Annotated in this window: 120 protein-coding genes, 2 tRNA genes and 1 riboswitch (1 of these 123 cut by a window edge); of the genes, 57 read left to right on the forward strand and 65 right to left on the reverse strand. The window is 73.4% G+C overall.

Going from position 1 to position 111766, the window contains the following annotated elements; genetic code table 11:
• Nucleotides 1-197: 197 nt before the first annotated feature.
• Nucleotides 198-1712 (forward strand): precorrin-2 C(20)-methyltransferase, encoded by a 1515-nt coding sequence (locus DQ237_RS11045; protein ID WP_113800145.1) that lies wholly within the window; start codon nt 198-200, stop codon nt 1710-1712.
• Here the strand turns inward: DQ237_RS11045 and DQ237_RS11050 are convergent.
• The gene (locus DQ237_RS11050; RefSeq protein ID WP_240619578.1) at nt 1700-2425 is read right to left on the reverse strand and encodes a cobalt-precorrin-6A reductase; all 726 of its coding nucleotides are present in this window, start codon (nt 2423-2425) and stop codon (nt 1700-1702) included. The two genes, DQ237_RS11045 and DQ237_RS11050, sit on opposite strands and share 13 nt — an antisense overlap.
• Nucleotides 2426-2463: 38 nt before the next feature.
• Here DQ237_RS11050 and DQ237_RS11055 point away from each other — a divergent pair, with 38 nt between their 5' ends.
• A complete protein-coding gene (locus DQ237_RS11055; protein ID WP_113800150.1) occupies nt 2464-3546 on the forward strand; it encodes a cobalt-precorrin-5B (C(1))-methyltransferase in 1083 nt (360 codons plus the stop codon).
• Between the two features lie 2 nt (nt 3547-3548).
• Here DQ237_RS11055 and cobM read toward each other — a convergent pair whose 3' ends face one another.
• Nucleotides 3549-4289 (reverse strand): precorrin-4 C(11)-methyltransferase, encoded by a 741-nt coding sequence (gene cobM / locus DQ237_RS11060; RefSeq protein WP_113800152.1) that lies wholly within the window; start codon nt 4287-4289, stop codon nt 3549-3551.
• Nucleotides 4286-5518, reverse strand: a complete 1233-nt coding sequence (gene cbiE / locus DQ237_RS11065; RefSeq protein WP_113800154.1) for a precorrin-6y C5,15-methyltransferase (decarboxylating) subunit CbiE — start codon at nt 5516-5518, stop codon at nt 4286-4288. Before cbiE ends, cobM begins: the two co-directional genes overlap by 4 nt.
• Nucleotides 5519-5572: 54 nt before the next feature.
• Here cbiE and DQ237_RS11070 point away from each other — a divergent pair, with 54 nt between their 5' ends.
• From DQ237_RS11070 to chrA, 15 genes are all read left to right on the forward strand, one after another.
• Nucleotides 5573-6505, forward strand: a complete 933-nt coding sequence (locus DQ237_RS11070) for a cobalamin biosynthesis protein (protein WP_113800157.1) — start codon at nt 5573-5575, stop codon at nt 6503-6505.
• Nucleotides 6502-8001 (forward strand): cobyric acid synthase, encoded by a 1500-nt coding sequence (locus tag DQ237_RS11075; protein WP_113800159.1) that lies wholly within the window; start codon nt 6502-6504, stop codon nt 7999-8001. The genes DQ237_RS11070 and DQ237_RS11075 overlap by 4 nt, the downstream gene beginning before the upstream one ends.
• 65 nt (nt 8002-8066) lie before the next feature.
• Nucleotides 8067-8139, forward strand: a riboswitch (cobalamin riboswitch).
• A 76-nt stretch (nt 8140-8215) separates the two neighbouring features.
• On the forward strand, nt 8216-10261 hold the full coding sequence (locus tag DQ237_RS11080) for a putative cobaltochelatase (protein ID WP_113800161.1): 2046 nt from the start codon (nt 8216-8218) through the stop codon (nt 10259-10261).
• Nucleotides 10261-10875, forward strand: a complete 615-nt coding sequence (cobO, locus tag DQ237_RS11085; protein ID WP_113800163.1) for a cob(I)yrinic acid a,c-diamide adenosyltransferase — start codon at nt 10261-10263, stop codon at nt 10873-10875. Before DQ237_RS11080 ends, cobO begins: the two co-directional genes overlap by 1 nt.
• On the forward strand, nt 10872-12272 hold the full coding sequence (locus DQ237_RS11090; RefSeq protein WP_240619579.1) for a cobyrinate a,c-diamide synthase: 1401 nt from the start codon (nt 10872-10874) through the stop codon (nt 12270-12272). Before cobO ends, DQ237_RS11090 begins: the two co-directional genes overlap by 4 nt.
• On the forward strand, nt 12259-12951 hold the full coding sequence (locus DQ237_RS11095; RefSeq protein WP_113800165.1) for an energy-coupling factor ABC transporter permease: 693 nt from the start codon (nt 12259-12261) through the stop codon (nt 12949-12951). The genes DQ237_RS11090 and DQ237_RS11095 overlap by 14 nt, the downstream gene beginning before the upstream one ends.
• Nucleotides 12948-13244: an energy-coupling factor ABC transporter substrate-binding protein gene (locus tag DQ237_RS11100; protein ID WP_113800167.1), complete on the forward strand. Its 297-nt coding sequence runs from the start codon at nt 12948-12950 to the stop codon at nt 13242-13244. The genes DQ237_RS11095 and DQ237_RS11100 overlap by 4 nt, the downstream gene beginning before the upstream one ends.
• The gene (gene cbiQ, locus DQ237_RS11105; RefSeq protein WP_113800169.1) at nt 13241-13978 is read left to right on the forward strand and encodes a cobalt ECF transporter T component CbiQ; all 738 of its coding nucleotides are present in this window, start codon (nt 13241-13243) and stop codon (nt 13976-13978) included. The genes DQ237_RS11100 and cbiQ overlap by 4 nt, the downstream gene beginning before the upstream one ends.
• Nucleotides 13975-14820 (forward strand): energy-coupling factor ABC transporter ATP-binding protein, encoded by an 846-nt coding sequence (locus tag DQ237_RS11110; protein ID WP_113800171.1) that lies wholly within the window; start codon nt 13975-13977, stop codon nt 14818-14820. The genes cbiQ and DQ237_RS11110 overlap by 4 nt, the downstream gene beginning before the upstream one ends.
• 11 nt (nt 14821-14831) lie before the next feature.
• Nucleotides 14832-15188, forward strand: a complete 357-nt coding sequence (locus tag DQ237_RS11115) for a cobalamin biosynthesis protein (protein WP_240619580.1) — start codon at nt 14832-14834, stop codon at nt 15186-15188.
• Nucleotides 15185-16375: a uroporphyrinogen-III C-methyltransferase gene (gene cobA / locus DQ237_RS11120; protein ID WP_113800175.1), complete on the forward strand. Its 1191-nt coding sequence runs from the start codon at nt 15185-15187 to the stop codon at nt 16373-16375. Before DQ237_RS11115 ends, cobA begins: the two co-directional genes overlap by 4 nt.
• Before the next feature lie 123 nt (nt 16376-16498).
• The gene (locus tag DQ237_RS11125; RefSeq protein ID WP_113800177.1) at nt 16499-17995 is read left to right on the forward strand and encodes a mannitol dehydrogenase family protein; all 1497 of its coding nucleotides are present in this window, start codon (nt 16499-16501) and stop codon (nt 17993-17995) included.
• The gene (locus DQ237_RS11130; RefSeq protein WP_113800179.1) at nt 17992-18711 is read left to right on the forward strand and encodes an HAD family phosphatase; all 720 of its coding nucleotides are present in this window, start codon (nt 17992-17994) and stop codon (nt 18709-18711) included. The genes DQ237_RS11125 and DQ237_RS11130 overlap by 4 nt, the downstream gene beginning before the upstream one ends.
• A 29-nt stretch (nt 18712-18740) precedes the next feature.
• Complete coding sequence (locus tag DQ237_RS11135) at nt 18741-18929, forward strand: hypothetical protein (RefSeq protein ID WP_147251784.1); 189 nt, start codon at nt 18741-18743, stop codon at nt 18927-18929.
• 74 nt (nt 18930-19003) lie between these two features.
• Nucleotides 19004-20380: a chromate efflux transporter gene (chrA, locus tag DQ237_RS11140; RefSeq protein ID WP_113800199.1), complete on the forward strand. Its 1377-nt coding sequence runs from the start codon at nt 19004-19006 to the stop codon at nt 20378-20380.
• A gap of 52 nt (nt 20381-20432) precedes the next feature.
• Here chrA and DQ237_RS19730 read toward each other — a convergent pair whose 3' ends face one another.
• From DQ237_RS19730 to DQ237_RS11170, 6 genes are read right to left on the reverse strand one after another with little or no spacing between them, the layout of a single operon-like run.
• Nucleotides 20433-21752: a methyl-accepting chemotaxis protein gene (locus DQ237_RS19730; RefSeq protein ID WP_113800201.1), complete on the reverse strand. Its 1320-nt coding sequence runs from the start codon at nt 21750-21752 to the stop codon at nt 20433-20435.
• A gap of 44 nt (nt 21753-21796) precedes the next feature.
• Complete coding sequence (locus DQ237_RS11150; RefSeq protein WP_166509584.1) at nt 21797-23551, reverse strand: FAD-dependent oxidoreductase; 1755 nt, start codon at nt 23549-23551, stop codon at nt 21797-21799.
• Nucleotides 23544-25022, reverse strand: coding sequence for an NAD(P)/FAD-dependent oxidoreductase (locus tag DQ237_RS11155; protein ID WP_205730172.1), 1479 nt, complete (start codon nt 25020-25022; stop codon nt 23544-23546). The genes DQ237_RS11150 and DQ237_RS11155 overlap by 8 nt, the downstream gene beginning before the upstream one ends.
• Before the next feature lie 43 nt (nt 25023-25065).
• Nucleotides 25066-25860 carry a crotonase/enoyl-CoA hydratase family protein gene (locus tag DQ237_RS11160; RefSeq protein ID WP_113800205.1) on the reverse strand — a complete coding sequence of 265 codons (795 nt, stop codon included), beginning with the start codon at nt 25858-25860 and terminating at the stop codon, nt 25066-25068.
• Between the two features lie 17 nt (nt 25861-25877).
• Nucleotides 25878-27392, reverse strand: a complete 1515-nt coding sequence (locus DQ237_RS11165; protein ID WP_113800207.1) for an acetyl-CoA acetyltransferase — start codon at nt 27390-27392, stop codon at nt 25878-25880.
• Between the two features lie 17 nt (nt 27393-27409).
• A complete protein-coding gene (locus DQ237_RS11170) occupies nt 27410-28021 on the reverse strand; it encodes a TetR/AcrR family transcriptional regulator (RefSeq protein WP_147251785.1) in 612 nt (203 codons plus the stop codon).
• A gap of 121 nt (nt 28022-28142) precedes the next feature.
• Here DQ237_RS11170 and DQ237_RS11175 point away from each other — a divergent pair, with 121 nt between their 5' ends.
• Complete coding sequence (locus DQ237_RS11175; RefSeq protein WP_205730173.1) at nt 28143-29282, forward strand: acyl-CoA dehydrogenase family protein; 1140 nt, start codon at nt 28143-28145, stop codon at nt 29280-29282.
• Nucleotides 29283-29329: 47 nt separating this feature from the next.
• On the opposite strand, the gene DQ237_RS19735 is transcribed toward DQ237_RS11175, so the two are convergent.
• From DQ237_RS19735 to DQ237_RS11195, 4 genes are all read right to left on the reverse strand, one after another.
• Nucleotides 29330-29890 carry a TetR/AcrR family transcriptional regulator gene (locus tag DQ237_RS19735; RefSeq protein WP_166509585.1) on the reverse strand — a complete coding sequence of 187 codons (561 nt, stop codon included), beginning with the start codon at nt 29888-29890 and terminating at the stop codon, nt 29330-29332.
• A 77-nt stretch (nt 29891-29967) separates the two neighbouring features.
• A complete protein-coding gene (locus DQ237_RS11185; RefSeq protein WP_113800213.1) occupies nt 29968-32130 on the reverse strand; it encodes a 3-hydroxyacyl-CoA dehydrogenase NAD-binding domain-containing protein in 2163 nt (720 codons plus the stop codon).
• A gap of 10 nt (nt 32131-32140) precedes the next feature.
• Nucleotides 32141-33355, reverse strand: a complete 1215-nt coding sequence (locus DQ237_RS11190) for an acetyl-CoA C-acetyltransferase (RefSeq protein ID WP_113800215.1) — start codon at nt 33353-33355, stop codon at nt 32141-32143.
• Nucleotides 33356-33379: 24 nt separating this feature from the next.
• Nucleotides 33380-34522, reverse strand: a complete 1143-nt coding sequence (locus DQ237_RS11195; protein ID WP_113800217.1) for an acyl-CoA dehydrogenase family protein — start codon at nt 34520-34522, stop codon at nt 33380-33382.
• 134 nt (nt 34523-34656) lie between these two features.
• On the opposite strand from DQ237_RS11195, the gene DQ237_RS11200 reads away from it, so the two are divergent.
• Both DQ237_RS11200 and DQ237_RS11205 read left to right on the forward strand, forming a co-directional pair.
• Nucleotides 34657-36447: a long-chain fatty acid--CoA ligase gene (locus tag DQ237_RS11200; protein ID WP_113800219.1), complete on the forward strand. Its 1791-nt coding sequence runs from the start codon at nt 34657-34659 to the stop codon at nt 36445-36447.
• A 145-nt stretch (nt 36448-36592) separates the two neighbouring features.
• A complete protein-coding gene (locus tag DQ237_RS11205; RefSeq protein WP_113800516.1) occupies nt 36593-36835 on the forward strand; it encodes a hypothetical protein in 243 nt (80 codons plus the stop codon).
• A gap of 1 nt (nt 36836) precedes the next feature.
• Here DQ237_RS11205 and DQ237_RS11210 read toward each other — a convergent pair whose 3' ends face one another.
• From DQ237_RS11210 to DQ237_RS11225, 4 genes are all read right to left on the reverse strand, one after another.
• Nucleotides 36837-37118, reverse strand: coding sequence for a ubiquitin-like small modifier protein 1 (locus DQ237_RS11210; protein ID WP_113800221.1), 282 nt, complete (start codon nt 37116-37118; stop codon nt 36837-36839).
• Nucleotides 37115-38194, reverse strand: a complete 1080-nt coding sequence (locus tag DQ237_RS11215) for an exo-alpha-sialidase (protein WP_113800223.1) — start codon at nt 38192-38194, stop codon at nt 37115-37117. Before DQ237_RS11215 ends, DQ237_RS11210 begins: the two co-directional genes overlap by 4 nt.
• A 78-nt stretch (nt 38195-38272) precedes the next feature.
• Complete coding sequence (locus tag DQ237_RS11220) at nt 38273-38683, reverse strand: hypothetical protein (RefSeq protein WP_113800517.1); 411 nt, start codon at nt 38681-38683, stop codon at nt 38273-38275.
• A gap of 75 nt (nt 38684-38758) precedes the next feature.
• The gene (locus tag DQ237_RS11225) at nt 38759-39955 is read right to left on the reverse strand and encodes an Ig-like domain-containing protein (protein ID WP_240619581.1); all 1197 of its coding nucleotides are present in this window, start codon (nt 39953-39955) and stop codon (nt 38759-38761) included.
• A 182-nt stretch (nt 39956-40137) separates the two neighbouring features.
• Here DQ237_RS11225 and DQ237_RS11230 point away from each other — a divergent pair.
• Nucleotides 40138-40213, forward strand: a tRNA-Lys gene (locus tag DQ237_RS11230).
• A 59-nt stretch (nt 40214-40272) separates the two neighbouring features.
• On the opposite strand, the gene DQ237_RS11235 is transcribed toward DQ237_RS11230, so the two are convergent.
• The 3 genes from DQ237_RS11235 to DQ237_RS11245 form a co-directional block, all read right to left on the reverse strand.
• A complete protein-coding gene (locus DQ237_RS11235; protein WP_113800227.1) occupies nt 40273-40752 on the reverse strand; it encodes a DUF4396 domain-containing protein in 480 nt (159 codons plus the stop codon).
• A 63-nt stretch (nt 40753-40815) separates the two neighbouring features.
• On the reverse strand, nt 40816-41082 hold the full coding sequence (locus tag DQ237_RS11240; protein WP_113800229.1) for a hypothetical protein: 267 nt from the start codon (nt 41080-41082) through the stop codon (nt 40816-40818).
• 121 nt (nt 41083-41203) lie between these two features.
• Nucleotides 41204-42526 (reverse strand): ATP-grasp domain-containing protein, encoded by a 1323-nt coding sequence (locus DQ237_RS11245; RefSeq protein ID WP_166509586.1) that lies wholly within the window; start codon nt 42524-42526, stop codon nt 41204-41206.
• 151 nt (nt 42527-42677) lie between these two features.
• Here DQ237_RS11245 and DQ237_RS11250 point away from each other — a divergent pair, with 151 nt between their 5' ends.
• The 6 genes from DQ237_RS11250 to DQ237_RS11275 all read left to right on the forward strand — a co-directional run bounded on the left by DQ237_RS11250 (nt 42678) and on the right by DQ237_RS11275 (nt 47126).
• The gene (locus DQ237_RS11250) at nt 42678-43772 is read left to right on the forward strand and encodes an NAD(P)-binding domain-containing protein (protein ID WP_113800233.1); all 1095 of its coding nucleotides are present in this window, start codon (nt 42678-42680) and stop codon (nt 43770-43772) included.
• 110 nt (nt 43773-43882) lie between these two features.
• Nucleotides 43883-44809 (forward strand): ABC transporter ATP-binding protein, encoded by a 927-nt coding sequence (locus tag DQ237_RS11255; protein ID WP_113800235.1) that lies wholly within the window; start codon nt 43883-43885, stop codon nt 44807-44809.
• Nucleotides 44806-45624: an ABC transporter permease subunit gene (locus tag DQ237_RS11260; protein WP_113800236.1), complete on the forward strand. Its 819-nt coding sequence runs from the start codon at nt 44806-44808 to the stop codon at nt 45622-45624. Before DQ237_RS11255 ends, DQ237_RS11260 begins: the two co-directional genes overlap by 4 nt.
• 46 nt (nt 45625-45670) lie before the next feature.
• Entirely contained in the window at nt 45671-46015 is a 345-nt protein-coding gene (locus DQ237_RS11265) for a hypothetical protein (protein WP_113800238.1), read from the forward strand.
• A gap of 26 nt (nt 46016-46041) precedes the next feature.
• On the forward strand, nt 46042-46584 hold the full coding sequence (locus DQ237_RS11270) for a DUF488 family protein (RefSeq protein ID WP_113800239.1): 543 nt from the start codon (nt 46042-46044) through the stop codon (nt 46582-46584).
• The gene (locus DQ237_RS11275; RefSeq protein WP_113800518.1) at nt 46581-47126 is read left to right on the forward strand and encodes a gluconokinase; all 546 of its coding nucleotides are present in this window, start codon (nt 46581-46583) and stop codon (nt 47124-47126) included. The genes DQ237_RS11270 and DQ237_RS11275 overlap by 4 nt, the downstream gene beginning before the upstream one ends.
• On the opposite strand, the gene pruA is transcribed toward DQ237_RS11275, so the two are convergent.
• Both pruA and DQ237_RS11285 read right to left on the reverse strand, forming a co-directional pair.
• Nucleotides 47074-48699 (reverse strand): L-glutamate gamma-semialdehyde dehydrogenase, encoded by a 1626-nt coding sequence (pruA, locus tag DQ237_RS11280; RefSeq protein WP_113800241.1) that lies wholly within the window; start codon nt 48697-48699, stop codon nt 47074-47076. The two genes, DQ237_RS11275 and pruA, sit on opposite strands and share 53 nt — an antisense overlap.
• A gap of 14 nt (nt 48700-48713) precedes the next feature.
• Nucleotides 48714-49646 carry a proline dehydrogenase family protein gene (locus DQ237_RS11285; RefSeq protein ID WP_205730174.1) on the reverse strand — a complete coding sequence of 311 codons (933 nt, stop codon included), beginning with the start codon at nt 49644-49646 and terminating at the stop codon, nt 48714-48716.
• Nucleotides 49647-49842: 196 nt separating this feature from the next.
• Here DQ237_RS11285 and DQ237_RS11290 point away from each other — a divergent pair, with 196 nt between their 5' ends.
• From DQ237_RS11290 to DQ237_RS11300, 3 genes are read left to right on the forward strand one after another with little or no spacing between them, the layout of a single operon-like run.
• Entirely contained in the window at nt 49843-50973 is a 1131-nt protein-coding gene (locus DQ237_RS11290; RefSeq protein ID WP_304557887.1) for a CdaR family transcriptional regulator, read from the forward strand.
• Between the two features lie 28 nt (nt 50974-51001).
• The gene (locus tag DQ237_RS11295) at nt 51002-51640 is read left to right on the forward strand and encodes a biliverdin-producing heme oxygenase (protein ID WP_113800521.1); all 639 of its coding nucleotides are present in this window, start codon (nt 51002-51004) and stop codon (nt 51638-51640) included.
• Complete coding sequence (locus DQ237_RS11300) at nt 51637-54000, forward strand: SpoIIE family protein phosphatase (RefSeq protein ID WP_113800522.1); 2364 nt, start codon at nt 51637-51639, stop codon at nt 53998-54000. The genes DQ237_RS11295 and DQ237_RS11300 overlap by 4 nt, the downstream gene beginning before the upstream one ends.
• Nucleotides 54001-54003: 3 nt before the next feature.
• Here DQ237_RS11300 and DQ237_RS11305 read toward each other — a convergent pair whose 3' ends face one another.
• The 4 genes from DQ237_RS11305 to idi form a co-directional block, all read right to left on the reverse strand.
• Nucleotides 54004-54291, reverse strand: a complete 288-nt coding sequence (locus DQ237_RS11305) for a hypothetical protein (protein ID WP_240619582.1) — start codon at nt 54289-54291, stop codon at nt 54004-54006.
• A gap of 4 nt (nt 54292-54295) precedes the next feature.
• Nucleotides 54296-55069 carry an SDR family NAD(P)-dependent oxidoreductase gene (locus DQ237_RS11310; RefSeq protein WP_113800243.1) on the reverse strand — a complete coding sequence of 258 codons (774 nt, stop codon included), beginning with the start codon at nt 55067-55069 and terminating at the stop codon, nt 54296-54298.
• An 89-nt stretch (nt 55070-55158) separates the two neighbouring features.
• Entirely contained in the window at nt 55159-56004 is an 846-nt protein-coding gene (locus tag DQ237_RS11315) for a polysaccharide deacetylase family protein (RefSeq protein ID WP_113800245.1), read from the reverse strand.
• A gap of 101 nt (nt 56005-56105) precedes the next feature.
• Entirely contained in the window at nt 56106-56645 is a 540-nt protein-coding gene (gene idi / locus DQ237_RS11320; RefSeq protein WP_113800247.1) for an isopentenyl-diphosphate Delta-isomerase, read from the reverse strand.
• An 81-nt stretch (nt 56646-56726) separates the two neighbouring features.
• Between idi and DQ237_RS11325 the strand changes: the two genes are divergently transcribed.
• Genes DQ237_RS11325 through DQ237_RS11335 form a run of 3 tightly spaced genes read left to right on the forward strand, consistent with a single transcriptional unit; the run spans nt 56727 to nt 60062 of the window.
• Nucleotides 56727-57554, forward strand: a complete 828-nt coding sequence (locus DQ237_RS11325; protein ID WP_113800249.1) for an alpha/beta fold hydrolase — start codon at nt 56727-56729, stop codon at nt 57552-57554.
• A gap of 27 nt (nt 57555-57581) precedes the next feature.
• Nucleotides 57582-58934 carry an MFS transporter gene (locus DQ237_RS11330; protein WP_113800250.1) on the forward strand — a complete coding sequence of 451 codons (1353 nt, stop codon included), beginning with the start codon at nt 57582-57584 and terminating at the stop codon, nt 58932-58934.
• Between the two features lie 9 nt (nt 58935-58943).
• Nucleotides 58944-60062 carry an NAD-dependent epimerase/dehydratase family protein gene (locus DQ237_RS11335; protein WP_113800251.1) on the forward strand — a complete coding sequence of 373 codons (1119 nt, stop codon included), beginning with the start codon at nt 58944-58946 and terminating at the stop codon, nt 60060-60062.
• 4 nt (nt 60063-60066) lie between these two features.
• Here DQ237_RS11335 and DQ237_RS11340 read toward each other — a convergent pair whose 3' ends face one another.
• From DQ237_RS11340 to DQ237_RS11350, 3 genes are all read right to left on the reverse strand, one after another.
• Entirely contained in the window at nt 60067-60750 is a 684-nt protein-coding gene (locus tag DQ237_RS11340; protein WP_113800252.1) for a PaaI family thioesterase, read from the reverse strand.
• Complete coding sequence (locus DQ237_RS11345) at nt 60743-61897, reverse strand: acyl-CoA dehydrogenase family protein (RefSeq protein ID WP_113800253.1); 1155 nt, start codon at nt 61895-61897, stop codon at nt 60743-60745. The genes DQ237_RS11340 and DQ237_RS11345 overlap by 8 nt, the downstream gene beginning before the upstream one ends.
• Before the next feature lie 106 nt (nt 61898-62003).
• Complete coding sequence (locus DQ237_RS11350; protein WP_113800254.1) at nt 62004-62858, reverse strand: aldo/keto reductase; 855 nt, start codon at nt 62856-62858, stop codon at nt 62004-62006.
• A gap of 58 nt (nt 62859-62916) precedes the next feature.
• On the opposite strand from DQ237_RS11350, the gene DQ237_RS11355 reads away from it, so the two are divergent.
• Nucleotides 62917-63498, forward strand: a complete 582-nt coding sequence (locus DQ237_RS11355) for a histidine phosphatase family protein (protein WP_113800524.1) — start codon at nt 62917-62919, stop codon at nt 63496-63498.
• 21 nt (nt 63499-63519) lie between these two features.
• On the opposite strand, the gene DQ237_RS11360 is transcribed toward DQ237_RS11355, so the two are convergent.
• Nucleotides 63520-64629 (reverse strand): EAL domain-containing protein, encoded by a 1110-nt coding sequence (locus DQ237_RS11360; RefSeq protein WP_113800255.1) that lies wholly within the window; start codon nt 64627-64629, stop codon nt 63520-63522.
• 125 nt (nt 64630-64754) lie between these two features.
• On the opposite strand from DQ237_RS11360, the gene DQ237_RS11365 reads away from it, so the two are divergent.
• Nucleotides 64755-65369, forward strand: coding sequence for a TetR/AcrR family transcriptional regulator (locus DQ237_RS11365; RefSeq protein ID WP_113800256.1), 615 nt, complete (start codon nt 64755-64757; stop codon nt 65367-65369).
• Between the two features lie 71 nt (nt 65370-65440).
• Here the strand turns inward: DQ237_RS11365 and DQ237_RS11370 are convergent, their stop codons facing one another.
• Nucleotides 65441-65671 (reverse strand): DUF3618 domain-containing protein, encoded by a 231-nt coding sequence (locus DQ237_RS11370; RefSeq protein ID WP_113800257.1) that lies wholly within the window; start codon nt 65669-65671, stop codon nt 65441-65443.
• 88 nt (nt 65672-65759) lie between these two features.
• Between DQ237_RS11370 and DQ237_RS11375 the strand changes: the two genes are divergently transcribed.
• From DQ237_RS11375 to DQ237_RS11415, 10 genes are all read left to right on the forward strand, one after another.
• Nucleotides 65760-65840, forward strand: a tRNA-Leu gene (locus DQ237_RS11375).
• Between the two features lie 417 nt (nt 65841-66257).
• The gene (locus DQ237_RS11380; RefSeq protein WP_166509587.1) at nt 66258-66452 is read left to right on the forward strand and encodes a helix-turn-helix domain-containing protein; all 195 of its coding nucleotides are present in this window, start codon (nt 66258-66260) and stop codon (nt 66450-66452) included.
• A 414-nt stretch (nt 66453-66866) separates the two neighbouring features.
• Nucleotides 66867-67043: a hypothetical protein gene (locus DQ237_RS19740; RefSeq protein WP_166509588.1), complete on the forward strand. Its 177-nt coding sequence runs from the start codon at nt 66867-66869 to the stop codon at nt 67041-67043.
• Nucleotide 67044: 1 nt separating this feature from the next.
• Nucleotides 67045-67500: a hypothetical protein gene (locus DQ237_RS11385; RefSeq protein WP_113800259.1), complete on the forward strand. Its 456-nt coding sequence runs from the start codon at nt 67045-67047 to the stop codon at nt 67498-67500.
• 479 nt (nt 67501-67979) lie between these two features.
• Nucleotides 67980-69872 (forward strand): AAA family ATPase, encoded by a 1893-nt coding sequence (locus tag DQ237_RS11390; protein WP_113800260.1) that lies wholly within the window; start codon nt 67980-67982, stop codon nt 69870-69872.
• Nucleotides 69873-70094: 222 nt separating this feature from the next.
• Nucleotides 70095-70859: an HGGxSTG domain-containing protein gene (locus tag DQ237_RS11395; RefSeq protein WP_147251786.1), complete on the forward strand. Its 765-nt coding sequence runs from the start codon at nt 70095-70097 to the stop codon at nt 70857-70859.
• Nucleotides 70860-70994: 135 nt separating this feature from the next.
• Nucleotides 70995-71420, forward strand: a complete 426-nt coding sequence (locus DQ237_RS11400; RefSeq protein WP_113800262.1) for a hypothetical protein — start codon at nt 70995-70997, stop codon at nt 71418-71420.
• A 196-nt stretch (nt 71421-71616) separates the two neighbouring features.
• Nucleotides 71617-72021 (forward strand): hypothetical protein, encoded by a 405-nt coding sequence (locus DQ237_RS11405; protein WP_113800525.1) that lies wholly within the window; start codon nt 71617-71619, stop codon nt 72019-72021.
• On the forward strand, nt 72018-72695 hold the full coding sequence (locus DQ237_RS11410) for a recombinase family protein (RefSeq protein ID WP_113800263.1): 678 nt from the start codon (nt 72018-72020) through the stop codon (nt 72693-72695). Before DQ237_RS11405 ends, DQ237_RS11410 begins: the two co-directional genes overlap by 4 nt.
• Entirely contained in the window at nt 72695-73897 is a 1203-nt protein-coding gene (locus DQ237_RS11415) for a site-specific integrase (RefSeq protein ID WP_113800264.1), read from the forward strand. Before DQ237_RS11410 ends, DQ237_RS11415 begins: the two co-directional genes overlap by 1 nt.
• A 3-nt stretch (nt 73898-73900) precedes the next feature.
• On the opposite strand, the gene DQ237_RS11420 is transcribed toward DQ237_RS11415, so the two are convergent.
• The 4 genes from DQ237_RS11420 to DQ237_RS19445 form a co-directional block, all read right to left on the reverse strand.
• The gene (locus tag DQ237_RS11420) at nt 73901-74800 is read right to left on the reverse strand and encodes a hypothetical protein (RefSeq protein ID WP_147251787.1); all 900 of its coding nucleotides are present in this window, start codon (nt 74798-74800) and stop codon (nt 73901-73903) included.
• Between the two features lie 3 nt (nt 74801-74803).
• Entirely contained in the window at nt 74804-75424 is a 621-nt protein-coding gene (locus DQ237_RS11425) for a hypothetical protein (RefSeq protein WP_113800266.1), read from the reverse strand.
• A gap of 171 nt (nt 75425-75595) precedes the next feature.
• Nucleotides 75596-76240: a hypothetical protein gene (locus DQ237_RS19440; RefSeq protein ID WP_147251788.1), complete on the reverse strand. Its 645-nt coding sequence runs from the start codon at nt 76238-76240 to the stop codon at nt 75596-75598.
• 228 nt (nt 76241-76468) lie between these two features.
• Nucleotides 76469-77431, reverse strand: a complete 963-nt coding sequence (locus tag DQ237_RS19445; RefSeq protein WP_147251789.1) for a hypothetical protein — start codon at nt 77429-77431, stop codon at nt 76469-76471.
• Nucleotides 77432-77475: 44 nt separating this feature from the next.
• Between DQ237_RS19445 and DQ237_RS11440 the strand changes: the two genes are divergently transcribed.
• From DQ237_RS11440 to DQ237_RS20625, 3 genes are all read left to right on the forward strand, one after another.
• Complete coding sequence (locus DQ237_RS11440; RefSeq protein WP_113800269.1) at nt 77476-77700, forward strand: hypothetical protein; 225 nt, start codon at nt 77476-77478, stop codon at nt 77698-77700.
• The gene (locus tag DQ237_RS11445; protein ID WP_113800270.1) at nt 77697-77936 is read left to right on the forward strand and encodes a hypothetical protein; all 240 of its coding nucleotides are present in this window, start codon (nt 77697-77699) and stop codon (nt 77934-77936) included. The genes DQ237_RS11440 and DQ237_RS11445 overlap by 4 nt, the downstream gene beginning before the upstream one ends.
• Nucleotides 77937-78024: 88 nt before the next feature.
• Complete coding sequence (locus tag DQ237_RS20625; protein ID WP_113800271.1) at nt 78025-78321, forward strand: WhiB family transcriptional regulator; 297 nt, start codon at nt 78025-78027, stop codon at nt 78319-78321.
• A 93-nt stretch (nt 78322-78414) separates the two neighbouring features.
• Here the strand turns inward: DQ237_RS20625 and DQ237_RS20205 are convergent, their stop codons facing one another.
• The 6 genes from DQ237_RS20205 to DQ237_RS11480 form a co-directional block, all read right to left on the reverse strand.
• A complete protein-coding gene (locus tag DQ237_RS20205) occupies nt 78415-78846 on the reverse strand; it encodes a toll/interleukin-1 receptor domain-containing protein (RefSeq protein WP_240619583.1) in 432 nt (143 codons plus the stop codon).
• 546 nt (nt 78847-79392) lie between these two features.
• On the reverse strand, nt 79393-79713 hold the full coding sequence (locus tag DQ237_RS11460) for a VOC family protein (protein ID WP_240619584.1): 321 nt from the start codon (nt 79711-79713) through the stop codon (nt 79393-79395).
• A complete protein-coding gene (locus DQ237_RS11465) occupies nt 79710-80249 on the reverse strand; it encodes a hypothetical protein (RefSeq protein ID WP_147251790.1) in 540 nt (179 codons plus the stop codon). Before DQ237_RS11465 ends, DQ237_RS11460 begins: the two co-directional genes overlap by 4 nt.
• A gap of 97 nt (nt 80250-80346) precedes the next feature.
• The gene (locus DQ237_RS11470; protein WP_166509589.1) at nt 80347-81267 is read right to left on the reverse strand and encodes a hypothetical protein; all 921 of its coding nucleotides are present in this window, start codon (nt 81265-81267) and stop codon (nt 80347-80349) included.
• 37 nt (nt 81268-81304) lie between these two features.
• Nucleotides 81305-81820: a DinB family protein gene (locus tag DQ237_RS11475; protein WP_113800274.1), complete on the reverse strand. Its 516-nt coding sequence runs from the start codon at nt 81818-81820 to the stop codon at nt 81305-81307.
• A 52-nt stretch (nt 81821-81872) separates the two neighbouring features.
• On the reverse strand, nt 81873-82247 hold the full coding sequence (locus DQ237_RS11480; RefSeq protein WP_113800275.1) for a hypothetical protein: 375 nt from the start codon (nt 82245-82247) through the stop codon (nt 81873-81875).
• Nucleotides 82248-82373: 126 nt separating this feature from the next.
• On the opposite strand from DQ237_RS11480, the gene DQ237_RS11485 reads away from it, so the two are divergent.
• Entirely contained in the window at nt 82374-82595 is a 222-nt protein-coding gene (locus tag DQ237_RS11485) for a hypothetical protein (RefSeq protein ID WP_113800276.1), read from the forward strand.
• Here DQ237_RS11485 and rdgB read toward each other — a convergent pair.
• Nucleotides 82582-83199: an RdgB/HAM1 family non-canonical purine NTP pyrophosphatase gene (gene rdgB / locus DQ237_RS11490; RefSeq protein WP_113800277.1), complete on the reverse strand. Its 618-nt coding sequence runs from the start codon at nt 83197-83199 to the stop codon at nt 82582-82584. The genes DQ237_RS11485 and rdgB overlap by 14 nt on opposite strands.
• 10 nt (nt 83200-83209) lie before the next feature.
• Nucleotides 83210-83932 (reverse strand): ribonuclease PH, encoded by a 723-nt coding sequence (rph, locus tag DQ237_RS11495; RefSeq protein ID WP_113800278.1) that lies wholly within the window; start codon nt 83930-83932, stop codon nt 83210-83212.
• Between the two features lie 62 nt (nt 83933-83994).
• Between rph and DQ237_RS11500 the strand changes: the two genes are divergently transcribed.
• Together DQ237_RS11500 and bcp are read left to right on the forward strand one after the other, a co-directional pair.
• The gene (locus DQ237_RS11500) at nt 83995-84399 is read left to right on the forward strand and encodes a YjbQ family protein (protein WP_113800279.1); all 405 of its coding nucleotides are present in this window, start codon (nt 83995-83997) and stop codon (nt 84397-84399) included.
• A gap of 52 nt (nt 84400-84451) precedes the next feature.
• Nucleotides 84452-84940 (forward strand): thioredoxin-dependent thiol peroxidase, encoded by a 489-nt coding sequence (gene bcp, locus DQ237_RS11505; protein WP_113800280.1) that lies wholly within the window; start codon nt 84452-84454, stop codon nt 84938-84940.
• A 5-nt stretch (nt 84941-84945) separates the two neighbouring features.
• Here the strand turns inward: bcp and DQ237_RS11510 are convergent, their stop codons facing one another.
• The 10 genes from DQ237_RS11510 to DQ237_RS11555 form a co-directional block, all read right to left on the reverse strand.
• Nucleotides 84946-86148: a low temperature requirement protein A gene (locus tag DQ237_RS11510; RefSeq protein ID WP_113800281.1), complete on the reverse strand. Its 1203-nt coding sequence runs from the start codon at nt 86146-86148 to the stop codon at nt 84946-84948.
• 142 nt (nt 86149-86290) lie between these two features.
• Nucleotides 86291-86776, reverse strand: coding sequence for a DUF4262 domain-containing protein (locus DQ237_RS11515; protein ID WP_113800282.1), 486 nt, complete (start codon nt 86774-86776; stop codon nt 86291-86293).
• Nucleotides 86777-86862: 86 nt separating this feature from the next.
• On the reverse strand, nt 86863-87450 hold the full coding sequence (locus tag DQ237_RS11520; RefSeq protein WP_113800283.1) for a QsdR family transcriptional regulator: 588 nt from the start codon (nt 87448-87450) through the stop codon (nt 86863-86865).
• A 67-nt stretch (nt 87451-87517) separates the two neighbouring features.
• A complete protein-coding gene (locus tag DQ237_RS11525; RefSeq protein ID WP_205730176.1) occupies nt 87518-88393 on the reverse strand; it encodes a hypothetical protein in 876 nt (291 codons plus the stop codon).
• 149 nt (nt 88394-88542) lie between these two features.
• Nucleotides 88543-89484: a DNA polymerase domain-containing protein gene (locus tag DQ237_RS11530; protein WP_113800284.1), complete on the reverse strand. Its 942-nt coding sequence runs from the start codon at nt 89482-89484 to the stop codon at nt 88543-88545.
• A 59-nt stretch (nt 89485-89543) separates the two neighbouring features.
• Nucleotides 89544-90287: an MBL fold metallo-hydrolase gene (locus DQ237_RS11535; RefSeq protein ID WP_113800285.1), complete on the reverse strand. Its 744-nt coding sequence runs from the start codon at nt 90285-90287 to the stop codon at nt 89544-89546.
• On the reverse strand, nt 90284-91108 hold the full coding sequence (gene murI / locus DQ237_RS11540) for a glutamate racemase (protein ID WP_113800286.1): 825 nt from the start codon (nt 91106-91108) through the stop codon (nt 90284-90286). The genes DQ237_RS11535 and murI overlap by 4 nt, the downstream gene beginning before the upstream one ends.
• 40 nt (nt 91109-91148) lie before the next feature.
• Entirely contained in the window at nt 91149-92099 is a 951-nt protein-coding gene (locus DQ237_RS11545) for a PLP-dependent cysteine synthase family protein (RefSeq protein ID WP_113800287.1), read from the reverse strand.
• Between the two features lie 47 nt (nt 92100-92146).
• Entirely contained in the window at nt 92147-92425 is a 279-nt protein-coding gene (locus tag DQ237_RS11550; protein ID WP_113800288.1) for a MoaD/ThiS family protein, read from the reverse strand.
• Between the two features lie 119 nt (nt 92426-92544).
• Nucleotides 92545-93030 (reverse strand): Mov34/MPN/PAD-1 family protein, encoded by a 486-nt coding sequence (locus tag DQ237_RS11555; RefSeq protein ID WP_113800289.1) that lies wholly within the window; start codon nt 93028-93030, stop codon nt 92545-92547.
• Nucleotides 93031-93133: 103 nt separating this feature from the next.
• Here DQ237_RS11555 and DQ237_RS11560 point away from each other — a divergent pair, with 103 nt between their 5' ends.
• Nucleotides 93134-93487, forward strand: a complete 354-nt coding sequence (locus DQ237_RS11560) for a hypothetical protein (RefSeq protein ID WP_113800290.1) — start codon at nt 93134-93136, stop codon at nt 93485-93487.
• Here the strand turns inward: DQ237_RS11560 and DQ237_RS11565 are convergent.
• Nucleotides 93426-93914: a DUF2017 family protein gene (locus DQ237_RS11565; protein WP_113800291.1), complete on the reverse strand. Its 489-nt coding sequence runs from the start codon at nt 93912-93914 to the stop codon at nt 93426-93428. The two genes, DQ237_RS11560 and DQ237_RS11565, sit on opposite strands and share 62 nt — an antisense overlap.
• Entirely contained in the window at nt 93911-94207 is a 297-nt protein-coding gene (clpS, locus tag DQ237_RS11570; RefSeq protein WP_113800292.1) for an ATP-dependent Clp protease adapter ClpS, read from the reverse strand. Before clpS ends, DQ237_RS11565 begins: the two co-directional genes overlap by 4 nt.
• A 59-nt stretch (nt 94208-94266) precedes the next feature.
• On the opposite strand from clpS, the gene DQ237_RS11575 reads away from it, so the two are divergent.
• Both DQ237_RS11575 and DQ237_RS11580 read left to right on the forward strand, forming a co-directional pair.
• Nucleotides 94267-95550, forward strand: a complete 1284-nt coding sequence (locus DQ237_RS11575) for a nicotinate phosphoribosyltransferase (RefSeq protein WP_113800293.1) — start codon at nt 94267-94269, stop codon at nt 95548-95550.
• Between the two features lie 87 nt (nt 95551-95637).
• Complete coding sequence (locus DQ237_RS11580; protein WP_113800294.1) at nt 95638-96204, forward strand: isochorismatase family protein; 567 nt, start codon at nt 95638-95640, stop codon at nt 96202-96204.
• 81 nt (nt 96205-96285) lie between these two features.
• Here the strand turns inward: DQ237_RS11580 and serB are convergent, their stop codons facing one another.
• From serB to DQ237_RS11600, 4 genes are all read right to left on the reverse strand, one after another.
• The gene (gene serB / locus DQ237_RS11585) at nt 96286-97545 is read right to left on the reverse strand and encodes a phosphoserine phosphatase SerB (RefSeq protein WP_113800529.1); all 1260 of its coding nucleotides are present in this window, start codon (nt 97543-97545) and stop codon (nt 96286-96288) included.
• A gap of 210 nt (nt 97546-97755) precedes the next feature.
• On the reverse strand, nt 97756-99507 hold the full coding sequence (ctaD, locus tag DQ237_RS11590) for a cytochrome c oxidase subunit I (RefSeq protein ID WP_113800295.1): 1752 nt from the start codon (nt 99505-99507) through the stop codon (nt 97756-97758).
• A 64-nt stretch (nt 99508-99571) separates the two neighbouring features.
• On the reverse strand, nt 99572-100414 hold the full coding sequence (locus tag DQ237_RS11595) for a putative RNA methyltransferase (RefSeq protein WP_113800530.1): 843 nt from the start codon (nt 100412-100414) through the stop codon (nt 99572-99574).
• Between the two features lie 11 nt (nt 100415-100425).
• Nucleotides 100426-100935 carry a metallophosphoesterase gene (locus tag DQ237_RS11600; RefSeq protein ID WP_113800296.1) on the reverse strand — a complete coding sequence of 170 codons (510 nt, stop codon included), beginning with the start codon at nt 100933-100935 and terminating at the stop codon, nt 100426-100428.
• A gap of 81 nt (nt 100936-101016) precedes the next feature.
• Here DQ237_RS11600 and DQ237_RS11605 point away from each other — a divergent pair, with 81 nt between their 5' ends.
• On the forward strand, nt 101017-102606 hold the full coding sequence (locus DQ237_RS11605; protein WP_240619586.1) for an MFS transporter: 1590 nt from the start codon (nt 101017-101019) through the stop codon (nt 102604-102606).
• A 71-nt stretch (nt 102607-102677) separates the two neighbouring features.
• On the opposite strand, the gene DQ237_RS11610 is transcribed toward DQ237_RS11605, so the two are convergent.
• The 3 genes from DQ237_RS11610 to DQ237_RS20210 all read right to left on the reverse strand — a co-directional run bounded on the left by DQ237_RS11610 (nt 102678) and on the right by DQ237_RS20210 (nt 106714).
• Nucleotides 102678-103679: a cytochrome c oxidase assembly protein gene (locus DQ237_RS11610; protein WP_240619587.1), complete on the reverse strand. Its 1002-nt coding sequence runs from the start codon at nt 103677-103679 to the stop codon at nt 102678-102680.
• A 123-nt stretch (nt 103680-103802) separates the two neighbouring features.
• Complete coding sequence (locus DQ237_RS11615; protein ID WP_113800297.1) at nt 103803-104720, reverse strand: cation diffusion facilitator family transporter; 918 nt, start codon at nt 104718-104720, stop codon at nt 103803-103805.
• 104 nt (nt 104721-104824) lie between these two features.
• The gene (locus tag DQ237_RS20210; protein WP_240619588.1) at nt 104825-106714 is read right to left on the reverse strand and encodes a M23 family metallopeptidase; all 1890 of its coding nucleotides are present in this window, start codon (nt 106712-106714) and stop codon (nt 104825-104827) included.
• 276 nt (nt 106715-106990) lie between these two features.
• On the opposite strand from DQ237_RS20210, the gene DQ237_RS11625 reads away from it, so the two are divergent.
• Nucleotides 106991-108172, forward strand: a complete 1182-nt coding sequence (locus DQ237_RS11625; protein ID WP_113800298.1) for an alcohol dehydrogenase catalytic domain-containing protein — start codon at nt 106991-106993, stop codon at nt 108170-108172.
• A 77-nt stretch (nt 108173-108249) separates the two neighbouring features.
• On the forward strand, nt 108250-109143 hold the full coding sequence (locus tag DQ237_RS11630) for an aldo/keto reductase family oxidoreductase (RefSeq protein ID WP_113800299.1): 894 nt from the start codon (nt 108250-108252) through the stop codon (nt 109141-109143).
• 2 nt (nt 109144-109145) lie between these two features.
• On the opposite strand, the gene DQ237_RS11635 is transcribed toward DQ237_RS11630, so the two are convergent.
• The 3 genes in view from DQ237_RS11635 to DQ237_RS11645 are tightly spaced (at most 1 nt apart) and all read right to left on the reverse strand, a layout consistent with a single transcriptional unit that may run on beyond the window.
• Entirely contained in the window at nt 109146-110360 is a 1215-nt protein-coding gene (locus tag DQ237_RS11635) for an MFS transporter (RefSeq protein ID WP_113800300.1), read from the reverse strand.
• A complete protein-coding gene (locus DQ237_RS11640; RefSeq protein WP_147251791.1) occupies nt 110357-110950 on the reverse strand; it encodes a TetR/AcrR family transcriptional regulator in 594 nt (197 codons plus the stop codon). The genes DQ237_RS11635 and DQ237_RS11640 overlap by 4 nt, the downstream gene beginning before the upstream one ends.
• A gap of 1 nt (nt 110951) precedes the next feature.
• Nucleotides 110952-111766, reverse strand: the 3' portion of a protein-coding gene (locus tag DQ237_RS11645) for a D-arabinono-1,4-lactone oxidase (protein WP_240619589.1). Its footprint extends 484 nt past the window's final position; the window shows 815 of its 1299 coding nt (coding positions 485-1299); the start codon falls outside the window, past its right edge; it ends in the stop codon at nt 110952-110954.

Below are 111766 nucleotides of genomic sequence, written 5' to 3' on the forward strand. Positions count from 1 at the left end.
GAGCGAGGAGCGGAGCGCCCCGCGGGAGCGAATCAAGGGGAATGAGCGGACAGGGGCGTGAGCATCGCAGCGAGGAACGAGCGAGGAGCGGAGCGCCCCGCGGGAGCGAATCAAGGGGAATGAGCGGACAGGGGCGTGAGCATCGCAGCGAGGAACGAGCGAGGAGCGGAGCGCCCCGCGGGAGCGAATCAAGGGGAATGAGCGGGGAACAGGTCACCACCGGGCGGCTGTACGGGGTCGGGCTCGGCCCCGGCGATCCGGAGCTGGTCACCGTGAAGGCCGCCCGGCTGATCGGCGCGGCCGACGTCGTCGCCTTCCACGCCGCGCGGCACGGCCGTTCGGTGGCCCGCGGCATCGCCTCCCCCTACCTGCGCGAGGGCCAGATCGAGGAACTGCTCGTCTACCCGGTCACCACCGAGACGACCGACCACCCCGGCGGTTACCAGGGCGCGATCGACGAGTTCTACGAGGCCGCCGCGGCGCGCCTGGCCGCCCACCTGGACGCCGGTCGCGACGTCGTCGTCCTCGCCGAGGGCGACCCGTTCTTCTACGGCTCGTACATGCACATGCACAAGCGGCTCGCGCACCGGTACCCGACCGAGGTCGTACCCGGCGTGACCAGCGTCGCCGGCGCCGCCGCCGCCGTCGGTCGGCCGCTGGTCGAGCGGGACGAGGTGCTCACCGTGCTGCCCGGCACGCTGCCGGCCGAGGAGCTCGCCGAGTGGCTGTCGACGACGGACTCCGCGGCCGTCATGAAGCTCGGGCGCACCTTCCCCGAGGTGCGGGAGGCGTTCGACCGGGCGGGGGTCCTCGACCGCGCCCTCTACGTCGAGCGGGCCACGACCGACCGCCAGCGCGCGATGCCGCTCGCCGACGTCGACCCGGCGAGCGTCCCCTACTTCTCCCTGGCCCTCCTGCCCAGCCCGCTGACCGGCGAACTGCCGGTTCCCGAACGGCCAGCCGATGACGACGACCCCGCCGGCGAGGTCGTGGTGGTGGGGCTCGGCCCCGGCGCCCGGTACTGGACGACCCCCGAGGCCGCCGACGCGCTCACCACCGCCGACGTGCTGATCGGCTACGGCCCGTACCTGGACCGTGTGCCGGCCAACCCCCGCCAGGAGCGGTTCCCGACCGACAACCGGGTGGAGGCCGAGCGGGCCGCCCACGCGCTGGAGCTGGCCCGGTCCGGACGGCGGGTGGCGGTGGTCAGCAGCGGGGACCCCGGCGTGTTCGCCATGGCCGCCGCGGTGCTCGAGGTCGCCGGGCAGCCGGAGTTCGAGGGCGTCCCGGTACGGGTCGTCCCGGGCATCACCGCCGCTCAGGCCGTCGCGTCCCGGGTCGGCGCGCCGCTCGGGCACGACTTCTGCGTCGTGTCGCTCTCCGACGTGCTCAAGCCGTGGGAGGTCGTCCTCGACCGGCTCCGGCACGCCGCGGCCGCCGACCTGGTGATGGCGCTCTACAACCCCCGGTCGAAGCACCGCCCCCACCAGCTCGGCGAGGCGCGAGCGGCGCTCCTGGAGGTCCGGTCGCCGGAAACCGTGGTGGTCGTCGGCCGCGACGTCGGCGGCCCCGAGGAACGGCTCACCGTGACCACGCTCGGCGAGCTGGACCCCGAGACCGTCGACATGCGCTGCCTGCTGATCATCGGGTCGTCGCGCACCCGGGTGGGCGCGGACGGCGCCGTCTGGACGCCGCGCAGCTACCGCGTCTGACCCCGCACCCAGGCCAGCGCCTCCTCGACCGTCGCCACGGTCGGCACGCCCGGGGGCAGGGGCGGCCTGCGCACCAGCACGACCGGGATCCCGAGCTCCCGGGCGGCGGTCAGCTTCGCCTCGGTGAGGCGGCCGCCGGAGTCCTTGGTGACGACGACCTCGACGGCGTGCTCGCGCATCAGCGCCAGCTCCTCGTCGACGGTGAACGGGCCGCGGGCCAGGACGACGGTGCTGCACGCCGGCAGCGGCGGCTCCGGCGGGTCGACGGAACGGACCAGGCAGTGCGCCGTCAGCCCGGCGAACGCGGCCAGTCCCTGCCGGCCGGTCGTGAGGAAGACGCGCTCGAACCCGGCGACGGCCTCGGCGGCCGCCGCCAGGGACGCCGCCCACCGCCAGTCGTCACCCGGCTGCTCGGACCACCCCGGTCGTTGCAGGCGGAGCAACGGGACGCCGGTGGCCTCCGCCGCCCGCGCGGCCGAGGCGGTCATGACGGCGGCGAACGGGTGCGTCGCGTCGACCACCGCCCGCACCGGGGAGGCCCGCAGCCAGTCGGCCAACCCCTCGGCGCCGCCGAAGCCGCCGATGCGCACCTCGCCCGCCGGCAGCGCCGGGTCCGCGACCCGGCCGGCCAGCGAGGTCAGCACGTCGACGCCCTCGGCGACCAGCGCCGTCGCGAGCCGGCGGGCCTCCCCCGTGCCCCCCAGGACCAGCACCCGGCCGGTCACCTTCGGCGTCCAGGCATGCTGGTCGCGTGAGCAGGGACGGCGCCACAGGGCTGCGCTACGGATGGACGACGGGCGCCTGCGCGACCGCCGCCACCACCGCGGCGTACACCGCCCTGCTCACCGGCGAGTTCCCGGATCCGGTCGCCATCGACCTGCCTCGCGGCTTGCACCCCTCGTTCGCGCTGGCCACCGAGGCGCTCTCCGAGGGCGCCGCGACGGTCGGGGTCGTCAAGGACGCCGGCGACGACCCCGACGTCACGCACGGCGCCCTCGTGTCCGCCCGCGTGACCCATGGCGAACCCGGTACCGGGGTGACCTTCCGGGCCGGAGCCGGCGTCGGCACCGTGACCAAGCCCGGTCTGCCGCTGGCCGTCGGCGAGCCGGCGATCAACCCGATGCCCCGGCAGTTCATCCGCGAGCACGTCGCCGCGGTCGCCGCCCGGCACGGCGGCACCGGCGACGTCGTCGTCGAGATCTCGGTGGAGGACGGCGAGGAGCTGGCGCGCAGGACCTGGAACCCGCGGTTGGGCATCCTCGGCGGGCTGTCGATCCTGGGCACCACCGGCGTCGTCGTCCCGTACTCGTGCTCGTCGTGGATCGACTCGATCCGCCGCGGCATCGACGTGGCCCGGGCGGCCGGGCACGAGCACGTGGCCGGCTGCACCGGCTCGACCAGCGAGCGGGTGGTCACCGAGCTCCACGGCCTGCCGGAGGACGCGCTGCTGGACATGGGCGACTTCGCCGGCGCGGTGCTCAAGTACCTGCGCCGCCACCCGGTCCCCCGGCTGACCGTCGCCGGTGGCATCGGCAAGCTGGCCAAACTCGCCGACGGGCACCTCGACCTGCACTCGGGCCGCTCCCAGGTGTCCACCGAGTCGCTGGCGGCGATGGTCCGCGACGCCGGTGGCGCGCCGGAGCTGGTCGACGGGGTGCGTGCGGCGAACACCGCGCTCGACGCGCTGCAGCAGTGCCAGGCGGCCGGGCTGCCGCTGGGCGACCTGGTCGCCGCCGGCGCGCGGGAGACCGCGCTCGGCGTGCTGCGCGGCGCGCCCGTCGAGGTCGACGTCGTGGTCATCGACCGCGGCGGGACGGTGGTCGGCCGCGCCTGACATCAGCGCGGTCGGGTCGTCGAGTACAGGTGGCTGTCGGGGAACTCGCCCGCGGTCAGCACCGCTCCGACGACCACCACCGCCGTGCGCCTGACCCCCGCGGCCTCCACCTGCTCGGCGATGTCGGCGAGGGTGCCGCGCAGGATCAGCTCGTCGTCCCGGCTGGCGCGCGCGACGACGGCCACTGGGCAGTCGGCGCCGTAGTGCGGCACCAGCTCGGGCGCCAGCTCGGCGATCCGCTGCACCGCCAGGTGCAGCACCAGCGTCGCTCGCGAGGCCCCGAGCGTGGCGAGGTCCTCCCCTTCCGGCATCGGGGTCGAGCGGGCGGAGGTGCGGGTGAGGATGACCGTCTGGCCCACCCCCGGCACGGTCAGCTCGCGCTTGAGCGAAGCCGCCGCGGCGGCGAACGCCGGCACCCCGGGGACGACGTCGTACGGCACGCCGGCCGCGTCGAGCCGGCGCATCTGCTCGGCCATCGCGCTGTAGACCGACGGGTCGCCGGAGTGCAGCCGGGCGACGTCGTGCCCCGCCTCGTGCGCGGCCACCAGCTCCGCGGTGATCTGGTCGAGGTCGAGGTCGGCGGTGTCCACCAGCCGGGCGCCGGGCGGGGCGGTGTCCAGCAGCTCCCGCGGCACCAGGGCGCCGGCGTACAGGCAGACCGGCGCCGCGGCGATGATCCGCGCCGCGCGCAGCGTGACCAGGTCGGCCGCCCCCGGGCCGGCTCCGACGAAGTGCACGGTCATGGCTTGGCTCCCGACCAGATCGTCACGGGCATGGCCGGCCGCCAGCCGGTGAAGCCGCCCACCGGGGCGGCGGTGGCGACGCCGAGCCGGACCAGCTCGCCGCCGTCCCGGGCGTGCCGGGCGGCGAGCACCGCCTCGCTCTCCACCGTGACGGCGTTGACGACCAGGCGCCCGCCCGACGGCAGCGCGTCCCAGCAGGCGTCGAGGACCCCGGGCACGGTCGCCCCGCCCCCGACGAAGACCGCGTCCGGCGTGGGCAACCCGGCCAGGGCCTCCGGCGCCCGGCCGGCGACCACCCGCAGGCCCGGGACCCCGAGCCGGGCGGCGTTCCGCACGACCCGGTCCGCCCGCTCGGGATGGGACTCGATGGCGACCGCCCGGCACGAGGGGTGCACCCGCATCCACTCGATCCCGATGGAGCCCGCGCCGGCGCCGACGTCCCACAGCAGCTGCCCGGGCAGCGGCGCGAGCCGGGCGAGGGTGACCGCGCGGACGTCGCGCTTGGTCAGCTGGCCGTCGTGCTCGTAGGCGTCGTCGGGCAGGCCGGGGGCGGTCGGCAGCGGCACGGTGCCGGGATCGGCGGCCACCTCGACGGCGGTCACCACCAGCGGGTCGACGACGCCGTGCGGCCACTCCGCCGCCGTGCCGGTGGACCGCTGTTCGGCCGGGCCGCCGAGCTGGGCGAGGGCGGTGACCCGGCTGGCGCCGTAGCCGAGCCGGGTGCACAGGGCGGCCACCTCCGCGGGCGTGCCGCCGTCGGAGCCGAGGACGATCAGCCGCCGCCCGGGGGTCACGTGCGGCGCCACGAGCTCGAGCGGACGCCCGACGACGCTCACGACCGTGGTCTCCTCGACCGCCCAGCCCAGCCGCGCGCACGCCAGGCTCGCCGAGGAGGGGTGCGGGAGGACGCGCACGGCCTCCGGGCCGTGCAGCCGCACCAGCGAGCTGCCGACGCCGGAGAGCATCGGGTCCCCGCTGGCCAGGACGACGACCCTGCGGCCGGGGTGCGCCTCGCGCAGTGCGGCGAGCGCCGGCCCCAGAGGTGAGGGCCAGGGCACCCGCTCGGCGGGCACGTCGTCCGGCACGAGGCCCAGCTGCCGGGCGCTGCCGCGCAGGACCTCGGCCTCCCCGATCACCCGCCGGGCCGCCGTCGAGAGGCCGTCCCAGCCGTCGGCGCCGATGCCCACGACCGTCGTCGGCGCCGGCCGGTCCCGCTCCTCAGGCTGCACGACGGGCGATCCTAGGCATCGGCCCTCCGGGACCGGTTGACACGATGGGCGGCGATGGACACCCCGATCGCGGCCGGCCTGGCGTTGGGCACCGCCGCAGACCTGCTGCTCGCCGACCCCCGGCGCGCCCACCCGGTGGCCGGGTTCGGCACGGTCGCCGGCGCACTGGAGCGCCGGATCTGGCGCGACTCCCGCGCGGTCGGCAGCGCCTACGCGGTGGGCCTGGTGGTGAGCGCCGCCGGGCTCGGCGCGCTGCTCGACCGGGGCACGCGGCGCCGCCCGGTCCCCCGCGCGCTCGTCACCGCGGTGGCCAGCTGGACGGTGCTCGGCGGCACCTCGCTGGGCCGCGCGGCGGCCAGGATGCGCACCGCCCTGGACGCCGGCGACATCGCGGCCGCGCGCGCCGAGCTGCCGGCGCTGGCCGGGCGCGACCCGCGAGCGCTCGGGGCGGACGAGCTGGCCCGCGCGACCGTCGAGTCGGTCGCGGAGAACACCTCGGACGCGGCGGTCGCCCCGCTCGTGTGGGGCGCGGTCGCCGGGCTGCCGGGGCTGCTGGGCTACCGGGCGGTGAACACCCTCGACGCGATGGTCGGCCACCGGTCACCGCGGTACGAGCGCTTCGGCTGGGCCGCCGCCCGCCTCGACGACGTCGCCAACTGGCTCCCGGCCCGGCTCACCGCGGCCCTGACCGTCGCCGTTGCGCCGCTCACCGGAGCCTCCGCAGCCGGGGCCCTGCGCACCTGGATGCGCGACGGAGCGGCCCATCCGAGCCCCAACTCCGGGCGGTGCGAGGCGGCGACGGCCGGGGCGCTCGGGATCCGGCTGGGCGGGCGGAACGTCTACGGCTCCCGGGTGGAGGTCCGCCCGTTCCTGGGCACCGGACGGGCTCCCGTGGCCGCCGACATCGGGCCGGCCGTGCGGCTGTCGCGCTCGGTCTGGCTCGGCGCCGCCGTCCTCGCCGTCACGGCTCGGCTGGTGCGGCGGTGAGCGGAGCGCTGCTGGTCGCCGGCACCACCTCGGACGCCGGCAAGTCGATCGTCACCGCGGGCATCTGCCGGTGGCTGGCCCGCCAGGGCATCTCGGTCGCGCCGTTCAAGGCGCAGAACATGAGCAACAACTCGATGGTCACCCTGGACGGCGCGGAGATCGGCCGCGCCCAGGTGATGCAGGCGGCCGCCGCACGGGTGGAGCCCGAGGCGGCGATGAACCCGGTGCTGCTCAAGCCCGGCGGGGAGGACTCGAGCCAGGTCGTCCTCCTCGGCCGGGCGGTCGCCGACGTGACCGCGCTGTCCTACCGGCCCATGAAGGCCGCGCTGCTGGAGCAGGTCCTGGCCAGCCTGGCCGACCTGCGCTCCCGGTTCGACGTGGTCGTCTGCGAGGGCGCGGGCTCCCCCACCGAGATCAACCTGCGGGCCGACGACATCGCCAACATGGGCCTGGCGACGGCCGCGGAGCTCCCGGTCCTGGTGGTCGGCGACATCGACCGCGGCGGGCTGTTCCCGGCGCTCTTCGGCACGGTCGCGCTGATGCCGCCGGCCGACCAGCGGCTGGTCGCCGGGTTCCTGGTGAACAAGTTCCGCGGCGACGCGCGGCTCCTCGAACCCGGCCTGGTCGAGCTGGAGCGGCTCACCGGCCGGCCGACGCTCGGCGTGCTGCCCTGGCTCGGCGGCCTGGAGCTCGACGTCGAGGACTCGCTCGGCATCCCCGCCGGCGGCACCCTCGCCGCGCCGCCGCACGGCGAGGACGTGCTCCGGGTCGCGGTCGCCCGGCTGCCCCGGCTCTCGAACTTCACCGACCTCGACGCGCTCGCCGCCGAGCCCGGGGTCCTGGTCCGCTACGTGACCCGGCCCGAGGAGCTGGGCGACGCCGACCTGGTCGTGCTCCCCGGCACCCGGTCGACCGTCCGCGACCTGGCCTGGTTGCGGGAGACCGGGCTGGCCGGGGCGGTGCAGCGGCACGCCGCGGCGGGTGGGCCCGTCCTCGGCATCTGCGGTGGGCACCAGATGCTGGCGCGCACGATCACCGACGACGTCGAGTCCCGGGTCGGCACCGTCGCCGGGCTGGGACTGCTGCCCACCGACGTGCGCTTCGCCTCCGAGAAGACCCTCGGGCGCCCCTCCGGCACGGCACTCGGCGAGCCCGTGCAGGGCTACGAGATCCACCACGGCGTGGTCACCGTCGACGACACCGCCGAGCCGTTCCTCGACGGCGCCCGGGCCGGGTCGGTCGCGGGCACGACCTGGCACGGCGCGCTGGAGAACGACGGGTTCCGGCGGGCGTTCCTCACCGAGGTGGCCCGCACCACCGGCCGCCGGTTCGTGCCCGCCCCGGACACCGACTTCGCCGCCGTGCGCGAGGCGCGGCTGGACCGCCTCGGTGACCTGGTCGCCGAGCACGCCGACACCGCCGCGCTCTGGCGCCTGATCGAGACCGGCGCGCCGCCGGACCTCCCCCTGCTGCCTCCGGGGTCCGCCGCGAGCTGATCCCCGGGGCTGTCGGCCGGACCCGTGGTTGTGGTTCCATGACGCCGCCACACGCGACGGCAGTGGAGGAAGCCCGGTGAGATTCCGGCGCGGTCCCGCCACTGTGAGCCGGCCCCCGGGCCGGTGAGTCAGGAACTCCCGCCGTCGCGCTCCTGCCACCTCCGGGCGTGGACACCCGGGGAGAGGACGCGTGCTCGGTGCGCCGTATTCGCGCATGACCTACCCCTTCAGCGCTGTCGTCGGCATGGACGACATGCGGCTGGCCCTCCTGCTCAACGCCGTCTCCCCCGCGGTCGGCGGCGTGCTGGTGCGCGGTGAGAAGGGCACCGCGAAGTCGACGACGGTCCGCGCGCTCGCCGCCGTGCTGCCGCCGGTCGCCGTGGTGCCCGGCTGCCGCTTCGCCTGCGACCCGGCCGCCCCCGACCCGGCCTGCCCGGACGGTCCCCACGAGGTGACCGCTGACGCCCCGGTCCGCCCGGCGCGGCTGGTCGAGCTGCCGGTCGGGGCCTCCGAGGACCGCGTCGTCGGCTCGCTCGACCTCGAGCGCGCGCTCACCGAGGGCGTGAAGGCGTTCGAGCCCGGTCTTCTGGCCGCGGCCCACCGGGGCGTGCTCTACGTCGACGAGGTCAACCTCCTGCACGACCACGTCGTCGACCTGCTGCTGGACGCCGCGGCCATGGGCACCGCCTACGTCGAGCGCGAGGGCGTCTCCGTCCGGCACGCCGCCCGCTTCCTGCTGGTCGGCACGATGAACCCCGAGGAGGGCGAGCTCCGCCCGCAGCTGCTCGACCGCTTCGGGCTCACCGTCGAGGTGGCCGCGCCCCGGGACCCCGCCGAGCGGGCCGAGGTGGTCCGCCGGCGGTTCGCCTCCGACGCCGACCCGGCCGGGTTCGCCGCCACGTGGTCGGCCGAGGAGACGGCGCTGGCCGAGCGCATCGCCGAGGCGCGGGCGCGGCTGCCCCGCGTCGTCCTGTCCGACGCGGCGCTGCGGCAGGTGACCGCGGTGTGCGCGGCGTTCGACGTCGACGGTCTGCGCGCCGACCTGGTCACCGCCCGCGCGGCGATCGCGCACGCCGCCTGGTCCGGCCGCGACGAGGTGACCGAGGACGACGTCCGGGTGGCGGCCCGCCTGGCCCTCCCGCACCGCCGCCGGCGCAACCCCTTCGACGCGCCCGGGCTCGACGAGGAGACCCTCGACGAGGCGCTGTCCGACAGCCGCCCGGACGACGACGGGCCGGACGGCGACGGGCCGGACGGCGACGGGCCGGACGGCGACGGCCCGGGGGGCGGGGGCGCTCCCCCGCCCGGCCCGTCCGCTGACGACGGCGGGAACGGCTCCCCCACCGGCGAGGGCGGCACCGAGGCGTCGCCTCCCGCGACGGCACCCCGGGGTGAGGGCGGCGGCCGCGCCGACGCCTCCCCGGCACCCGACCGGGCCGCGGCCGCGCCGTCGGAGCCGTTCCGCGCGCGGCGGCTGAAGGTGCCCGGCATCGGCGCGGGTGCGGCCGGCCGGCGGTCGCGGGCCCGGTCGGAGCGCGGCCGCGTCGTCGGCTCGACGAAGCCCGGCGGGAGCGTCACGACGCTGCACCTGGTCGACACGGTGCTGGCCGCGGCGCCGCACCAGCGGGCGCGCGGGCGCACCGGGCCGGGGTTGCGGCTCGCCCGCGAGGACCTGCGCCAGGCCACGCTCGAGGGCCGCGAGGGCAACCTCGTGCTCTTCGTCGTCGACGCCAGCGGCTCGATGGGCTCACGGGCGCGGATGGGCGCGGTGAAGGGCGCCGTGCTGTCCCTGCTCCTGGACGCCTACCAGCGCCGGGACAAGGTCGGGCTGGTCACCTTCCGCGGCACGGCGGCCGAGGTCGCGCTGCCACCCACCTGGTCGGTGGAGGCGGCCGCCGCCCGGCTGACGGAGCTGCCCACCGGGGGGCGGACACCGCTGGCCGCGGGTCTGGTCGCCGCGCACGACGTCCTCCGGGTGGAGCGGATCCGCGACCCGCAGCGCCGTCCGCTGCTCGTCGTCGTCACCGACGGCCGGGCCACCGGGACCCGCGGGGGCGCTGCGCTGACCGAGGCCCACGCCGCGGCGGCGCTGCTGGCAGCGACCGGCACCGCCGCGGTGGTCGTCGACTGCGAGTCCGGCCCGGTGCGGCTGGGTCTGGCCCGCACCCTCGGGACGGCGCTGGGCGGGCAGACCCTGCGGCTGGAGGAGCTGGCCGCCGACGCGCTGGCCGCCACCGTCCGCAGTGCGAGGGCCGCCTGATGCCGCAGGGGCAGGTCACCACCGTCCCCCAGGACGGTCTCACCACGAAGCAGCGCCGGAACCGGCCGCTGCTGGTCGTCCACACCGGCGAGATGAAGGGCAAGTCCACCGCCGCCTTCGGCATGGCGATGCGCGCCTGGAACCAGGGCTGGTCGGTCGCGGTCTACCAGTTCGTCAAGAGCGCCAAGTGGAAGGTCGGCGAGGAGAACGCGCTGACCGCACTGGGCCGGGTGCACGAGGAGACCGGCGAGGGCGGCCCGGTGGTCTGGCACAAGATGGGCTCCGGCTGGAGCTGGTCGCGCCGGCAGGGCACCGAGGTCGACCACGCCGCGGACGCCGCCGAGGGCTGGGCCCAGATCAAGCGGGACCTGGCCGCCGAGGCGCACCGCTTCTACGTGCTCGACGAGTTCACCTACCCCCTGACGTGGGGCTGGATCGACGTCGACGACGTGGTGCGGACGCTCACCGCCCGCCCCGGCACCCAGCACGTGGTCGTGACCGGGCGGAACGCCCACCCGGCGCTGATCGAGGTGGCCGACCTGGTGGTCGAGATGACCAAGGTCAAGCACCCGATGGACGCCGGCCAGAAGGGTCAGCGAGGCATCGAGTGGTGAGCGCGGGCGGGTCGGTGATGCCCCGGCTCGTCGTCGCGGCACCGAGCAGCAACGCGGGCAAGACGTCGGTGGCCACGGGCCTGATCGCGGCCCTCACCGCCCGCGGGCTCACGGTCTCGCCGCACAAGGTGGGGCCGGACTACATCGACCCCGGCTACCACGGGCTCGCCGCCGGTCGGCCCGGCCGCAACCTCGACCCCTGGCTGGTCGGCGAGGAGCGGATCGCCCCGCTGTTCCTGCGCGGCGCCCTGCACCCCCGGACGGCCGACGTCGCGGTCGTCGAGGGCGTGATGGGCCTGTTCGACGGCGCCAGCCACCCCGCGGTGGAGCCCGGCTTCGCCTCGACCGCGCACGTGGCGCGCCTGCTGCGGGCACCCGTGGTCCTCGTCGTGGACGCCTCCTCCCAGGCACGATCGGTGGCCGCGCTGGTGCACGGGTTCGCCACCTTCTCCCCCGACGTCCGGCTGGGCGGCGTCGTCCTCAACCGGGTCGGCACCGACCGCCACGAGGCGATCCTGCGCGAGGCGCTCGGCGCCGCCGGCGTGCCCGTGCTCGGAGCGGTACGCCGGATGGAGCAGCTGCACACCCCGTCGCGCCACCTCGGCCTGATCCCGGCGGCCGAGCGGTCGGACGCCGCGCTCGCGACCGTCCGCTGGCTCGGCGAGGTGGTGGCGGCCTCGGTCGACCTGGACGCCGTGCTCGCGCTGGCCCGCTCCGCGCCCGCACTGGCCGCCCAGCCCTGGGACCCGGCGGCCGAGGTCGCCGCCGTCCCGGGGCGGCCCCGCATCGCGGTCGCCGGAGGCCCCGCCTTCACCTTCGGCTACGCGGAGAACACCGAGCTGCTCGAGGCTGCGGGCGCCGAGGTCGTGACCGTCGACCCCCTGCGCGACGAGGCGCTGCCGCCGGGCACCGCGGGGCTGGTGGTCGGCGGCGGCTTCCCCGAGGTGCACGCCGCCGAGCTGTCGGCGAACGAAGCCCTGCGCGGCGACGTCGCCGCGCTGGCCGCCGGGGGCGCCCCGGTCGTCGCCGAGTGCGCGGGGCTGCTCTACCTCTCCCGCGAGCTCGACGGCATGCCGATGTGCGGGGTGCTCGACGTGGCGACGGCGATGTCGCCCCGGCTCACCCTCGGCTACCGGGCGGCCGTGGCCGTCACCGACTCGGTGCTGGCCACGGCCGGGACCCGGGTCCGCGGGCACGAGTTCCACCGCACGCACGCGGACCCGTCGGCCGGCGCGACCGGCGCGTGGCAGTGGTCCGCGGCAGGCCCCGAGGGGTTCGTGGCCGGCGGCGTGCACGCCTCCTACCTGCACCTGGCCTGGGCCGGCAGCCCGCGGCTGGCCGGGAACCTCGTCGCCGCCTGCGCCCGCCGAACGGAGAGCGCCCGTGCACATCGCTGAAGGATTCCTGCCCGTCGGGCACGCGGTGGGCTGGACGGTGGTGGCCGCGCCGTTCGTCGTGCACGGTGCCCGGGCCGTCGTCAAGGAGGTGCGGGAGAACCCGGAGTCGACGCTGCTGCTCGGCGCGGCCGGGGCCTTCACGTTCGTGCTCAGCGCGATCAAGCTGCCGTCGGTGACGGGCAGCTCCAGCCACCCGACCGGCACCGGCCCGGGCGCCATCCTCTTCCGGCCGCCGGTGATGGCCCTCCTCGGCACGGTCGTCCTGCTCTTCCAGGCGCTGCTGCTCGCCCACGGCGGTCTCACCACCCTGGGCGCGAACGCGTTCGCCTTCGCCGTGGTCGGCCCCTGGGTCGGGTACGGCGCGTGCCGCCTCGTCCGTGCGCTGGGCGCCGGGCTGCTGCCGGCGGTCTTCGCCGGCGTCGCGCTCGCCGACCTCGCCACCTACGTCACCACGTCCTTCCAGCTGGCGCTGGCATTCCCCGACGCGGAGAGCGGCCTGGCCGGTGCGCTGCTGAAGTTCCTCGGCGTCTTCGCCGTCACCCAGATCCCGCTGGCCGTCGGCGAGGGACTGCTCGGCATCCTGCTGTTCCGCGCCCTGACGGCGAACGCCCGCCCCGAGCTCGAACGGCTCGGGGTCCTGCGGCCGGCCCCGCTCGCGCCGGACGGAGGCCCCGCGTGACCCGCCGCGCGCTCGTCACCGTGCTGCTCGTGCTCGCGGTGGTCGCCCTGTTCGCCGTCCCCCTCCTGCTCGACGGCGGGAACTCGGAGTACGGCGGCACCGACGCCGCAGTCGCCGCGGAGCTCGAGGCCGACGGTCACTCCGCCTGGTTCGAGCCGCTGTTCCGCCCGGCCGGCGAGGTCGAGTCGGGCCTGTTCGCGCTGCAGGCCGCCCTCGGTGGTGGCGTCCTCGGCTACGTGCTGGGCCGGCTGCGCGGCCGCCGGCCGGCGCGCGACGGGGACACGAACCCGTGACCGGGCTGGCCGTCGACGACGCGGCGTGGGCCAGCGCCTGGCGCCGGCGGGCCCCGGCCGACAAGCTGCTGCTCTGCGGCGGCCTGGTCGTCACCGCCCTGGTGCTGCCGGCCTGGCCGGGGTGCGCACTGGTCGGTGCGGTCGCGGTCGGGCTGGCGCTGGGCCCGGCCCGGGTGCCCGCGCGGACCTTCGGCCGGGCCGTGCGCTGGCCGCTGGCGTTCGTCGCCGTCGGCGCGGTCACCGCGGTCGTGGAGGTGGGGACCGGAGGGCTCGGCTGGGCTCCCGACGCCGCTGCCCGCGCCGGTTCCCTGGTCGGGCACGCGCTCGCCGGCGGAGCCGCCGTGCTGCTGCTCGCGACGACGACACCGCTGGCGGACCTGCTGCCGGCCCTGCAGCGTGCGCGCGTACCCGCCGCCGTCGTCGAGGTCGCCTCGGTCGTGTACCGGCTGCTGTTCGTGCTGCTGGACAGCCTGCGCACGATCCGCGAGGCGCAGGCGGCCCGGATGGGCTACTCCTCGGTGCGCCGTTCCTACCGGTCCTCGGGCACCCTGGCCGCCGCCGTGCTCGTCCGGTCCTGGGACCGTGCCCGGCGGATGCAGGAGGGGCTGGCCGGCCGGGGTCTGGAGAGCGGTCTGCGGGTGCTGCCCGAGACCCTGCCCTCGTCCGCGGCCTTCCTCGCCGCCGCCGGCGCCGTGATCGGCTGCATCGTCGCGACCTCGCTGGTGATCGCGTGAGCCACCGCGCACTGGCCGCCTCCGGGCTGGTCGTCGGCTACGGGCCCGGGGGTCGCGTGCTCGACGGCGCCTCGCTCACCGTGCCGGCCGGCCGTCGGCTCGCCCTGCTCGGTGCCAACGGCTCCGGCAAGACCACGCTGCTGCGCTGCCTGTCCGGAGCGCTGCGCCCGGCGTCGGGCACGGTCACCGTCGACGGCGTCCCGGTGGCGTACTCCCGGCAGGGGCTGCGCGCGCACCGGCAGACGGTGCAGCTCGTCCTGCAGGACCCCGACGACCAGCTGTTCAGCGCCTCCGTCGCGCAGGACGTGTCCTTCGGGCCGCTGAATCTCGGTCTCGACGAGGACGAGGTGCGCGCACGGGTCGCCGAGGCGCTGCGCCTGCTCGCCGTCGAGCCGCTGTCCGCGCGGCCCACCCACCAGCTGTCCTACGGCGAGCGCAAGCGGGTGGCGATCGCCGGTGCGGTGGCGATGCGGCCCTGCCTGCTGCTCCTGGACGAGCCGACCGCCGGGCTGGACCCCTCCGCGGTGACCGAGACGCTGGCGGCGCTCGCCCGGCTGCAGGAGAACGACTCCACCGTCGTCATGAGCACCCACGACGTCGACCTCGCCCTGCGCTGGGCCGACGAGGTGGCCGTGGTGGTCGACCGCCGCGTCGTGCAGGGGCCCCCCGCGGAGGTCCTGGGCGATCCCGCCCTCCTCCGGCGCGCCCGGCTGGACCGGCCGTGGGCGCTGTCGGTCGGGGCGCGGCTGCGCGCACTGGGCCTCCTCCCGCCAGGAGCCCTGCCGCGCACCACCGAGGACCTGCTCGACGCGCTGCCCACCGCCCCGGCGGCACGGTCGTGATCACCGTGGGCGTGGGGTCGTCGACCGGTGTGGCCGCCGACGAGGTGCTGGCGGCGGTGGACGCGGTGCTCCCCCCGGGGACGACGGCGGTGCGGCTGTCGACCCTGGACGCGCGGTCGCGGGAACCAGGGCTGCGGCGGGCCGCCGCCCTGCGCGGCTGGGTGCTCGTCGGCCATCCGGCGGAGGTGCTGGCGCGCGTCCCGGTGCCGTCCCCGTCCGAACGGGTGGCCGCGGCCACCGGCACCCCCTCCGTGGCCGAGGCCGCGGCGCTCGTCCACGGCGGAGTGCTCACCGTGCCCAAGACGGTCCGCGGCCGGGTCACCGTGGCGCTGGCCGTGCCCACCCCGCATCCCGAGGAGGTGCCATGAGCACCGCGTTCCTGCCCCCGCCGTCCGCTCCCCTCCACCCGGTGGGGCTGCGCCTGCACGGCCGCCGCGTCGTCGTCGTCGGCGGCGGGGCGGACGCCTACCGGGCCGGCGTGGGCCTGCTCGACGCCGGAGCCGACGTCACGGTGGTGGCTCCCGTCCTCGTCCCGGCCCTCGAGGCGCTGGCAGACACCGGCGACCTGTCCTGGATCCCGCGCACCTACGCCCCGGGTGACCTGGCCGGCGCCTGGTTCGCCGTCACGGCGACCGGTGACCCCGCCGTCGACGCGGCCGTCGCCGCCGACGCCGACGCGGCCCGGATCTTCTGCGACCGCACCGACGACCCGGGGGCGGCGACCGCATGCCCCACCACACCGGGGAGCGCGGACCCGGTGCCGGCCCGCGGCCCCCGCGGCCGGGTCGTGCTCGTGGGCGGCGGGCCCGGTGACCCGGACCTGATCACCGTCCGCGGGCGGGAGGCGCTGTCGCAGGCCGACGTCGTGGTCGTCGACCACCTCGGGCCGCGCTCGCTGCTGGCCGGGCTGCGACGCGACGTCGAGATCGTGGACGCGTCCAAACTGCCCCGGGGCCGGTCGATGCCGCAGGAGCGGATCAACGACGTGCTCGTGGCCCGGGCCACCGAGGGCCGGCTCGTCGTGCGGCTCAAGGGCGGCGACCCGTTCGTGTTCGGCCGGGGCATGGAGGAGCTGATCGCCTGCACGGCGGCCGACGTCCCCGTCGAGGTCGTCCCCGGGGTCAGCAGCGCGATCGGCGTCCCCGGCATCGCCGGCATCCCCGTGACCCACCGCGGGCTCACCCACGAGTTCGTCGTCGTCTCCGGGCACCTGCCCCCGGGCCACCCGCAGTCCCTGGTCGACTGGCCCGCGGTCGGCCGGCTGCGCGGGACGGTCGTGGTCCTCATGGGGGTGGAGACCGCGCCGGCGATCGCGGCCGCGCTCGTCGAGCACGGCCGGCGCCCGGAGACGCCCGTCGCCGTCGTGGTCGAGGGGACGACGGAGCGACAGCGCACGATCCGGACGACGCTGGGCCGTCTCGGGGAGACCATGCGCGACGAGGAGGTGCAGCCGCCGGCCGTGTGGGTCGTCGGCGAGGTCGTGGGGCTGGCCGCCGGCGCACCGGCGACCAGCCCACCGTGCGGAGCGCGCGCGCCTCGTCCCGCGCGGGGGTAGGAGGCGTGCGACACATCGGCCCCCGCCCCGGTTCGGCCCGCGCCCGGATGGGCATGGGAGGTGGGCGCGGGCACGGGTGAAGCAGCCACCCCGGCCCGCCCCGACTCCCGAGGGCCTTCCCCGATGACGTCTGCCCCCACCCGGGCAACCGCTCCCGCCGTCCCCCTGTCCGACCGCACGCTCTCCGACCTCCCTCCCGAGATCTCGGTGCCCGGCTACGACCGGTCCGCGCTGCGGCCCGGCGTCGTGCACTTCGGCGTCGGCGCCTTCCACCGCGCGCACCAGGCCGTCTACCTCGAGGAGCTGGCGCGCCGTGGCTCCACCGACTGGGGCGTGGTCGGCGTCGGCCTGCACAGCCGCGCCATCGGCGAGGTGCTCGCCGACCAGGACAACCTCTGGACCGTCGTCGAGCGCGCGGCCGAGGGCGACCGGCCCACGGTCGTCGGCGTGCTCACCGAGTACCTCTACGCCCCGGAGAAGGTGCTCGCCGTCCTCACCGGCGAGCACATCCGCATCGTGAGCCTGACCATCACGAGCACCGGCTACCGGATCGATGCGAACACCGGGCAGTTCGACGCCGAGGACGAGGAGATCGCCCGCGACCTCGCCGACCCCGGCCGTCCGCAGACGGTCTTCGGCTACCTCGTCGAGGCGCTGCACCGGCGCCGCCAGGCCGGCCTGCCGCCGTTCACGGTCCTCTCCTGCGACAACATGCAGTCCAACGGCACGGCGGCTCGCACCGCCGTCGTCTCCTTCGCCCGGTTGCGCGACGCGGAGCTCGCCGACTGGATCGACGAGCACGTCGCCTTCCCGGAGAGCATGGTCGACCGGATCACCCCGAGCACCAGCCCCGAGGACCGGGACGCCATCGCCGCCGCCATCGGCGTGGACGACCGCTGGCCGGTGGTCACCGAGCCCTTCCGGCAGTGGGTCGTGGAGGACGCCTTCTGCAACGGGCGGCCGCCCCTGGAGGACGTCGGCGTCCAGTTCGTCGACGACGTGGCGCCCTACGAGACGGTGAAGACCCGGCTGCTCAACGCAGGACACAGCGCGCTGGCCTACCTCGGCTACCTCGCCGGTTACCGGACGACCGAGGCGGTCATGGCCGACCCGGTGTTCCGGGAGTACATGACCCGGCTCATGGCCGAGGAGATCGCACCGCACCTCCCCGAGGTCCCCGGCATGGACCTGGGCCGGTACCAGGCGACGCTGCTCGAGCGGCTGGCCAACCCGCGGATGCCCGACCAGCTGGCCCGCCTCGGCCGCCGCGGCTCCAGCAAGATCCCGAACTACATCCTGCCCACCGTGCGCAGCGCCATGGAGCAGGACCGCCCCTACCAGCTCCTCTGCCTCGCGGTCGCGGGGTGGCTGCGCTTCCTGCGCGGTGCCGACTACGCCGGCGAGGAGGTGCCGATCCAGGGTCCCCGCACCGACCTGGTGACCGTCGCCCAGGAAGCCGGCGGCGACGCGGCGCCGCTGCTCTCGGAGCGCTCGGTGTTCGACCACATCGGGCAGGACCCGCGGTTCGCCGACTGCGTCCAGCGCGCGCTGTCGTCGCTGGACCGCACGGGCCCGCGGGAGGTCGTCCAGGAGTACCTCGCCGGTGGGGGCACGGCGTGACCGGTCTCCCGGGCACGCTCACGACCCTGCTCTGCGACGCCGACGGCACGCTGTTCCCCTCCGAGGAGCCCGCCTACGCCGCGTCGGTCGACGTCACCAACCGGTTCCTCGCGGGGCTCGGGGCGCAGCGGTCGTTCGCGGCCGAGGAGCTGCAGCGGATGACCAACGGCAAGAACTTCCGGGGCGCGGCCACCGAGCTGGCCGCCGCGCGGGGACAGGAGGTGGACCGTGCCGAGCTCGACGCCTGGGTCACCGAGGAGAAGGACGTGGTGACCACCCACCTGCGCCAGGTGCTGCGGCCCGATCCCGACGTCCGGGAGCCGCTCCACCGGCTCTCCCGGCGTTTCCGCCTGGCGGCGGTGACGTCGAGCGCGTGCTCCCGGCTCGCCGCCTGCCTGGAGGTCACCGAGCTGGCCCACCTCTTCGCCGCAGAACGCCGGTTCAGCGCCGAGGACTCGCTGCCCGCACCCACGAGCACACCCGACCCGGCCGTGTACCTGCACGCCGGTGGCTCGCTCGCGGTCGGTCCCGCCGAGGCCCTCGCGGTCGAGGACTCGGTCAACGGGGCCCGCGCGGCGGTCGCCGCCGGCTACCCGACGGTCGGCATCCTGCAGTTCGTCCCACCGGCCGACCGGGACGGCCGGGACGCCGCGCTCCGGGAGGCCGGTGTCGCGACGGTGGTCGCCTCCTGGACCGAGCTGGAGGGCCTCCTGTGACCGCACGACCGCTCGACTACGGTTCGGGCATGACGTTGGTGTTCCACTGGGGCGGGCCGCGGCACGGCGAGGTCGACGAGCTCCCCTCGGAGGCGCTCGCCTCGTCGGTGCTCGTGTACGACGGGCCGAGGTGGTTCGGCGTCTACGAGCACTTCCAGCCGGCCCGCACCCAGGAGACCGCCGGTGGGCCGGCGCAGGTCTGGGTCGTCCGCGAGTAACCGGGCTCAGGTGTACCGGCGGTCACCGGGGACGGCGCCACGAGTGGTTGCATCGTCGGGGTGACGAGGACCCGATGACGCGCGACGCCGCTCCCCCGCACGAGCAGACCGGAGTGCCGTTCGGCACTGCCGTCCGCGCGTGGTTCCTGATCTCGCTGCAGACCTTCGGCGGCCCGGCCGGCCAGATCGCGGTCATGCAGCGCACGCTGGTCGACGAGAGGCGCTGGATCGGGCAGCGGCGGTTCCTGCACGCCATGAACTACTGCATGCTGCTGCCAGGGCCCGAGGCGCAGCAGCTGGCCACCTACGTCGGCTGGCTCCTCCACGGCACCCGCGGTGGGCTGGTCGCCGGCGGCCTCTTCGTGCTGCCGGGCGTGGTGGCCCTGCTGGTCCTGTCGGCCGTCTACGTCGCCTTCGGGACGACGACCGCCGTGCTCGCGCTCTTCGCCGGCCTCGCGCCCGCCGTGCTGGCGATCGTTGCCCAGGCCGTCGTCCGGGTCGCGAAGAAGACGCTCGACCGGCCGGAGCTCGTCGTCGTCGCCCTCGCCGCGTTCCTCGCCCTGGCGCTGTTCGGCGTCCCGTTCCCGGTCGTGGTCGCGGTGGCCGGCGTCGTCGGGTGGGGCCTGAGCCGGTGGCGCCCCGCTCCGGAGACGAGGAGGACGGAGGCCTCCGACGCCGGTCCGGCCCCGGTGATCTCCGACGACGTCCGGCACACCGAGGCGCCGTCGGCCGGCCGCACGGTGCGGGTGCTGCTCGTCGGCCTGCTCGTCTGGGGGGTGCCGATCGCGCTCGTCGCCGCGCTGACCGGGGCGCACAGCACGCTGACCGAGCAGGGGCTGTTCTTCTCCGGCACCGCCGTCGTGACCTTCGGCGGGGCCTACGCGGTGCTCGCCTACGTCGCCCAGCAGGCGGTCGCCGCCTACGGCTGGCTCTCCCCGGGTGAGATGGTGCGCGGCCTCGCCCTGGCCGAGACGACGCCCGGCCCGCTGATCATGGTGGTGCAGTTCGTCGCGTTCCTCGGTGCCTACCGGGCGCCGGGCGACCTCGACCCGTGGGTGGCGGCGGTGCTCGCCTCGCTGCTGGTCACCTGGGTGACCTTCGTCCCGAGCTTCCTGTTCGTGCTGCTCGGCGCCCCCTACATGGAGCGGCTGCGCGGCAACCGGTCGCTCTCCGCCGCGCTCACCGGCATCACCGCCGCCGTCGTCGGCGTGATCGCCAACCTCGGCGTCTACTTCGCGGTGCACACCCTGTTCGCCGACTCGCGCGAGCTCGACGCCGGGCCGCTGCACCTGGAGGTGCCGGCCCTGGGCTCGCTGCGCCCGGTCGCGGTGGTCATCGCGCTGGTCGCCGCCGTGCTGCTGTTCCGGCTGAAGTGGTCGGTGCTGCGCACCCTCGGCGTGTGCGCCGTCCTCGGCCTGGCTGCCGGGCTGGCCGGGCTGCCGGTGACCTGACGACGTGCCAGGGCCCGCCCGGTCCCCCGGACGGGCCCTGCACGCGGCGCGGTCACATGCCGGCGACGATGCTCCGCAGGTCCTCCGCCACGCGGGTGGCCTCGCGGGAGGCGCCGACGATCGCGTCCTGCGCCTGGGCCGTCGAGGCGTTCTGCTCCTCGACCGCGGCGGCGATGGTGGTCTGCGCCTCGACCACGCCCTGGATGACCTCGGTGACGCTGCCCAACGCGGTACCGGCCGCCTCGACGTCCTCCCGGACGGTCTCGACGACGCCACGGATCCGCTCGGTGGCCTTGGCGGTCTCCGCGGCGAGGTCCTTGACCTCGCCGGCGACGACCGCGAAGCCCTTGCCCGCCTCGCCGGCGCGGGCGGACTCGATGGTCGCGTTGAGCGCCAGCAGGTTCGTCTGGTCGGCGATCGAGGAGATGCTGCCGGCGATCTGGTCGATCTCGGCCATGGTCGCCGCCAGCCGCTCGATGACCTCGGCGCTGCGCCGCGAGCCGTCGCTGGCCTGGTTGGCGGTGGTGGTCGCGTGGCTGGCGGCCGCGGCGATGTCGGAGATGGCGGCGCGGAGACCGGTCATCACGTCGGTCGCGGTGCCCACGTTCTCGTCCAGCCGGCGGCCGGCCTCGACCAGGCCTGCGAGACGCTCCTCGAGCTCGGCGGCGCGCTGCTCACGCTGCGCCAGCTGGGCGGCGGCCTCGTCGGCCGCGCGGGCGCGCTCGGTGGCCAGCTCGGCCTGGGCCTCCGCCTGCGCCTGTGCCTGCGCCTCGGCCGCGCGTCCCGCGGCCCGGCGCCCCCGCTCCGCCTCCTCGGTGAACTTCCACGAGTAGGCGAGGAAGAACGCCTCGGCGAGCAGGAACACCGCGTGCAGCAGCGCGAAGAGGATCGGGTTGTCCTGGGCCTGCTGGGTGGAGTAGACCGCCTCGGGCGCGACCAGGCTGGTCAGCACGTGGTGCACCGCGACGAACACGACGGCGAGCAGGAAGGGCGTCCACAGCTGGTACAGCGCCACCAGCGCCAGCAGCGCGTAGAACCAGATGTGCAGGTCGGTGAGGCCGCCCCCGACGTGCACGAGCAGGTCGGCGCCGAACATGAGACCGACGCCGGCCGCCGAGGCGCGGGCCAGCATGCCGCGGAGCACCAGCGCCGCGACCAGGAGTCCGACGAGCGCACCGAGCTGCCCCCACAGCGCCAGCCCGTGGGCGTGCCCCCGGAGCAGAGCGATGGTCACGAGCACCGGCGGGTGCAGGGCGAGGACCACGCAGATGATGCGGTGCCGGCGCCGGAACCCGTCCTCGTCCAGGCGGGCTCCGCGCGGGATGCTGGCCCAGAAACCGCTGGGCCGGGGAACAGCGATCGTCTCGGTCATACCGCTGTCTATCGGCACCGGCACAGCTGTATTGAGTACAACCATCAGACCGACCCGGTCGGTTGGCTCCCGGAGCCGAGGACGGTCAGCGGCAGCCGCAACGCTCCGGGTGCCGCCGCGGGGACCACCGGGGCCCGCGGGGGCACGGGAGCCAGCGGGCGGTAGGCCTCGCCCGGTGCCGGGCGGGGGTCGGGCTCCCCCCGGTTCGGCCACAGCGCCATCGCCCGTTCGGCCTGTGCGGTGATGGTGAGCGACGGGTTCACCCCGAGGTTCGCCGACACCGCCGACCCGTCGACGACCGACAGCCCCGGGTAGCCGTGCACCCGGTGGTAGGGGTCGACGACGCCGCTCTCCGCGGTGCGGCCGATCGGGCAGCCGCCGAGGAAGTGCGCCGTCATCGGGATGTCGACCAGCTCGGTCATCGCGCCACCGGGGTCACCACCGATCTTCGCCGCGATCCGCCGCACCGCCTCGTGGCCGCCGGGGATCCAGGTCGGGTTGGGCTCGCCCGGCCCGGGACGGGTGGTGAGCCGCCGTCCGAACCGCGACCGCCGGCCGGAGACCACGATGCTGTTGTCGCGGCTCTGCATCACCAGCGCGATGACGGTCCGCTCCGACCAGCCGCGCACCGAGAGCAGGCGCACGAAGGCCGCCGGGTCGCGCACGATCACGCCCACCGCCCTGAGCCAGCGGGGCAGCCGCCCGCCGCCGTCGACCAGCACGGTCTGCAGCAGGCCGATCGCGTTGCTCCCCCGGCCGTAGCGCACCGGCTCGAGGTGGGTGTGCTCGTCGAGGTGGAACGACGAGGTGATCGCCACGCCGCGGCTGTAGTCCACCGGTCCGCCGCGCCGGCCGGTCGCGGCGAGCACCGCCTCGGAGTTCGTGCGGGTCTGGTGGCCCAGCCGCGGGGAGAGCTCCGGCAGCGTGCCGCCGTCCTTCATCGCGTGCAGCAGCCGCTGGGTGCCGTAGGTGCCGGCGGCCAGCACCACCTGGTCGCAGGTCCAGCGGCGCACGGTCCGTGCCGCCCACCAGGCACCGCTGCGGACCGTCTCGACCTCCCAGCCGCCGCCGGCGCGAGGGCGCACCGCGGTCACCGTCGTCAGCGGGTGGACCACTGCCCCGGCCCGCTCGGCCAGGTGCAGGTAGTTCTTCACCAGCGTGTTCTTGCCACCCACCCGGCAGCCGGTCATGCACGACCCGCACTCCGTGCAGCCGGTGCGGTCGGGCCCGACGCCGCCGAAGTAGGGGTCGGGCACCGTCACGCCGGGCTCGCCGTAGAAGACGCCGACCGGCGTGGAGACGAACGTGTCACCGACGCCCATCTCCTCGGCCACCTCGCGCATGACCTCGTCGGCCGGCGTGGTGCTCGGGTTGGTGGTGACGCCGAGCATCCGGCTCGCCTGGTCGTAGTACGGCGCGAGCTCGGCCGCCCAGTCGGTGATGTCGGCCCACTGGGGGTCGCGGAAGTACGCGTCGGGCGGGCGGTAGAGGGTGTTGGCGTAGTTCAGCGACCCGCCACCGACCCCGGCACCGGCCATGACGAGCACGTCGGGCAGCAGGTGGATGCGCTGCACCCCGTAGCAGCCGAGCTGCGGGGCCCACAGGTAACGGCGCAGGTCCCAGGAGGTCGTGGGCAGCTCGTCGTCGGCGAACCGCCGGCCCGCCTCCAGCACCGCGACCCGGTAGCCCTTCTCGGACAGCCGGAGCGCAGCGGTGCTGCCGCCGAAGCCGCTGCCGACGACGACGACGTCCACGTGCTCGGCCGGGCGCCCGCCCCTGCGTCGGGCCCGCTCACCCACGAGCGCCCCCCACCGGGACGGCGGCCGGAGCCGGGGCGAAGTCCTCCGGCCGCAACCGGTGCAGGCGGCGGCGGAAGGTGAGGGTGGATGCCGGCCAGTTCTGGGTGTTCCGCCCGCTCTCGGTGAGGTACCAGCTGCGGCACCCACCGGCGAACACGGTGCCGCGCACCCGGCGCTGCACCCACTCGTCGAAGGTCTTCGCGACGTCGCGGCGCACGTCCAGCCAGCGCACCCGCCCCTGCTGCAGGTACTGGACGGCCTGCACCACCCACCGCACCTGCGCCTCGAGCATGAAGATGATCGAGTTGTGGCCGAGGTTGGTGTTCGGGCCGTAGAGCACGAACAGGTTCGGGAACCCGGGGACGACCGTGCCCAGGTAGGCGCTGGCGCCGTCTGCCCACTGCTCGTGCAGCTCCCGCCCGCCCCGACCGGTGATCCGCATCGGTGCCAGGAACTCGGTGGCCGTGAAGCCGGTGCCCAGGATGATGGTGTCGACCTCGCGCTCGGTGCCGTCGGCGGTGACGACCGAGTGCGGGCGGACCTCGGTGATCCGGTCGGTGACCACCTCCACGTGAGGCAGCTGCAACGCCTCGTACCAGTCGTTGGACATCAGGATCCGCTTGCAGCCCATCGGGTCGGTGGGCGTAAGCTTCTCCCGAAGCGCGGGATCGGCGACCGACGCGGCGAGGTGCTTGCGGTAGGCGGCGCGGTGGGCGAAGAGCAGCCGGGGCTCGGTGTTGAAGCCCAGGGACCGGAGCTCGTTGGAGAGGTAGTTCGCCTCGCGGGAGAGCCGCAGCAGACCGGGCACGCGGGCGAACGCCTTCTTGGCCCGCTCCTGGTAGGCGCGGTCGGGCTTGGGCAGCACGTAGGGGGCCGAACGCTGGAAGACGCTCAGCGTCGCGGTGCCCGGTGCGATCGCGGGCACGAACTGGATGGCGCTGGCGCCCGTGCCGAGGACGGCCACCCGCTTCCCGGTGAGGTCGTGCTCGTGGTCCCACCGCGCGGAGTGGAAGAGCGTGCCCTCGAAGGTCTCCAGGCCGGGCACGTCGGGCGTGCTCGGCCGGCTCAGCTGCCCGGTCGCGGTGATCAGGACGTCGGCCACGTGCTCCTCGCCGCCGGTGAGCGTCAGCCGCCAGCGTCCGCTGCCCTCGTCGAACGACGCCGCGAGCACCTCGGTGCCGAACCGGATGAGCGGCAGCACCCCGAAGTCCCTGGCCACGTCGCGCAGGTACTGGTGGATCTCCGCCTGGGGTGCGAAGCGGCGGGACCAGTCGGCCTTCGGCGCGAAGGAGAGCGAGTAGAGGTGGGAGGGGACGTCGCACGCCGCGCCGGGATAGGTGTTCTCCCGCCAGACACCGCCCACGTCGGAGCTCTTCTCGAACAGCACCAGGTCGGTGACCCCGGCCTCCTTGAGCCGCACCGCCGCGGCGATGCCCCCGAACCCGCTGCCGATGATGGCGACGCTCGTCACGGTCAGGACCCTACGAGACGGGCGGGCTCCTGGGGAGCGGCCATCAGCCGGCCCGCCACTGCGGCGTGCGGCCCTCGATGAAGGCGGCGATGCCCTCCATCGCGTCGGTGCTCGCGCCGACCGCCCGGATCTCCGCGTCGTTGCGCTCCCACGCACCGGCCTCGTGCGGCAGGTCGCCGTCGACCATGCCCAGCGCCAGGCGCTTGCTGGCCTGCACCGCCAGCGGGGCGTTGGCGGCGATCCGCTCGGCCAGCCGGAGCGCCACCGGCAGCACCTGGTCGGCCGGGACCACCTCGTTGACCAGGCCCCATCGCTGCGCCTCCTCGGCGCCCATCGGCTCACCGGTCAGGATCATCCGCATCGCCACCTTGCGCGGCAGCTGCTCGGGCAGCCGGAAGACTCCTCCGGCGGCGGCGAAGATGCCCCGCGCCGTCTCCGGCAGGCCGAAGGTGGCGGTGTCGGCGGCCACGGCGAGGTCGCTGGCCAGCACGAGCTCGGTCCCGCCGCCCAGGGCCGGGCCGTTGACCGCGGCGATCACCGGCGTGCTGACGGGGTGCCGGACGAATCCGGCGAAGCCGTAGTCCTCGCGGCCGGGTGCGAGCGGGGTCTCGCCCCGGCCGAGCGCCTTGAGATCGGCTCCGGCGCAGAAGGCCTTGTCCCCCGCGCCGGTGAGGACCACGCAGCGGATGTCGGAGTCGTGCTCGGCCGACTCGAGGGCGTCGGCGAGGCGCGTGGCGATGTCGGCATCGACGGCGTTGCGTGCCCGCGGCCGGTTGAGGGTGACGACCAGCGTGTGGCCGACCCGGTCGACGAGGACCGTGGGTTCCTCGGTGCTCATGGCGGTCTCCTCGCGGATCAGAGGGTGATGACAGGTGCGTCGTCGCGGATCTCGAGCCGGACGGGGCGGCCCACCTGCGTGGTGGCGCCGGCCGGCAGGCTCGCCGACGAGAGGGCGGCCGCGGTCGCGGCGTCGCCCGGGGCCGTCGCGGCGGCGACCCGTTCGCCCGCGGCGCTGCGACCGATCACGAAGGCCTGCTCGGGTCCGCCGCCGCGGCCGTGCTCGACGGTGGCGGCCTCGACGGTGAGCGCGAGGCCCCCCGACTCCGCGGCGGGGCGCAGCGGCGGGGCGTCGGGGTGCTGCACGTGCTCCGGCTCCGGCCGGCCCACGAAGCCCTCGGGGTGCGGCCGCCCCGAGAGCAGGACGGCGTGCTGCTTGGTCAGGAAGCCGCCGTTGGCATGGATCAGCCCGATCCCGTCGGTGCCGCGCAACCGGTGCGCCGCCGTCGCCACCGCGTGCAGCGAGTAGGTGTTGAGCGGTCCGCCGAACGAGGAGTGCCCACCGGCGACGGTGAGCACGGCCTCGGTGCGCAGGTGCAGGCCGGCCAGCTTGGGCACCACCGGGAAGCAGCTGTAGACGTCGACGAGGTCGAGGTCGGCGACGGTGCAGGAGGCCAGGTCGAGGGTCCGGTCCAGGGTCCTGGCCAACGCCTCGGAGCGGCCCAGCTCCGTCCGGCGCAGCGGGTCGACGTCGTCGGCCCCGGCGCCACCCCACACGTGCACGATCCGGTCCTCCGGCACGCCCGCGGCCCGGGCCGCCGCCAGGGACGTCACGACGACGGCCACGGCCTGGTCGACCTGGGGCATCGCGTTGACCGCCAGCGGATACGGCTCGCAGACCATGCGGTTGCCGGGGCCGACGGTGGCGATCTCCTCGGCGGTCCGCCGCTCGGGGTTCCAGGCCACCGGGTGGCGTGCGGCGACCTCGCTGTAGTCGGCGTAGAGCCGAGCCGACCACGCTGCGTTCGCGGCGGGGGTGAGGCCGAGGTCGGCCTGCAGCCGGTTCTCGAACAGCGGGTAGACCCGCGTCGGCAGGAAGAGGCCGGCCGCCAGCATCTCCGGCGTCCCGAGATCGTCGAGGTCCAGGGGCGGCGGGCCGCCCGGCTCCGCGGACCAGCCGTGCTCCACCGGGTCGATCCCGGCCCTGCCGAGCGCCTGGACCGAGGCCTGCGCCTCCCCACCGACGATCAGCTCCACCTGGGTGTCCCCCGCCACGATGCGGGCCGCCGCCTCGTCCAGCAGGCGGGCCGGCAGGTGACCGCCCAGCGCCGTGTTCGCCGACAGCCGGGGCCGGGCACCGATGCGCGCGGCCACGGCGCCGGCGAGGTCGGCGTAGGCCCAGCTGGCCACCCGGATGGCGTGCACCGCGTCGGCCGCGCCCACCAGTGCGGGCGCACCGGAGTCGGCCGCGGCCAGACCGATGGCCGCCACGATCAGGTCCAGCGGTTCGCGCGCGTGCTCGGGCGCGCGCTCCCGGTTGGCGCGCAGCTGGCCGACCCCCGCCAGCACCGGGGTGCGGAACTCGTCGGGCACGGGGCCTCCTCGGGCGGTCACAGCTGGGCAGCGGCGGTGTAGAGGGCGGTCAGGTGCTCGATGAGCGGGTCGAGGTCGCCGACGGGGGTGGCCAGGCCGACCCCGGAGATGACCAGCTCGACCAGACCGCCGGTGAGCGTCACCGCGCTGAGCCGGAGCCGGTGCTCGCCCGGCTCGCGCGGGTTCAGCGCGCGCATCAGCCGGGCGGTCAGCTCGCTGAACGACCCCAGGAGGGCGCGCCGCTGGTCCCGGAACTCCTCGGTGGCCAGCGACTCCATGAGGGCGACCCGGACCGTGCGCGGGTCGGCGGCGAAGTACTCGGCGAGCGCGCGCAGCACCGCCCTGGCCCGGGCCTGGGGGCCTCCGGTCTCGCCGTCGACCGCCGTCCGCACCGTGCCCCGGACGTCCTCGCCGATCCGCTCGCACACGGCGCGGAAGAGGTCCTCGCGGCTGCCGAACAGCTCGTAGAAGTACCGCGGGCTGAGGCCTGCCGCGCGGCAGACGTCCTGCACGGTGCTCGCCGCCCAACCCCGCTCGGCGAAGACGGCGAGACCACCCTCGAGGAACTGCTCCCGGCGCCGGGTGGAGCGCTCCTCGGCGCTCATGCCGGCGTACAGCCGCTCGACCACCACGCCTCCTCCGACCACTAAGTTGAGCGGCACTTTACAAGATGAAAGCCCGCAGACAAGATGTTGCCCCCGCCACTTCCCGGGACGGCCCGCCGACCGTCCCCGGTCACCGAGGAGAGCCGTGAGCAGCTGGGACACCGACGAGCGCCGCGCCCTGCGGGCCTCGGTCCGCCGATTCGCCGAGGCCGAGGTCGTGCCGCACCTGGCCGCATGGGAGGAGGCGGGCGCGCTCCCCCGCGAGCTGCACCGACGGGCCGCCGAGGTGGGCCTGCTCGGCGTGGGCTACGCGGAGGAGCTGGGCGGCAGCGGCGGCGGCCCGGTCGACACGCTGCTCATCACCGAGGAGCTGATCCAGGCCGGCGGGTCCAGCGGGTTGGTCGCCGGTCTCTTCACCCACGGCATCGGCCTGCCGCACCTGGTGGCTGCGGGCGACCCGGAGCTGCTCGACCGCGTCGCCCGTCCGGTGCTGGCCGGCGAGAAGATCATCTCCCTCGCGGTGACCGAGCCCGACGGGGGATCCGACGTCGCCGGGCTCACCACGCGCGCCGTGCGCGACGGGGACGAGTACGTCGTCGACGGCGCGAAGACCTACATCACCTCCGGCACCCGGGCCGACTTCGTCACCGTCGCCGTCCGTACCGGGGACGCCGGCGCCGGCGGCGTCTCGCTGCTGCTGCTCGAGCGGGGCATGCCGGGGTTCAGCGTCTCCGCGCCGCTGAAGAAGATGGGCTGGCTGTGCTCCGACACCGCCGAGCTCTCCTTCACCGACGTGCGGGTGCCGGTCGGCAACCTCATCGGCAAGGAGAACGAGGGCTTCTACGCGATCATGGGCCAGTTCGCGGCCGAGCGGCTGAGCCTGGCGGTCCAGGCCTACGCCACCGCGCAGCGCTGCCTGGACCTCACGCTGGCCTGGGTCAAGGAGCGCAGGACCTTCGGCAAGCCGCTGGCCCACCGCCAGGTCGTGGCGCACCGCGTCGCGGAGATGGCCCGGCAGACCGACGTCGCCCACACCTACACCCGCTCGGTCGTCGACCGCTGGCAGGCCGGGGAGAACGTGCTCACCGAGGTGGCGATGGCCAAGAACACCACGGTCGCCGCGTGCGACTACGTCGTCGACAACGCCGTCCAGCTGTTCGGCGGGCTGGGGTACATGCGGGAGTCGGAGGTCGAGCGGCACTACCGCGACAGCCGCATCCTGGGCATCGGCGGCGGGACGAACGAGATCATGACCGAGATCGTCGCCAAGCTCCTCCTCGCCTGACCCTCCCGAGGGCGATCAGTGCACGAAACGCCCGGGCGTTTCGTGCACTAATCGCCCTGGGGGGTGGCGAGGAAGGCCTCGACGATCGTGGCCCAGTGCTGCAGGTGCGGTCCGGATCGTGGTGCGTCCGGCTGCAGCGCGTAGGTGAGCGCCTGGCCGCGCATCGAGGTCAGCAACACCTGGTACACCGCCTCGGCGTTCGGGTGCCCGGCCACCTGCGCCCCGAACACCTCCATCGACAGCCCGCGGAGCTGGACGTTGAGCCGTCGCTCGTAGGGCAGCACCGCCGCGCGCAGCTCCGGATCGGTGCGCGCCGCGCCCCACAGCTCCATGGCGGCGACGAACAGCGGCCCGTGGAACCGCTCCCAGATCACCTCGACCCCGAGCCGGATGCGCCGCGTCGAGTCGGCGGGCAGCTCGGCGGCGGCCTGCCGGACCGAGGCGCTGAACTCCGCGTACAGATGGTCGACGGCGGCCAGCAGCAGGTCGGCCTTCGACGTGAAGTGGTGGGTCAGCGCCCCCCGGGAGACCCCGGCGCGCCGCTGCACCTCCTGGGTGGTGGTGCGGGCGTACCCGAGCTCGACCAGCGACTCGACGGTCGCCCGCACCAGGGCCGCGCGGGTGGCCGCCCGCCGCTCCGCCTGGGTGCGGCGGAGCGGCGGGCGGGTGGAGACGGCGATGACGCTCAGCCCGATGCCCGACCGGCCAGCGAGGCCCGGAGGCTCCCGGCGGGGACGGCCCGCTCGAGCAGGATCGCCGGCGGGCGGAACCGCTCGCCGTAGGCGTCGGCCAGCTCGTCGGCGCGGGCCACGAAGCCCGCCACGCCGCCCGGGTACTGGTCGACGTACTGCAGCACACCGCCGTAGAGCGGGGGGAAGCCGATGCCCATGATCGAGCCGATGTTGGCGTCCTCCACGCTGCGCAGGACCTGCTCCTCCACGCAGCGCGCCGTCTCCACGGCCATCACGAAGAGCATCCGCTCCTGCGCGTCGCGGAACGGCACGGCCTCGGTCGTGGGGAAGAGCTCGGTCAGCCCCGGCCAGACCCGCTTCTCCGGCTGCCAGTCGAAGAAGCCCTGGCCGGCGGACTTGCCGGTGCGGCCCCGCTCGACGAGCGCGCGCAGCACGGCGATGCCCGGGTGCTCCGCGGTGGCGCCGGCCTTGGCCGCCTCCTCGTTGATCTTCAGCGGCAGGGTCAGGGTGACCTCGTCGAGGAGCGTGAGCGGCCCGGCCGGGAAACCGGCCTGCAGCGCTGCGCGCTCGATGCTCATCGGCGCCAGCCCCTCGGCGAGCAGCGCGGCCCCCTCGAGCACGAGCGTGCCGAAGACCCGGCTGGTGAAGAACCCGCGGCTGTCGGAGACGACGATGGGCGTCTTGCCGATCTGCCGGACGACGTCGTAGGCGCGGGCCAGCGCCTCGTCGGAGGTCTGCTCCCCCACGATCAGCTCGACCAGCGGCATCTTGTCCACCGGCGAGAAGAAGTGCATGCCGACGACGTCGCTCTGCCGCTGCACGCCCGCGGCCAGCCCGGTGATCGGCAGGGTCGAGGTGTTGGACGCCAGGAGCGCATCCGGCAGCGCGTTCGCCTCGGCCTCGCTGAGCACCCGGTGCTTGAGCGCCTGGTCCTCGAACACGGCCTCGACGATCACGTCGCAGCCCGCGAGGTCGGCGGCGTCGCCGGTCGGGGTGATCCGGGCGAGGAAGGCGTCGGCCTTCTCCTGCGTCATCCGGCCACGGGCGACCTGCTTGCCGACCAGGCCCTCGACGTGCGCCTTGCCCTTCTGCGCCGCCTCGGTGCTGACGTCCTTGAGCACGACCTCGACGCCGACCTTCGCGAACGCGTGCGCGATGCCCGCGCCCATCATCCCGGCGCCGAGCACACCGACCTTGCTCGCCGCGTACTTCTCGGGGCCCGACGGGCGCGACGCACCGCCGTTGACGGCGTTCAGGTCGAACCACAGCGCCTGGATCATGTTCGTCGAGATCTGGCCGGTCACCAGGTCGACGAAGTAGCGGCCCTCGACGGTGAACGCGGTGTCCACGTCGACCTGCAGGCTCTCCACCGCCGCCGACAGGATCGCGTACGGCGCCGGGTAGGGCGCGCCCTTGAGCTGCTTGGTCAGGTTGGCCGGGAACGCCGGCAGCGTCGAGGCCAGCGACGGCGACGACGGCGTCCCACCCGGGACCTTGTAGCCCTTGGTGTCCCACGGCTGCGCGGCGTCGGGGTGGGCGAGCACCCAGGCACGGGCCTGGGTGACCAGCTCGTCGCGGTCGGCGGCCAGCTCGTGCACGAGGCCGAGCTGGAGCGCCTTCTCCGGGCGCAGCTGCTTGCCCTGCAGGAGCAGCTCGAGCAGCGCCGTCGTCAGGCCGAGCAGGCGCACCGAGCGGACGATCCCGCCTCCACCGGGCAGCAGGCCGAGGGTCACCTCGGGCAGGCCGAGCTTGAGCTTCGGGTCGTCGAGGACGACGCGGTGGTGGCAGGAGAGCGCGATCTCCAGGCCGCCGCCGAGCGCCGTGCCGTTGATGGCGGCGGCGACCGGGACGCCGAGGGTCTCCAGGCGGCGCAGCTGGCTCTTGACCAGCGTCACCTGCGCGAGGACGGCGTCCTTGGTGTCGGGGCCGGCCTGGATGAGGCTGCCGAGGTTGCCGCCGGCGAAGAAGGTCTTCTTGGCGCTGGTGACGACGACGCCGCGGATCGATTCCTTTTCGGCCTCCAGCCGGTCGAGGGTCTCGCCCATCGAGCGGACGTAGGCGTCGTTCATGGTGTTCGCCGACGACGAGGGGTCGTCGAGGGTGAGGACGACGACGCCGTCGGCGTCCTGCTCCCAGCGGATGGTGCTGTCGCTCATGGGGGTCTCCTCAGACTCGCTCGATGACGGTGGCGATGCCCATGCCGCCGCCAACGCACAGGGTGGCCAGGCCGTACCGCAGGTCGCGCCGCTCGAGCTCGTCGACGAGCGAGCCCAGGATCATCGCGCCGGTGGCGCCCAGCGGGTGCCCCATCGAGATCGCGCCGCCGTTGACGTTGACCTGCTCGTGGTCGAAGCCGGTGTCGGCCATGAACCGCAGGACGACGGCGGCGAAGGCCTCGTTCATCTCGACCAGGTCGATGTCGTCGACGGTCAGCCCGGCCCGGTCCAGCGCCTTGAAGGTGGCCGGCGCGGGCCCGGTCAGCATGATCACCGGGTCGGCGCCGGAGACGGCGGTGCTCACGATGCGGGCCCGCGGCGTGAGCCCGTTGCGGCGGCCGGCCTCCTCGGTGCCGATCACGGTGAGCGCGGCGCCGTCGACGATGCCGCTGGAGTTGCCGGCGGTGTGCACGTGGTCGATCCGCTCGACCGCGTGGTACTTGTTCAGCGCCACGGCGTCGAAGCCACCCATGTCGCCGATGCCGGCGAAGGCCGAGGGCAGGCCGGCGAGCGACTCGACGGTGGTGCCGGGGCGGACCAGCTCGTCGGTGTCGAGGACGACGGTGCCGTTCCTGTCGGTGACCGGCACGACCGAGCGATCGAAGTACCCGTTCGACCAGGCCTTGGCCGCGCGGGCGTGGGACTCGGCGGCGTAGGCGTCGACGTCCTCGCGGGTCCAGCCGGCGAGCGTCGCGATGAGGTCGGCACCGATGCCCTGGGGCACGAAGCCGGTGCGGGCGGCGGTCTCGGGGTCCATCGCCCAGGCGCCGCCGTCGGAGCCCATGGGGACGCGGGACATCGACTCGACGCCACCGGCGAGGACCAGGTCCTCGAACCCGGAGGCCACCTTCTGCGCGGCCAGGTTGACCGCCTCCAGGCCGCTGGCGCAGAAGCGGTTGATCTGCACGCCGGCCACGGTCTCGGGGAGGCCGGCGGCCAGCGCCGCGGTGCGCGCGATGACCGAGCCCTGCTCGCCGACCGGGGAGACGACGCCGAGGACGATGTCGTCGACCAGGGCCGGGTCGAGCTGCGGGTTGCGGCGCCGGACCGCGTCGATGAGGCCGGTGGTCAGGCTGATCGGCTTGACCGAGTGCAGGGCACCGGTCTTCTTGCCCTTGCCGCGCGGGGTGCGCACGGCGTCGTAGATGAACGCCTCGGTGGGCATGCTGGTCCTCTCGGGAGTGGGGGGTCAGACGCCGAGCGAGCGGCCGATGATCTCCTTCATGATCTCGGTCGTCCCGCCGTAGATGGTCTGGATGCGCGAGTCGAGGTAGGCCCGGGCCACCGGGTACTCGAGCATGTAGCCGTAGCCGCCGTGCAGCTGCAGGCACCGGTCGATGACGCGCTTCTGCAGCTCCGTCGTCCACCACTTCGCCATGGCGGCGTCCTCGGCAGTGAACCGGCGGGCGTTGTGCTCCAGGATCGCCTTCTCCAGGTAGGTCTCGGCGATCGTGACCTCGGTGTGCATCTCGGCGAGCTCGAAGCGGGTGTTCTGGAACTTCCCGATCGGCTTGCCGAACGCCGTCCGCTCCTTGCAGTACTCGACGGTCAGGTCCAGCACGTTCCGGGCGGAGGCGACCGCACCGGCGGCGATCGAGAGCCGCTCCTGCGGCAGGTTCTCCATGAGGTGGAAGAACCCGTGCCCCTCGGTGCCGAGCAGGTTGGCTGCCGGCACCCGCACGTCCTCGAAGAACAGCTCGGCGGTGTCCTGGGCCTTGAGCCCGACCTTGTCCAGGTTGCGGCCACGCTCGAAGCCGGGCATGCCGCGCTCGACGACCAGCAGCGAGAAGCCGCGGGCACCGGCCTCGGGGTCGGTGCGGCACACCACGATGACGATGTCGGCGTTGATGCCGTTGGTGATGAAGGTCTTGGACCCGTTGAGCACCCAGTCCTCGCCGTCGCGCCGGGCCGTCGTCCTCAGGCCCTGCAGGTCCGAGCCCGCGTGCGGCTCGGTCATGGCGATCGCGGTGATGATCTCCCCGCTCACGACGCCGGGCAGCCACCGCTGCTTCTGCTCCTCGGTGGTCAGCCCGGTCAGGTACGGGGCGACGACGTCGTTCTGCAGCGTGAAGCCCAGGCCGCTGGCGCCGGCCCGGCTGATCTCGGCCGACAGGATCGCGTTGTAGCGGAAGTCGGTGATCCCGCCGCCGCCGTACTCCTCGGGCACGTCCATGCCGAGCAGCCCCTGCTCGCCGGCCTTGAGCCAGACCGATCGGTCGACGACGCCGGCGGCCTCCCACGAGGCCTGGTGCGGAACGGCCTCCTTGGCGAGGAACTCGCGCACCATCGCGCGGAACGCCTCGTGCTCGGCCTCGTAGAGAACGGACTGCACAGGTACCTCCGGGGGTCGTGGAGCTCGGCGATCCACCGCGCCGCGGACCCGAACATACAGACCACTTGTTCTGTATGTTCGCGATCCACGTCACAGTGCCGTGTCGTGCCGAAGCCCGCCGAGGAGCCCACCCGATGCAGGAGTACTCCAGCCCCACCGCCTTCGAGATCCCCGGTACCGCCGCCCTGTCGGACGCGGTCACCGCCCACGGGAACGACTACCCCGACCGTGTGGCACTGAGCCGGCGCGTCGGGGACGCCTGGGTACCGGTCACCAGCCGGGAGTTCGCCGAGCAGGTGTCCCGCCTGGCGCGCGGCATGATCGCCGCCGGGGTGGGCCCGGGTGACCGGGTCGGCATCCTCAGCCGCACCCGCTACGAGTGGACGCTGGCCGACTACGCCATCTGGACGGCGGGCGCCGTGGCGGTGCCCATCTACGAGACGTCGTCCGCTGAGCAGGCGCAGTGGATCCTGTCCGACTCCGGCGCGGTCGCCGTCGTCGTCGAGACGGCGGCGCACGCGGCGATGGTGGAGTCCGTCCGCGCCGACGTCCCGGGTCTGCGGGAGGTGTGGCAGATCGACTCCGGGGACCTCGACACCGTCGCCGCGCGGGCGGACGGGACCCCGGAGTCGGTGCTGGCCGACCGCCGGTCCACGCTCGACGCCGACTCGCTCGCCACGATCATCTACACCTCGGGCACGACCGGCCGCCCCAAGGGCTGCGAGCTCACCCACGGCAACCTGCTCTACGTCGCAGAGCTGGCCCCGACGGTGATCCCGGCGATGAAGGCCGACGGCGCGAGCTCGCTGCTCTTCCTGCCGCTGGCGCACGTGTTCGCCCGGATCATCGAGGTCAGCTGCATCCAGAACGGCGCCCGGCTCGGGCACACCGGCGACCTCGCCCAGCTGCTCGCCGACCTCGGCACGTTCCGGCCGACGTTCCTCGTGGCCGTGCCGAGGGTCTTCGAGAAGGTCTACAACGGCGCGCGGCAGAAGGCGCACGCCGGCGGCAAGGGCGCGATCTTCGACCGCGCCGAGCGGGTCGCCGTGGCCTGGTCCAAGGCACAGGACACCGGCGGCGCCGGGCTCGGGCTGAACCTGCAGCACAAGCTGTTCGACGCCCTCGTCTACGGCAAGCTCCGCGCGGCCATGGGCGGCGAGGTCGAGTACGCGCTCTCCGGCGGCGCCCCGCTCGGCGAGCGGCTGGGCCACTTCTTCCGCGGGATCGGCGTGACGATCCTCGAGGGCTACGGCCTCACCGAGACCACCGGCCCCGCCACGGTGAGCGGTCCGGACACGCTGAAGGTGGGCACGGTCGGCCGCGCGGCCCCGGGGTCCTCGGTGCGCATCGACGACCTCGGCGAGATCCTCGTGCGCGGCCCGCAGGTGTTCCGCGGCTACTGGAACAACCCGGACGCGACGGCGGAGTGCATGCGCGACGGCTGGTTCGCCACTGGTGACATCGGCGTCCTGGACGGCGAGGGCTACCTGACGATCACCGGCCGGATCAAGGAGCTGCTGGTCACCTCGGGCGGGAAGAACGTCTCCCCCGCCGTCCTCGAGGACAAGATCCGGGCGCACCCGCTGGTCAGCCAGTGCATCGTCGTCGGTGACAACCGGCCGTTCATCGGCTGCCTGATCACCCTCGACGCCGAGGCGCTGCCCGGCTGGCTGGAGGGCAAGGGCCGGCCGACGACGACGCCGCTGGCGGAGCTGGTCGAGGACCCCGAGGTCGTCGCCGAGATCCAGTCGGCGGTCGACCGGGCCAACGCCCAGGTCTCGCGCGCGGAGTCGATCCGCAACTTCGCGATCCTGCCGGTGGAGTGGACCGTGGAGGGCGGCCAGCTGACGCCCTCGCTGAAGCTCAAGCGGTCGGTGGTCATGAAGGAGTTCGCCACCGAGGTGGAGAAGATCTACGCGAGCTGACCGGCGTCGGCGCGGGTCGCGGTGCCCTCGGCGGTTACCACGACCCGCGCCCCGCGGGGGAACGCACGGGGCGGGTGGGGCGGGTGCGCCGAACACGCACCCTCCGGTGCTGGCCTCCGGCCAGGTCCTCTCGGACCCTGGGGTCATGACCACCGTCTACGCGTACGGCACGGCACACGCGGTCGTGATGGTCGGTTCCTTCGGGGCGGAAGGGCTCACGCCGCGCCAGATCGGTCCCGCGCACGCCACGATCGGCCGGATCCAGGGGCAGAGCCGCAAGGCGCTGTGCGGCGCGTACGTCTCCCTCGACGAGCAGCTCCCCTGGCCGCCCGAGGGCTACGAGCCCGACCAGCTGTGCGCCGGCTGCGCGGAGCTCGCCGCCCTCTGAGTCACCCGCCCGCGATCGAGGGCAGCACCTGCACCTGCGCCCCGTCGCGCACCGGCGTCGACAAGCCTCCCAGGTGACGGACGTCGTCACCGTCGACGAAGACGTTCACGAAGCGCCGCACCCGACCGGTCTCGTCGCGGATGCGGCGAGCCAGCAGCGGGTGCTCCCGGGCCAGCGCGTCGAACAGGTCGGCGAGGGTGTCGCCGTCCGGGTCGACCGCCAGGTGCTTGGCACCCCCCGCCAGGTCCGCCAGGACTCCCGGCAGCACCACCTCGACGCTCACGGCAGGTGCACCGCCCGCACGACCAGGACGTCGGGCAGGTGGTCGGCGACGAGCGTGAAGCTGTCCCCCTCGTCGGCGCTGGCGTAGACGCAGCCGTCGCGGGTGCCCAGGTAGACGCCGGTCGGGTCCTGCTCGTCGACGCAGAACGCGTCGCGCACGACAGCCGTCCACGAGGCGTCGGGGAGCCCTGCGGTCGACTCGGTCCAGGTGGCGCCGGCGTCGCGGGTGCGGTGCACGCGCAGCCGGCCGGCCGGCGGCACCCGCTGCATGTCGGCGACCAGCGGCACCACCCAGGCGGTGCCGGGGGTCGACGGCGAGGAGGCGATGGGGAACCCGAAGTCGGCGGGCAGCCCTCCGGCGATCGAGGACCAGCTCCGCCCCGCGTCCTCGGTGCGGAAGACCCCGAAGTGGTTCTGGGCGACCATCGCGTCCGGGCCGGCGGCGTCGACGGCGACCTTGTGCACGCACTGCCCGTACTCCGGGGGCTCCGGCAGGAACGGCGCGGTGATGCCGCGGTTGCGCGGCTCCCAGTGCGCGCCCCCGTCGTCGCTGACGTAGACGCCCCCGGCGCTCATCGCGATCGTCACCCGGTCCGACGCGGGGTCGGGCAGGATCGTGTGCACCGCTCCCCCGCCGCCGCCGGGCTCCCAGGTCGGGCGGTGCGGGTGGTCCCAGTGCCCGCGCACGAGGGAGAAGCTGCAGCCACCGTCGGTGCTCCGCCACAGCGAGTGCGGTTCGCAGCCGGCCCACACGACGCCCGGGCGGTCGGCCGAGTCAGGGCGCAGCTGCCAGACGCGGTGGAGGGCCGCGCCGGCGTCCTCCGGGAAGCGGATCGCGCCGTAGTCGGTCTCCTGCCAGCTGCTCCCCAGGTCGTCGGACCACATCACGGTCGGACCCCAGTGGCCGTACTGGATGCCGGCCAGCACCCGCGGCGCCGCCCCCCGGGTGTCGACGCAGACGGCGGCGACCTCCTGGGCGAGCAGGTGCGGGCCGTCCAGCGTCCAGGTCCGCCGTCCGTCCTCGCTCCGGGCCAGGAAGAGCCCCTTGCGCGTCCCGATGGCCAGCAGATCGGTCATGACACTCCTCCGAGTCGACGGTTCTCGGGAGGTAGACCGGAGCGGCCGCCGGAACTCAGCGGCCCGGGGCGAGGGAACTCAGCGGCGCGTGGCCCCGCCCTCGGGAGTTCCGTGGTGGGGGTGCTGACCGTCAGGGCTGAGGCCGGGGGCGAGCCGCTCGGCCTCGGTGCGCAGCTTCTGGGCCGCCGAGCGGTCTTCCTCGGCGCGAGCGGCCCGCTGCCGGGCCTCCTGCTCGGCGAGCGCCGCCCGCTCCTGGACCTCGGCCAGCTCGCGACGGGCCGCTGCGGCCTGCTCCTCGGCCAGCGCCTGCTCCTTCTCGGCGCGGGCTCCGCGGATCTGCGCCTCCTGCAGGTTCTCGCGCGCCTGCTCCCGGTGCTGGGCCTCCCGGCGCACCCGCGCGACGCGGGCCCGCTTCATGAGCGCCACCGCCAGCAGCGCCAGCAGCACGAGCACGACGACGACCAGCACCACGATCTGCCAGGTCTCCACGATCACCCCTCCTCGATGTCGGCTCCAGGGGTGCCCGGGGTCACATCCGAGGAAACGCCGCCGAGGGGCTCGTGATCACTTGAGCGCGCTGCCGGCCTGCCACTCGTCCCACGGGATGGCCCAGTCGTAGATGTCGCCGTCGGCGGCGGAGAGGGTCGGCCCGATCGAGTTCTTGATCTCCACGACGTCTCCCGGCTGGGAGAAGTCGAAGAACCAGGCCGCCCGGTCGGTCGAGAGGTTGATGCAGCCGTGCGACACGTTCGCCCGGCCCTGCTGCCCCACCGACCAGGGCGCGGCGTGCACGAACTCGCCGTTGTTGGAGATGCGGACGGCGTACTCCACGTCGGTCCGGTAGCCACCCGGGGCGTCGACGGCCAGGCCGAAGGTGCTCGAGTCCATCGTGATGTCGCGGTGGGACTCGGTCACCACGTGCGGCCCGTTGCGGCTCGGGTTCTCCTCGCTGCCGGCGCTCATCGGGTAGCTCTGGACGAGCTGGTCGCCGTCGTAGACCTCCATCGTGTGCGTGGCGGCATCGGCGATGGACACGTGCCGCTCGCCGATGGAGAAGCTGACCGAGCGGTTCTTCTCGCCCCAGACGCCGTCGCCGAAGTCCACGCCGTAGAGGTCGGCGTCGAGCGTGATGTCGGTGTTCGCCGGCCAGTACTGCGACGGGCGGAAGTGCACCTCGGAGTCGTTCAGCCAGCTCCACACGCCGTCGGTGGGGGTGGAGGTGGTCACCTTCAGGTGGCTCTCGACGGCGGCCTTGTCGGCCACTGGCTCGTCGAAGTACACGCGGATCGGCATGCCGACGCCGACGGTCATGCCGTCGAGCGGGCCGATCGACGGCGTGCTCACGCTCTGCGGTGTGACGGTCGTGAACGTCGACTTCTCGGTGGTGTCGTCGTCCTCGTCGTTGGTGGCGACGGCGGTGAGGGTGTAGGTGGTGCCGTAGGCGAGCGGGGTCTCCGGCGTCCACACCTGGGTTGCCGCGTCACCGCCGTCGGACTCCGCCTGCGGAGCCGGACCGACGGCGCCGGGAACCGCTGCACCGTCCGCGTCGGTGACGGTGACCTTCTCCAGCTCACCCCCGTCGACCGAGATCTCCAGCGGCACGACCGGGGAGACGTCGGCGGAGCCGTCGGCGACGGCGAGCTCGACGGTCGCCGGGGTCGCGTCGGCCTTCGGGCCGCCGGACGAGCCGCTGTCGTCGCCCGTGCACCCGGCCAGGAGGACCAGCGTCCCCGCGGCGATCATGGCGGCTGTCCGTCGCACCTGCACCTACTCCTCGTCCCCCGCCCACCCCGTCCGGGGCGAGCACGTCCTCACCAGTGTCCACGTACGGACGACATCGTGGTGGCTGCCACGTGTGGCGAAGCCCTCCCTGGCCACCTGTCATCCCAGCCGCCGGGCGCTGGTATGGTTCTCTCTCGTTGCTCCGGCCAGCCCGGAGCACCGCGCCATTAGCTCAATTGGCAGAGCAGCTGACTCTTAATCAGCGGGTTCGGGGTTCGAGTCCCTGATGGCGCACCAGGTTCCAACGAAGCGGCTCCGTCCTCGGGACGGGGCCGCTTCGTCGTTCTCGTCCCCGGTCAGTGGTGGGCGTGCACCACGGCGTGCCCGCGGCCACGGCTCATCAGCCAGCGGTTGACCGGCAGCGTGAGCACGAAGGCCAGCGCCAGGGAGCCCGCCAGCGCACCCCAGAACAACCCGCTGCGCAGCCCGGCGTCCATCGCTCCCGGGATGACCAGCATCGCCGCGTTGTCGACGACCTCCATGACCGCGATGGAGACGGTGTCCGCGGCCAGCGCGACGCCGAGCGCCTGCCGCAGCGGCAGGCCGGCACGCAGCACCCCTCGCATGGTGAGCGCGTAGCCGAAGACGAAGGCCAGCGCGATCGACAGCACGACCGTGGCCAGGTCGTGCAACCCCACCGCCGTGCCGATGACCATGCCCAGCACCTCGCCGATGGCGCACCCGGTCAGGCAGTGCAGCGTCGCCTGAGCCGCCATGGCCCAGCCGACGGTCGCCGTGTGCTCGTGGTGCTGGTCGTGCCCGGAGCGTGTCGTCATGTCGGTCTCCTCTCGCGACATCTCACATATACCCCCAGGGGGTACATGGCGCAAGAGGGCGGCTCAGGCCGGCCCGTGGCGCCGGAGCCAGCTGCGCGCCCGGAGTGCCGCCAGCAACCCGTAGGCGTAGATCGCCACCGCCAGCACGGCGCCGCCCAGGAGACTCCAGGAGAAGAGGTCGTCGGGCGGTAGGAAACGCGGCAGGTAGGCCGCCAGCAGCACGAGGAACGTGACGCCCATGACCAGGCCCTCCCGCAGGCGACCGGCGACCTCGCCGGCGATCCGGACCGCCGCGGGCAGCTCGTCGGGAGCGATCTCCTTCCCGGCCACGATCCACCAGAGGACACGTTGTCGGGCCGGACCTCGACGCGGACCGTGCCTGCTCACCCGACTCCCCCGCCCCCCGGCGACCCGCACCGGGGCCGGCTGCGATGGTGCCAGCCGGCACGGGTCAGACGGTCTGCAGCACCTCGACGTCGACGTGCACACCCTCCAGCGCGTACGCCACCCGGCGCCGTGCCTGCTCCGGCGAGGAACCGGCCGCGAGGACCTGCCCCAGGAACGCCTCCGGCGAGCCCGGCGGCTCCACCTCGTCACCGACATCGGTGAAGGCCTCGGCCACCAGCAGGCCCGGGATCGCCGCCACCTCCCGCACGCCGGAGATGGCGCGCACCCGCCCCCCGGTGTGGCAGAGGAGGTGCATCCGGGCGCAGGCGGCCACCGGCGCTCCCTCCGGACGGGGGAGCGCCTCGCCGAGGAGCGCCGCCACCGCGAGGGCCGCCGAGTCCAGGCCACTGACCTGGTCGACGCACAGCTGCGCACCGGGGTCGGCCGGTCGCGCCTGCAGCCCGGCGAACACCGGGCCGGCCGGACCGAGCACGAACTCCAGGTGGAACGGCCCTGCGTCGAGCCCGGCCGCCGCCAGGACGGCGCACACGAAGTCGGGGGCCTGGCGAACCGGCGGCTGCCGCACCGCTGTCGTCGCCAGCTCCGACCACTCCGGAGGGGCGGTCATCACCTGCTCCGACCAGGCCAGGACCACCGGCCGGCCGGCGACGACGACGCCGTCCGCGGCGAAGCGGGGACCGTGGACGTACTGCTCCACGAGCAGCCGCCGGCGGGGTTCGACCCCGCGGCCGTACGTGCGGCGACCGGCATGGCGGGCCGCGACCGCGCGCAGCTCGCGGTCGTCGGAGACCAGCGCCACGTCCCACCGGCGGCCACCGTCGACCGGGGAGACGACGCAGGGGTACCCGACGGCCGCCGTCAGGGCGGGGTCGGTGGCGGACACCACCACCCCCGGGGCGACGGCGACCCCCGCGGCAGCCACGGCCGCACGGAGAACCGCCTCGTCCTCGGCGAGGGCAGGCGAACCGGGGGTGGGCCCGGGCAGCCCGAGCGCCCGGGCCGCCCCTGCCGCGGAGCCGAGGAATCCGTCCACAGTGCTCGTGACCGCGGCGACCGGCCCGTCCAGACCGGCCAGGCCGTTGACGACGGCGGCCGCGTCGCGCGTCTCGCACTCCACCCATCGGTCGACCAGCCAGTCGACGTCCGTGCCGTAGGAGGCACGCTCGCGCGTCGCGACCGCGATCCGCATCCCGCGCGCCCGCGCGTGCTCCAGCTGGGCGACCCCCGGCACGAGCAGCCGCTCCCCTGCGGCCAGGGTCGGGCACCGGGCGGACGACCGGCAGGGCAGCTCCACGGCGACGAACCAGCGGTCGCTCTCCGCGCGCGCCCGGGGGACGCTGGGCCCGGCTGCCGTCGACCCCGTCATGGGCTCTGCTCCCCCACTCGTCCAGAAAGTTGGGCGAACCATACCGGTCGGTTGGTTTCATGGGGAAGGCATGTGCTCGCCCTGAGTCACGAAAGAGCGAACGCGCAGCCCGGAGGGGAAGTCCGCAGGCCGGCTCAGGGTTGCCCACGACGTGACCAGCACGCCGGAACCCCGCGACGTCGACGTCGTGGTGGTCGGCGCCGGGCAGGCCGGGCTCTCCACGGCCTGGGCCCTGGCCCGGCAGGGTTTCGAGCGCGGCGACGGCTTCGTCGTCCTCGACGGCGAGTCCGCCCCGGGCGGCGCGTGGCAGCACCGCTGGGCGACGCTCACCCTCGGAGCCACGCACCGCGTGCACGACCTGCCGGGGCTGCCGTTCGCGCCGGAGGACGACCGCGCTCCCGCCGTCGAGTCGGTACCTGCCTACTTCGCCGCCTACGAACGGGAGTTCGACCTGCCGGTCGTCCGCCCGGTGCGCGTGACGGCGGTCCGGCGGATCGGGGACGGCCGGTTCCGCGTCGAGACCGACCGCGGCGACTGGACGGCGCGCGGCCTCGTGAACGCGACGGGGACGTGGACCCGCCCGTTCGTCCCGCGCTATTCGGGTCAGGAGCTGTTCCGCGGGCGGCAGCTGCACACCGTGGACTACCGCTCCCCCGAGGAGTTCCGCGGGCAGCACGTCGTGGTCGTCGGCGGTGGCGCCTCGGCCACCCAGCTGCTCGGGGAGATCTCGCGGGTCACCAGCACGACCTGGGTCACCCGCCGTCCACCCGTCTGGCGCGAGGCGGTCTTCGACGAGGACGCCGGCCGCGAGGTGGTCGCGCAGGTGGAGGCGGCCGTGCGCGAGGGCCGCCGGCCGGGCAGCGTCGTCGGGCTCACCGGACTGCTGGTCTCCACGCCCTGCATCCGCGACGGGCTCGACCGCGGCGTCCTCGAGCGGCTGCCGATGTTCGACCGGATCACCCCCGACGGCGTGCGCTGGGCGGACGGCCGGTTCGTCGCCGCCGACGTCATCCTGTGGGCCACCGGGTTCCGAGCGGAGGTGGGCCACCTGGCCCCGCTGCACCTGCGCGAGCCCGGCCGCGGGTTCCGGCTGGAGGGCACCCAGGTCGTCGGGGAGCCGCGGGTGCACCTCGTCGGCTACGGCCCCTCGGCCAGCACCATCGGCGCCAACCGGGCCGGGCAGGCCGCCGCCCGGGCGCTGCGCCGCGAGCTGCGCCCGGGTGCTCCCCTGCCTCGCAGCGCCTGAGCCCTGGGGGACGGTTCAGGGTCCGATCAGGGCGCTCCCCGATGGTTCCGGCGCCCTGCGGCCGACAGGGTCGAGGCCATGACCTCGCAACCCATCCCCGCGGACCCGTCGTGATCACCGCCCGCGGCCTCACCAAGAAGTACGGCGCCCGCACCGCCGTCGACGGCGTCTCCTTCACCGTCAGCCCCGGCCGGGTCACCGGCTTCCTCGGGCCGAACGGCGCCGGCAAGTCGACGACGATGCGCATGATCCTCGGCCTCGACCGCCCCACCGCCGGCAGCGTCACGGTGAACGGGCGCCGCTACGCCGACTCCCCCGCGCCGCTGCGCGAGGTCGGCGCGCTGCTGGAGGCGCGGGCCCTGCACCCGGGGCGCTCCGCCCGTGACCACCTCCGCTGGCTCGCCGCCAGCAACGCCCTCCCCGCGCGCCGGGTGGACGAGGTGCTCGACCAGGTGGGGCTCAGCGACGTCGCCGGCCAGCGCGTCGGCAAGTTCTCCCTCGGCATGGGCCAGCGCCTCGGCATCGCCGTCGCCCTGCTCGGCGACCCGCCCGTCGTCGTCCTCGACGAGCCGGTCAACGGCCTGGACCCCGAGGGCATCCGCTGGGTGCGCACCCTGGCCCGCACCCTCGCCGAGCAGGGCCGCACGGTCTTCCTCTCCAGCCACCTCATGAGCGAGATGGCGCTGACCGCCGAGCACCTCGTGGTGATCGGCCGTGGCCGCGTGCTCGCCGACTGCTCGATGTCGCAGTTCATCGCCGAGCACGCCGCCTCCTACGTGCGGGTGCGCACCCCGCAGCGCAGCGAGACCGCGGAGCTCCTGCGCCGCGAGGGCCTCGACGTGACCCCGGTCGACGACGAGCTGCGGGTGACGGGCCGGGACGCGGCGGCGGTCGGCGAGCTGGTCGGCCGCGCCGGGCTGCTGCTGCACGAGCTGACCCTGGTCTCCTCCTCGCTGGAGGACGCCTTCATGACCCTCACCGCGTCCAGCGTCGAGTACGCGACGTCCACCCCCATCACCGCCGGAGCTCCCCGATGACCGACACGGTCGCCCTCGACCCGAACCGGCACGTGCCGGGCCTCCCCCGCCCCGGCTTCCGCCGGACGCTGCACGCCGAGTGGATCAAGTTCTGGTCGGTGCGCTCGACCGCCTGGTCGGTCGTGGCCATGCTCGCCCTCGGCGCCGGCCTCACCACCCTCGTCTGCGCCACCAGCGCGGACTGGCTGGCCTCCGGCGAGGCCGACGAGTCGCCGGGCTCGTTCGTGACCTGGGGGCTGATGTTCGCCCAGGTCACCGCCATCGTGCTGGGCACGCTGGCGGTCACCTCCGAGTACGGCACCGGGATGATCCGCGCGACGCTCGCCGCCACCCCGAGCCGCGGAGCGGTGCTGGCCGCCAAGGCCGTCGTCCTCACCGGCACGCTGTTCGTCGCCGGCACGGTGACGGCGTTCGCCGGGTACTTCGGCGGGAACTTCTTCCTCGACCGGGTCGGCGTCGGGCTGGAGCTCTCCGACGAGGGCGTGCTGCGCTCGATGCTCGGCAGCGGCCTCTACATGGCCGGGCTGGGGCTGCTGGCCGCCGCCGTCGGGCTGCTGGTCAGGCACACCGCCGCGGTGCTGTCGATCGTGCTGGCACTGGTCTTCGTCGTCGGCACCATGGTGTTCCTGCTGCCCGGCGCGTGGGGCGAGTGGATCGGCAAGCTGATGCCGGGCAACGCGGGCTCCCCGGTGGCCACCCCGGTGTCGTTCAACCCGAACCTCCTGGAGCCGTGGGTCGGGTTCGGCGTCTTCTGCGCCGAGGTCGCCACCGTCCTGCTCGCCGGCTACCTGGTGTTCCGCCGTCGGGACGCCTGAGCACCCCGCTGCGCCCCGGCCGCCCCGGCCGGGGCACAGTGGTGCCGTGACCACGCAGGACCCCGCGGCCGAGGGCCGCCGCCGCGCCGAGAAGCTGCTCGAGCACCTGTCGGAGGACGACGACGCCGCCGTCGACGAGCTCCTCGCCGGGTTGACCGACGTCCGCGACCTGGTGTTCGTCGGCGCCGGGCTCACCGGGATCGCCCGCGCCGAAGGACGGGTGCTGCCCACCGCCCAGCGCGCGCAGGCCAGCACCCGTCAGCTGAAGCTCGGCCAGCTGCGCGACGCCAACCGGGACGACCCCGAGGGCCTGCGCACCTGGCTGCGCCGGAGCGGCGAGGAGATCCTCTTCATCCGCTCGCTGCAGGCCGCCGTCGCCCGGCTGCCGTGACGTCCGCGCGGGGGTAGAGAGGGGTCGTGCCGCTGCTGACCGTGGGCCACGGGCCCGAGGACCGCGACCGTCTCGCCGCGCGCCTCGACGCCGCCGGGGTGCAGCTCCTGGTCGACGTGCGCCGGTTCCCCGGCAGCCGCAACAACCCCGACGTCCGGCGCGAGGCGCTCGAGGAGTGGCTCCCGGCCGCCGGGATCGGCTACCGGTGGGAGGAGCGCCTCGGTGGCCGGCGCGCGCTCCCCGCGGGCACCCCGGTGGTCGACGACTGGTGGACCGTCGCCCAGTTCGCCGCGTACGCCGCCCACACCCGGACGCCGGAGTTCGCCACGGCCCTCGACGAGGTGCTGCGCGAGGCCGACCGCCGCACGGTGGCGGTGATGTGCAGCGAGAGCGTGTGGTGGCGCTGCCACCGACGGCTGGTCGCCGACGTCGCCGTGCTGTCCCGGGCCACCCCGGTGCACCACCTCATGCCCGACGGCCGCCTGACCGCGCACCGGCCGTCCGAGGGCGCGGTGCTCGCCGACGACGGGCTGCTGCGGTGGCCGGCCGGTGCGGAGCGCACGGCATGACCACCCGCACCGTCGTCGTCACCGGGGTCTCCGGCTCCGGGAAGACGACGGTGGCGCGCCTGGTGGCCCAACGGCTGGGCTGGGCGTTCACCGAGGGCGACGAGCACCATCCACCGGCCAACGTGGCGGAGATGCGCGCCGGCGTCCCGCTGGACGACGACGACCGGGCGCCCTGGCTCGCGGCCCTGGCCGGCTGGATCGGGGAGCAGGAGCACGCGGGGCGGTCCGCCGTCCTCACCTGCTCGGCGCTGCGCCGGCGCTACCGCGACGTGCTGCGCGCCGGGCACCCCTCGGTGTGGTTCGCCCACCTCGTCGTGCCCGACGGCGTACTGGCCGGCCGGCTGGCCGCCCGCACCGGCCACTTCATGCCGGGGTCGCTGCTGGGCAGCCAGCTGGCGACGCTGGAACCCCTGGCCGACGACGAGCCTGGCGTCACCGTGCGCGCCGACCGGGAGGCCGGCGCGGTGGTGGACGCCCTCGTCGCGGTGCTCAGCCCATGTGCGGGTAGCGGTGGTCCGTCGGGGGCGCGAACGTCTCCTTGATCGAGCGGCTGCTCGTCCAGCGCATGAGGTTCTGCTTGGCGCCGGCCTTGTCGTTCGTGCCGGAGGCCCGGCCACCCCCGAAGGGCTGCTGCCCGACCACGGCGCCGGTCGGCTTGTCGTTGACGTAGAAGTTGCCTGCCGCGTGCCGCAGGAACTTCTGCGCGTGCGCGATCGCCGTCCGGTCCTGGGCGATGACCGCGCCGGTGAGCGCGTACGGCGCCACCGACTCCATCTGGGTCAGCACCGCGTCGTACTCGGCGTCGTCGTACACGTGCACCGCGAGCACCGGCCCGAAGTACTCGGTCGTGAACACCTCGTGGCCGGGGTCGGTGCCCTCGATGATCGTGGGCCGCACGAAGAAGCCCTCGCTGTCGTCGGCCTGCCCGCCGGCGACGATCGACAGCGACGGGTCGGCGTCCACCCGGTCCAGGACACCGGACAGCTTGGAGAACGACTTCCGGTCGATGACCGCGCCCAGGAAGTTCGAGAAGTCGGTGACGTCGCCCATCGGAAGCGACTCCGTGGTCGCGACGAGGTCGTCCTTCAGGCGGGCCCATACCGAGCGGGGCACGTAGGCGCGCGACGCCGCCGAGCACTTCTGCCCCTGGTACTCGAAGGCACCGCGGACCAGTGCGGTGCGCAGCACGTCGACGTCGGCCGAGGGGTGGGCGACGACGAAGTCCTTGCCACCGGTCTCGCCGACGATCCGCGGGTAGCCGCGGTAGCCCGCGATGTTCTCCCCGACCGTGCGCCACAGGTGCTGGAAGACCGGCGTGGACCCGGTGAAGTGGATGCCGGCGAGGTCACGGTCGGCCAGGGCCACCTCCGAGACGGCGATGCCGTCGCCGGTGACCAGGTTGATGACGCCCGGCGGGAGTCCCGCCTCCTCCAGCAGCCGCATCAGGAAGTGCGCGGCGAACTGCTGGGTGGGCGCGGGCTTCCAGACGACGGTGTTCCCCATGAGCGCGGGCGCGGTGGGCAGGTTGCCGGCGATCGCGGTGAAGTTGAACGGGGTGATGGCGTAGACGAAGCCCTCGAGCGGCCGGTGATCGGTGCGGTTCCAGACCCCGGGCGAGGACTCGGGCTGCTCGGCCAGGATCTCCCGGGCGAAGTGCACGTTGTAGCGCCAGAAGTCGATCAGCTCGCAGGCGCTGTCGATCTCGGCCTGCTGGGCGGTCTTGCTCTGGCCGAGCATCGTCGCGGCGTTGAGGGTCTGGCGCCACGGTCCGGCCAGCAGGTCGGCGGCGCGGAGGAAGACGGCCGCCCGGTCGTCGGAGGAGAGGTCGGACCAGCCGGGCGCGGCCTCCTTGGCGCAGCGGATCGCGTCCTGCGCGTCGCCGTGGGTCGCGTGCGCGGAGGTGCCGAGGACGGCGGCGTGCCGGTGCGGCTGCACGACCTCGAACTCCTCGCCGGAGGCCATGCGCTGCGCGCCGCCGATGGTGCTGGTCAGCTCGAGCCGCTCGCCGGCGAGCGTGGCCAGGCGCCGCTGCAGCTCGTCGCGCTCCGGGCTGCCCGGGGCGTAGGTGAGGACCGGCTCGTTGCGGGGAGCCGGGACCTGGGTGATGGCGTCCATGGGAAGTCCTCGATTCAGCTTCGGGTGGCGAGGGAGCGCAGGAAGAAGCCCACGTTGGCCGGACGCTCGGCCAGCCGGCGCATGAAGTAGCCGTACCAGTCGGCGCCGTAGGGGACGTAGGCCCGCAACGTGGTGCCGGCTGCGGCCAGCCGGCGCTGCTCGTCGGGGCGGATGCCGTAGAGCATCTGCACCTCCCAGCTGCCGGCGTCGCGGGAGTTCTGGGCGGCGAGCTCGTGCGCGCGGGTGACGATCGCCGGGTCGTGCGAGCCGACCATCGGGTAGCCGGGGCCGGCCATGAGCAGCTCGAGGCAGCGCAGGTAGGCGGCGTCGACGTCCTTCTTGCTCCGGTGGGCGACCGAGGCCGGCTCGTCGTAGGCCCCCTTGACCAGGCGGATGCGTGACCCGGTGACCGCGAGCGCCTTGGCGTCGTCCTCGGTGCGGTGCAGCATCGCCTGCAGCACGGCCCCGGTGCCGGGGTGCTCCTTGCGCAGCTCGGCGACCGCGGCGAGCGTCGAGTCGACCGTGCGGGAGTCCTCCATGTCGAGGGTGACCGTGGTGCCGATCGCGGCGGCGGCCTCGACCACGGGGCGGACCAGCTGCAGGGCGACGTCGTGCCCGCCGTCGGGCAGCGCCTGGCCGAAGGCCGACAGCTTGACCGACACCTCCGCGGCCGGGCCGAGCGCGAGCGGGGCGAGACCCTCCAGCAGCGCGAGGTAGGCGTCGCGGGTGCGCACCGCCTGCGCCCGGTCGGTGACGTCCTCGCCCAGGTGGTCGAGCGTGACGCCGATCCCCTGGGCAGAGAGCGCCCGCACGGCGCCGAACGCGTCGTCCAGGGTCTCGCCCGGCACGAACCGGTCGACCACCCGCCGGGTGGCCGGGGTGCGGGTGACGAGGGCACGGAGCCCGGGCCGGCGCGAGGCCGAGAGCAGGGCCTTCTGCAACACCACGGGAACTCCTCCGGACGCGGGCGCGGTCACCCCGAACGGTAGGCAGCCCCACCCCTCCGGGCCAGGGACGGATGTCCGGAGTTCCGCCGTCTGTTCTCATACACCTGTAAGAACGCCCGGACGTTTCGTGCACTAATCGCCCGGGCGTTTCGTGCACTATCCGCCCGGGCGTTTCGTGCACTAACTGTCGGAGGGGGTGACGGTGCGGGACGACCTGCAGGAACTGGTCGACGAGGTGTCCCGGGTGCTGGCCGCGCCCGCGACGCTGGAGGACGCCGCCTTCACGTTGCTGGCCTTCTGCGCCCACGACGACAGCGGCGCCGATCCGATGGACGCCGTCCGCACCCGGTCGATCCTCACCCGCGGTTCAGCCCCGGAGACCCGCCGCTGGTTCGAGGACTTCGGCATCGCCGGCGCGACGCGCCCGCTGCGCACCCCGGCCGATCCGGACGCCGGCATCCTCACCCGCCTGGTGCTGCCGGTCCGGCACGACGGGCGTACCCGCGGCTACCTGTGGCTGCTCGACGGCGGCCGGATCGACCCCGACGACGACGGCGACCCGGCCCTCGCCCGCGCCATGGACCTCGCCGCGTCCGCGGGCGTCCTGCTGGCCGGGCGGCCCGAGGACGACCAGCGGCGGACGCTGGCCGACGCGCTCACCGGCCGGCCCGCGGCCCGCGACCAGGCCGCCCGCCGGCTGGCCGACCGGCTCTCCGGGGACGGCGCGCAGGTGCTGGTGGCGCTCGCCCCCGGCGGCGGCGCGGCGGCGCCGGACTGGCGGCTCCCCGCCGCCGGGGCGGTCGCGACCGTGCTGGACGACGGTCAGGTCGCCGTGCTCGTGCCGCTGCCCTCCACCGACGACCTGCGCCCCGCCGGCGCGCTCACCGCGGCCTCGCTGGCCGCCCTCCCGCCGGGGAGCGCGGCCGGCGTCTCGGCCGTCCGCCGGGGCACCGCCGAGCTGGCCGCCCAGTGGCGGGAGGCCCGCGCCGCGGCGCGCGTGGCCGGGGTCGTCGACCGCTTCGCCCCCGTCGCGCACTGGGCCGAGCTGGGTGCCTGGCGGGCGGTCACGGAGCTGGACGGGCCCGACCCCGCGGTCCTGCCGCTGCTCACGGACCCGGTGCTGACCGCCACCGCCGAGACCTTCCTCGACCTCGCCGGTAGCGCGGCGCGGACGGCCGAGGCCCTGCGCGTGCACCGCCAGACGCTCTACTACCGGCTCGGCCGCATCACCGCGCTCACCGGCCTGGACCTCGCCGACGGCGACGACCGGCTGCTGCTGCACGTCGCGCTCCGGGCGGCGCGGCTCGGCCGACTCGACCACCCCTGACCCGAGGCGGTCACCTACGCTCGTGGCGATGGCTGCGGACGACATGACAGCGCACCAGGACGACCGCAGCGGCAGCGACGACGTCCTGCGGTTGCTGCGCACCGGGACGGCGGCCGAGCACGACGCCGTCGAGAAGGCGCTGGACCTGCTGGACCCGCAGCTCGACCGCGCGCGGCTGGCCTCGGCGCTGGCGGCCATGCACGCCTTCTGGGTGGCCGCCGAGCGCGGCCTGGACGCCTGGGCCGCCCGCTCCCCCGAGGCCGCCGACGCGCTCGACTGGACGCGGCGCCGGCGCGCCGACCTGTTCGCGCAGGACCTGCGGACGCTGGGTTCCGAGGCCGTCCCCGACCTCCCGGAGCTGCCGGACGTCGCGGGTACCGACGAGGCGCTGGGCCGGCTCTACGTGCTGGAGGGCTCGACCCTGGGCGGCACGTTCATCGACCGGCACCTGGCCACGCTGCCCGCGCTCGCCGGGGTCCGTCTCCGCGCCTTCTCCCCCTACGGCGCCGACACCGGGGCGATGTGGGCGGCCTTCCGCCGGGCCACGCGGGCCCACGTCGCCGCCGGCGGGGACGTCGACCGCATCGTGGCGGCCGCCCGCGACACCTTCGCCACCCTCGCCGACCGGTGCGCGCCGACCGCCCGGCCCCACGAGGTCCCGGCGTGACCGACGTCGACCGGGAGGTCGAGTTCCTGGCACCCGGCGCACCGGTCGACCTGTCCAACTGCGAGCGCGAGCCCATCCACATCCCCGGCAGCATCCAGCCGCGGGGTGTGCTGATCGTCGTGAGCGACCCCGACTGGGTCGTGCAGCAGGTGTCGGAGAACCTCGCGGACCTCACCGGGGTGGACTGGCAGACCGCGATCGGCCGCCCGCTCCCGGAGGTCCTGGGTGTCGCGGCGGCCGGCGCGGTGATCCGCTCGGCCAGCGCCTTCGGCGACCTCCGCGAGCGCAACCCCGTCGAGATCACGCTGGACGTCGGCGGTGAGCCGGTGCCGGTCGATGCGCTGCTGCACCGGGCCGTGGTCGAGCGTGGAACGGCCGAGGCGGGCGACGGCCCGGTGGCGACCCGGGAGCTGCCGATCTCCAGCCTGGTGGTGGAGCTGGAACCGGCCCGCGGTCCGCGGCCGTTCTCCTTCCCGAACACCTACCAGGCGGTCCGCGGCACGATCGCCGAGCTGAACCGCGCCTCGTCGCTGTCCCAGCTCTACGACATCACCGCCCGGGCGGTGCGGACGCTCACCGGCTTCGACCGGGTGATGGTGTACCGCTACGACGCCGACTACAACGGCGAGGTCGTGGCCGAGGCCAGGCGCGAGGACCTCAACTCCTTCCTCGGCCTGCACTACCCGGCCTCGGACATCCCCGCCCAGGCCCGCGCGCTGTACGAGAAGAACTGGATCCGGCTCATCTCCGACGTGGGCTACACGCCGGTGCCGATCCACCCGGTCGACCACCCGGTCACCGGTCGCCCCCTGGACCTCACGTACTCGACGCTGCGCAGCGTCTCGCCGATCCACGTCGAGTACCTGCACAACATGGGTGTGCGGGCCTCGATGTCGATCTCGCTGCTGCGCGACGACAAGCTGTGGGGCCTCATCGCCTGCCACCACTACGACGGCCCGCACGCCCCGCCCTACGCCACCCGGGCAGCCGCGGAGTTCCTCGGTTCGACGCTGTCGCTGCGGCTGACCGACCGGGCGGCGGAGGAGGAGGTCCAGCGCGCCCTGCGGGTCCGGTCCACCCTCGCCTGGCTGACCGCGGCCACCCTCGACGAGGACCGGACGCTGACCGAGACGGTGCTGGGCAGCCCCTCCCTGCTCGACGTGCTCGCCGCCGACGGCGTCGTCGTCAACCTGCAGGAGCAGCGCGGTGCAGCCGGCGCCGCGCTCCCGCAGTCGCTGGCCGACGCCGTCGCGGCCTGGGCCGCGTCCCGGGGGGACGACGTGGTCGCCACCGAGTCGCTCGGCGCCGACGCGCCGCACCTCACCGTCCCCACCGAGCTCGTCTGCGGCGCCCTCGTGCTGCCGCTGCCCGAGGGGCAGTACGTGCTCTGGTTCCGCGGTGAGGCCGTCCGGCACATCGACTGGGGCGGAGACCCGCACAACAAGGCCATCGCCGAGCGGGAGGGCGACGAGATCCGCCTCAGCCCGCGCAAGTCCTTCGACCGGTGGCGGGAGACCGTCCGGGGGCGCTCCGAGGCATGGACGCCCCAGGAGGTCGGTGAGGCCACCGAGCTGCGCACCCACCTGCTCGAGGCGCTGTACGCCCGCTCCCGCAGCATCGTGCGGGCCGCGGAGACGCTGCAGCGCAGCCTGCTGTCCGATCCTCCGGAGCCCGACCACCTCGACGTCGGCGTGCGCTACGTGCCGGCCACCCGCGAGGCGCAGGTCGGCGGCGACTGGTACGACGTCTTCCGCCAGCCGGACGGTTCCACGATGCTCGTCATCGGCGACGTCGTCGGCCACGACACCCAGGCGGCGGCGACGATGGCCCAGCTGCGCGGGCTGCTGCGGGGCATCGCCTACGACAACGGCAACGGGCCGGCCAGCGTGCTGTCCCGCCTCGACGCCGCCATCGAGGGGCTGGACCTGGGCGCGATGGCGACCGTGCTGGTCGGGCGACTGGAGCAGACCGCCGAGGAGCGGGCCCGTGGCGTGACCCGGCTGCGCTGGGCCAACGCCGGTCACCTGCCGCCGCTGGTGGTCGGCCCCGACGGCACGCAGCGGCTGCTGGACTCCGCGCGGCCGGGACTGCTGCTCGGCGTCGACCCCTCGGTCGCCCGCACCGAGCACGAGGTGGAGATCGAGCGCGGCTCCACCCTCCTGCTCTACACCGACGGGCTCGTCGAGCGGCGCGACCAGGTCTTCGACGACGGCGTGGAGCTGCTCGCCGAGGCCCTGGCCGAGCTCCGCAGCCGGCCCGTGGAGGAGATGTGCGACCAGCTCATCGGTCGGCTGCTCCCCGACGGCGGGGAGGACGACGTCGCGCTCGTGGCCGTCCGGCTGCGCCCGCAGGAGCGCTGAGCCTCAGGCGTCCCCGGGAGCGGTGAACCGGGGCGCGAGCCCGTCGTCCTGCGGTCCACCCCGGGCGGGCAGGGGGGCTTCGTCCTGGGCGGCGCGGACGAGCGCGGCGGTGTCCTCCACGGACGCCGTCCGGGAGCCGGCGTCCCGCTCGAGGGCGGCCAGCAGCCGTTCCTCGTCCGGTGCGAGGTCACCCGGCCCGAGGTGCCCGCCGGGTGATCCGGCGTCGGACCCCGAGGCCATCGCCGTGTCCGGGGTGGGGTCGTCGGCGGCGTTGACGCGAGCGTTCCTCACGGGGTCAGCGGGGGAAGTTCGGCTCGAGCCGGGGCACGATCTGCATCTCGGGGACGAACGCCGCCGGCTGCAGGGTCAGGAGCGTCCGGATGGCGTCGGCCACTGCCGACGGCGGCATCATCAGGTGCCCCGGGATGCCCCACTGCTCCATCATCGGGGTGTCCATGGCCGCGGGGATGACGCTCTGCACCCGGCAGGGGAACGGCCGCTCGCTGCCGTCCTCGAGACGCACCGCCTTCTCCCGCAGCTCGCGCTGGATGCACCTGGTGGCGTTGAGGAAGCCGGCCTTGGAACCGTTGTAGGCGATCGCACCGCTGCCCGAGGTGATCGCGGAGAGCGAGACGACGTGCACGACGTCGGCCGTCCGCCCCTCGGGCAGGTGCTGCACCCGCTTCATGAACTCGCTGGTGAGGAAGACCGGGCCCTCGCAGTTGACCGCCATGACCTTCTGGTAGTCGGCGAGGTCGATGTCGGTGATGTAGCCGGGCCGGTCGATGCCAGCGACGTTGACCAGCACGTCGAAGGCGTCGCCGTGCCGGTCGAACAGCTGCTCGACCACCGTGCGCCGGGCGGCGTCGTCGGTCACGTCGAGGGCGACGACCTCGCCGGAGCCCCCGGCCGAGGTCACCTGCCCGAGGGTCTCCTCGCTGCCCGCCGCGTCGATGTCGGCGACGACCACGTGCGCGCCGGCCTCGGCCAGCGACAGCGCGGTGGCCCGGCCCAGTCCGCTGGCCCCACCCGTGACGAGTGCGACCCGGCCCTTCAGCGGCGTGTCCATCCGGCGAGCTCCTCCGTGTCCGTGCGCGTGCGGTTCCCCGACAGCCTCTCCGACGTCGGAGGTCCGCGCAGGTCGGGGCGGGCGGGTCGCTAGCCGGTGGCCACCCGTCCTGAGGCCGCCGCCCCGCGCACCCGCTGGCCCGGTGTGGCCCAGACGTCGGCGAGGGTGACGGTGCGCAGGCCGCGCTCGGCGATCAGCTCCAGGAGGGCTCCGTACACCGTCGTCACCGCGGGGTGGTTGGCGTGACCGACGACGATGGTCTGCGGGTTGAACCACCGCCGTGCCGCCGCGACCACCTCCTCGGGCGTCAGCACCCGGAAGTCCTCCAGGGTCCCGTCCCAGAGCGCGATGGTCGGGTGGCCCAGATCGGCGGCGATCCGGTCGGTGCGCTCGTCGTGCGCGCCGAAGGGCGGGCGGAGGAAGGGGGTGTCGCGCACGCCGAACGTGGTGCGCAGGAACTCCTGGTTGCGCCGGATCTCCTCGGCCACCTCCTGGTCACCGAGGGTGGTGAGGTCGGGGTGGGACCAGGTGTGGTTGCCCAGCGCCACCTGCCCGGACTCGACGAGCGGGCGCAGCAGCGGCGCGTTGTCCTGCCACGAGGCGTACCGGCCGTTGGGGAAGAACGTCATCCGCACGCCGCTGTCCTGCGCGAACCGGGCGAAGGCAGCCACCACCTCGGTGCTGGTGCCGTCGTCGATGGTGAGGGCCAACGAGGCGCCCTCGCCCGGGATCGTGTCGACCACGCCGACCGGGGGTGGGAGGGGGACGACGCCGGGGACGCCACGCGGGGCGATCGCCTGCAGCGGCGCGGGGGGCGCTGGTGGCGGGGCCGCGGCGGGCGGGGTGACGGCGTCCCCCAGACCCGCGCCACCGCGGGCCACTGCCGTGCCTGCCAGACCGGCGGCCAGCGCCAGCAGGAACCGTCGTCGGTCCATGTGCCGGAAGCTAGCCAGCCGGTCGCGGGGACCCGGGGAAGGGACGGGCCGACGCGCCGGACCGGTTCGTACCGCGAGCAGGCGACCGCGGACCGTGACCGTCAGCGGTGGTGCAGACCCGCTTCCTCGATCAGCCGCGCCTGCTCCCGGCACCAGGGCGACCAGGCGTCGCCCTCGGTCTCCTGCCGACGCCGGAAGGCCGGCCAGTCCAGCAGCTCCCACTCCCCGACCTCGGAGGGCTCCGGAGCGGGCGAGCCGGTGAAGCGGCCGACGTACACCGGGCAGATCTCGTTCTCGACGACACCCCGGAACTCCGCGCGGTAGCGGTAGCCGGGCAGCGCCGGACGGATGTCGGTCACCTGGAGGCCCAGCTCGAAGCCCGCCCGGCGCGCGATCGCGGCCCCGTCGTCCTCGTCCGGGCCGGGGTGGCCGCACACCGTGTTGGTCCACATGCCGGGGAAGGTCGCCTTGTCCTCGGCGCGGCGGGTGACCAGCAGGCGCCCCTCGTCGTCGAACAGGTAGGCGGAGAAGGCGCGGTGCAGCGGCGTCTCCCCGTGGTGCACCTCCGGCTTGGGCATCGTGCCGATGGCGGTGCCGGCGTCGTCCACGAGCACGATCAGCTCGACGGGGGAGGCAGTCACCCGCCCATCGTCCCCGATCGACGGCGCGTGTGCCGATGCGGTCCCCGTGCGCCGGGCGGCGGTCGGGGGCACAGTTCCCGGGTGGACAGCTTCCGCCGAGACGGCCTGACCTTCGACGTGCGCGACGCCGGACCGACCGACGGCGAGCCCGTCGTCCTCCTGCACGGCTTCCCGCAGGACTCGACCGCCTGGGACCGGGTCGCGCCGGCACTGCACCAGCACGGCCTGCGCACGCTGGCGCCCGACCAGCGCGGCTACTCCCCCATGGCCCGCCCCCGCGGCCGGCAGCACTACCGGCTCCGGGAGACGACGGCCGACGTGCTGGCCCTCCTCGACGCGGCCGGGCTGGAGTCCGCGCACGTCGTGGGCCACGACTGGGGCGGCATCGTGGCCTGGGCGCTGGGTGCCTGGCACCCCGACCGGGTGCGCACCCTCACCGCCATCTCGGTGCCGCACCCGGGCGCGATGGCGCGGGCCATGGTGACCAGCGACCAGGCGCTGCGCTCGTACTACATGGGGCTCTTCCAGCTGCCCCTCGTGCCCGAGCGGCTGCTCCTGGCCGGGAACGGCGCGGCGCTGCGCCGGATGCTGGAGCACGGCGGGCTGCCGGAGGACGCCGTCGACCGCTACGTGCGGAAGATGCAGGAGCCGGGCGCGCTGTCGTCCGCCCTCGGCTGGTACCGGGCACTCCCGTGGAGCGGCCGCGACCCGGTCGGGAAGGTGACCGTGCCGACGCTGCACCTGTGGAGCACCGGGGACGCGTTCCTCGGCCGGAAGGCCACCGAGGACACCGAGCGCTTCGTCGACGCCTTCTACCGGCTGGAGGTGCTCGACGGCGTGACCCACTGGATCCCGGAGCTGGCCGCCGAGCGCACCGCCGAGCTGGTCACCGCCCACGTGCGCGCCTGATCGGGCCGGATTGGGAGACTGCCGCGCATGACGTCGCCGCTGACCCGCGCCGAGCGCCTCGACCGGCTGCCCTACACCCGCGAGCACGGCCGGCTGGTCGTCGGCTCCGGCGTGGGCTGGGCGCTGGACGCGATGGACGTGGGGCTGATCTCCTTCGTGATGGCCGCGCTGGCCGGGCAGTGGGGGCTCTCCCCCACCGAGCTGTCGTGGATCGGCTCGATCGGGTTCGCCGGCATGGCCCTGGGCGCGACGCTCGGCGGGCTGCTCGCCGACCGGTTCGGCCGCCGCCAGGTCTTCGCCGTCACCCTGCTGATCTTCGGGCTGGCCACGGGCGCGGCCGCGCTGTCGTGGTCGGTCGCCGCGCTGCTGGTGTTCCGCTTCCTCATCGGGCTGGGGCTGGGCGCCGAGCTGCCGGTGGCCTCCACGCTGGTGAGCGAGTTCGCCCCGTCGCGCATCCGCGGGCGGATGGTGGTGCTGCTCGAGGCGTTCTGGGCGGTGGGCTGGACGCTCTCGGCGGTCATCGGCTACGTCGTCGTGCCGGGCAGCGACGACGGGTGGCGCTGGGCGCTGGCGCTGGGCGCGGCGCCGGCCCTGTACGCCGTCGTGGTCCGCCGGGGGCTGCCGGAGTCGGTGCGGTTCCTGGAGACGCGGGGCCGGACGGAGGAGGCGGAGGCCGCGGTGCGCCGCTTCGAGTCGGCGGCCGGGGTGGCGCCGGTGGACTCCCCGCCGGCCCGGCCGGTCCCCTCCCCGGGGCCGCGGGCGCTGTGGGCCGGCGGCGTGCGCGGCCGCACGGTGGCGCTCTGGCTGGTCTGGTTCAGCATCAACTTCGCCTACTACGGCGCGTTCATCTGGCTGCCGACGCTGCTGTTCAACGACGGCTTCTCCCTGGTCAAGTCCTTCGGGTACACGCTGGTCATCACCCTCGCCCAGCTGCCGGGCTACGCCGCGGCCGCTCTCCTCATCGAGCGGTGGGGACGGCGCCCCACCCTGATCACCTTCCTGCTGGGCTCCGCCCTCGGTGCCGGGCTGTTCGCGGCCGCCGCCGGCGACGGCGCGGTGCTGGTCACCGGCATGGTGCTGTCGTTCTTCAACCTCGGCGCCTGGGGCGCGCTCTACGCGGTGACACCGGAGGTGTACCCGACCGCGCTGCGCGCGACGGGCGCCGGCGCCGCCGCCGGGTTCGGCCGGCTGGCGTCGATCGCCGCGCCGCTGTGCGTCCCGCCGCTGCTCGACGCCGGGGGCACCGGACTGGTCTTCGGCACCTTCGCCGCCTTCTTCGTGCTCGGCTCGCTGGCCGCGGTCGGGCTGCCCGAGCTCCGCGGCCGGGCGCTGGACTCCGTGACGGCCGACGCTCCGGTTGGTGCGGGGAGCGCCGGGTAGCGGCAGGGCATGCCGAACTTCTCCCCAGGGCACCTCGCCGGCACGACGGTCGCCGTCACCGGCGCCAGCGGCAACGTCGGCACCGCCCTGCTGCGGCGGCTGACCGCCGGTCCGGGCGGGCCGGCCGAGGTCCGCGGCCTGGCCCGCCGCCGGCCGCCGTCGATCGCCCCCTACGAGGGCGTCCGCTGGCACCTGGCCGATCTCGGCGAGGCGGCGAGCGAGCGGGAGCTGGCGGAGTTCGTGGCCGGCGCCGACGTCGTCGTGCACCTGGCGTGGGCGCTCCAGCCGGGGCGGAACCCCGACCTCCTCCACGAGATCAACGTCGAGGGAACCCGCCGGGTGGCCCGCGCGGCCGCGGCGGCGGGGGTGGAGCACTTCGTGCTCATGAGCTCGATCGGTGCCTACGCCGCCGGCGCCCGCGGGAACCGGGTGACCGAGGACTGGCCCACCACCGGCATCCCGAGCTCGCAGTACAGCCGCGACAAGTCCGCGGCCGAGCGGGTGGTCCGGCAGGTGTTCGACCGCCACCGGGACACCACCGTGACCGTCGTCCGCCCGACCCTCGTGCTGCAGCCGCAGGCCAGCAGTGCGATCGGGCGCTACTTCCTGGGGCCGCTGCTGTTCGGTGCGGCGCGGATGCTGCCCGGCGCGGTTGCCAGGATGCTGCCCCTCCCCCTGCCGTCGCTGGCGATCTCCTTCGTGCACGCCGACGACGTCGCCGACGCGATCGAGCGGATGGTCGACCGGCGCGCTCCCGGACCGTTCAACCTGGCGGCCGAGCCGCTGATGGACGCCGATGCACTGGCGAAGGCCCTCGGCACGGTCCGGGTGCCCACCCCGGCGTTCGCCCTGCGCGCCGGTCTGGCCGCCGCGCACGCCGCCCACGTGGTGCCGACCGAGCCGGGGTGGCTGGACCTCGGCACCCAGGTACCGGCGCTGGACACCAGCCGGGCTCGCAAGCTCCTGGACTGGGCGCCCTTCCACCGCGGCGACGACGTGCTGCGGCAGTTCGTCCGTGCGCTCGGGAACGGCGTGGGCGCACCCGGCGCGCTGCTGCGACCCGCCGGCGGCCCGGCGCTCGATCCCGCCGGCGACCCGGCCAACGCCCCGGGCCCCCGCGCCAACTAGCGGCTCAGTCGGTGGACTTCGCCGTCCAGGCGGCCACGGCGCGGCCGGTCTTCGCGAAGACCTCACCGGCCCGTTCTGCCCGCAGGGCGACGAGGGTCGCCTCGCCCTCGGCGAGGGTGGTGTCCGGGTCGTCCTCGGCGACCAGGCGGGCGGTCGCGGTGGCCCGCCGGCCCTCGACCGAGACCAGCTGCCCGGTGACCACCAGCGGGACGCCCAGCTGCACCGGCCGGCGGAAGGTGACGGTCAGGACGGCGGTCAGCCCACCGTGCCCGGCGCCTCGCGCCGACCGGGCGAGCACGTGGTCGAGCAGGGTGGCCACGACCCCGCCGTGGACCAGTCCGGGCGGCCCCTCGAGCTTCTTGCCGACCGTGACGTGGCCGACGCACCGGCCCTCGGTCGGGAAGTCCTCCACGACCATGGGCGGGGCGACCGGGCTGCCGGGCCCGTAGACGGGGCTGTACCAGCGCTGGCCGCTCTCCGGGTCGTCGACGGAGGCGATCTCGTGCACCTCGCGCAGCTCGGTCGACAGCAGCGCGGTCAGCTCCCGGGCGGCTGCCGTGGCCTCCGCCAGCCGGTCCAGCGGCACCTCGGTGCGGACAGCGGCGTCGACCAGTTCGCGCAGCGCCTCCCCGAGCTCCCCGACGGCGTCCCGGCGGACCGCACGCTCCTCGGCGCTCAGCTCACGCACGGGGCATGCCCGCCTCGCGCAGCAGCGCGCCGCCGATGATCACGCGCTGCACCTCGCTGGTGCCCTCGTAGAGCCGGTAGAGCCGGGCGTCGCGGTAGAAGCGCTCGACCGGCGTCGTCCGCAGGTAGCCCATGCCGCCGTGCACCTGCACCGCCTTGTCGACCGCACGGCCCACCATCTCGGTGCAGAACAGCTTGGCCGACGAGGGCCCGACCGAGGTGTCCTCGCCGGTGTCGTAGCGGGCGGCGACGTCGCGCACCATGCTGCGCCCGGCGACCAGTTCGGCGTGCATGTCGGCGAGCATCGCCTGCACGAGCTGGAAGCGGCCGATCGGCGCCCCGCCCTGCTTGGCGGTGGCGGCGTAGGCGACCGACTCGTCGAGCACCCGCTGGGCCATGCCGACGCAGAGGGCGGCGATGTGCAGCCGCCCGCGGGAGAGCACGGTGAGCGCCTTGGAGTACCCGCGGCCCTCCTCGCCGATGAGCGCCTCGGCGGGCACCCGCACGTCGTCGAAGTACACCTCGGCGGTCCAGGCCCCGGACTGGCCCATCTTCTTGTCCTTGGGCCCGACCGTGACCCCCGGCGTCGAGGTCTCGACGACGAAGCTGGAGATGCCGCGGCCGCCCTTCTCCCGCGGGTTGGTCCGGGCGAAGACGACGAACAGGTCGGCCAGGGGCGCGTTGGTGATGTAGCGCTTGCTGCCGTTGACCACCCAGGAGTCGCCGTCGCGGCGGGCGGAGGTGCGCAGCGCGGAGGGGTCCGAGCCGGCCTCGGCCTCGGTGAGGGCGAAGGAGCCGATCAGGTCACCTGCCGAGAGGCCGGGCAGGTACTTCTGCTTCTGCGCCTCGTTGCCGAAGCGGGCGATGACCTGGCCGGAGATGCCGTTGTTGGTGCCGAACAGCGAGCGGAAGGCGGGCGTCGTGTAGCCGAACTCCATCGCGAGCTCGACGTCCTCGGCCATGGTGACGCCCAGCCCGCCGTACTCCTCGGGCAGTGCGTAGCCGAACAGGCCCATCTCGGCGATCTGCGCGCGCAGCTCGTCGGGGATGCGGTCCTCGTCCTCGATCTGCTCCTCGAGGGGCACGACCGACTCGCGGACCAGCTGGCGAACGGCGTCCTTGATCTGGCGGAAGTCCTCGGCGTCCACGCGCACATCGTGGCGTACGCCACCGGACGACCGCGGCCGGGTCCCCGTCAGGAGACCCGGCCGCTCGGCTCCGGGGCCGACCTGGCCGTCGTGGCCCTGGTGGGGGTCAGGCCAGGGCGTCCAGGCGGGCCATGTCCTCGTCGGACAGGGTCAGCGTCGCCGCCCCGAGGTTCTCGGTCAGGTGGTCGACCGACTTGGTGCCCGGGATCGGCAGGATCACCGGCGACTTCTGCAGCAGCCAGGCCAGGGCCACCTGCGACGGCGTGGCGTCGAGCTCGCGCGCGATGTCGGCGACCGGGCTGTCGGGCGAGGCCAGGTCACCGGTGGCGATGGGGAACCACGGGATGAAGGCGATGCCCTCGGCGGTGGCGTAGTCCAGGACGTCCTGGCTCTGCCGGTTGGTCAGGTTGTAGAGGTTCTGCACGCTGACGATCTCGGTGATCTCGCGGGCGGCCTTCAGCTCGTCGACCGAGACCTCGGAGACGCCGATGTGCCGGACCTTGCCCTGCTCCTTGAGCTCGGCGAAGGCGCCGAGCTGGTCGGCCAGCGGGACCTCGGCGTCGATCCGGTGCAGCTGGATCAGGTCGATGCGGTCGACCTCGAGATGGCGCAGCGACAGCTCCACCTGCTGCTTGAGGTAGGCCGGGCGGCCGACCGGCGTCCAGATGCCCGGGCCCTGGCGGGTGAGGCCGGCCTTGGTCGCGATGACCAGGTTCTCCGGGTACGGGTGCAGCGCCTCGGCGATGATCTGCTCGCTGACCTCCGGACCGTAGGAGTCGGCGGTGTCGATGAAGTCGACGCCCTGCTCGATCGCGGCCTTCACCACGCGGACGGCGGCGGCGCGGTCGGCCGGCTCACCCCAGACGCCGGGGCCGGGCAGCTGCATGGCGCCGTAGCCGAGCCGGTGGACGGGGAGGTCCCCGCCGATGCTGAACGTGTCGCTGATCTGTGCGGTGGTCATGCCGATGGCCAGCGCACGATCCCGCGCGGGTGTTCCCGCCGGCGTGTTCCATGTGGGCATGGGCGAACTGGTGGTGCTGCGGCACGGGCAGACCGAGTGGAGCCGGACCGGCCAGCACACCGGGACGACGGATCTCCCGCTGCTCCCCGAGGGCGAGGACCAGGCCCGAACGCTCCGCGCGGCGATGGCGGAGCGCCGGTTCGTCGAGGTGCGGGTCAGCCCGCTGCAGCGGGCTCAGCGGACGGCGGAGCTCGCCGGACTGACCGCCACCGACGTCGATCCCGACCTGGTGGAGCTGGACTACGGCGGTTACGAGGGACGGACGACGGCGGAGATCAGCGACGAGCTGGGCCGGGCGTGGTCGATCTGGCAGGACGGGACGGCCGACGCCGACGAGCCGGGCGAGTCGCTGGCCGACGTCGGGGCCCGGGTCGATCGCGTGCTGGCCCGGGCCCGCGACCGACTGGACGACGGCGACGTCGCGCTGGTGGCCCACGGGCACGTGCTGCGCGTGCTGACCGCCCGCTGGCTCGGTCTGGCGCCGGAGGCGGGCGCGCTGTTCGCGTTGCCCGCCGGCCGGTACGGCGTGCTCGGCCACGAGCACGGCCGCCCCGTCCTCACCGGCTGGGCCCTGGGCTGACCCGCCGTCGACGGGCCGGGGTCAGCGGACGCGTTCCACCGGCTGCCAGCGGCCCTCCGGCTCCTCGACCGGCGGCTCGGGCCGGACCGGGCGGCCGAACAGCCAGCCCTGCCCCAGATCGGCGCCGAGCGCGGTGACCTCCTCGGCCAGCTGCTCGGTCTCGACGCCCTCGGCGACCACGACCGCGCCGAGCTGGTGGGCCAGCTCGACCAGCGTCCGCAGCACCGTGCGGGCCCCGTCGTCGGGCAGCTCCTGCACCAGCCCCTTGTCCAGCTTGACCACCTCGGGCCGGACCGCGGCCAGCAACGACAGGCTCGACCACCCGGCGGCCACGTGGTCGAGGGCCACCCGCCAGCCGAGCGAGCGGTAGTGCTCGAGCACCGAGACGAGGTGCCCGCGGTCGACGATGGCGTGCGACTCGACGATCTCGACGACCACCTGGGAGGCGGCGATCTCGGCGTCGTGCGCGGCGCGCTCGGTGCTGGCCAGGCAGACCTGGGGCCGGTAGATCGAGTTGGGGTGGATGTTGATGTAGAGGTCGTCGCTCCCGAGCCAGTCCGCCGCGCCCGCGATGGCCGACTCGCGGCCGATGCGGTCGAGGCGGTGCAGCCAGCCCGCCTGCTCGGCGACGAAGAAGAGGTCGCCGCCGCCCACCTCCCGGCCGTCGACGACGCCGCGGAGCAGCGCCTCGTGGGCCACGACCGAGCGGTCGGCCAGCGAGACGATCGGCTGGTAGGTCGACCAGAGCTCCGCCTCGGCCAGCACCCCCACCTCGACGGTGACGCCACGGCGGGCGAGCTCGACGGCGAGCGAGGGCGCGGTCAGCAGCCGGGAGGCCAGCGCCGGCCCGGCCGTCGGCGGATCCATGACCACCCGCACGGCCTCGGTCTCGGCGCCGGTCAGCTCGCGGGCCAACCGCTGCCACAGCGCCTCGAGGCGCTGCCCTCCGCGGTCGTCGGCGATGTCGACCAGCTGGGGCGAGGAGGTCACGGTCAGACCGAGTGCCTTCGCCGTCCGCGAGACGTGCGGCAGCACGTGGCCGATGGAGGTCGCCAGCAGGGCACGGCTCGCGCGCCCGGGCACCTCCCAGTTCTGGCGGCACCCACAGACACCGCCGCAGATGGTTCCCACGGCACGAGGGTGACTCACCGATCCGGGTGCACGTTCGAGGCGCGCGGCCGGTATCGGAACCACTTCCGGGGGTACTCACGGGGGATCTGCAGCAACTCCACAACTTGAGTGTCTAAGGTTTGGCCATGGCCGCTCTCCCCACGACCGAAGAAGCCCGACCCAGTCGCGGCGGCCGACCGCGCGACCCGAGCCGGGACGGCGTCATCCGCGCCGCGATCCTGCAGCTCCTCGCCGACGTGGGCTATGGCGCGCTGACCATGGACGCGGTCGCCGCCGAGGCCGGCGTCGGCAAGGCGACGATCTACCGCCGCTGGCGCACGAAGCAGGACCTCGTCGTCGACACGATCTCCGACCTGAACCGCGCCGAGGCCTCCAGCCCCGACACCGGTTCTCTCGAGGGCGACCTGCGCGAGCTCCTGCACAACCTCGTCGGGGTCGTGAACGGGCCGACCGGTGCCGCCACCCTCTCCCTGCTCTCCACCGTGCCGCGGCACCCGGCCCTGGCCGAGGCGTTCCACAACGGCCCGCTGGCGGTCTGGCAGCAGTCGTTCGTCACGGTGTTCGAGAACGCCGAGGCTCGCGGGGAGGTCCCGGCGTCCTTCCGCTCCTCGGTGGCCGCCGAGGCCATCAGCGCCCTGCTGGTGCAGCGCTGGCTCCTGACCGGCCGCACGGTCGACGAGGCCTACGCCGACGAGGTCCTCGACGCCGTCGTCATGCCGCTGATCCGGGCTGCTGCCTGACACTGCTGACCAGACGACGAAGGCCGGTCCACCCCGCGGGGTGGACCGGCCTTCGTCGTGTCAGGGGCGGGTCAGCGCTTGCGGTGCCGGATCTTCTGGACGACGACGAACGTGACGAGCAGGCCGACGGCGCCGACCGTGGCCTGACCGGCCGGGGTCTGCAGGAACCGCTGCACGGCGTCCTTGCCCTGGGCCTTGAGGCGGGTCGGGCTGGTCCGGTAGACGATCTGGTCCAGCGTGGCGGCCAGCGACTCGCGGGCCGAGTCGATCTCCAGCTGAATCTGTCGTGGGTCGCGAGGCACGGCGACAGCCTGCCAGACGGCGCGCTGGTCAGCGCGCCGACCGTCGCCGGGTGCACCCGGGCGGGCTACTCCTAGACTCGGCGACCGCGCGGGAGTGGTGTAACGGCAGCCACGCCAGACTTAGGATCTGGTGCCTTCGGGCGTAGGGGTTCGACTCCCCTCTCCCGCACAACAGTGAATCCCCTGGCCAACGCCCGAGCTGAGCAGCAACGGGCTCTGCGCCCGCCACTGCACTCCGAGGCTCTACCCAACGGTGTACCCAACGGGAGCTGTGGACAGGCGATCCGGCCAGCTCATCCACTCCCCAGCGCTCCCTTGCCCGATCTGTAGGTCCCCGTCTACCGTGCTGGGGCCGCTGTCAGTACGTAGCCGCATGACCCGCTGTGACCCGGTTGTTCCCCGGGGCTCCGAAAATGGGCGGGAACACGAAGACCGGCCCACCCCGTGCGCGGGAGGCCAGTCGGGCGAACGTACGACCGTTGGGTCCTGAGCGCTCCGATGAGGAGCGGGATGCCGGGCGGAACCCTTGAGGGTTCCTGTCCGGCCTTTGTCGTTTCGGGAGCCCTCCAGATCACTGGAGGCCAACGTGCCCAGCACTCCGAAGCTCAGCCCTACAGATGAACTGTGGGACGACGAACGCACCGCCGCGTTCCTCGGCGTCTCTCGCGTGACCGTTCGCCGGCTCCGGCGGAAGAAGCTGCTGCCGACGGTCAAGGTCGGGGCAGCCGCCCGCACCCCGCGTAGCGCCGTGCTCGCCTACGTGGCCGCCCAGATCGGCTGAGCCGCACCCATCACCCCACGCCACCCTTCGGTCTGCGCTGGCGTGGGGTGACGAACGGACAGGACCGCTACGCCTGTCCGCTTGCTCTTTGAGAACTCCACAGTGACACCCCTGAATGCCGGTTCGACAGGCGCCTCGATCTGTCCCGGCAGAAGTTCTGCATGACTCCTGTTTTCGGCGTCCAGCATTGGTGGTGCAGCCAATGGGCAGCCCGTGACACCGAGAGCGAGGACGCATGTTGAGAACCCGTGGTCGACGGCACATGTACCCGAATGCCGATCGACTGGTCGTCTATCTCCCGGAGGGGGATCGGCGGCACCTCGACTTGCTGTGCACGGTCATGAATGTCAGCAGGTCGGAGGTATTCCGAATGTTGCTGGCAAGTCTCCGCACCACCAACCAGGGAGAGAAGGAATGACATACACGCCACGACTGCAAGCGTTCGGGGGCGCGGTCAGCAAGCTCCAGCGAGAGCTGACCAAGGCCGAGGACGACTTGCTGGAACTGCGCGACCGCGAGAAGCGCCTCGGCGCCATGGAGACCGAGAGCGACCAGGAGCTCGCCGCGCAGTACGGGATGGGAGAGATCTGACGTGGGCGATCTAGAGGGGGCAGGCGTCTTCTTCGCCAGCCCGGCAGAGGCCGAGGCGGACCTGAACAGCCGGACCTTCCGGAACAGCCTTGAGGAGAAGCTGTACCGGGACGGCCGCAAGAGGGTCATCGACGAGCAGGAGTCGCTAATCCGCGACGGCGCTGTGCAGCTCATGGAGGCCGCGCAGGAGGACGCCGACGGCTACCGCCAGGAGGCGGAGGAACTGCTCGCCGAGGCGCAGGCGATCCGCAAGCGGATGAAGCGGCGAGAAATCCCCGCCAAGGAAGCGCGCGACCGGATCGCGGATCTGAACAAGAAGGCGGGGCGCCTCGTCATTCTCGCGGAGACGCTGCCCGGCGACTACGCCAAGGCGCTGCACGACCGCGATCACCCGCGCGACGTCCTGGAGTTCCTGTATCGGAAGTACCCGCTGGGCCCGATCCGGTTCGACTTCTGATTCCAGTCGAAAGGGCCGGGGTTTCGGAACCCGTGAACCTGAACCCCGGCCCTTTCGGACACGCATCCCCAACCAGAGGAGGCCCCGCGCATGAGGGCAACAGCCACGCTACAGAAGCCACCTGATCCACAGTCATCCGCCTTCCGCCTCGCATTGCGAGCCATTCGTTCATATCGCGAATCTCATGCGGTCACCCTCACGGCGGACGGAAACTGCCACGCCCGCGACCTCGTCGAGCTATGGGCTGAACTGACAGGCGAGCCCATGCCCATTCCGATCCTGCGACACGAACTGTGCATCTACCTGTGCGGCGACCCATCCGACCGAGAAGACCAACGGGCCGCCGATGAAGCGCTCGCGGTGGCGCTGCTCAACGAGGACGTTCGGCTCGTAAGACGGCCTAAGCGGGACCGCGCGTGAGCACCTTTCGGAATCGTGGCGCAGGGGCTACTGCCGAGAAGGGGTCTGCGCTGGCGCGGGTGCAGGCGGCCCTGCGGAAGGCGGGCGCCGAGCAGCGCAGCGAGTCCGACTGGTCGTGCCCTCTCAAGGACAACCACACCAACGATGACCAGAGCGCGTCCCTGACCGTTCGCTACGGAGACAAGGAACCGAGCAAGGTCATCCTCGCCTGCGCGAAGTGCGGCGGCGCCGACGAGTTCTTGCCGGTCCTGGGGCTGGAACCGCGTGACCTGGTCGACCGGCCCAAGGACGAGGTCCGCCGGTACGTGTACTGCGACGAGGCTGGGGTGCCGCTCTTTCGAGTCGTGAAGCTACCCGGCACGAACGGCAAGAGCCGGACCTATCAGGAACGCGCCGACGGGCACGGCGGCTGGTTCGGCGGCGCCGGTGCCATGCAAGGCGTTCGCCGTCCGCTGTATCGCCTCGATGAAGTGCTGGAGGCCGTGGGCGAAGGCCGAACCATCCACATCACCGAAGGCGAGTCCGACGCGGACGCGCTCAACGGCTGGTTCATCAAGCACCGCGTCAACGCCTGGGCGACCTGTCATCCGGGCGGGGCGGGCAAGTGGCGACCGGAGCACACGGCAACCCTGGCGGGCGCCGCGCGTGTGGTGGTCTGGGCCGACCGCGACGCGCCGGGGTACGCCTGCGCCCACCAGCGGCTCGCGGCGGTGCTGGCGGCCGGTCTGCGGGCTGAGGCGCGGGTGCCCATCGAGGGCAAGGACGTGCGCGACCACCTGGCCGCCGGGCACGCACCCCACGAAGGCAAGCGCGTCAAGAAGAAGGCGCTCGCCCAGCTCGCCGGGGCCGGTGCAGAACCGGCGGGCGCGGCAGAGGACGAGCAGGACGACGGAGCCCTCCTACGCGAGATCGACCGGCTGCGGACGCATCGCGATGCCCTGCGCATCCTGCGGGCTGAGGAAGCGGCGGTGGGGTTCGAGCCCCTGCCGCGCCAGACGCTCAAGGAGGCGCTCGCCAACCGGCCGGAGGAGCCGGCCGAACTGATCGAACGGCTGCATCGGCGCGGCTACAACACGACGATCACCGCTCAGTACAAGACCGGGAAGACGACCCTCGGCGGCAACCTGCTGCGGTCGTTGGCGGACGGCACCCCGTTTCTCGGACGCTTCTCGGTGCAGCCGCCCGTGGGTCGGATCGGGCTGCTCAACTACGAGCTGACCGACAGCGACATGCTCGGGTGGCTGGACGACCAAGGCATCGAGAGCGCCGACCGCATCGCGATCCTCAACCTGCGCGGCAAGCCGTTCTCCCTGGCCCACGAGCAAGGTCGGGAGGAACTGGTCGCCTGGTGTCAGGAGATGGCCGTCGAGGTGCTTTTCCTGGACCCTCACCGCCGAGCGTTCGCCGGGTTCGGAGAAGAGAACAGCAACGACCACGTGAACCTGTTCGCCGCTGCGCTCGACGAGGTCAAGGCCCGCGCCGGGGTTCCCGACCTGTTCCTGTTCGTGCACACCGGGCGAGACAACGGCACCCCTGGCGCCGAGCGGGCTCGCGGTGCCACTGCTCTCGATGACTGGGCCGATCAGCGGTGGGTTCTGACCAAGGGCCAGAACGGTGTGCGGTTCTTCCACTCCACCAGCGGGCGAATGCCGGACGTGGAGGAGTTCGCTCTCAACTACGACCCGGCCACTCGCCATCTGACGGCGGGAACCGGCAACCGGAGCAACCAGAAGCACGAGCAGTTCCGGAAGGGCGTTCTCGCTGCACTGGACGCGGCGGGCTCGGACGGAGCGAACACCGCGAAGCTCGAAGCAGTTCTGGACTCGCGGAAGGGCGAACTCGCCAAGGTCCTAGGCGACATGCACGGCCGAGGCGAGGTCGCCATGGAGCTGGGACCGCGGAATGAGAAGCGGTATTGGCTGCCCGAGCACGCACCGGAGAACCAGCGATGAGAAGCACGGTTCGGGGCGGCTGCACCACCCCCTCAACCCCCACGCAGCCCCTCGCCGAGGGGGTTGAGGCACACACGCCACCCACCCCCTCGCGCCCCTTTAGGGCGAGGGGGTGGTGGTGGTGCCTGGCCGCGCGGTGGTGGCCGGGCCGCCCGTTGGCAGACCGAGGGTGAGGGGGTCGCTGTGGCCCGTTCATCCACCCACGAGAAGGAGGAAGTCCTGATGGGGAAGTTCGTCCACGACGGCGCGAGCCTCGCGGTGAAGAAGAAGAGGAAGCGCGTTCGAACGGAAGAGCCGGTGCACTGCATCGCGCATTCGTCCCGGACGGGCCTCCCTTGCAAGAAGTGGCCCATGAAGGGGCAGAACGTGTGCCGGATGCACGGTGGAGCTGCCCCGGCCGCGCGGCGTCGGGCCGCCGAGCGCATCGCGTTGGCGAGCGACAAGGCCGCTGCGCAGTTGTTCGCCTTCATGACCGACACGGCGATCCCGCCTGCCGTGCGCCTGGCGGCGACCAAGGACCTGCTCGACCGGGCGCAAGTCACCGGCAAGACCACGGTCGAGATCGAGGTGCCGGTGTGGCAGCAGATCCTCGACGGGATCGTGGCCACCGTGCCCGGCGACGGCGAGGCCGCCATGCGGCCGTTCGCGGAAGCGCGCGACCCGCTGGTGATCGAAGCCGAGCGGGCGGATCAGGACCGGGAGATAGCTGACGAGCTGACCCGCTACCAGGCCGAGCCCCACGGCGAGGACTGGTCGGACGACTTCGCCTACGGGCACGACCTGCCCTCGGGGCGGCCGGTGCAGTCGCATGCCGGTGGAGCGGTGCAGGACCGAGAGCCGGCGATGCCGAAGGCGAACGGCGACGACCGGCCGCCGCCCCGCCACCCGCTTCCAGAGCGCCGCCGCATCGAGCCAGAGGACGACCGCCAGCCCTACCGGCCCACCCCACGACCGCCCCGCAGGGGCCGCGTGGCTGGCCGCCGCTGACGCCGAACCCGGCGTATCGGCGTCGCGTCGGGGTCCACAGAGAGTGGAGGTCAGAAAGTCCTGAACTTCTGGCCGCCCGTTCTGTGAGCTGAGTGGGCCCGCACCACACGAGTCCCAAACCGCAGGAGGCATCCCGTGACCAGCACTAAGACCACCCCGGCCGTCGACACCGACGAGAGCGCGACCCGCGTCGGCCCGATGCACCAGGCGTTCGCCGACTTTCTGAACACCGAGCACGGCGCGGGCGGCATCACCGCCGAGCAGGTGTTCCTGGTGACCAGCAAGCGCAAGGCGTTCCGCAGCACCGACGCCTACCGGGTCGGAGTGAAGACCGCCCAGGCGCAGGCCAAGGCCGCTGTCGAGGCCGAGAAGGCGCAGCGCGCCGCCGACCGCGAGGCCGAGCGGCAGCGCAAGGCGGAGGAAAAGGCCGCCGCGAAGGCGGCTGCCGAGCAGGCGACGGCCCCAGTCGAGAAGAAGGCCCCGGCTGCCAAGGCCCCGGCCGCGGAGCCCGCAACAAAGAAGCCCACCGCCACCAAGGCGATCCCGGCCAAGACCGCCTGATCGACCACCCAAGAGCCCCAGGAGGCCGCATGCACCCCAACCCCACGCCACCCGGCCCACCGGGTGCCGACGCGCAGCCCGCCATCCCGACCCAGACGCCCCAGACCGCCGAGGCCGGTACCCACGCGGGTACCGGCCTCCCGGCCGACGCACAACGCCGACAGTGGCGCGCCCCGCTGGCGGTGGTCCCGTGCCCATGACGGAAGCCCAGGTCGTGGAGCACTTCTGTGCCGCTCTCGAAGCGGACGGGTGGACCGTGACCACGGAGGTCAAGTTCGTCGACGTGGTCGCCACCAAGGAAGGCGCCACGATCATCGCCGAGGCCAAGGGCCACACCAGCGGTCCTGGCCTCGACGTCGACACGATGTACGGCCAACTACTGCGCCGCATGGAGTCCGAGGACCAACCCGGCGTTCGCTATGCCGCAGTCGTTCCCGCTAGCTACCTGCCCGCCGCCAAGCGCGTGCCGACGTGGGTGCGCTCTCGGCTGCGGATCGACGTGTACGGCGTGCATGAAGACGGGCGGGTGGAACTGCACGGCTCGACCGCGCTCACCGACCCCTACAACGTCGGCTGGCAGCCGGTGGAGAAGGACCGATGAACGTCGTCGCGTACCTGCGGGTCAGCACCGACGAGCAGGTGCAGAGCGGCCTCGGTCTGGAGGCGCAGCGCACTGCCGTCGAGGACGAGGCTGCCCGGCGCGGCTGGTCGGTCGCCTGGGAGGTCGACGAAGGCGTCAGCGGCAAGCTGCGCAACCGCCCGGCTCTCGACCGCGCCCTAGGCCGGCTCAAGGCTGGCGAGGCACAGGCGCTCGTCGTCGCGAAGATGGACCGGCTCGGCCGCAGCGTGATCCAGGCCAGCGACGTGCTCGAGACGGCCCGCCGCCAGAAGTGGGACCTCATCGTCCTCGACCTGGGCATGGACCTGGCCACCCCGCACGGCAAGGCGATGGCTCAGATGCTCGCCGTCTTCGCCGAGCTGGAACGCGAAATGATCAGCGCCCGCACCAAGGCCGCTCTCACTGCCGCCAAGGCCCGAGGCACCCGCCTGGGCCGCCCACGCCAGATCGACCCGGGCCTGCTGGCACGCATCGTGTCGATGAAGGCGGACGGCCTGTCTCACCGCCGCATCGCCGCCGCCCTCACCGCCGAGGGTGTCCCCACCGTCCGAGGCGGTGTCCGGTGGAGCCCCGGCAGCGTCGGCGGCTTCCTGACCTCGGCTGCGATTGACCCCGTTGACCCCGAACCCACCCGTTCGGCTCTGGAGGTGGCCTGATGGCCGGACTGATCAAGACCCGCACGCCCGGCGTCTACAAGGCGCACCGGGGCAAGGGCACCGTCTTCATCGCTCGCTGGCGCGAGGTCGACCCGGCCACTGGCAAGGCGCGCGTCAGAGACAAGTCGTTCCCCACCGAGGCCGCCGCACGCCAGTACCGAGCTGGTGTCGAGCACGCTCAGGCGACCGGCACCTACGTGCCACCGAACGTCGGGAAGGTGACCGTGGCCGAGGTCGCGGAGCAGTGGCTCGCCGTACAAGCGACGCGCGTCCGACCGCGGACGCTAGAGAACTACGAACGCGGGCTACGCCTGCGGGTGCTGCCCACGTTCGGCGCGCGACGCATCGACAGCATCACAAGTCGAGATGTCGAGAAGTGGGTCGCGGAGCTGGGGCCGGTCATGCCCGGCACCATCAAGCACGCGATCTTCCCGCTCTCCGCGACGCTGAACTACGCGCGCAAGCACGGCCTCATCCAGTCGAACCCGTGCGAGGTCGTGGACCGACCGAAGCGGCTGCCCACCGGTCGCGAGAAGCGGGAAGGGCACTTCCTGAGCCGGGCGCAGGTCGCCGCCGTGGCCGCCAAGTGCGCCGAGACCGAGCCGGTCTACGGGCTGCTCGTCCGCTTCGCCGCTGGCACGGGTCTTCGGCGCAGCGAGATCGCAGGGCTCCGCGTGCGAGACCTGCGGCTGGCTCGCCGAGAGGTGCACGTAGAGCGCATGGCGGAACGGACCTACCCCGGTGGCATGTGGGTGGTTCAGGAACCCAAGAGCGCCAGGAGCCGGCGACGCGTTCCCATCCTCGACGACGAGCTGCTCCACGACCTTGGCCTCTACCTGGCCGCCCACCCACGCCGGGCCAACCTCGACGCACCGCTCTGGCCCGCCAAGTTCCGCAGCGGCCCGCTCAGCTACGACGGCGACGAGCTGTGGAACGCAGGGTCGTTCTACAAGCACGTCTTCGTGCCTGCCGTAGCCGCAGTGGGGCTGCCTTCCGACCCGCACAGCGGTGTCCGCTTCCACGACCTGCGGCATACCTGCGGCAGCCAGTGGCTCGCAGACGGGCACGACATGTTCAGCGTGAGCCGGTGGCTGGGCCACCACTCCATCGCTTTCACAGACGCCGTCTACGCACACGTCGCCAAGGAGCCCGACTACGCCGCCGCCATCGAACGCACCCGGCGAGCAAGGGCAGGGAGCTGATACCTAAGACTCGGGGCGAGCCTTCCTGTCTTTGCCCACGAAGGTGCGGAAGACGCTAGACAGGTGTCGATACTCCATGTGCAACTGGTGCGGGAGCCACCCCAATTGATCACGAAGAGAGCCGTTCACAAGGGGCACGTCGATCGAGGGGTGCTCGAACCATGAGGATCGGTCCGTTCCGGCGCGCCACTGGGCGAGGATCCAGACGTAACCAATGTGGTAGCCATAGTCGACGCCACTGAAGATTCCCTCGGTCGTGTAAGCAGTCGACGGCAATAGGCCTATGAAAGACATCAAGCCGTCATCGACAGCGCCATGACGTCGCATGGTCCGATCTGCCGCCACTCCCCGCCAGTTGCGGAAGAGCATGAAGCACACGCTGGGGCATCGCTCGGCGCCATCCAAGAAGGCGATAAGTTCTCCCGGGACAGGCAAGTCCTGCGCCGTCAACATGCAGCCGATCTGCTTTCCGAAATACCTGGCTAGATCAGTGGAACTTTGCTGCCATTCCTGACCGTAGATAGTCGACCAGTCGAGCCGCTCCCAGTCGCGCATCTCGCGGCCATGCGCGAACAAGAATTCCTCAAAGCGGTCGTACGCATAGTCAAACGGCTGGCTGCGGACGTTATTGCAGTTGGCGCAGAGATTTTTCGGCCACCGCACCTGCGAGCCCTTTGAGAGACTCTTCAAGACGTCCGAGTAGTCGTCACTCTTCTTGAAGACGTTCTGGGGACCCTTCCCATCAGCTACCCGCCGGAGAGACGAATGTTTGAACCGGTGTTCCTGGCTGTCCGCTCGCGCACCGCACCACCAGCACTTGCCGGTGGGCTCGACGCGAAGGCTGTCGAGTTTCGGGTCACGCGCCATCGGCCCTCGACGCTCACGCTTACTGTCCTTTGCCACGGTTCAGGTGTCCATCTGCCGCTGGATGGAGAGGTGCCGCCATCGCTCGATCACATGATCCCCGAGCACCTCCTTTGAGGCGTCGAGCCAGGCTTCAGAGGAGGCCCAAGCGCTCGCCGCATCCTCGGCCGTTGCGGGTGCGGTCAAGGGCGAGCCTTCGAGCATGCGTTGGGCTTCCGCGATCAGGCGATCATCAGGCATCTCGGCGAAGGCAGGAATCCTGCGGGCCATCCGGTCCCGCCACGCCTCCCGCGCGCCAGAGTTTTCGATCACTTCCTTGAGGTGATCACGCACGCGTTCCGCCTGCTGATTGCGCTCGCCCACGTCAGCTCGCTTGCCCGCGAAGTCGTCGATTTCCCGCCGAAGGGCTCGGACGAGGAAATCCTCTGCGGCACCTCTGTCAACTAGATGCTCGATGCGATCGCGCAGGTCACTCACGAACTGGACACGCCCCGCGTCACCGCCGGGGCGTGGCACGTTGCAAGCCACATTGACCGCCGCCAAAGCGCCGTAGTTCATCCACCACATCGGCTCGTACGCGGGCGCCTGGTCGATCAGGCTGAGGAGACGATCGATCAGCTCGTTGTCAGCGCCCGTTACCGGACCAGCGTGATGCATGGACATGAGCCTGACCGTAGGTCGTAGTACCGACACTTTGCGTGGGACCGGCCGTCCGCCATGCCGGGTAGTCGCCGGCCCGGCGTCGATGCGTGGGCTCGGTGGCAGAAGCGACGCAGCGGGGCGGACTTAGACGGCTCCGCTGTCGACAGCAGCCCGGCGCGCGGGTCGCAGGCGTCAGTCTTCTGTTGCGCCCACCCAGGCTCCGAGCCCGGCCTCCTTCCAGGCCGCTTGGACCTCACGCCACATCGCGAAATCCTCGTCGAGCTCCTCGGCATGGAGTTGCTCGAACAACTCGACCACCTCCGCGTCCAACGCCTTCGCGGCCTCGGCATACGCCTTCACGAGAGGCGCGAGCCGGATCATCGGCTCCTGCGCATCGAGCGCCTTCTTCTTGGACCCGCCCTTGAAGAAGTCCACGCGCCGCAGTGCCTCACGGTCCACATGGAAGTCCAGAACTGTGACGAGGCCGAGAGGTGGGCGGACCTCAAGATATCCGACCCAGTTCAATGGTGGCAATCCGACGTGAAGGATGTAGTTCCGAATCCCCCAGGCCAGCAGATGCTCCGTGCTTTCACCGAGGGTGTCCTTCAGCGGCGCGTACCGCTCCTGAAAGTCGGGTGATTCCTTGTCGAAAGCGTTCCGGGAATGATCTACGCGGGCGGAGGCCGCGCTAGCGAAGTTGAGAAGTAGTCGCTCAACCTCAGAACGCTCCTTCTCCCCGTCGACAGGGTCACCCTCAAGCGCGATTCCATCGAGGTAAGCGAGGAGCTCTTCACTATTCCGCTGAAGAAGTCGTCCGACACGCTTCCAAGCTTCCAAGCTTCCAAGCGCATAGGGATCGTGCGGTCCCGCGTCAAGTAGGCCTGGAGCATGGCCTGAAGCTCGTTGTGCGTCCACTGCTTTGTGTTACCCATGCTGACAAAACCCTCCCGAGGACGCGACTGGGAGCCGATGAGAGCACACGGTCGCGCACGGTGGCGACAGCACGGCCCTAGTCCGCGCCCTCTAGCTCACTCCCGGCTCCGGCGTGGACACGTCGGTAGCGACTCACCCTGCCGTAGCGGCTCGGGCCTCAGCCGCCTTCGTCTTCAGGAAGGCGGCTTGGTTGTGGAGAGCTGTGCCATCGAAGGTCCGGCCATAGAAAGTAGCCATGTCGTCCACATACCTTGCGAGCACGGACGCCATGTTGGAGGCGAGGTCGACATGGGCGGGCACTTCCATGCTGGACTTGAACGAGAACCCGGGCCCAGCGTCTCTGGCCTCTTCCTGATACCCGATCGTGTTTCTTGACGCCCAAAGTGCATGATGAGCGCGACCACTCCAGCGCTTGTACCAAGCGACTCCCTCTTGATCGAACACCTCTCGAACCGCAACTTGATAAGAGAACGACAGCGGCCTTCCGTCGCCCTCCTTCAAGCCGGGCTGCCTATTGTTCTTTTCGCTGATGTCGAAGCCTGCACCCTGGACAAGATCACGGGTTGACGGCAGCATGGACGGCTGCATCCCGGCCATATCATTGTTGTAGGCCGACCAGAGTTCGATACACGCAACTCGGCGAAGTCGCGTCACAGGTTCAGCCGAAGGCGCAAGGATCCAACAGGCACTACTAACGCCCTCGAGGACCGACCTGGCGATCGTAAAGGCGGCACTTCCTGGCCAGCACTCTCGCACGTCAAAGGGAATACCTCCCCACTCTGGAGCGGGGTCGGACGGGGCGTAGGTGAGAGCCAGAGCGCCAACATGCTGCCTGACTCGGATGCCAAGGCCAGCCACGATGATGCGCGCAGCCATGTTGAGCGTTTCCTCCGAAGTGTGCGGGGCATCTTCCGGTTGCGCGTAGAGAGCCTCCGAGGTGAAGGCGGGCGCATTCTCGTCACGTTCCGCGTTCTGCGCACATTCGGTTAGCTGATCATGCATGGCCCTGTACTGGTAGTGAATGAACTCAGTGAAGGTGGGCACGCTCAGAAGATACTCATGAGCGGAAACAGATTCCCAATAGATGCGCCGCATTCTTCTGCACCGTGGTCGTAGCCAACCACGGAAGGAGGCCCGCCATGCTGGGCCAGACCGTCTTCTACACGCTGTCCGAACTCGACCGCAGCCAGCTCGGCGCGCTGCGGCAGCCTGTCCGCCCGGCCGTCGTCACCGAGGACCCTGGCGACGGCACCCTGAGTCTGCACATCTTCGTGCCGAACCCCGCCCGGCCGGTCATCGTGCGGAACAGCGTCCCGGCCGGTGACCTTGGCCAGCCCGGCACCTGGAACGCGGTGGCACCGTGAGCCGACGGCGTCGCCCTCGGGCGACTCCTTCGGCCGGTTCGCAGTTCACGGACGAGCAGGGCAAGCCGGTCACCGTTGCCACGCCCGGCGCGCCCACGTTGGAGGAACGGCACCGGTACGCACTGGCGGTGCAGCGGGCGACGACCCCTGCCCCGCTGAGCCCGGCGCGCCAAGCCGAAGTCGACGCGATCCACCGGCGCCGCCGCGAGATGTTCCCGAACCTGTACAACGACTGACCCCGTGCCCACGACTGATCGGCAGATCATCGCTAGCGAGCTGCGTCGACTGCGTCAGGCGGGACGGCAGCAACCGCGAGTTCCCTCGATGCCGTGGGCGGTGCGTGCCGCCTGCCAGGCCCATGACCCCGAGGACTGGATGGACGACAAGCCGGGTCGGCCGACCGCTGCCGCCAGGGCCGTTTGCGGCGTCTGCCCGGTGCGTGCGGCCTGCCTCACCCACGCCAACGCGTACGACGAGCCCTGGGGCATGTGGGGCGGGCTGACCACTCGGGAACGCGTCGGCCGGCGACTGGGGCTGCCGTTGCCAACGGACCCTAGGCCCTGCATGGGTGCGAACGGCCCAAGGAAGACGAAGCCGCCGAGAGTGGCGCGCGGCGCCTGAGCCGGTCGACGGGCGGGGTTTGCTGCCGGTGGCCCCGCCCGTCGTCCTTAGATCAACTGTGGTGCTTCGTCTTGTCCAGATGCCGCCCGAGGCCTACAGAGCGATCAGTTCGGCGATCTTCGTGGCGATGGTCTCCATGGAGTCCTCATCCGTGCTCAGCCCGTTGCGGGAGCCGAGAAGTGGACTGACCGACCTAACTTCGTCATACGTGACTCCGTGCGCGACAGGGATCAGCAAGTCGCGTGAAAGCAGTTCAGAAAGTTCCTTCTCGGAGACCCCGCCGCTCTGGACGCGCTTGAGGAACGCGGGAGTGATGAGGACGAGACCGATGGGGGCCTTGGCCAACCCCTTATCGATCTCCCGCATGAACGGCTGGCCGAGAATGATGTCCTTCTCGCTGAACCAGACCGACACGTTCTCGGCTTCGAGAAGGTTGTGCAGTTCGGTCGCGGTCCCCCGCCGGTCGTCCCAGGCGTGACAGAGGAACAGGTCATAGGACTCGGCCCTCGGTCCGATCGCCTCCACCTTGCTGCGGTAACGGTCCAGCGCCGCGACCTCGCTAGAGGTGTAGGTGACCGGCGAGTTCGCCGGCGACCACCGCGGGCGCGTCGATCGGCTGCCACCGCCTCCCCCGCTGCCGCGGGACGGCGTCGGCGGGGAGTAGTAGGACGGGGACGCGTAGGACGAGTAGGAGCGGTATGACGACCGGCCGTGGACGGGGCAGGCGGCGGCACCGCTGGCGGTGCGGTGACCTTGACGGGGCGCTGTGCACTGCATAAGTCGACAGTAGAGACGACCACCGACAGTTCCGAGACAACGGCGTCAATAGACACCAGTAATCGAGGCACTGACACGGTAGGCCCGTCAACCCAACGTTTTACCCAATGGTCTGCCGCGAGCAGGGATGATCAGGGGCTCTCCTGCCGATCATCGACCGGAGCGTATCCGCAGCTCACAAGCCGAATCCGCTGGTGGACGACATGAGTCACCGCTCACTCCGACGTTCTTAGGATCTGGTGCCTTCGGGCGTGCGGGTTCGACTCCCGCCTCCCGCACTCGCCCCGGATCGGCTCAGCCTCCGGGATGGCCGACGACGTTGACGACGGTGCCGTCCGGGGCCCTGACGAAGAAGCGGTGCACGCCCCAGTCCTCCGTGCCCAGCGGATGCACGATCTCGTAGCCGCGCCGCACCGCGTCCGCGTACGCGGTCTCCACGTCGTCGACGAGCACCGAGACGACCGGGTCCTCGGGCGCCGCCGCGTCACGGGTCACCAGCTGGACGACGGCCCCGGTATGGGGTGAGGAGTACCTGGCCACCCAGCCCAGGTGGAACTCCTCGGTGCTCAACCCCAGGTAGTCGGCGTAGAAGCTCTTCGCCGGTGGGCCCGTCACGGGCACACGCGCCAGTCCTCGCCCTCCTCCACCAAGGGCAGGACGACGTGGTCGCGCACCGTGCCCCGGGCCTCGAGGGTGACCGAGGCGTTCCCGGTGCCCCGCCCGTTCGACCAGGTGACGTTCACGCCGTCGACGCTGTACGCGGTGAGCGGTGGGTCGCCGTAGGCCTCGGCCAGGTCCTCCGGCGTGTACTCGCGGGCTCCGCTCTCGCACAACTGGTCGTGCGCGTCCTCCCACCGCTGCTCGACCAGCGCGGTGGCGTAGGCGTCGACCGCCCGCTTCGCCGGCATGATCCCCTCGGAGACACCCTTGAAGACCAGGTAGCCCAGGCCGAGGACCGCGACGAGGACGACGGCACCGATCGGCAGGCCGATGGTCAGCCAGCGCGAGGCGCGCCGCTTCGGCGGCGGACCCCACGGTGGCGGGCCCCACACCGGCTGGCCCCACCCGGGCGGTGCGGAGGAGGGGGCTGGACCGTAGCCGGGAGGGGGTGCCCCCCAGCCCTGCGGCTGGTGCTGACCTGGACCGCTCACGCCTGCTCCCTGCCTCGACCGACCGCCGGGACGGTAGCGGGTGACGACGTCGTCGATGCCGCGCCGCGCTCCCATGCGCCCGAGAGGGTGGGCGTTCCTATCCCAGCTCGACGCGGAGGTCCAGCTCCGCCGACGGGGTGGCCGGGTCGTCGTCGTCGACGACCGCCAGCAGCCGCACCGTGCCACCGTCGACTCCGCGCAGGGCCAGCCCCTCGACCTTGTGCACGAGCCCACCGACCTCGGGGATCGGCGCGATCGCCCGCACCGACTCCCCCTCCAGCAGCGCGATCGCCGTGGCGACGACCGGCCCGTCGTCGACGGCGTTGGGCGTGTCCTCGGCGGCCGCGCTGAGCAGCACCCGGCCGTCGGGCAGCGCGATCGCGTCGGTGACGGCCAGCCCGACCCCGCCGACCTCGCCGAGCTCGTACTCCAGCGGCCGCTCGACCGGCACCGTGGCCGCCTCGCCTCGGCCGAGGACCGCGGCGACGAGCGGTTCGAGGGGGACGTCCACGCTCGCCGAGCGGACCCCGGTCACCAGGTTGCCGCGGTTGAACCAGCGGACCGTGCCGCCGTGCCGGCTCGCACCCTCCAGGTTGAGGTGGTCCATCGGGAGACCCAGGCGCTCGGCCACCCGCTCGTAGAGCGGGCCTAGCTCGGCTGCCCGCACCTCCGGCTCGCGACCGGTCAGCCGTACCAGCACTCCCCGCATCCGGCGGGGCGAGGACCCGGACCCGAGCAGCAGCACCGCCGGCTCGCCGGCCACCTCGGCCGGGCAGGCCACCTCCAGGTCGGGCTTGAGGTGCTTGGTGCCCCGCTCCGCGCTGAACGTGTCGTGCCCCTCGACCGGCGGTAGGAGGCGGACCGGGACGACGCCGTCGTCGCCGCGCCATGCGGCGATGACCGAGTCGTCCTGCGCCACCAGCCACCCGTCGCCCAACGGCGCCACCCCGGAGGCCGCCGTCACCGGCGTCCCGTCGTCGAACCGCAGCTGCCGAGCAGCGTCCACGAACACCTGCACGGAGGGAGGGTGCCCGCGCCCCGGACCGCTCACTCCCTCAGTAGTAGCCCTTGTCGCCGTCGGCCAGCTCGCGCAGCAGGTCCAGATGCCCCACGTGCCGGGCGACCTCCTCGACCATGTGCCCCAGGATCCAGCGCAGCGTGAGCGTGTCGGCCCGGTGCTCGCGGTTGCAGCCCCGGTCCTCGAGCGAGGCCGCCGCGACGACGGACTCGGACCGGGCGCACTCGCGGGCGTACTCCTCCAGCAGCTGCGCGAGCGGGACGCCGTCCACCCGGAAGTCGGCGTCCTCCGCCTCACCGAACTGCGGGTTGAGCTCCTGCTCCCGGTCGAGGAAGAGCACCTGGAACCAGCAGTGCTCCACCCAGCGCAGATGCGAGACCACGCCCGCGACGGTCATCAGCGGCGAGGTCGGCACCAGCGGCCGGTGCGCCGCGGCGTCGTCGAGGCCCTCGCACTTGCGGTGCACGATCGCCCGCTGCAGGTTCAGCCAGCCGAGCAGCACCGCCCGTTCGTCGCCGTCGCCAGGGGGCCGTACGCGCGCAGGAATGGTCACGCCGCCGGACGCTAGCGGCCGGCGGCGTGGGACATCAGGGGGTTTCCGGCGCTCAGGTCCAGAGCACGGCGATGAGCACGTTGAGGATCGCCAGCGCGCCGGTGGCGTGGAAGAACGGCAGCGGCGACTTCGGGTCGGCCTGACCGGCCGCGGCGGCCCGCTGCTTGCGCGCGGCGAGGAAGACCGTGACGACGGCGAGCACCGTGACCACGAGCTTCACGCCGATCTTGGCGTTGTCCACCGGGAGGTCGTTCGCCTCGCGCACGCCGACCAGGGCCAGACCGGACACCAGCTGCACGAGCGCGCCGATCTGCATGAGACGCGGCTCGAAGCCCGCCTTGCGGCTCACCTGGAAGAGGAACGGCCCGATGATCAGGGAGAGCCCCAGGATGTGGATCACGACCAGCAGAAGGCGCACGAACTCCATGCCCGCAGGCTACTGACCGGGCCCGAGTGCGCTGTGCCACGCACCCGTGACGTTCGGTTCACCCACCCGGGTGGGCTTCGGCGCGCGGCCCTTCGGTCGACCCCCCGGCGTGCCGATCAGCAGGACATGACCTCCAGCGCCTCCTCGACCGCCACCTGGTTGCCGGCCGCCATGGTGCGCGCCGCCGTCGTCCACTCCTCTGCTGCGGCCCCCGCGCGTGGCCGGCACCGCGCCCCGGAGTTCGGCGCGGTCCTGGTGGCCACGCAGGAGGAGCTCGTCCGCCCCGGTCGGCACGCCGAGCCGGAGGAGGAGGACTCGCTGGCCTGGCTGGGTTTCAGCTTCCGCTGACCCCCAGCACCTCCGCGAGGACCGGCACCAGGGCAGCGAACGCCTGCCCGCGGTGGCTGCGTGCGTCCTTCTCCGCCGGCGACAGCTCCGCCGACGTCAGCGCCAGCCCTTCCGGGACGAACACGGGGTCGTAGCCGAAGCCGTTGCTGCCCCGCTCCTCCCGGATCACGCTCCCCCGCCACTGGCGCTCCAGCACCCGCTCGGTGCCGTCGGGCGTCACCAGCGCCGCCGCGCAGACGAACGCCGCCCCCCGCCGCTCGTCCGGGACGTCGGCCAGCTGGCCCAGGAGCAGTGCGGTGTTGGCGTCGTCGTCGCCGTGCCGGCCCGACCACCGGGCCGACAGCACGCCGGGCATCCCGTTGAGCGCGTCGACGGCGATGCCGGAGTCGTCGGCCACCGCCGGCAGGCCGGTGTACCGGACCGCCTCGCGCGCCTTGAGCAGCGCGTTGTCCGCGAACGTCGCGCCGGTCTCCGGCGCCTCCGGGTACTCCTCCACGTCCCGCAGCCCCACGACCTCCACGCCGGGCACCGCCGTCTCCAGCAGCCGCTGCAGCTCGGCGAGCTTGCCCGCGTTCCGGGTCGCCAGGAGCAGTCGGGTGCTCATCGGGGCGTCGTCATCGCGCGAGGGCCTCGGCCTGGAGGCGGGTGAGCTCGGTGCACCCGGCCACGGCCAGGTCGAGCAGGGCGTCCAGCGTCGGCCGGTCGAAGACCGCCCCCTCGGCGGTGCCCTGGACCTCGACGAAACCGCCGTCGCCGGTGCACACGACGTTCATGTCGGTGCCCGCGCGCACGTCCTCCTCGTAGTGCAGGTCCAGCCGGGGCTCGCCGTCGATGACGCCGACGCTCACCGCGGCGACCGACTGCACCATGGGCTTCGGCTTGGCCAGCTTGTTGCGCTCGCCCAGCCAGGAGACGGCGTCCGCGAGCGCCACGTAGGCGCCGGTGATGGCCGCGGTCCGGGTGCCGCCATCGGCCTGGAGGACGTCGCAGTCGATGGCGATGCTGTTCTCGCCGAGCGCCCCCAGGTCGATGGAGGCACGCAGGGACCGGCCGATCAGGCGGCTGATCTCGTGGGTGCGACCACCGATCCTGCCCTTGACCGACTCGCGGTCGCTGCGCGTGTGGGTGGCCCGCGGCAGCATCGAGTACTCCGCGGTCACCCAGCCCAGGCCCGAGCCCTTGCGCCAGCGGGGCACGCCCTCGGTCACGCTGGCCGCGCACAGCACGCGGGTACGGCCGAACTCGACGAGCACCGACCCCTCGGCGTGGTCGAGCCAGTTGCGCGTGATGGTCACCGGACGGAGCTGGTCGGCCGAACGGCCGTCGGAGCGGGTCACGGATGCCGACAGTAGTGCGCCCCGGCTCGACGGGGATGCGGCCCGGTGGAGAGGATCGGACCATGCGATCGGAGCTGCGTGCCGTCCGGACCGGCGGGGTGCCCGCCGTCGTCGACCTCACCGACGAGTGCGCCGAGTTCGTCCGGACCGAGGGCGACGGGCTGCTGCACGTCTTCGTGCCGCACGCGACCGCCGGGCTGGCGATCCTGGAGACCGGCTCCGGCAGCGACGACGACCTGCTCGCCCAGCTCGACGAGCTGCTCCCCCGTGACGACCGCTGGCGCCACCGGCACGGCAGCGCGGGGCACGGCCGCGACCACGTGCTGCCGGCCTTCGTGCCGCCGCACGCCTCCGTGCCCGTGCTCGAGGGGCGCATGCAGCTGGGCACCTGGCAGCGCGTCTGCCTGGTCGACACCAACGTCGACAACCACACCCGGCACGTGAGGTTCTCCTTCCTCCGGGGCTGACCTCGTCCTCCCCCTTGCGGGCAACGGGCAGCGACACGGCAGGATCCACGTCATGACCACCACCGACGCTGCGCCCGTCCGCCTCACCGCCGGCGACCCCGCGCCGGAGTTCACGCTGCCCGATGCCGAGGGCAACCCGGTCTCGCTGACCGACTACCGCGGCCGCCGCGTGATCGTGTACTGCTACCCGGCCGCGCTCACCCCCGGCTGCACCACGCAGGCCGTCGACTTCACCGCCTCCGCCGGCGACCTCGCCGAGGCCGGCCTCGACATCGTCGGCATCTCGCCCGACCCGGTCGAGAAGCTGCTGCGCTTCCGGGACGAGGAGAAGCTCTCCATCACCCTCGTCTCCGACCCGGAGAAGGAGGTGCTGGCGGCCTACGGCGCCTACGGGCCGAAGAAGCTGTACGGCAAGGAGGTCGTCGGCGTGATCCGCTCGACGTTCGTGATCGACGCCGAGGGCCGCATCGAGAAGGCCTCCTACAACGTCAAGGCCACCGGGCACGTCGCCAAGCTCCGCCGCGACCTCGGCCTGGACTGACGTCGTCAGTGAGGGCGGGCCGCCTGGGCCCGCACGGCGGCGCGCGCCTCGGCGTAGCGCACGACCTCGAAGGCGATGAGCGCGACCAGGACAGCGGCCAGCACGCCGAGGGCCACCAGCGCCGGTAGGGCGTGGACGACGAGCGGCGCCAGGAGCAACACGACGACGACCACCGCCCGCGGCCGGTTGAGGGACCCGACGTTGCGCAGACGGAACCCCAGGTGGGCGATCAGGTAGGCGGCGGCGCCCGCGTACAGCGACCACAGCGCGGTGGCCGGCAGTGGATCGGCCAGGGAGTGGTGCGACTCGTCCCCGACGTACTCGGCCACCTTCTTCACACCGAGTGCGAGGTAGATGACGCCGGCCACCATCGGAAAGTGCAGGTAGGTGTAGGAGTCGCGCGCCAGGCGCACCCGCTCGATTCCTTCCCGGCCTCGCAGCACACCCTCCGCCACCGGGGCCACCACGTCGAAGTACGACCACCACAGCGCCACGCTGACGGCCAGCCCCAGCACCGCGGCCGCGATCGCGGCCGCGGTGAGCGGCAGGTCGGCCACCCCCACGCCGACGGCGATGATCGACTCGCCGAGCGCGATGATCACGATCAGCCCGTAGCGCTCGGCGAAGTGCCCGGGGGCGGGCAGCCGCCAGTCCGTCCCCGCCGCGTACACGCCCGCGTAGTCGACGACCAACGCGATCCCCCAGAGGACCGTCTGCGTCGGACCCCCGAGCACCGCCCCGGTGACGAGGAGCGTCACGGCCATCCCCACCGGGACGGCGGTGCGGACCAGTTGGCGACGGAGCCCGGCATCGCCCAGGGCCGCCACCGCGTAGACGCCCAGGTGCAGCAGGCGCACGACCGCCAGGGCGACGGCCAGGACGACGGGAGCGCTGATGCCTCCGCCCTCGTCCCCCCACGCCTCGGGTATGGCGAGCGCGGCGAGGAACGTGGCCACCATCGCGACGATGACGGCGAGGCGCACCACGCCCTCGTCGGCGCGCGCCTGGTTGCCCAACCAGGTGTAGCTGCACCAGACGAACCAGAGCAGGGCGAACAGCACCAACCCGCGCAACGCCCCGCGGCCGCCGAGGTCGTCGGCCATGAAAGCGGTGACCTGCGTGAACGCGAACACGAACACCAGGTCGAAGAACAGCTCCAGGGTGGTGACGGAGTGCCGTTCGTCGGTGGGGACGATGTGGGCGCTCATCAGGCGCGGTCGGGGCTGTGCGGTTCCCACGGTTCGGTGAGCGTCTGTGCTCATCGGCTTCCCCCCTGTCCGGGCGCCCCATCGGCTGCCGCCACATCATGGCCGCGCGACGGCGGGCCGGACCCGGTTCTCGCTCCCGGACTCACGCCCGCCACGTCCCCGGTCGCGGCTGGCACTCCGGGCCGCAGGGGTAGTCGACGTCCCAGGGGAAGGTTCCGTCGGCGTGGCTCCAGGTGAGCTGGTAGGCGGGCACCGAGTACTCGGCCGGCCGCTCGTAGAAGCGGTTGGCCGCCAGCAGCACCTCACCGGGGTCCGGCAGCGGTTCGACGACGATCCGGCCACCCCAGTCGGCCCAGGTCAGCAGCTCGCCGGCCACCAGGTCGCGCCCGTCGGCCACCATGCCGGCCACCCGCCCGAGGATCCCGTGCGCGTTGTCGTGGCCCAGCCCGACGATCACCAGCTCCGGGTGGCCGAGGCCGAACAGGCCGATGGTGTAGCCGAACGCCGGCTCGTCGGCGGCCTCACCCGCGCCGACGTGCTGGACCGCCCAGCGGTGGGCGCGGATGGTCTGCGCGAGGTGTGCGTCCTCCTGGTCGAGCCAGGCGATGCTCTGCGGATCCTGCGTCATGCCGACAGCGTCGGCCGCGGTACCGACACGACACCGGGTCCCGGCCGGAGTTGTGGACGACGGCGGCGCCTGGGGACGGAGTCCGTTCAGCGACCGTCGAGCCCGAAGACGCTGCCGACCAGGGCGTCGAGCACCGTCGTCGCCGCCTTCAGGTCCGGCGCCCGGGCCGCCAGCACGTCCGAGTACAGGAAGGACTCCCCGAGCCGGACCACCGCCAGGGCGAGCAGAGGGACCGGAACCTGGGGCACGAGGCCGTGCTCGTCGACGTCCCGCTGGAAGAGCGCCGTGTAGGCCTCGACGATGCGCGGCTGCACGCGCCCGCGGGGGTCGGTGAGGATCCGGATGGCCGTGGCCGGCTCGTCGTCCAGCAGGCGACGGATCGGAACGGCCTCGCTGAGCGCGTACCGGAAGTCCTCGCTCACCACCAGCGATCGCAGCCGCCCCGGCTCGGCCTCCGCCGGACGGTCGTCGTGGCGGCGTTCGAGCGCCTGGAGCGTGCGCCGCCCCAGGTCCCAGAGGGCCTCCCCCAGGATCGCGTCCCGGTTGCCCGCACGGCGGAACAGGGTCGCCCGGGAGATGCCGAGCTCGGCGGCGAGCACGCCCGTGTCGAGCCGCTGCCCGGACAGGAGAGTCCGTGCGGCATGCCGCACGACGTCCTCCGGCGGGGCGGTCACGCCCGCAGGGTAGGCCGGGAGGGCGGGTCCCGACGTCGCCGGGACCCGCCCTCCCCTCACTGCGGGCTCACATCGGGCAGGTGGCCCGGTAGTCCGAGATGTCCCCCAGCAGGGAGACCGTCGGCCCGGGGCACAGGAACTGCGTGTAGCGGGTGTCGGTGTCCACGAACCGCTTCAGCCAGGCGATCGAGCTCGACGCGATGTCCTCGTCCGGCGAGTTCGGTGCGAAGTGGCTGGCGTTGTTCAGCTCCAGGTACGCCCGCTCCGGTGCGTTCGTGAGGCTGTTGTAGAAGGGGATGGAGTGGGTCGCCACCGGGGCCACCGTGTCGTCCTCCGCGCCGATGACCAGCGTCGGGGTGACCACCTCCGGCCACGTCTTGTCGGTGTTCCAGCCGGTCAGCGGGATCGCCGCGCGCAGCGACGGCCGGTCCTTGGCCGCCTCGAGCGTGCCGCCGCCGCCCATCGAGTGACCCATGACCGCCAGGCGGGTGGCGTCGACCCGCGAGCGCACCGAGCTGCTGCCGGTCAGGTAGTCCAGCGCTGCCAGGAGCTGGTCACCGCGGGCATCCGGCTGGTCGTAGCGGGAGTTGGTGTTGAAGGTGATGACCACGAAGCCCTGCGAGGCGATCCGCGGGCCCAGCCAGGCGATCGACGACTCCGAGGCCGTGTACCCCGGTGAGACGGCGACACCGCCGAAGGTGCCCGACGTCGTGCTGGTCGGGTAGTAGATGGTCGCCGACCCGAAACCCGGGGTGGCGAGGTCGGAGACCGACGTCGAGGAGATCGCGAACGGCCCCCGCTCGGCGGTGATGCTGGCCTGGCTGGGAGCCGGTCCCCGCCACCAGGACTCGTCGGCAGAGGCCGGAGTGGTCGTGACGGCGGTGGTGGCGGCCGCGATGGTCAGCGCGGCGAGGGTGCGCGAGAGCAGACGTGGAAGGGGCACGGTGGACCTTTCGGCGGGGTCGCTGCAGCAGGCTGCAGCTGCTGAGGGGGCCACCGACGCACCGGGCCCGGCCGTGACGCACGTCACCGTCGATGTGGAGCGAACCTAGCGCGGCACCCACTCGTTCCGCAACACTTCCTCGATCTGTCTCAGGCGCCTTCCGCCGCACGCTTGCGACGCTTGCCCTCGTGCATGGCCTGGACGCGGGCGACGGGGATGGTGTGCCCCTCGGCGACCAGCTCGTCGGGCAGCCGCTGCGCGTCGGGCAGCGCCTCCGCCCAGGGGTCGCGGTCACCCAGCAGCGCCGCCGCCGTGCTCACCGTGAAGTCAGCAGGGCGGACGTCGTCCAGGTCGTCCCAACCGACCGGGAACGACACCGGCAGACCCGGACGGATCCGCGGGCTGTAGGCGGCGACGATCGTCCCCTGGCCCGACCGGGTGGAGTCGACGAAGACCCGGCCGCCCCGGTCCTCCAGCAGGTACGCCGTCGTGGCCAGCTCGGGATCGAGGGCGGCGGTCCGCGCGGCGAGGGCACGGGTCGCGGCGGCGACGTCCTCCACCGGGGAGCCCTGCACCGGGACGACGACGTGCAGCCCCTTCGATCCGCTGGTCTTCACCGCGGCGCCCAGCCCGGCGTCGTCCAGCGCCCGCCGCACCAGGCGGGCAGCGGCCACGACGACGGCGAAGTCCGCCCCTTCCGGCGGGTCGAGGTCGAGCACCAGGCCGGTCGGCTCGGGCGAGCCGGCCCGGAGGAACGGCACGTGCAGTTCCACCGCGCGCTGGTTGCCGAGCCAGAGGAGCGTGCGCCGGTCGTCGCAGAGCACCTGGTGGATCTCCCGGTGGGAGCCCTCCGACCAGACGGGCACCGTGCGCACCCACTCCGGGGCGCCCTTGCTGACGTTGCGCTGCATGAAGGGCGCCTGCCCCGGGCGCACCCGCTTCACCGAGAGCGGGCGACCGGTCAGCAGCGGTACCAGCCGGTCGGCGACGGCGTCGAAGTGGTCGATCAGCGCGCGCTTGGGCACCTCCAGCCCGTCGCCCAGCGGCGAGTCCAGGCTGCTCAGCGCCACGCCGGCGCGTTCCTCGTCCACCGGATCACCGTGCCGGGCAGCCGCATCCCGGGCAACCGGGGATCCCCCGGTCGGGCCCGTCAGATGTCGTAGGACGCCTTCGCCTGGACCAGCTCCGTCTCGGGGAACACCGAGCTGGCCGCGAAGAGCTGGCCGATGTGGTCCACCCACGGCGGGATGTGGGTGAGCAGCAGTCGCTCCACCCCGGCCGCCGCCGCGTGCTCGGCGGCCTGCCGCCCGGTCAGGTGCAGACCCGGCGGCTGGTCGCGGTCGTCGTCGGGATGGGCGGCCTCGGCCAGCAGCACGTCGGCGCCGCGGGCGAGCTCCACGACCCGGTCGGTCGGCCCGGTGTCGCCGGTGTAGACCAGCGACCGGCCGCCCGCCGTCAACCGGATGGCGTAGCACTCGATGGGGTGCGCCGTGCGTGCCAGCTCCACCTCGAACGGCCCGATCTGCAGCGCACCCGGGCCGACCGGGATGAAGTCGAAGACGTCGGTCAGCCCCTCGCCGTCCATGTCGTAGGCCAGCGCCAGCCGCCGCTCGGCGCCCACCGGCGCGTAGAGGGGCACCAGCGAACCGGAGGACCGCTTGGAGTAGCGGTGCCAGACGACGAAGGGGGCGACGTCGAGGCAGTGGTCGGCGTGCAGGTGCGACAGGAACACCGCATCCACCGACCCGGGGTCGATCAGCCCCTGCAGCGCCCCGAACGCGCCGCTGCCGAGGTCCAGGACGAGCCGGAACCCCTCCTGCTCGACCAGGTAGCTGGACGCCGGGGAGTCCGGGCCGGGGCCGCTGCCGCAGCACCCGATGACGGTCAGCTTCATGCCGCGCCCACCGTTCCCGCCCGCAGGACGGCGCCGACCTCGGGGCCCAGGAAGCGGCGGCCCAGCCGGGCGAACGGCTCGGGATCGCCGGTGGCGAGGAAGGCGTGCTGCGGCGGCGGGGCGCCCTCCGCGCGCAGCAGCTCGGCCCGCGTCAGCACCCGGTAGACGTCCTTCGCCGTCTCCTCGGCGCTGGACACCAGCGTCACGTCCTCGCCCATCACCAGCGAGATGACCCCGGTCAGCAGCGGGTAGTGCGTGCACCCGAGGACGACGGTGTCGACGCCGGCGGCCAGCAGCGGGTCGAGGTAGGACTGCGCCAGCCCCACGAGCTGTCGGCCGCTGGTCACCCCGCGCTCGACGAAGTCCACGAAGCTCGGGCAGGCGGCGGAGGTGACCGTGACGCCGGGAGCGGCGGCGAACGCGTCGTCGTAGGCACCGCTGGTCACCGTCGCCTGCGTGCCGATGACCCCGATCCGGCCGTTGCGGGTCGCGGAGATCGCCCGGCGGGCGGCGGGCAGCACGACCTCGACCACCGGGACGTCGTAGCGCTCGCGGGCGTCGCGCAGCGAGGCGGCGCTGGCGGAGTTGCAGGCGACGACGAGCATCTTCACGCCGTCGGCGACGAGGTCGTCCATGACCGCGAGGGAGTGCCGGCGCACCTCGGCGATGGGCAGCGGACCGTAGGGACCGTTCGCGGTGTCGCCGATGTAGCGGACCGCCTCGTTCGGGAGCTGGTCGAGCACCGCGCGGGCGACCGTGAGGCCACCGACCCCCGAGTCGAAGATGCCGATCGGCGCGTCGGCTCCAGGCTGCGTCCCCATGTCGCCGGTCAGGCTAGACCGCGGCGCCGACATGCGCGCATCACGCCCAGAGCTGGCCCTCCAGCGCGGAGGTCGCCTCCTCCAGCGTGCCGGCGTAGGCGCCCGTCGAGAGGTACTTCCAGCCGCCGTCGCAGACGATGAAGACGATGTCGGCCGAGCGACCGGCCGCCACCTCCTTGTCGGCGATGCCCAGCGCCGCGTGCAGGATCGCGCCGGTCGAGATGCCGGCGAAGATGCCCTCGCGCTCGACCAGCTGCCGGGTGCGGTGGATGGCGTCCTCGGGGCCCACGGAGAACCGCGAGTCCAGCAGCGAGGCGTCGTACAGCTCGGGGATGAACCCCTCGTCGATGTTGCGCAGCCCGTAGACCAGCTCGCCGTAGCGCGGCTCGGCGGCGATCACCTGCACGCCGGGCTTGTGCTCGCGGAAGTAGCGCGAGCAGCCCATGAGCGTGCCGGTCGTGCCCAGACCCGCCACGAAGTGCGTGATCGACGGCAGGTCGGCCAGGATCTCCGGCGCCGTCCCGGTGTAGTGCGCCTCGGCGTTAGCCGGGTTGCCGTACTGGTAGAGCATCACCCAGTCGTCGTGCTCGGCGGCCAGCTCCTTGGCCATCGCCACGGCCTGGTTGGAGCCGCCCGCGGCCGGCGAGGAGATGATCCGCGCCCCGTACATCTCCAGCAGCTGCCGGCGCTCCACCGAGGTGTTCTCCGGCATCACGCAGATCAACGTGTAGCCGCGCTGGCGGGCCACCATGGCCAGGGAGATGCCGGTGTTGCCGCTGGTCGGCTCCAGGATGGTGTCGCCCGGCGTGAGCTTCCCCTCCTTCTCCGCCGCCTCGATCATCGAGATGGCGGCGCGGTCCTTGATGGACCCGGTGGGGTTGTGGTCCTCGAGCTTGGCCCAGAGCCGGACGTCGGGCGTCGGCGAGAGGTTCGGCAGCCCCACCAGCGGGGTGCCGCCGAGGGAGTCGACGAGGGAGGCGAAGCGGGCCATGGGAGCTCTTCCGGAACGGGGACGACGGGGCGGGAGCGGCGAGCCGCTCAGCAGCCGCCCGCGACCGCCGGGAGGATCGTCACCGAGTCGCCGTCCTTGACCTGGGTGTCCAGGGCGCCGGTGAAGCGCACGTCCTCGTCGTTGACGTAGACGTTGACGAAGCGGTGCAGCTTGCCCTCCTCGGTGACGAGGCGGTTCTTCAGACCCGAGTGCTTGCCGTCGAGGTCGTCGATGAGCGCGGCCAGGGTGTCCCCGCTGCCCTCGACGGTCTTGTTGCCGCCGGTGTGGGTGCGCAGGATGGTCGGGATCCGGACCTCGATGGCCATGGCGTGGTTCTCCTCGGTGGGATGTCAGGGGGGCGCTGCGGAGGCAGCGGTTGGTGCGTCTGACCGGGCAACGCCCGGACACCGCCGTCGATTCCGGACGGCGGTGGGAGTCACCCTCGTCAGTCGTAGACGACGGTCGTCGGCGAGTGCCCGAAGAGGTGGGTCTCGAGGATCTCGACGTCCTCCTCCGACACCTCCCCGTCGACGATGCGGTAGCTGCGGAACTCCACCTCGTCGCCGGCGAGACCGGTCTGCGACCCGTGGTGCCGGGTGGACACGAGGACGTAGTGGGTGCGCGGGTCCGCCGCCGGGCCCGACGCGTACCCGATGTCGGTGCGCGACGGGTAGGCCTCGGTGGCGGTGTGCGAGTGGTAGACGACGACGGGCCACTCGTCGCGGTCGTCGAGGTCGCGGTACAGCTTCAGCAGGTCCGCGGTGTCGAACTCGTAGAACGTGGGAGAGCGCGCCGCGTTCAGCATCGGCACCACGCGCTCGGGGCGGTCGGTGCCCTCGGGCCCGGCGACGACGCCACAGGCCTCGTCCGGGTGGTCCTCCCGGGCGTGGGCCACGATTGCGTCGTAGGTCGCGCGGTTGATGCGCAGCACGGCCCCAGTCTAGTAGAGGGGCACCGTTGCCCCCCGACCCCTCGCACGCTCGCGGCCGGGTCCCTGCAGCAGGGCCGGCGCGACTACAGATACGGTCGCCGTCGTGCTGGTCCCCTCGCTGCTGATCGCCGGTGTCGTACTGCTCGCGCTGCCGGCGCTCGTGCTGGGGGCGCGGGGCCTGTTCCGCCACCGCGGTTACAGCGCCGCCGAGCCGGGTGACCGCGCCTCGGTGATCGTGATCGTGGTGCTGCGCGCGCTCCTGCTGGTGCTGCTGCTCGTGGTCTCCGCGCTGGTCCTGGTCTCGACCGTCGGCGCGATGGCCGTCGACGTCGAGCTGCACGGCATGGTCTACGTGCTGTTCGTGCTCGACCTGCTGATCGCGGCGCTCGTGCTGCTCACCTGGGGCCGGCGCGACCGGCGACCAGCGCGTCGACGAGCGACCCCTGCACGGCGGTGAGCCAGTAGTAGACCGCCAGCTGGTGGTCCGCCTCGTCGTCGATCTCCTCGGGCGGCTCGGTGTCCTCGGTGATCTCCAGCCGGGTGCCGAGCGCCAGGCGCAGGTCGTTGCTCGTGCGCAGCCAGGCGCCCGCCTGGTCGGCGTCCAACCGGATCTCCCCGCCGTCGGCCGGCAGCGTGGCGCGGACCGTGGCCAGGTCGTCGGCCTTGCCCCCGCGCAGCGACTCCTCGGTCAGCTCCCGGTACTCGTCGGCCATCTCGCGGTCCGACCGGTGCCCCGGCGGGAAGAGCCGCTGCAGCACGGGATCGCCCTCGGCGTCGGCCGTCAGCAGCTGCTCCAGCTGGTCGAGCAGCAGGCCCACGATGCCCGCCTCGGCGCGGTCCAGTCGCGCGACGAACTCTCTCCCACGGGCGCGGAACGGCTTCATGAGTCCTTCTGGTAGCTGGCCCACAGGCCGTAGGCGTGCAGCCGGCTGGTGTCGTGCTCCATCCGCTCCCGCGGGCCGGAGCTGACGATCGCCTTGCCCTCGTGGTGCACCTGGAGCATGAGCGTCGTCGCCTTCTGCTCGTCGTAGCCGAAGAGCTCCTGCAGCACGAAGGTCACGTAGTTCATGAGGTTGACCGGGTCGTTCCACACGATGGTCACCCACGGACGGTCGAGATCGCCGTGCTCCTCGACGGTGGTGTCGGGCGTCCATGTCGGCGCGAGAGGTCCGGCCACGGGCCCAGCTTAGAGCGCTGCTCTGCCCGCGTCCGCCGGTCCGCCTACGCTCCGGTGCCATGTCCACGGCCACCGCCCTGCTCACCGACCGCTACGAGCTGACGATGCTGGCCGCCGCCCTCGCCGACGGCACCGCCGACCGCGAGTGCGTGTTCGAGGTGTTCGCCCGCCGCCTCCCCCACGGGCGGCGGTACGGCGTGCTCGCCGGCACCGGCCGTCTCCTGGAGGCGCTGCCCGGGTTCCGGTTCGGCGACGACGAACTGGCCGCGCTGCGCGCCCAGGGGCTCGCCGACGAGCGGCTGCTGGACCGCCTGGCCGACTTCCGCTTCTCCGGCGACATCGACGGCTACGCCGAGGGCGAGCTGTTCTTCCCCGGGTCGCCGGTGCTCACCGTCCGCGCGACCTTCGCCGAGGGCGTGCTGCTGGAGACGCTGGCCCTGTCGATCCTCAACCACGACTCGGCGATCGCCTCCGCGGCGGCGCGCATGGTGGCCGCCGCCTGCGAGCGGCCGTGCATCGAGATGGGCTCCCGGCGCACCCACGAGGAGGCCGCCGTCGCCGCCGCCCGGGCCGCCCACCTGGTCGGGTTCGGCGCCAGCTCCAACCTCGAGGCGGGCCGGCGCTACGGCCTCCCGACGACGGGGACCAGCGCGCACGCCTTCACGCTCCTGCACGACGACGAGCGGTCCGCCTTCCGGGCCCAGGTGGACGCCCTGGGCGTCGGGACGACGCTGCTCGTGGACACCTACGACGTCGAGCAGGGCATCCGCACCGCCGTCGAGGTGGCCGGACCCGAGCTCGGCGGCATCCGGCTGGACTCCGGCGACCTGCCGACGCTGGCCGCCCGGGCCCGACAGCTGCTCGACGAGCTGGGTGCGACCTCGACGCGGGTCATCGTGACCAGCGACCTCGACGAGTACGCGATCGCGGGTCTCATGGCCGCCCCGGTCGACGGGTACGGGGTCGGGACCTCGCTGGTGACCGGCTCCGGCGCCCCGACGGCCGGCATGGTCTACAAGCTGGTGGAGCGGGACGGCGTCCCGGTGGCCAAGCGCTCGGAGGGCAAGAACTCCGTGGGCGGCCGCAAGCACGCCGTCCGCCGGCACCGCGCCGACGGCACCGCCACCGCCGAGGTGGTGAGCAGCGAGCCGGTGTCGCCGCGGGACCGCGACCGGGACCTCGTCGTCCCCTTGGTGCGGGACGGGGCCCTGTGCGAGGACGTGTCACCGCACGAGGCTCTGCGCCGGGCGCGCGAGCACTACGCCCGGGTCCGCGAGGCGCTGCCGCCCGAGGCGTGGGCGCTGTCCCGCGGCGAGCCCGTTCTCGAGACCGTCACCGCCTGAGGAAGGACCCCGTCCCTCTCGTCCCTCGCAGCTGGGGACGAGCCTCGGGCGGGGCCGACGAGCGAATCGGAAAGGAAGTCCCCTCTCATGCCCCGTGCCCTGATCGTCGTCGACGTGCAGAACGACTTCTGCGAGGGCGGAAGCCTCGCCGTGGCCGGTGGGGCCGCGGTCGCCGCCGCCGTCACCGAGCACGTGCGCACCGCGGGGTACGACCACGTCGTCGCCACCCGCGACCACCACGTGGACCCCGGCCACCACTTCGCCGACTCCCCCGACTTCGTCGAGACGTGGCCGGCGCACTGCGTCGTCGGGACCGACGGCGTGGAGCTGCACCCGGCCCTGGACCGCGGGCCGATCGAGGCGGTCTTCGACAAGGGCGAGCACGCGGCGGCCTACTCGGGCTTCGAGGGCGCCTCCGACGGCACCGGTCTCGCCGACTGGCTGCGGGAGCGCGGTGTGGACGCCGTCGACGTGGTGGGCATCGCGACCGACCACTGCGTCCGGGCCACGGCGCTGGACGCCGTCGCCGCGGGGTTCGGGACCCGGGTGCTGCTGCCCCTCACCGCGGGCGTCGCCGAGGGCACGGTGGAGGCCGCGCTGGAGCAGCTGCGGACGGCGGGCGTGGTGCTCGAGGGCGCGGTCCACCGGCCCTGACGCCGTCCTCCCTCACCGTTCGGGGTCCTCCCTCGCGGTCGACCACGAGGGAGGACCCATGACGATCAGGTCACCTGATCATCAGGGGACGGCGTCGAGGACCTCGTCGCGGGTGAAGCCCAGCACCTGCAGGACCGCGTCCAGGTAGGGCTGGTTCAGCGCCGTGTGCGCCTGCTCCCGCACGAACGGCTTCGCGTTGAAGGCGATGCCCAGCCCGGCGGTGTTGAGCATGTCGAGGTCGTTGGCACCGTCGCCCACCGCCACGGTCTGGTCCAGCGGGATGCCGTACTGCTCGGCGAACCGGATCAGCGCCCGCGCCTTGCCCGGCCGGTCGACGATCTCCCCCACCAGCCCGCCGGTGAGCCGCCCGTCGACCACCTCCAGCGTGTTGGCCGCCGCGAAGTCCAGGCCCAGGCTCTCCGCGAGCGGGTCGGTGATCTGGGTGAAGCCGCCGCTGACGATGCCGCAGCGGAAGCCGAGCCGCTGCAGCGTCCGGATGAGGGTGCGCGCGCCGGGGGTCAGCACCAGGTGCTCGCGTACCTCGTCGAGCACCTCCTCCGGGAGCCCCGCCAGGACGGCGACCCGCGCGCGCAGCGACTGGGCGAAGTCGAGCTCCCCGTTCATGGCGGCCGCGGTGATCCGTGCGACCTCCGAGGCCCGGCCGGCCCGGGCGGCCAGCTCGTCGATGACCTCGCCGCGCACCAACGTGGAGTCGACGTCGAGCACGATCAGCCGCTTGCTGCGCCGGGCCAGCCCGACCTGCTCGACGGCGATGTCGGCGCCGGTCTCGGTGGCGACCGAGGCGAGCGCCGTGCGCAGCGCCGTCGCCTCGGCGCCGGAGACGGTCAGCTCGAAGCTGGTGACGGGGTAGTCCGACAGCCGGCGGATGGCGTCGATGTTGCCGCCGATGCCCGCGATCGCCCGGGCGGCCCCGGCGACGGTCTCCGGCGGGACCGGGCGGCCCAGCACGATCACGTGGTGCGGCCGCCCACCGGCAACGGTCGCGTCCGGTCCGCTGGCCGACTCCACCTCCACCTGCACCCCGACGGCGGACTCGACCTCGTCCGCGACGGTCCGCAGGCGCGCGAGCAGCTCCGCCTCCTCCACCGCGGGACGGTCGCCGTCGTCCACCGCGCCGACGACGACGCCGAGCACGAGGTGGCCGTGCACGACCACCTGCTCCACGTCGAGGACCTCGACGGCGGGCCCGGCCGCGCTGGAGAGCGCCGCGAACAGCCGCGCGGTCACGCCCGGCCGGTCGTCGCCGCTGACGGTCAGGACGGTCCGGGGCGCGGTCGTCGCGGAGGTCGGCTGCGGGCGAGGGGTGGGGTCGAGCGGCACCGAGCCATCGTGCCGCACCGCGGTCGCCCGTCCTCCGCTGCCCCCGGCCCCCGGACCCCGCCCGGAAGCGCACCGGAGCGGTATCGGAGGTGGCAATTCCGGCCCGCAGGCGTATCCGGGCGATCGGCGACCCGGAACGGCGGACGCCCCGCCGGCCGGTGGCCGACGGGGCGTCCGTCGCAGTGCATCGCGGGCGCGGGGGCCCACCTGTCAGGTCGGGTCGGGGTCGTTCGGTCCCTGACGCGTCCCGGTGCCGTTGACCAGCTCGCTGGCGTAGGGCTTGTGACGACCGCCCACGTGCGCCTCGGCGTGCAGCCGCTCGAGCAGGTGCGGGTAGTGCGCCTCGAACGCGGGACGCTCCGAGCGGATCTTCGGGATCTCCACGAAGTTGTGCCGCGGCGGCGGGGACGACGTCGCCCACTCCAGCGAGTTGCCGTGACCCCACGGGTCGTCGCGCAGGGCGAGCTTCCCGTACTTCCAGGACTTCACCACGTTGTAGACGAACGGGATGACCGAGGCGCCGAGCACGAAGGAGAAGATCGTCGAGATCGTGTTCAGCGTCGTGAAGGTGTCGGTCTCCAGGTAGTCCACGTAGCGGCGCGGCATGCCCTCGGCGCCCAGCCAGTGCTGGACGAGGAACGTGCCGTGGAAGCCGATGAAGGTCAGCCAGAACTGCAGCTTGCCCAGCCGCTCGTCCATCATCCGGCCGCACATCTTGGGGAACCAGAAGTAGACGCCGGCGTAGGCGGCGAACACGACGGTGCCGAAGACCACGTAGTGGAAGTGGGCGACGACGAAGTAGCTGTCGTTCACGTGGAAGTCCAGCGGCGGGCTGGCCAGCAGCACACCGGTGAGCCCACCGAGGAGGAAGGTGACCATGAAGCCGACCGAGAACAGCATCGGCGTCTCGAAGGTCATCTGACCCCGCCACATGGTCCCGATCCAGTTGAAGAACTTGATGCCGGTCGGGACGGCGATCAGGTAGGTCAGGAAGGCGAAGAACGGGAGCAGCACGGCGCCGGTGGCGAACATGTGGTGCGCCCACACCGCGACCGAGAGGGCCGCGATGGACAGCGTCGCGAAGACCATTCCCTTGTAGCCGAACAGCGGCTTGCGGGAGAAGACCGGGATCACCTCGGTCACGATCCCGAAGAACGGCAGCGCGATGATGTAGACCTCGGGGTGGCCGAAGAACCAGAAGAGGTGCTGCCACAGCATCGGCCCGCCGTTCTCGCGGGAGTACACGAGAGCACCGAGGTTGCGGTCGGCCAGCATGCCCATGATCGCGGCGGTCAGGATCGGGAAGGCCAGCAGGATCAGGACGCTGGTGACCAGCGCGTTCCAGGTGAAGATCGGCATCCGGAACAGCGTCATGCCCGGTGCGCGGAGGCAGACGATCGTGGCGATGAAGTTGACGCCACCGAGGATCGTGCCCAGACCGCTGACGGCCAGACCGCAGAACCAGAGGTTCGCGCCGGCACCGGGGCTGTTCACCACGTCGGACAGCGGTGCGTAGGCGTACCAGCCGAAGTCGGCGGCGCCACCGGGGGTCAGGAAGCCGGAGACGGCGATCGTGCTGCCGAAGAGGAACAGCCAGAACGAGAACGCGTTCAGCCGCGGGAAGGCGACGTCCGGCGCGCCGATCTGCAGCGGCATGATCAGGTTCGCGAAGGCGAAGAACAGCGGCGTCGCGAACATCAGCAGCATGATCGTGCCGTGCATCGTGACGAGCTGGTTGTACTGCTCGGGCGAGAGGAACTGCAGGCCCGGACGCCCCAGCTCCCCGCGGATGAGCATGGCCATCAGTCCGCCGAGGATGAAGAAGACGAACGAGACGGTCAGATACATCAGACCGATGGTCTTGTGGTCGGTGGTCCGCAGCAGGTTCGACAGCCGCGAGCCCTTCTCGACCACGTGAGCCGGGCTGGGCCGACTCACGATGGGCGCCGGTGCAATCGTCACGGCTCGCAGCTTAGACCGTGCCGGGCGAGCTCTCAGGGCGGGCGTGGCGGGCGCGCCGCAGGGATCATCCGAGCCGCTCGTAGACCGCCACGTCGACCGAGATCGTCACCTGCAGGGACGGGCTCAGCCGGGCCAGCGACGCCGTCAGGTCGTCGGTCGAGAGGTGTCGCGCATGCGGCCCCATCCCCACCAGCGCGGCGAGCTCGGAGCGCTCCAGGAGCGCCGTCCACCGGTACGCCACGGCTCCCGTGCGCCGCAGGTGGGGCTCCAGCGTGGCGGCCAGCCGGTCGGCCTTGTCGGGATCGACGCGCAGCAGCCCCAGCGGTCCGACGATCTCGGTGAGGTGGTCCGGAGCCGGCGTCACGACCACCAGGTGACCGCCGGGGCGCAGCACCCGGGCGATCTCCGCGCCGTTGCGCGGGGCGAACACGACGAGCGCCCGGTCGGCGACGCCGTCGAGCAGCGGCACCCTCCCCCAGGCGTCGCCGACGACGGCGATCGCGCGCGGATGGGCGCGGGCCGCCCGCCGGGCGGCGTAGCGCGACGCGTCGAGGACCACCCCGACGGCGTCCGGCAGCTCGTCGAGCAGGCGGGCGAGGTGGTGCCCGGTCCCGCCACCGAGGTCCACCAGCGTGCTCGGCGGCCCGTCGGCCAGGACCGCGTCGCGCAGCGCGGCGGAGAGGGGGTCGTAGTGACCCGCGGAGAGGAACGCCACGCGCGCGGCGACCATGGCGGCGGAGTCCCCGGTCGGCGGCCGGCGGACGGGCGGCATCAGCGTGAGGTGCCCCTGACGGGCCCGGTCCACCCGGTGCCCGGCCGCGCACGCCAGCCCCGCTCCCCCGTCCACCACCGCGAACGGCGCCCGGCAGACCGGGCAGGACAGCAGCGCGACCGCCCTCGGATCCAGCGGCGGAGCCGTCACGAGCGGGGCGGGACCGGGTGGAACGTGACGTCCCGCAACGTCCCGGCGTCGGCGACGGCGGTGAGGTAGGTGCCGGTCGGCTGGCGCCGGCGGTCGGTCGGCGAGCCCGGGTTGAGCAGCCGCAGCCCGGAGGCGGCCACCGTGTCCCACGGGATGTGGCTGTGCCCGAAGACGAGGACGTCGGTGTCGGGGAACCGCGCGGCGCACCGCGCCTCCCGCCCCTTGGCGTCGCCGGTCTCGTGGACGACGGCGAACCGCAACCCCTCGATCTCCAGGCGGGCCACCTCGGGCAGTCGCTCCCGGAGCGCCCCGTGGTCGTTGTTGCCGTGCACGGCGACCAGCCGCCGGGAGCGCCGCTCCAGCTCGTCGAGGAGGGCGACGTCGACCCAGTCACCGGCGTGCAGCACGACGTCGGCCGCCTCGATGTCCCTCCACAGGGGATGAGGTAGATCACGCGCACGCCTGGGGACGTGCGTGTCGGCGGTCACCACCAGCGAAACGGGCACGACGACATGCTCCCAGCCCGCTAGGTTTCCCCGTCGGCCGGCGATCCCGGCCCCGTCCGCACGACCTCGGAGATCTCTCACGTGACACAGCCCCAGACCAGTCCGACCGGCGCCGACGGCGCCGGTACCGACGAGCCCTACGAGAAGCGCTGGCTCGCTCTCGGCGTCATCGCCATGACCGTCCTGCTGGTCATCCTCGACGCGACGATCGTCAACATCGCGCTGCCCGCCGTCACCGACGACCTGGGCATCAGCAGCGCCACCCAGCAGTGGATCGTGACCGCCTACACCCTGACCTTCGGCGGCTTCCTGCTCCTCGGCGGCCGCATCGCCGACTTCTGGGGGCGCAAGCGCACCTACCTCGTGGGCGCCGCGGGCTTCGCCATCGCCTCCGCGCTGGGCGGCCTGGCCCAGAACGAGGCCATGCTGTTCGGCGCCCGCGCCCTCCAGGGCGTCTTCGGCGCTCTGCTCGCACCGGCCTCCCTGGCCCTGCTGACCGTGCTCTTCACCGACCCCAAGGAGCGGGCCAAGGCCTTCGGCGTCTACGGCGCGATCGCCGGTGGCGGTTCGGCGGTCGGCCTCCTGCTGGGCGGCGTGCTCACCGAGTACGCCGACTGGCGCTGGTGCTTCTGGGTCAACCTGCCGGTCGCGCTGCTCGCCGTCGTCCTGGCCGTGCCGATCGTGCCGGAGAGCAAGGCCCCGGGTGACACGAAGTACGACATCCCGGGCGCCGTCCTGATCACCCTCGGCCTCGCGTCGATCGTGTACGGCTTCACCCGCGTCGCCGAGGCCTCGCAGACCAACTCCATGGAGGCCGCCGAGGCCAACGCCCGGGCCATGGCGTCGGGCTCCCCTCTCGTCTCCCCCGAGAGCGGCTGGAGCGACGGCCCGGCCTGGGCGTTCATCGTCGCCGGCCTGGTCCTGGTGGCCCTGTTCGTCGTCGTGGAGATGCGCGCCCGCAACCCGCTGCTGCCGATGCGGATCGTGCTCGACCGCAACCGGGGCGGTGCGTACCTGACCTCGACGCTGGTCGGTGCCGGGCTCATCGGGGCGTTCTTCTTCCTGAGCCTGTACTTCCAGCAGGTCCTGGGCTACGAGCCGGTCCACGCCGGCCTCGCCTCGCTGCCGGTGACCCTGGGCGTCTTCATCTCCGCGGGCGCGGCCAGCGCGCTCGTGCCGAGGATCGGTCCGAAGCCGCTGATGGTGCTGGGCGGTCTGCTCGCCGCCGGCGGCCTGTTCACGCTGTCGTTCGTCGGCGTCGACACCGGCTTCTGGCAGCTGCCGTTCCCCGGTCAGATCCTGCTGGGGCTGGGCCTCGGGTTCACCTTCGTCCCGCTGTCGAACCTGGCGCTGGTCGGGGCGGGTGTGCACGACGCAGGCGCGGCGAGCGCGATGCTGAACGCCACCCAGCAGGTGGGCGCCTCGATCGGCACCGCCGTCCTGGCCTCGCTCTCGGTGGCTGCCATCAGCAACTACACGGCCGATGCACTGACCTCGGGTGGCAACCCGCAGGACCCGACGCTGGGCCTCACCGCCCAGGTGGAGGGTTACACGACCGCCTTCACGTGGGCCTCGGTGCTCCTCGTGCTGGGCGCCCTGGTGTCGGCGTTCCTGATCAAGGCCACCAAGGAGGACCTGCCGGCCGGCGACGCCGTCGTGCACGTCGGCTGACGGAACGGCCCCTGCGGTCCAGCGGCCCGCGCCCCGTCCCGGGGCGCGGGCCGCGCCGCGTTCCAGCGCCCTCAGTCGCGCTGCGCCAGCGCCTTGAGCCGGGCGTTGTACGCGGCCAGCTCGGCGTCACCGTCGCGGTCGGCGGCCCGGTCGAGGGTGCGGGCGCGCCGGTCGTCCGACCGGGCCCAGGAGAAGAAGACGACGGCGAGCACGAGCACGGTGGGCAGCTCGCCGAAGGCCCAGACGATGCCGCCGGCGACCCCCTGGTCGCCCAGCGGGTCCACCCCCCAGCCGGCCGGCGGCTCGGCGAAGCTGTCGACCACCAGCGATCCGGCCATCATGATCGCGACGCCGAAGAAGGCGTGGAAGGGCACCGGCAGGAAGAGCTCGATCATCCGGCCCGGGTGGCTCAAGGTCCGCGGCCACGGGTCCTGGGCGACGATGGGCCCGAAGAAGAGCAGCCCGGTGACCACGAAGTGGGCCAGCATGAACTGGTGCCCCGCGGCGTTCTTCATCAGCGCGTCGAACAGCGGGGTGAAGTAGACGCCGTAGAGGCTCGCGATGAACAACGGGACGCTGAACAGCGGGTGCGCGACGAACCGGGCGAACCGGCTGTGCAGCCCACCGAGCAGCAGCGCCCGCGGCGTCCCGGCGGCGCCGTGCCCGCGGGGCAGCGTGCGCAGCGCCAGTGTCACCGGAGCGGCCAGGAGCAGGAGCAGCGGCGTGATCAGCGACAGCACCATGTGCTGCGCCATGTGCACGCTGAAGATCACCATGCTGTAGCCGTTGAACCACGTGCCGGTGACGGCGAACAACGAGCCGGCCCCGGCGATCCAGGCGAGCGTCCGCCACCACGGCCACGCGACGCCCGAGCGCCGGAGCCGGAGGACCGCCGCCAGGTAGACGACGACCCCGACGATGCTCAGGACGGCGAGGACCGACCAGCTGTCGAGGTGCGGCAGGAACATCCGGCCCAGCGTCGGCGGGTCCTGCGGGACCCACATCCCTCCGTGGTGCCCGTGCTCCACCGCGATCTCCTCCAGCCGTCCACTCCTGCGGCTCCACTGTCCCACCGCGGCGACGGACCGGATCGGCCACCCTTCAGGGAGCCGCGGCGAGCGGAGCGAGGCCTGGGCAGAAGGACCCTGTCCCCCTCACCCCCTCGCACGCTCGGGGCCGGCCTCCGGACGGGGCCGTCAGTCGTGGACGGGGGCCTCGTGCCCGGCGTGTGCGGCCGCCTCGAGCTGGAAGGTGCAGTGCTCGACGTCGAAGTGGTCGCCGAGGCAGGCGCAGAGCGCGTCGAGCACCCGGCCGCCGTGCCCGTCGGCCAGCGCCTCGTCGGAGACGACGACGTGGGCGGAGAGCACCGGCAGCCCCGAGGTGATGGTCCAGGCGTGCAGGTCGTGGACCCCGAGGACGCCGTCGACGCCGAGGACGTGGGCGCGCACCTCGTCGAGATCCACGCCCCGCGGCGCCGCCTCGAGCAGCACGTCGAGCGCCTCGCGCAGCAGGTGCCAGGCACGCGGCAGGACCAGGCAGCCGATGAGCAGCGACGCGACCGTGTCGGCCGGCGTCCAGCCGGTGACTTCGATGACGACGGCGGCGACGATGACCGCGATGGACCCCAGGGCGTCGGCGAGCACCTCGAGGTAGGCGCCCCGTACGGCCAGCGACCCCTCCCGCCCGCCGTGCAGCACCACGAGCCCGGCGAGGTTCACGACCAGGCCGATCGACGCGATGACCAGCATCGGGCCGGGGCCGACCTCGGGCGGGTCGCCGATCCGGCGGACGGCCTCGACCAGCACGTAGCCGGCCACGCCCAGCAGCAGCAAGCCGTTGACGACGGCCGCCAGGATCTCCGCCCGCTGCCACCCGAAGGTGCGCCGTCCCCGGGCCGGCCGCTGGGCCAGCGACACCGCCGCGAGGGCCACGGCGATCCCCGCAGCGTCGGTGGCCATGTGGCCGGCGTCGGCGAGCAGGGCCAGCGAACCCGAGACCACCGCACCGACGGCCTCGGCGGCCAGGACCACGACGGTGAGCCCGAGGACGACGGCGAGCCGGCGCCGCTGCGGACCGGACGCCGTCACCGGCCCGTGCGCGTGGCCGTGCCCCATCGACTGCTCCCTGTGTCTTCCCGGACGGACACCGAAGTCTCCCCCACGCGCGACGCCCCCGGCCGGAAGGATCCGGTCGGGGGCGTCACGTGGGCGGGCGGGCGTCAGATCTGGACGCCGCGCTCCCGGAGCCACGGCAGCGGGTCGATCTTCGTGCCGTTGATGCCGCCGACGTGCACCTCGAAGTGCAGGTGCGGGCCGGTGGACTGACCGCGGTTGCCGAGCAGGGCGATGGTGTCGCCGGCCCGGACCACCTGGCCGGCCTTCACCAGGATCTGGTCCATGTGGCCGTAGACGGTGACGTCGCCGTTGTCGTGCTGGATGTAGACCGCGAGCCCGAAGCCACTGGCCGGGCCCGCCTCGAGGACGACGCCGTCCATGGCCGCGCGCTCGGGCGTCCGCATGGGCGCGGCGAGGTCGATGCCCGCGTGCAGCGTTCCCCAGCGGGCACCGAAGCCGCTGGTGAGCCGAGCCCCTTCGACCGGGAGCACGACCTTCGGGCGAGCTGCCTCCTCGGCCGCGGCGACGGCGACGCGGTCGGCCTCGGCCTGCGCGTCGGCGGCAGCCGTGCGCTCGGCGTCGCGGGCGTTGCGGCTGCTGACGAGCTCGCGGAGGCGGACCGCCGCCTGCGCGTTGACCTCGGCGACCGGCGGGGTCGCGCCCTCGAGACCGAGCTCCTCGGCCACGCTCACCGAGTGGCTGGCGGTGGTGGTCTCCACCTCGGTCGGCTGGCCGGCGGCCGCACCGCTGATGCTCAGGGCGCCCACGAGCGCGGCGGCGAGGTACAGCGCCGGACGGCGGCGGGCCGTCGGCGGACGCCGGGTCAGCCGGTTCCGACCGCCGCGGGCCAGGGCCGCGACGACACCGATCGGGTCGGCGTCGGGAGCCTGCCGGACCGCGGCCACCTCGTCGACGACCGGGGCGGGCGCCTCGATGAACACCGGCATGGTCGGCGTGGGAGCCGGCTGGACCCGGGCTTCCTCGACGACCACCAGGTCGGGGCGGCGCGACACCTGGGCGTCGACGACCGCAGCGACGTCGGCCACGGCGGGGGTGCGCTTGTAGGGCGTGGGCCGCTGCGCCGGCTCCCCGGCCTTCGCGGCGATCGCCTTGGCGACGGCGGTACGTGCGGCGGTGATGCGCGCCGTGGCGGGCGTCTCGGCGCGGTGGCGCCCACGGGCACGCGGCGCGGAGCCGGTCGGCACCGCGGTCCTCGCCTCGGGAGCTGCCGCCTTCGGAGCGGCCGCCTTCGGAGCGGCCGCCTTGGGAGCGGCCGCCTTGGGAGCGGCCGCCTTGGCGGTCGTCGCCTTCGCGGTCGTCGGCTTCGCAGCGGTCGGCTTCGCAGCGGCGGTCTTCGCAGCGGTCGCCTTGGCGGCGGTGGCCTTGGCGGCGGCCGGCTTCACGGCAGCGGTCTTCGCAGCCGTCGCCTTCGGAGCGGTCGCCTTCGCAGCCGTCGCCTTCGCAGACGTCGCCTTCGGAGCGGTCGCCTTCGCAGCCGTCGCCTTCGCGGTGGTCGCCTTCGGAGCGGTCGCCTTGGCGGCGGTCGCCGTGCCGGCGGCCGGCTTCGCGGTGGCGCGCTTGGCGGCCGCGGCGGTGCGCGCGGCCGTCGCCGCCTTGCGGGTGGCCGCAGCCGTGGCGGTCGCCGCCTTCGTCGTCGCCACCTTGGCGGTCGCGGCGGTGACGGTCACCGCCTTGGAGCTCGCAGCCTTCGCCGTGGCAGCACGGGCGGCCTTGGCGCCGGCGGCGAGGGTGCCGGCGGCAGCCGCGGCCTTCGCAGCGCGGGGAGAAGCGGCGGGGCGGGTGGACGAGTCGGTCCGGCGGGTCCCTGCAGGCGCCTTCCCCTGGCGCTGCGTGGGGACCGTGGACTCGGCCTTCTCCTCGCCGGAGCCGCGGGACGAGGTGCTCGTCGTGCGGGCCGGAGCGAGTGCCGTGACGGTCTGGTCGACCGGCACCGCACCCTCTGCGAGGAGGCGGTCGTGGTGGAGCGAACTCATGCACCTGACTTCCGTCGGCGGACATTGCAAGCGGCTCCCGGGGAGAGGAGCGGGGCCCATGTAAACACGCCGTGATGGATTCGTGATCTGCCGGACGGGGTATCCACCTGCAGTTCTGTGAACCAGGTCACCGACTATCGGGCCGGTAGATCAACAGTGCGTAGATCGCACGCAACACAAAGTGATGGACGCGCCGCAGATGGTTGAGAGTCGCGCGATCCGGGTCACGAACACGTCCAACGGCCCGAATCGCGGTCCGATCGAGGGAGATTTCGCATGCGCGCAGTGACCTGGCACGGCCGGGCCGACGTCCGGGTGGACACCGTCCCCGACCCCGTTCTCCAGGACCCGACGGACGTGATCGTGGAGATCACCTCGAGCGGCATCTGCGGCTCGGACCTCCACCTCATCGAGGTCATGGCCCCCTTCATGTCCGTGGGCGACATCATGGGCCACGAGCCGATGGGGATCGTCCGGGAGGTCGGCCGCGAGGTGACCGCGGTCAAGCCCGGCGACCGGGTCGTCGTCCCGTTCAACATCTCCTGCAACACGTGCTGGATGTGCTCCCAGGGTCTGAACTCGCAGTGCGAGACGACCCAGAACCGGGAGCAGGGCATGGGCGCGTCCCTCTTCGGCTACACGAAGCTCTACGGCCAGGTCCCCGGCGGTCAGGCCGAGTACCTCCGGGTGCCCTTCGGCAACACCCTGCCGATCAAGGTCCCCGACGCCCCGCTCGACGACCGCTTCGTCTACCTCTCCGACGTGCTGCCCACCGCGTGGCAGGCGGTGCAGTACGCAGGAATCCCCGACGGCGGCAGCGTCCTCGTCCTGGGCCTCGGCCCGATCGGTGACATGTGCACCCGCATCGCCAAGCACCTCGGTGCCGGCCAGGTCATCGCCTCCGACGTGGTGCCGGAGCGGCTCGCCCGCGCCCGGCGCAACGGCATCACGGTCATCGACTCGACCGAGCAGGAGGAGGTCGTGGCGCGCGTTCGCGACCTGACCGACGGCCGCGGCCCCGACGCGGTCATCGACGCCGTCGGCATGGAGGCGCACGGCTCGCCGGTGGCCTCGGCGCTGCAGAAGGCCACGGCGATCGTCCCCGACGCGATCATGGAGAAGGTCATGCAGGTCGCCGGCATCGACCGCCTGGCCGCGCTGAACACGGCCATCGAAGCGGTCCGCCGCGGCGGCACGATCTCGCTGTCCGGCGTCTACGGCGGCGCGACCGACCCGCTGCCCCTCATGCGGATGTTCGACAAGCAGATCCAGCTGCGCATGGGGCAGGCCAACGTCTGGCGCTGGGTGCCCGACATCCTCCCCCTGCTGCTGGACGGCGACCCGCTCGGCGTCGACGACTTCGCCACCCACCACGTGTCGCTGGAGGAAGCGCCGCAGGCCTACATGAACTTCCGGGAGAAGAAGGACGGCGCCGTCAAGGTGCTCATCAACCCGTGATCCGGGCGGCCCGGGCCGGTGGACGAAAACACCGGCCCGGCCGCGCATGGGCGCCCGCCGGCGGGTACGGCAGGGCCATGACGACCACCACCGCGGAGAAGTCCGGCAGCTACCGCCTCGGCGACCGGGAGGTCCGGCGACTCGGGTACGGCGCCATGCAGCTGGCCGGCCCCCACGTGATGGGTCCGCCCGCCGACCGGGACGCCGCGATCGCGGTGCTGCGGCGCGCGGTCGAGCTCGGCGTGAACCACATCGACACCAGCGACTACTACGGCCCGACCGTCGTCAACGAGCTGATCCGCGAGGCCCTCCACCCCTACTCCGACGACCTGGTGATCGTGACGAAGGTCGGCGCCCGCCGGGACGCCGACGGCGGCTGGCCGGAGGCCCTCGACCCGGACGACCTGCGCCGGGCCGTGCACGAGAACATCGAGCACCTCGGCGTCGAGGCGCTCGACGTCGTCAACCTGCGGATGCCCGGGTTCGCCGAGCCGGTCGAGCGCTCGCTCGCCGAGCCCTTCGAGGCCCTCGCCGCCCTCCAGCAGGAGGGGTTGATCCGGCACCTGGGCGTGAGCAACGTGACGACGCAGATGTACGCCGAGGCGCGGGCGATCGCGCCGGTCGCCTGCGTGCAGAACCACTACAACCTGGTGCACCGGGCCGACGACCCGCTCATCGACGCGCTCGCCCGCGACGGCGTCGCCTACACGCCGTTCTTCCCGCTCGGCGGGTTCAGCCCCCTGCAGTCCGCCGCCCTGGAGACGGTGGCCCGCCGGCTGGGGACGACGCCGATGCAGGTGGCCCTGGCCTGGCTCCTGGCCCGCTCCCCCAACCTGCTGCTCATCCCCGGGACCTCGTCGGTCGCGCACCTCGAGGAGAACCTGCAGGCGGCCGCCCGCGTGCTCGGCCCCGACGAGCTCGCCGAGCTCGACCGCATCGGCGGGACCGGCGAGCCAGACGTGGACCTCTGAGGTCAGCGCACCGACCGGATGCGCGTGACCGAGACGGCGCCGGCCACGGTGCACAGCCCCGCCAGGGTGAACAGTGCGCCGTAGCCGGACAGCCCGATGACCGCGCCGGCGAGCAGCGGCGCCAGCGCCTGCGGGGCGACCAGTGCCACGTTCATGACCCCGAGGTCCCCGGCGACCGAGTGCGGGTCGGGCAGCACCTGGGTGACCAGCGCCTGGTCGACGGAGGTGTACGCGCCGTACCCCGCACCGAGCAGGACCCCGGCCACGAGCGCGGCCGGCCAGCTGGGAGCGACGACGAGCACGGCGCAGGCCAGGGCCTGGAGGACGGCGGCCCACCCGACGAACACCCGTCGCCGTCCGCTGCGGTCCGACAGCACCCCGCCGCCCCAGGCCGCGGCCACCGTGGCGACCAGGTAGACGACGGTCAGCACCAGCAGCGCGCCCTCGGGGTCGGCGAGCCCCAGGCCGTCGCCGAGGAAGTAGAGGAGGTAGGTGGTCCCCAGGGCGTTGCCGAGGCTGACCAGCAACCGGCCGGCGAACGCCCAGGCGTAGTCCGGCGACCGGGCCGGCGCCTCCCACGTGGCCCGTACCGCGGCGGCCGACGACGGCGGACGACCGCCCGGCCCCGGCTCCGGATCGCGGGCCGAGGCCAGCCAGGGGACCGCGGTCCCCAGCAGGACGACGGCCAGCGCCAGGTAGCCGGGCGCGACGCCCCCGCCCAGCGCGGTGACCAGCCCCAGGCCCACGACGATCCCGAGGGCCTGCGGGCCGTAGACGGCGGCCGAGACTGCGCCACGGTGCTCCGGTGGCACCTGGTCGGCGATGGTCGCGGTCAGCCCGGCCATCGCGGCGTACATGCCCAGCTGTGCGATCAGCCAGGTGCCGGCCAGCGCCCGCCAGTCGCCGACCGCCCCGCTCGACGCGAGGCCGGTGGCGTAGACCAGCACGCCCCCACCCGTCCACACACGGCGCCGTCCCCACCGGGACCGCGTCCGGTCGCACAGCGCGCCGAACACCGGCAGCGCCACCAGCGCGGCGAGCCCGGCCAGTCCGTTCACCAGCGCGAGGTCGCGGACCTTGTGCAGCGGGTCGAGGGCCTCCAGCTGGAGCGGCAGCAGGAGCTGCACGGGGGCGAGCTGCGCGGCCCAGAGCCCGAGCCAGGCCAGCCCGAAGCGCAGCGTCCAGGCCCGGCCGACCCGGGCCGGCGCGACGGTCATGCGGCGTACCGGCCGACGAGCAGCTCGACGGCGGCCTCCAGGGTGCGCCGCGTGGCCTCGGTGTCGTGGTCGACCAGCCAGGTGGTGGTGGCGCCGTCGACCAGGGTGACCAGGAGCCGGGCCAGCTCGCCCACCGGCCGGTTCCAGGACGACCCGGTGAGCTCCGCGGCCTGCTCCAGCAGGGCGGCCGCCGCGTCGGTGTAGGCGCGGTACTGCTCGCGGGCCACCGCGCGCAGCGCCGGCTCGCGCACGGCGTGCAGCGTGAGCTCCAGCATCAGCTGCTCGGCCCCGGGGTCGGCCCCCAGGTGCTCCAGGTATCCGCCGGCGGCGGCACGCAGGCAGCCGGCCAGGCCTGCCGCGGGGTCCATCCCGGCGGTGGCCGCCGTCAGCTCCCGCCCCACCACCCGGCGGACCAGCTCGGCGAGCAGCTCGTCCCGCGAGACGAAGGCGTAGTGGAAGCTGGCCAGCGACATGCCCGCCTCGGCGACGACGGCGCGCGTGGTGCCCGCGGCCAGCCCGTCTCGGGCCATCACCCGCAGGGCCGCCTCGACCAGGGCCTCACGGCGCTCGCCGACGGTCCATCGCGCCACGTCAGGCCCGCCCGAGGAGCGCGTCGAGGTGCGGGCTCGCCAGGACACGAGCGGGGTCGAGCCGGTCGCGCGCCGCGACGAACTCCCCGAACCGCGGGTACCGGGTGCTCAGCTCCGCCGCGCCCAGCGAGTGCAGCTTCCCCCAGTGCGGCCGGCCGCCCACCGCACCGGCGATCGCCTCGAACGTGGCGAAGTACTCCCCCGGCTCGCTCCGGGCCGGCACGTGCACCGCGACGTAGGCGGTGTCCCGGCCGTACGCGGTGGACAGCGGGACGTCGTCGGCGGCCGCGACCCGCACCTCGACGGGGAAGGGCACGCGCCAGTCGTTGGCCTCCACCGCCCGCCGCAGCTCGGCCAGCACTCCGGGTGCCGCCTCCCGGGGCACGGCGTACTCCATCTCCCGGAACCGGACCCGCCGGCGGGAGACGAAGACCCGGTGCGCGGCGTCGGTGTACGTGCGCGCCCCGAGCGCGCCGGCGGAGAACCTGGCCAGCGGCGCGACCAGCGCCGGGGCCCGCCGTCCGGCGGCGACGACCGCGGCCAGCCCGGCGTTGGCCAGCACCTCGTCGTCCCAGAGGGCGCGCCAGCGCGGGAGCGGCTCGACCGCCGACAGCGGCACGCGGGTGTTGCGCTTGGTCAGGCAGCGGTCGGTGTGCGGGAACCAGTAGAACTCGACGTGGTCGGTCGAGGTCATGTACTCCCCGAACCCGTCGAGCAGGTCGTCCAGCGCCGCCGCCGCTTCCTCGGCGCGCAGCGCGAAGGCGGGTACGGCTTGCAGCGTCACGGTGTCGAGCACACCGAGGGCGCCGAGCGAGA

The organism is Blastococcus sp. TF02-8 (genome assembly GCF_003319175.1).
Taxonomy (GTDB): Bacteria; Actinomycetota; Actinomycetes; order Mycobacteriales; family Geodermatophilaceae; genus Blastococcus.

Excerpts from the sequence above, each read along its gene's own strand:
- DQ237_RS11045 (WP_113800145.1), top strand. The coding sequence starts at position 198 with ATGAGCGGGGAACAGGTCACCACCGGGCGGCTGTACGGGGTCGGGCTC.
- cobM (WP_113800152.1), bottom strand. The coding sequence starts at position 4,289 with ATGACCGTGCACTTCGTCGGAGCCGGCCCGGGGGCGGCCGACCTGGTC.
- DQ237_RS11070 (WP_113800157.1), top strand. The coding sequence starts at position 5,573 with ATGGACACCCCGATCGCGGCCGGCCTGGCGTTGGGCACCGCCGCAGAC.
- DQ237_RS11080 (WP_113800161.1), top strand. The coding sequence starts at position 8,216 with ATGACCTACCCCTTCAGCGCTGTCGTCGGCATGGACGACATGCGGCTG.
- cobO (WP_113800163.1), top strand. The coding sequence starts at position 10,261 with ATGCCGCAGGGGCAGGTCACCACCGTCCCCCAGGACGGTCTCACCACG.
- cobA (WP_113800175.1), top strand. The coding sequence starts at position 15,185 with ATGAGCACCGCGTTCCTGCCCCCGCCGTCCGCTCCCCTCCACCCGGTG.
- DQ237_RS11125 (WP_113800177.1), top strand. The coding sequence starts at position 16,499 with ATGACGTCTGCCCCCACCCGGGCAACCGCTCCCGCCGTCCCCCTGTCC.
- DQ237_RS11135 (WP_147251784.1), top strand. The coding sequence starts at position 18,741 with ATGACGTTGGTGTTCCACTGGGGCGGGCCGCGGCACGGCGAGGTCGAC.
- chrA (WP_113800199.1), top strand. The coding sequence starts at position 19,004 with ATGACGCGCGACGCCGCTCCCCCGCACGAGCAGACCGGAGTGCCGTTC.
- DQ237_RS19730 (WP_113800201.1), bottom strand. The coding sequence starts at position 21,752 with ATGACCGAGACGATCGCTGTTCCCCGGCCCAGCGGTTTCTGGGCCAGC.
- DQ237_RS11160 (WP_113800205.1), bottom strand. The coding sequence starts at position 25,860 with ATGAGCACCGAGGAACCCACGGTCCTCGTCGACCGGGTCGGCCACACG.
- DQ237_RS11185 (WP_113800213.1), bottom strand. The coding sequence starts at position 32,130 with ATGAGCGACAGCACCATCCGCTGGGAGCAGGACGCCGACGGCGTCGTC.
- DQ237_RS11190 (WP_113800215.1), bottom strand. The coding sequence starts at position 33,355 with ATGCCCACCGAGGCGTTCATCTACGACGCCGTGCGCACCCCGCGCGGC.
- DQ237_RS11200 (WP_113800219.1), top strand. The coding sequence starts at position 34,657 with ATGCAGGAGTACTCCAGCCCCACCGCCTTCGAGATCCCCGGTACCGCC.
- DQ237_RS11205 (WP_113800516.1), top strand. The coding sequence starts at position 36,593 with ATGACCACCGTCTACGCGTACGGCACGGCACACGCGGTCGTGATGGTC.
- DQ237_RS11215 (WP_113800223.1), bottom strand. The coding sequence starts at position 38,194 with ATGACCGATCTGCTGGCCATCGGGACGCGCAAGGGGCTCTTCCTGGCC.
- DQ237_RS11235 (WP_113800227.1), bottom strand. The coding sequence starts at position 40,752 with ATGACGACACGCTCCGGGCACGACCAGCACCACGAGCACACGGCGACC.
- DQ237_RS11245 (WP_166509586.1), bottom strand. The coding sequence starts at position 42,526 with ATGACGGGGTCGACGGCAGCCGGGCCCAGCGTCCCCCGGGCGCGCGCG.
- DQ237_RS11260 (WP_113800236.1), top strand. The coding sequence starts at position 44,806 with ATGACCGACACGGTCGCCCTCGACCCGAACCGGCACGTGCCGGGCCTC.
- DQ237_RS11275 (WP_113800518.1), top strand. The coding sequence starts at position 46,581 with ATGACCACCCGCACCGTCGTCGTCACCGGGGTCTCCGGCTCCGGGAAG.
- pruA (WP_113800241.1), bottom strand. The coding sequence starts at position 48,699 with ATGGACGCCATCACCCAGGTCCCGGCTCCCCGCAACGAGCCGGTCCTC.
- DQ237_RS11295 (WP_113800521.1), top strand. The coding sequence starts at position 51,002 with ATGGCTGCGGACGACATGACAGCGCACCAGGACGACCGCAGCGGCAGC.
- DQ237_RS11310 (WP_113800243.1), bottom strand. The coding sequence starts at position 55,069 with ATGGACACGCCGCTGAAGGGCCGGGTCGCACTCGTCACGGGTGGGGCC.
- DQ237_RS11315 (WP_113800245.1), bottom strand. The coding sequence starts at position 56,004 with ATGGACCGACGACGGTTCCTGCTGGCGCTGGCCGCCGGTCTGGCAGGC.
- DQ237_RS11330 (WP_113800250.1), top strand. The coding sequence starts at position 57,582 with ATGACGTCGCCGCTGACCCGCGCCGAGCGCCTCGACCGGCTGCCCTAC.
- DQ237_RS11335 (WP_113800251.1), top strand. The coding sequence starts at position 58,944 with ATGCCGAACTTCTCCCCAGGGCACCTCGCCGGCACGACGGTCGCCGTC.
- DQ237_RS11350 (WP_113800254.1), bottom strand. The coding sequence starts at position 62,858 with ATGACCACCGCACAGATCAGCGACACGTTCAGCATCGGCGGGGACCTC.
- DQ237_RS11355 (WP_113800524.1), top strand. The coding sequence starts at position 62,917 with ATGGGCGAACTGGTGGTGCTGCGGCACGGGCAGACCGAGTGGAGCCGG.
- DQ237_RS11365 (WP_113800256.1), top strand. The coding sequence starts at position 64,755 with ATGGCCGCTCTCCCCACGACCGAAGAAGCCCGACCCAGTCGCGGCGGC.
- DQ237_RS19740 (WP_166509588.1), top strand. The coding sequence starts at position 66,867 with ATGACATACACGCCACGACTGCAAGCGTTCGGGGGCGCGGTCAGCAAG.
- DQ237_RS11395 (WP_147251786.1), top strand. The coding sequence starts at position 70,095 with ATGGGGAAGTTCGTCCACGACGGCGCGAGCCTCGCGGTGAAGAAGAAG.
- DQ237_RS11405 (WP_113800525.1), top strand. The coding sequence starts at position 71,617 with ATGACGGAAGCCCAGGTCGTGGAGCACTTCTGTGCCGCTCTCGAAGCG.
- DQ237_RS11410 (WP_113800263.1), top strand. The coding sequence starts at position 72,018 with ATGAACGTCGTCGCGTACCTGCGGGTCAGCACCGACGAGCAGGTGCAG.
- DQ237_RS11415 (WP_113800264.1), top strand. The coding sequence starts at position 72,695 with ATGGCCGGACTGATCAAGACCCGCACGCCCGGCGTCTACAAGGCGCAC.
- DQ237_RS11425 (WP_113800266.1), bottom strand. The coding sequence starts at position 75,424 with ATGTCCATGCATCACGCTGGTCCGGTAACGGGCGCTGACAACGAGCTG.
- DQ237_RS19445 (WP_147251789.1), bottom strand. The coding sequence starts at position 77,431 with ATGCGGCGCATCTATTGGGAATCTGTTTCCGCTCATGAGTATCTTCTG.
- DQ237_RS11440 (WP_113800269.1), top strand. The coding sequence starts at position 77,476 with ATGCTGGGCCAGACCGTCTTCTACACGCTGTCCGAACTCGACCGCAGC.
- DQ237_RS20625 (WP_113800271.1), top strand. The coding sequence starts at position 78,025 with ATGCCGTGGGCGGTGCGTGCCGCCTGCCAGGCCCATGACCCCGAGGAC.
- DQ237_RS11480 (WP_113800275.1), bottom strand. The coding sequence starts at position 82,247 with ATGGAGTTCGTGCGCCTTCTGCTGGTCGTGATCCACATCCTGGGGCTC.
- DQ237_RS11485 (WP_113800276.1), top strand. The coding sequence starts at position 82,374 with ATGACCTCCAGCGCCTCCTCGACCGCCACCTGGTTGCCGGCCGCCATG.
- rdgB (WP_113800277.1), bottom strand. The coding sequence starts at position 83,199 with ATGAGCACCCGACTGCTCCTGGCGACCCGGAACGCGGGCAAGCTCGCC.
- DQ237_RS11500 (WP_113800279.1), top strand. The coding sequence starts at position 83,995 with ATGCGATCGGAGCTGCGTGCCGTCCGGACCGGCGGGGTGCCCGCCGTC.
- bcp (WP_113800280.1), top strand. The coding sequence starts at position 84,452 with ATGACCACCACCGACGCTGCGCCCGTCCGCCTCACCGCCGGCGACCCC.
- DQ237_RS11510 (WP_113800281.1), bottom strand. The coding sequence starts at position 86,148 with ATGAGCGCCCACATCGTCCCCACCGACGAACGGCACTCCGTCACCACC.
- DQ237_RS11515 (WP_113800282.1), bottom strand. The coding sequence starts at position 86,776 with ATGACGCAGGATCCGCAGAGCATCGCCTGGCTCGACCAGGAGGACGCA.
- DQ237_RS11535 (WP_113800285.1), bottom strand. The coding sequence starts at position 90,287 with ATGAAGCTGACCGTCATCGGGTGCTGCGGCAGCGGCCCCGGCCCGGAC.
- murI (WP_113800286.1), bottom strand. The coding sequence starts at position 91,108 with ATGGGGACGCAGCCTGGAGCCGACGCGCCGATCGGCATCTTCGACTCG.
- DQ237_RS11545 (WP_113800287.1), bottom strand. The coding sequence starts at position 92,099 with ATGGCCCGCTTCGCCTCCCTCGTCGACTCCCTCGGCGGCACCCCGCTG.
- DQ237_RS11550 (WP_113800288.1), bottom strand. The coding sequence starts at position 92,425 with ATGGCCATCGAGGTCCGGATCCCGACCATCCTGCGCACCCACACCGGC.
- DQ237_RS11565 (WP_113800291.1), bottom strand. The coding sequence starts at position 93,914 with ATGAAGCCGTTCCGCGCCCGTGGGAGAGAGTTCGTCGCGCGACTGGAC.
- DQ237_RS11575 (WP_113800293.1), top strand. The coding sequence starts at position 94,267 with ATGTCCACGGCCACCGCCCTGCTCACCGACCGCTACGAGCTGACGATG.
- DQ237_RS11580 (WP_113800294.1), top strand. The coding sequence starts at position 95,638 with ATGCCCCGTGCCCTGATCGTCGTCGACGTGCAGAACGACTTCTGCGAG.
- DQ237_RS11615 (WP_113800297.1), bottom strand. The coding sequence starts at position 104,720 with ATGGGGCACGGCCACGCGCACGGGCCGGTGACGGCGTCCGGTCCGCAG.
- DQ237_RS20210 (WP_240619588.1), bottom strand. The coding sequence starts at position 106,714 with ATGAGTTCGCTCCACCACGACCGCCTCCTCGCAGAGGGTGCGGTGCCG.
- DQ237_RS11625 (WP_113800298.1), top strand. The coding sequence starts at position 106,991 with ATGCGCGCAGTGACCTGGCACGGCCGGGCCGACGTCCGGGTGGACACC.
- DQ237_RS11630 (WP_113800299.1), top strand. The coding sequence starts at position 108,250 with ATGACGACCACCACCGCGGAGAAGTCCGGCAGCTACCGCCTCGGCGAC.
- DQ237_RS11635 (WP_113800300.1), bottom strand. The coding sequence starts at position 110,360 with ATGACCGTCGCGCCGGCCCGGGTCGGCCGGGCCTGGACGCTGCGCTTC.